A 115,343-nucleotide genomic window follows, 5' to 3' on the forward strand; every position below is an offset into this window, starting at 1 on the left:
TGAAGAGCGCTTTTGCCTACTTTTGTCGCGACTGACAAAAGTAGGTCGCCAGAAAGCGCGAAGCGCGTGGCGAAACGCCTGTAGCCAGAACCCCGACACAGCCGCCAGACACGGCTCCAGCAATACGCGAAGAAAGCAAGCCACCTCTCAGCCGCTTGTGGCCGACCAGCGCCTCGTCGGCCTGGCCCTGGCTTCGAGGATGCATCCGGGGCCACTGTAACCCGCAGCCGGAGTGAGCCAGGGCGCGGGCCGACCACCGGCCCACCGACGCAGTCCGAAAGCCACTGCCCGTTCCGCCGCCTGTAAGAGCGCTTTTGCCTACTTTTGTCGCGACTGACAAAAGCAGGTCGCCAGAAAGCGGACGAAGTCCGCGTGGCGAAACGCCTGTAGCCAGAACCCCGGCACAGCCGCCAGACACGGCTCCGGCAAGGCGCGAAGAAAGCGGACAACCGCACGGCCGACGAGTCGAGATCGGCCTCCGCCCGACTACCCGTCGAAGCGCAGATGCCGGACCGAGCGCCCCTCGTCGCGAATCTCCCTCAGCGCATCGATGCCGATATCGATCTGCGCATCGACGAATTTCTCGGTGATCACCCGGTCGCTGGCGTCGGTCTTGACGCCCTCGGGCACCATCGGCTGGTCGGATACCAGCAGCAAGGCGCCGGTCGGGATGCGGTTGGCGAAGCCGGTCACGAAGATCGTGGCCGTCTCCATGTCGATGCCCATGCAGCGGGTGCGACGAAGGTATTTCTTGAACGACTTGTCGTGCTCCCAGACACGCCGGTTGGTCGTGTAGACGGTGCCCGTCCAGTAGTCGAGGTCGTGATCGCGGATCGTCGAGGACACTGCGCGCTGCAGGGTGAACGCCGGCAGCGAAGGGACTTCGGGCGGAAAGTAATCGTTCGACGTTCCCTCGCCGCGGATCGCGGCGATCGGCAGGATCATGTCGCCGAGCTTGTTCTTCTTCTTCAGTCCACCGCACTTGCCGAGGAACAGAACGGCCTTTGGCGATACGGCACTGAGCAGGTCCATGATGGTCGCGGCGTTCGCGCTGCCCATGCCGAAGTTGATGATCGACAGGCCATCGGCGGTGGCGTTGCGCATCGCCTTGTCGCGCCCCCGGACTTCGGCGCCGAGCTTGTCGGCGAACTTCTCGACGTAGTTGTCGAAATTGGTCAGCAGGATGTACTTGCCGAAATCGTCGATGGCAGTGCCGGTGTAGCGCGGCAACCAGTTCTGGACGATCTGTTCCTTGGATTCCATGGGGCTCAGCCTCCTTTGTCGTTGTCGTTGTAAGCGTCGGCATCGTCGACCGGGCGCGGCGGCGCGAGTTCCGGGCCCAGCGCTTCGAGCAATTCGCCCAGCCAGGGCGCGTAGTGCCGCCATTGCTCGATACCGGAGCGATAGATCGGCTGGCGCACCTGTTCGGAGCTGGCGGTCCGGACCGAGCGCTGGGTCCGATGGAATTCGACGCAGGCCGGGTCGAAGTCCAGGCCGAGGTAGTCCAGCATGCGGCGGACCTGGCTGTCCAGGTCATCGACCACGTCTTCGTAGTCGACCTGCAGGATGCGCCCCGGGTAGACGGTGTTCCAGTGCGTCATCAGGTCGACGTAGTCGCGATAGTAGCGACCGATATCGGCCTGGCTGTAGCTGAACTCCTGGCCCTCGGCGAACAGCTGCTTGAAGCCGGAAAAACAGCAGCCCATCGCCGAGCGTCGCGCATCGATGACCCGGGCGTTCGGGAGAATCGAGAAGATCAGCCCGATGTGCCGGAAGTTGTTCGGCATCTTGTCCAGGAACAGCGGCGCATCCTGGCGATGGATGCGCGTGTCCTCGATGAACTGCCGGCCCAGCGTGGCTCGCTCTTCGGCGCTCATCTCGGCCAGCACGCCCGGATAACGCGGCTCGTCGTCGCGTCGGCGGCGGCCGTTCAGTCGATGGGCCATGGCCAGGATGTTGGGCAGCTCCAGGGTGCCGTCGATGGCCGGATGCGAGGCGAGGATCTGCTCGATCAGCGTCGAGCCGGCGCGCGGCAGGCCGACGATGAAGATCGGGTCGGGCGCATCGAATCCGCCCTCGAGCAGGCCGGCGGCCCGCTCGGGCGTGAAGAACGCCTTCTGGCGATCGAAGTCCTCGCCCATGCGCTCGGCGCTGTAGTCGATCTGCGCCCGCTTGATCGAATTGCCTTCGGCGTAGTGCGTGAACGATTCGGGCCACGCTTCCCGATCCTCGAGGGCCTTGCCGAGCGCGAAGCGCAGATGGACTTCGTCGACCGGCGTGAGCCCACCCGCTTCGATCAGCGAGCGCATCCGCTCGATCTCGTCATCGTCGAACCGGAAGGTCTTCATGTTGGCCAGCGACCACCAGGCATCGCCGAAGGCGGGTCGACCGCGATACGCGGCGCGATAGGCTGCCACCGCGTCGTCGTGCTGCCCGATCGTCTTCAGCGCATGCCCGCGAAGCATCTGCACGTTCCACGGCTGCGGCGAGCGCTCGATCAGCGGCTCGAGTACCGCCAGCGCCTCGTCGTAGCGACCGATCGCCGAGCACTGGTTGGCGTAGGCCAGCTCGGCGGCCAGGTTGCCCGGCATCCGTCGCCGCAGCTCCGCGGCCGCCTCCCAGGCCTCACCGAACTTCTGCCGCTGATGCAGCACCTTGACGTAGTCCATCCGGGCCAGGTCGAAATCGGGTTCGAGCTCCAGCACGCTCTCGAGCAGGAACTCCGCGTCGTCGTAGACGTGCAGCTGCATGCCGATCGCGGCCAGCAGGCGCATGGCTTCCGGGTGATGGGGATGTTTCTGGAGAAAGTGTCGGCACAGCTGCTCGGCCTTGTAGATCTTTCCTTCATGCAACTGGCTGGTCACGGTGACCAGCTCGCGGGGAAGATCGGCCAGGCGCTTGAAGTTCGAAGCCGCCACTCGCGCGCCTTCCGCGTCGCCGCTGCGTTGGCGCAGTTCGGCCAGGAAGCGCCAGGCGGCCAGCAGCCCGGGGTTCAGCTCGGTCGCCCGCGCATAGGCCTCGCAGGCCGGCGCGATCCGCCCGCAATCACGGTGGTTGTGGCCGATCTCCTGGAAGGCCCGGCCGTAGTCCGGCGCGATGCGAACGAGCCTGGACAGCGTGCCCAGGGCCTCGTCGAAGCGACGCAGGTAGCGAAGATTGACGGCGGCGAGAAACAGCGCCGCGGGCAGTTCGGGCGAAGCGTCCAGGACGGCCTGGACGCGCTGGAGGGAATCGCCGAAGCGCTGCTGCTTGAGCAGCGCCTCGGCTTCGTTCAGTGAAGTGTCCGAACGGGACGATGCCTGCGATGTACCGGAGTCAGCCATCGCGTCATTGTACCGCCCCGCCCGGACATCTCCGTGGCCGTTACAGCGGCAGGAACCGGTAGGTCAATCGAAGACCGGCCGTGGTCGGGCGATTGGTCGTGATGCGCGGAATGTCGTCCTGCGTGTTGATGAACAGCTCGGCCCGCTCATCGAACAGGTTTTCCACGAACAGCTCCGCGGTCCAGCTTCCGCTGGACACGCCGGCCGATGCGTTGAAGATCGCATACGGATCCTGCTCACGACGTTCTTCGGCGACCAGCGAGCTGAATGCCTTGCTGGCGTACTTGCCCGAAACCTGGACGAAGCCGAAGTCGGCCCACGACCAGTCCAGCGACTGTTCGTAGCGACCACGCATACTGGCCTGGAATTCCGGCACCAGCGGAAGCTGGCTGCCGATCGGGGCAAGCTCGATGACCTGGGCATCGACGCTGGTCAGCTCGGTGTCGTTGTAGGACACCGCGCCGTACAGCGTGAAGTTGGTCGTCGCCCTCCAGGCGAAGTCGGCCTCGATCCCGAAGATCTCCGAGTCGGCCGAGTTCTCGATGAAGGTCAGGATGGACACGTTCTCCGGATCGAAGCGCGAGACCTGCATGTTCTCCCACTCGATGAAGTAGGCCGCACCGTTGAAGCGGAACGAATTGTTGAACAGCAGGGTCTTCCAGCCGATCTCGTAGTTGGTCACGTCATCGGTGTCGTAGGTCGCGCTGACGGTCGGGAAGTCGGGGTTGGCCGACGGAATGCCGCCACCACGGTTCCAGCCGCCCGGCCGGAAGCCTTCGGAGCGGGTGAAGTACAGCATGGTGTTGTCGTCCGGCGTCCAGGACACGTTGATCTTGGTGATCACATCGTCCTGTTCGAGCGGATCCGGCGTATGGCCGCCGTCGACGTCGTAATCACGTCCGGCGTCGCCGTCGATGCTGCCCGAGAAGATGCCCTGGGCAAAGTTCGAGGAACCCGTGAAGTCCGACTCGATCTCGTAGGCACGCAGCCCCAGGGTGGCCTGCAGCGTGTCCGGAACGAGTTCGTAGCTGAACTCACCGAACACCGCGATCTGCTCTTCGGTTCGACGGATGTCGTTGAAGAATGCAACTCCGGCCGGACGCGTGTTCGGATTGACCTGGAAGGCGTCCGAGATCGGCGCGTTCGGCGCGAAGCCGAGATCCGGCGTGGCCAGGTAGAAATAGTCGTCCTGGGTGTCGATCTGGAAATCGTCGTAGTACACGCCACCGACGAAGCGCCAGCGGTTTTCGGCCGGCGTCGAGATGCGGAACTCCTGGGTGAAGCGCTCGTGCTCCTGCAGGATGTCGACACCCTTGGCCGGGTTCAGGCACTCCCGGTTGTCGGTGATGAAGCGCGGATCGATGTCGTAGTTGACGATGTAATCCGGATTGTCGTAGGTGCAGGTGTAGTAGGCGATGAACGCGCCGGCGTTGTTGTAACCGGTGTAATCGACCTTCTGGTTCACTTCACGGTCGAGATAGCCCCCGGTATACAGCAGGTTCAGGGTGCCGAGCCGGCCTTCCAGCGTCCAGGTGGTCTGGTTGAACTGGTCTTCGAGTTCATCCGGGAAGAAGCGCGAGACTTCGAGATCACCGACTTCGGGGTCGTAGTCGAACACACCGTCGGCGCCGAGCTCCTGGTAGGTGTTCTGGACGAGCAGGTTCCAGTCGGTGTTGAACTCGTGGTAGAGCCCTGCGCGAATGCCCTTGTAGTAACTGTCGTTGAAGTTGTCTTCGACCAGCTCGGCATTGTTGATCGTCTCGTAGGTCGCATCCGGACCGAGGTCGACGGCCGATTCCGGGTTGATGTCCGGATCCAGCGTGAACTCGCCGAGCACGTTGTCGATGTAACCGCCGAGGTTGACGTTGTAGAACGCCACGCGTGCCGCGGTCGAGTTCCCGATCGGCAGGTTGAAGTAGCCCTCCCCCGAGCTGTTGAACTCGCCGTCCTTGGTGAACGAGGCCTCGCCGGTGAAGCCGGCATCGAACAGGCCCAACTGCGGCTTGTTGGTGATGTAACGGATCGTGCCGGCCTGCGAGCTGGCGCCGAACAGCGTGCCCTGCGGACCCGGCAGCACTTCGACGCGCTGGAGGTCGGTGGCGTAGACGTCGAGATTACGGCCCGGAGCGGTCACCGGCTGCTCGTCGAGGTACAGCGCGACGTTGGGCGACGTGCCCTGTGCGCCGGACAGCAACACGGTGATCGGCTGCACCGCCATGCCACGGATGTAGATGGTCTGCTGGCCCGGACCGCGGCTTGCGGCGTTCAGGTTCGGGACGCTGTTTCGCAGATCGTCGAAATTGCCGATGTTCATCTCGACCAGCGCTTTCTGGTCGACCGCCTGGACCGTGATCGGCGCGGACTGGAGGTCGACTTCCTCGGTCTTCGTCGCGGTCACGACGATCTTGCCGATTTCCTTCGACGTTTCCTCTTCGTTACCGGTCGCGCGTTCGTCCTGGGCAAATGCAACCCCCGACGTCGACGCGACCAGCCCCCAGAGCACGGCCTGTGTCAAACGATTTCGTTTTGGCATTTTGCGTTTCTCTCTCTCTAGACTAAGGTCGGTGAAGTACGGCGCTCGTGGAGCGCCTGGAACAGACACGGACGCTTCATGACGGGCCGAGCCGGCCGAAAGAACACGGTAGAGATGCGAAAACGCGATGGGAAAGATCAGGCGGTCGAACACGACCGTGGAGACGCCGCAACGAATGGATGCAGCGAATTCGGTCCATCACGGTCGAAACCGCAGGTGCCGAGCAAGTAAGCTATGAGGTATTGCCCAACGTACAGCCGTGACGAACCGAGTTCATCACGTTTCCTTTGTCTACGGTCGGCATTCCGGACATCTCGGGTGGAATGCCGCTTTCGGCAAATTGGCTGTCCCTTGCTTTGAGCCTGTTAGCACAATCTTAACATGAGGCTCGCAATCGACGTGACGAGCCCATTGAACCGGGGAATGAACGCTTGAATCCATCGATGATCTTCGCGATCGCGCCGGCCTCGGTCGGCAATGCCGCGGTCGGCTTCGACCTGCTCGGCCATTCGATCGAAGGGCCCTTCGATCGAGTCGGCGCCCGTCGCATCGACCGTCCCGGCGTGACCATCGCCGAGGTCCGCGGCTGCGTCACCGCGCTGCCCCTGGAGCCGCATCGGAACACCGCCGGACGCGCCGTTCAGTCACTGATCGATGCGGAGGTGCCGGGCGCAGGCATCGAGCTGATCATCGACAAGGGCATCCCGCTGTCGTCCGGGCTGGGCGGCTCGGCCGCCTCGGCGGTGGCCGCCGTGGTCGCGGCCAACGCCGCGCTCGGGCTCGGCCTGGATGCCCAGGCCCTCTACCGCCACGCCCTGGCCGGCGAGGCCGTGGCCAGCGGGGCGATCCACGGCGACAACGTCGCACCGCAGCTGCTCGGCGGCCTGGTGCTGGCGCTGCCCGACCGGATGATCGCGATCCCGGTCCCGACCGGCCTGTTCGCGGCCGTCGTCCACCCGCAGCTGGAGCTGTCCACCCGCGAATCGCGCGCAGCGCTGGCCGAGCCGTTCCCGCTCGAAACCGTCGTGGCCCAGACGCGCCACCTGGCCATGCTGCTGTCGGGCTGCTACACCGACGATCCGGCACTGATCGGCCAAGGCCTGACCGATCTGCTGGTCGAACCGCGTCGCAAGCACCTGATTCCCGGATTCGACCGCGTGCGCGCCGCGGCCCTGGCCACCGGCGCGCTGGGCGCGTCGATCTCCGGGGCCGGGCCCAGCGTGTTCGGCTGGTTCCGCGACCGCGAATCGGCCGAGCGGGCCAGCGAATCGATGGCCGTGGCCTTCGCCGAGGCCGGACTGCGGTCCGACCGGTACGTCTCGCCGGTCGCCGGACCGGCCGCGCGACGGATCACCGGAGACCCGCCATGCAGTGCCTGAGCACCCGGGGCCAGGCCCCGACCGTCGATCTGGCGGCTGCCCTGCAGGCCGGTCTGGCGCCCGACGGCGGCCTGTACGTACCCGAGCACCTGCCGGCGGCTTCGCCCGCCGCAATCAACGCCGATGCCCATGCCGGACTGCCGGCGGTGGCCGCCGAGGTGCTGGCCCCGTTCTTCGCCGACGGCCCGCTGGCCGAGGCCCTGCCCGCCGTCTGCCGCGCCAGTCTCGACCTGCCGCTGCCGATCGAGCCGATTCCGGCCCGCGCCGATGGCATCGGCGCGGCCTGGATGCTGGAGCTGTTCCACGGCCCCACCGCGGCGTTCAAGGACTTCGCCGCGCGCTTCCTGGCCGAGTGCATGGACCGGCTCGCCGCGCCGGGCGCCGTCCGCACGATCCTGGTCGCCACGTCGGGGGATACCGGCGGCGCGGTGGCCGCCGCCTTCCACGGACGCGAGGCGTTCCGGGTCCGGATCCTGTATCCGGACGGCCGGGTGTCGCCGCTACAGGCCCACCAGCTCGGCGCCTTCGGCGGCAATGTCACTGCCTACCGCGTTGCCGGCAGCTTCGACGACTGCCAGCGCTTGGTCAAGGGCGCGCTCAACGACCCCGAGCTGCGCCGGCGCGCGGCGCTGAGCACCGCCAACAGCATCTGCATCGGCCGACTGCTGCCGCAGGTGGCCTACTACGCCTACGCCGCACTCCGACTCCAGGCCGAGGCCGGGCCCGAGCTCCAGGTGATCGTGCCGACCGGCAACCTCGGCAATGCACTGGCCTGCGTGCTGGCCCGCGAGCTGGGCTTTCCGATCGGCGACATCTGGCTGGCGACCAACGCCAACCGCACCCTGCCCGATTACTTCGAGCGCGGCGACTACGTGGGCCGCGACGGCCTGGCCACGCTGGCCAACGCGATGGACGTCGGTGACCCGAGCAATTTCGAGCGGCTGGCCTGGCTCTACCGCGATCGCGACCTGCGCCAGGCCCGGATCCATGCCCTCAGCGTGTCCGACGATGCGATCCGGGCGCGGATCCGGCGCGAGTACGAGGCACGCGACCTGGTCGTGTGCCCGCACACCGCCTGCGCGATGGACGTGCTGGCCCAGCGGCGGCGGGCGCGCGACCGACGACCGTTCCTGATCGCGGCCACCGCCCACCCGGCCAAGTTCGCCGAGGTGGTCGAGCCGCTGATCGGCCGCCCGATCGATGCGCCGCCGGCGCTGGCCGACCTGCTGGCCCGACCCAGCCACGCCGAGCCGCTGGCCCCGCAGCCCGAGGCACTGGCCCGCATCCTGCGGCAGGACGCATGAACGCGCGCGACTTCGACGCCGTCCTGTTCGACATGGACGGCCTGCTGATCGACTCCGAGCCGCACTGGCAGGATGCCGAACTGGCGGTCTATCGCCCCTACGGCGTGCCGGTCGACCGCGAGTTGTGCCGGGCCTCGGCGGGCCGCCGGATCGACGAGGTGCTGAGGCTGTGGCACGACCGCTTCGACTGGTCCGGTCCGCCGGTCGGAGGTGATGGTCGAGAAGGTCCTGGCCGAAGTCACCCGCCGCATCCTCGAGCACGGCGCACCCCTGCCGGGCGTCCATGCAACGATCGACACCCTGCGCGGCCGAGGCCTGAAGACCGCCATTGCCTCGTCCTCGCCCTACCCGCTGATCGACGCGGTCATCGAGAAACTCGACCTCGCCGACCGCATCGATGCCACCCATTCAGGGCTCGACGAGGCGCGCAGCAAGCCCGACCCGGCGGTGTTCCTGAGCGCCGCGCGGAAGCTGGGCGTCGCTCCGGCGCGCTGCCTGGTGTTCGAGGACGCCCCGGCCGGCGTGGCCGCCGGCAAGGCCGCGGGCATGACCGTCATCGCGATTCCCTCGGTGTTCGAGCCCGATGATCCCGGCTTCGCGCCGGCCGACCGGCGGCTGGGCTCGCTCGAGGACTTCGTGCTGGCACCGTGACGCTATCTTTCCGTCCCGGGCCTCGTTAGTATTGCGCCCCTGCTCGCCACCACATCCGGTGTCGACGACTCTTCACCAGGGAGCCCTCCATGATGTCCATCCGTCCTGCCACCACGCTGCGCGGCATGCTGCTCGGCCTGCCCTTCTGCCTGCTGCTCGCGTTCACCGGCGCCGCCGCCCAGGATCGGGATTCGATCGACGAATTCGGCATCGAGCCCGTGTTCGAAGTGCTCCGACCCGACGGCGCCGGGGCGGCCACGCTGGAACTGGATGGGCCCGGGCAGCAGCAGTTCACCTTCGAATTCGGTCCCGACGAGCCCCTTTCGATCTCCTCGTCCGACCTTGCGCGGGCCGGCGCGAACGACGGCCTGTATGCCTGGCGCGCAACGTTCACGCCGCAGCTGGACGAGGCGACGCGGCAAGCACTGGCGGCCAGCCGGACCGACCCCGACGTGAACGTCGAGCTGGTTTCGATCCCGGCGCGCTCGGGCAGCGTGCGGGTCCTGGACAGCGGATTCCTGGTCCCCGTCGTGGACCCCGGGCCGAGCTCCGGCGACGATTCGGACGCCGGCGGCGACCGCCAGGTCATCACCGGCGACCTCGTGGTCTACAACAGCACCTGTATCGGCTTCGACTGCCCGACCTCACCGTTGTTCGAAGTCGACACTCTGCGGCTGCAGGAAAACAACCTGCGCATCCACTTCGACGACACGTCGAGCACAGGGTCCTTTCCGGGCAACGACTGGCGCTTGCTCGCCAACGACATCAACTCCGGCGGGGCCAGTTATTTCGCGATCGAGGACTCGACCGCCGGTCGGATTCCGTTCCGGGTCGAAGCCGGCGCACCGGCCGCCAGCCTTTACATCGACGCCGGAGGTCGGATCGGTGTCGGCACCAACATGCCCGTCGTCGAGCTGCATACCCTCGACGGCGACACGCCCACGCTGCGGCTGGCCCAGGACGGCAGTTCCGGATTCGCATCGCAGACCTGGGACGTGGCCGGCAACGAGACCAATTTCTTCGTCCGCGATACCACCAACGCCAGCCGACTTCCGTTGCGGATCCGGCCGGGGGCGCCGACCAGTTCGCTGGACATCGCCGCCAGCGGCGCCGTCGGCATGGGCGTCCAGGCACCGACCGCGGCCCTGCACATGGTGCGGCCGGGCGGATATACCGACGATTGGCTGCGGATCGAGACAACCGACGACATGGATCCGGCCACCGAAGACCGTCGCCTGGTCGTCGACAACGCCGGCAACCTGTTCGTCGGCGGCGCGATCACCCAGCTGTCCAGCCGATCCTCGAAGGAAAACCTGCTGGCCGTCGCCGGTGATCAGTTGCTGGCGAAGCTCTCGGAACTGCCGATCTGGACCTGGAACTACCTGAGCTCGAACGCTGCCGACCGGCACATCGGGCCGGTCGCCGAAGATTTCTACCGCACCTTCGGCTTCGGCACCTCCGAGCGTTCGCTGTCCCCGTCCGACATGGCCGGCGTGGCGCTGGCCGCCAGCCAGGCGCTGCAGCAGGAAATCCAGCAGCGGGATCAGCGCATCGAAGAGCTCGAGGCGCGGCTGGCCCGGCTGGAAGCCGCGCTGCTCGCCGAGGAGAACACCGTCGATCCGGAGCGCTGAGATGCCGCGCCCGTTTCGCCTGCTTCTCGCCGCGACGCTGCTGGCAGGCGCCGGCGTGGTCCAGGCCCAGCTGCTGGGTCTGACCCACGACAACGGCGCCGTCCAGGTGGCCGCAATCGATGCAAGCTCGGCCGTCACGCCGATCGGTGCCCCGGATCTGCCGACCGAAGTCGGCTATGCCGCCGTTGCGTTCGACCCGTTCGACGGCGCGATCTACGCCCTCGGACCCGATCCGGTGGCCGCCGACGGCACGCTGGCCCTGTTCGCGTTCGACACCACCACCGGCGTGCGCACGCAAATCGGCAACACCGGCAGCATCGAACAGGTCGCCGCGCTGCGCTTCGAACTGGCCACCCAGCGCCTGGTCGCAGCGCTGTTCGACAGCGGCACCGGCTCGCTTCGCCTGGCCGAGGTCGACGCCGGAACAGCGGGCCTGACCACGATCAATACAGGGCTTGCCGACTGCTGCGTGCTCGAGCCCGGTGTGGCCACCGAGCGCACCGGCGAGGTGCTGCTGGTCGGTCGTCGCAGCACCGATCCCGACACCGAACGCTACCTGATCGCCCTGTCCACCAGCGGTGACGACGCGGCCGGCTTCACGCTGCTCGACGGTCCGCTGGCGGCCATCGTCTGGGACCGGATCGGCATGGCGCTGTACGGGATCGAGCAGCAGACCACGCCCCCGCCGATCACCGTTTCGACACGGCTGGTCGAAATCGAACCGGCGGGCACGTTCACGCCCCGTGGTCCGGCCCAGGTGGACTGCTGCGCCATGGTGCCCGGCCTCGCGACCACGCTGCTGGGTGACCCGGACCGCATCCATGCCCTCGGCCACCCGCTGGGCGCAGCGACCGGGGTCCTCCAGTGGGACGTCACGACCGGCGCAGTCGCAGCCCCCGGCAGCCTGCCGCCGACGACCGTGGTCAACGGCCTGTTCGACATCAGCGGCGGCCTGGCCCCGTCGACCACGACGATCGACTCGGTCGTGCCCGTTCCGGCCACCATCGGCCAGAGCTACGATGTGACGGTCTCGATCGATTCGATGGCGCCGATCGACGGCGGCACGATCACCGTCGGCGACGGACTCGGCGGCGGCTGCGTCATCCCGGTTTCGATCAGCGCGCCGGGCGGCAGCTGCAGCCTTGCGGCCACCCAGGTCGGCCCGGTGACCGTCACCGCGAGCTACTCGGGCACCACCACCATCGGACCGAGCGTCGATACCGCTTCACAGACCGTGCAGCCGGCCCCGAGCACGACCGACATCGTCTCGGTGGTGCCGAGCCCGGCCGAGGTGGGCCAGGCCTACACCGTGTCGATCTCGGTCGCCGGCTTCGGCACACCCACCGGTATCGTCGACATCGACGACGGCCAGGGCGAGACCTGCCAGCTGGTCCTGCCGGCCACGTCCTGCGCGCTGAACGCGCCCGGTACGGGCCCGCGCACGATCACCGCCAGCTACTCCGGCGATGTCGACAACCTGCCTTCGACCGGCACCGCCGCGCACGAAGTGATCCCGGCCACGTCCACCACCACCATCGATAGCATCGTGCCCGAGCCGAGCCTGGTCGGGGATGCCTACACGGTGAACGTGACCGTGACCGGCGTTGGCCCGACCGGCAGCGTGCTGGTCGACGACGGGGCCGGCAACAGCTGCAGCATCGCGCTGCCGGCGACCGCCTGCGCACTGGCCAATGGTGCCGCGGGCAGCCTGACCATCACGGCGAGCTACGGCGGCGACGCCAACAACGCGCCGAGCGCCGACAGCGCCCCGCACGTCGTCGATCGGGCCGTCAGCAACACCGTCATCGACAGCATCGCACCGAACCCCGCCTTCGCCGGGCAGCCCTACACCGTGGCCGCCAGCGTCACCGGCTTCGGCACGCCGACCGGCACCATCGAGGTCTCGGACGACGCCGGCGCGAGCTGCGTCATCAGCCTGCCCGCGACCGGCTGCGACCTGGTCTCGAACGTAGCCGGCGCGCGCACGATCAGCGCCGACTACAGCGGCGACGGCAACCATCTGCCGAGCGGCGCGAGCGGCAACCAGGACATCGATCCGGCGCCGACCGTGCTGACCCTGACCTCCAGCGACAGCGTGGTGCCCCAGGGCGTGCCGGTGATGCTGACGGCCAGCATCGGCAACGGCGCCGACCCGGTCACCGGCAGCGTGCGCTTCGAGGTGGGTGGTCAGCCGATCACCGGCTGCGACGCCGCGCCCGTGGCCGGTGCGCAAGCCACCTGCATGACCGCCTTCCCGGCCCAGGGCATTTTCACGGTCACCGCCGACTACAGCGGCGACGCCAACAATGACCCCGCCGGCGGCACGCTGCAGCTGCAGGTCGAACCGCTTGCGGTGCCGGCGCTGTCGACCCCGGTGCTGATGCTGCTCGCGCTGCTGCTGGCCCTGGTCGGAACGGTGGTGCTCCGCGCCGGCCCCGGAAGCGGCGCGAACGCATGATCCGCCGCGCTCCGGCCCTGGTGATGCTGGCGACCGTCGCTCCGGCGATGGCCGGTGGCTGGGGCTTCGTCGAGGTCACCGCCACCGCCGCGCCGCCGTTTTCGCTGCAGCAGCAATTCGGCCCGCTGTCGATGGCCGACTACATGGCCGGCGGCCTGGCGGCCGGCGACCTCGATGGCGACGGGCGGGTCGACCTGGTGATTCCACGCGGCGATTTCCTCGCCGTCCGGGTCCTGATCAACCAGGGCGACGGCAGCTTTGCCGACCGTGCGACCGACTGGGGCCTGGGCACCGCGGCGGCCGGGGAGTCGATCTACGCGATCGGCGCCACCCTGGCCGATCTCGACGGCGACGGCCGCCGCGACCTGCTGCTGCCCGGCATCCGCGGCTATGGTCTCCGGGTCTACCGGAATCTCGGCGACCGCTTCAAAGACGCCACGGCCCTGTTCGCGCTGGGCAACCCGGGACCGGATTTCTATTCGGTCGCCGTCGGCGACGCCGACGGCGACGGCCGATTGGACCTGGCCACGGCGCACTGGGGCAGCGGCAGCGCGCCGCTGGATCCGGGCCACCTTTGGCTGCAGCGCGACGACGGCTTCGTTGCTTCGGGCCAGGCCTGGGGCCTGGCGCCGACCTTCGCGCAGCCTGATTCCGGCGGCGATTTCACCTTTACTCCGAATTTCGCCGACCTCGACGGCGACGGCGATGCCGACCTCACCATGGCCGGCGACTTCCTGACCAGCCAGTATTTCCACAACGACAACGGCGCACGCTTCATCGCGCGTACCGACGCCGAAATCACCGACGAGAACGGGATGGGCGCCGCCATCGGCGACTTCGACGGCGACGGCCACCTGGACTGGTTCGTCACCGCGATCCACGACGAGGACCCTCCGCCGAACCTCGGCCAGGGCGGGTCCGGCAATCGGCTCTATCGCAACGACGGAACCGGCCGTTTCGTCGACGTCACCGAAGCGGCCGGCGTTCGTGACGGCGGCTGGGGCTGGGGCGCCTGCGCGGCCGACTTCGACCTCGACGGCGACCTCGACCTGTTCCACGTCAACGGCTGGAACGTGCCGAACTCGGAATTCACCGACGAACCGGCCCGCCTGTTCGTCAACGACGGCAGCGGCGCATTCACCGAGCAGGCCGAGCTTCGCAATATCGCCGATACCTCCGAGGGGCGCGGCATCGCCTGCTTCGATGTCGAACGCGACGGCGATATCGACGTGGTCGTCCAGGTCAACCAGGGGCCCGGACGGATATTCCTCAACACCGCCGCCGACGCCGGCGATCGCCGCTGGCTGGGCCTGATCCTGCGTGGCCGCTCACCGAATACCGAGAGTCTGGGTGCGCGAATCCGGGTCACGGCCGGCGGCCGGACCCAGGTCCACGAGATGCAGATTCCGGTGCATTACCTGTCGACCTCGCCGGCCGAGCACGTGTTCGGACTGGCGCCGGGCGGCGATCCGGTGCAGGTGGACGTGCGCTGGCCCGATGGCGAAACGGCGCGTTACCGAACCGCACGGACCCAGCGCTGGCTGGTGCTGGCCCAGCGCGGCGTCGATGATCTGTTCACGGACGGATTCGAACCACCCGCCGCACCGGACGGAACCGGCAGCGAGGACTGATTCGAAGCCTGTCGTCGCTCAGCGCGGATCCTGCGCATCGCGCAGCTGCTTGAATTCCTCGCGCAGCTCGGCCAGCGGCCGGGCATGCAGAAAGCCGAACGACACGCAGTCGTCCTTGCCCTTGCCGGCGTGGTGGATCTTGTGGGCCTGGATCAGCCGCTTGATGTAGCCGCCCTTCGGGTTCCACTTGAACGGCCAGCGACGGTGCACCAGGCCTTCGTGGAAGACGAAATAGATCAGTCCGTAGCCGGCCATGCCCCAGCCGATCCACCAGGTCGGGCCGAGATCCTCGCGACCGAAGTAGATCAGCGTGATCGAGATCGCCGCACCGACCACGGCATACAGGTCGTTGAGTTCGAACCACCCCTCGCGCGGGCGATGATGCGATTCGTGCCAGACCCAGCCCCAGCCGTGCATGATGTACTTGTGCGAGAACCAGGCCACCCATTCCATGGCCAGCACGGTTCCGACGAAGAGCAGGATGTTCAGCAGCATACCTATCGAACCTCGGGTCAGTCTCAGGCGACCTGCCGGCGTGCGCGCCACAGGCTGATGCCGATCGTCAGCGCGGCGGCAGCGGCCAGCACCGCCCAGGCCGGGACCAGTTCGGCCGGCGACGCACCGCGCCACAACAGCCCCTGCCAGGCCTCGATGGCCCATGCGTTGGGCGTCAGCCAACCGAGCTCGCGCAACCAGTCCGGCATCATGAATCGCGGGACCATGCTGCCGCCGATCGCCGACAGTATAAGCACCACGAAAGAAGACGCCGTCTGCGCTTGTTGACGCGAGCGACACAGCGAGGCGGTCAGCAGTCCGAGGCCCGCCGCTGCCGCCGACGCCAGCGTCGCGGTCAGCAACCAGGGACCGAAGCGACCCAGCCAGTCGACCCCGTAGAACAGCCCGGCGAAGGCGAAGATCAGCGTCACCTGGACCACGCCCTGTCCGACCAGGAACAGCGCCTTGCCGGCGACCACGGTCGGATACCCGCCCGGCGTGGCGACCAACCGGTCGACGATCCCGCTGGTCCGCTCGTCGATCAGGGAGATGGCGCCCTGCATGGCCGAAAACAGCAGGAACAGGATGGCCACCGCGCCGGCGTAGTAGCTGATGCCGCCGCGGTCCGGGTCCACGCCGTTGAGCGTTTCCTGCACCACCAGGCCGTCCGGCGATGCGCCGCTCGCCGCGTCGGCCAGCGGCGCGGCGGCCAGTTCCTCCAGCGCAATGGCCAGATCGTCCCGCTGCGCATCGGTATACGGCCCGGCCAGCGCATCGACCAGGGCCGCGGCGCGGGCCACGCCCAGCTGGGTGAACTGGCGCTGCAGCAGGCGCTGGACCCGGGCCGAAACGACCGGCCCGGCCAGCCCGCGCGCGGCGTCGGAGACCACCACGATGGGCGCCGGCGCGTCGAGGTCCGCGCCCAGGTCGGCGGCCGGCTCGGCCCGGATCACGATCAGCGCATCGACCTCGCCGCTGGTTACCGCGCGCCGCGGCTCCGGCTCGCCCGCCGGAAGCGCCACGGCGGCAAGCTGCTCGTCGGCCGTCATCGCCTCGGCCAGCGCCGCGGTCAGCGGACTGCCGACGCGATCGTGGACCTGCACGCGCAGCTGCAGCGAATCGCCGTCGGTGCCGGAGAACACCTCGGCGAACACGAAGAACATCAGCGGCGGCAGCGCGAAGATCATCACCATCGCCCCCCGGTCGCGCCACAGCCCCAGCAGCATCACCCGGAACACGGTCGCGATCATCGGCAGCACGCCGGTCGAGGGTCGCGGCTCGTTCATGCCTCGTCCACCTCCGGCCGCTGGCCGAACAACTCGCGCCACAGCGCGTCCAGGCCGGGTCGCCGAACCCGCCATTCGACCGCCGGCAGCGCATCCAGTGCGGACAGGTCCAGCGCCTCGGCCAGGCCGTGCCAGCGCAGCGGTGCCCGCGGATCCTCGGGCTCGAGCCCGAGCGCCTCGAGCCGCCCGACCAGGGCCTCGTCCGGCCAGTCGGCGAGCTCGACCCGCCACTCGCGGCGGGTTCCGAACCGGTCCCGGATCAGCGTTTCGGGCCGGCCGTCGGCAACCAGCCGGCCGCCGTCCAGAAACGCCGCACGATCGCAGATCCGGCCCAGTTCATCGAGATCGTGGCTGGTCATCAATACCGCCATGCCGTCGCCGGCCAGCCGGGTCAGCAGCTGTTCGATCGCGCGCCGGGCCGGCAGGTCGATGCCGACGGTCGGCTCATCGAGGATCAGCAGCTCGGGCCCGTGGACGATGCCGCAGGCGATGTTGGCCCGGCGCTGCCAGCCGCCGGACAGCCGGCCGCAGCGGGTCCCGGCCACGCTCGCCAGGTCGCAGGTGGTCAGCGCCCCGGCGACCGCAGCGGCGGCCGCTGCCCCCGGCAGGCCGGCCAGCCGGGCGAACACATCGAGGTTTTCGCCGACGGTCAGGTGCGGATACAGCGCGATCCGCTGCGGCACCAGCCCGATCCGCCGGCGCGCCGATGCGCTATCGGCCGGGTCGCGGCCATCGAGACGCACCCTGCCCGCGGCCGGCTGCAGGCGACCGCAGAGCAGTCGGATCAAGGTCGATTTTCCGGCCCCGTTCGGGCCGAGCAGCGCGACGATCTCGCCGCGGTGCAGCCTCAGCGACACGGCATCCAAGACGCGGCGGCCGCCGAACGCGAAGTCGAGGTCGTCGGCGACCAGCAGGGGCGAAGACGTCATCGAACGCAGGCGTCCATCATCCGGTGGACACGGGCACGGGAATCAGACGAAGCGAGCGAAGAGCGCGCGAACGTAGCCATCCAGCGCGTGTTCGCCACGCGCTGCCGGCAGCACCCGGTCACCGGCCGCAAGCTCGGCCTCGACCAGCCTGCGCAGCGCCTGCTCGCCGACCCGGTGGACCGAACCGGCCTTGTCGCGGTCCAGGCCGATGTCCTTGCCCGAGCCCTCGGCGTGACGCCGGACGTCGAGCAGGTCGTCGGCGGCCTGAAAGGCCTGGCCCAGGTGGCCGGCATAGCGCTGCAGCGCGTCGAGCTCGTCGTCGGCCAGGCCGAGGATGCCGCCGGCGCCGGCGGTGGCCAGCTCGAACAGCACGCCGGTCTTCTGGTGGTTGATCTCCGCGATCGCGCTGCCGTCCAGTGCGCCGGCGCGCTCGATCAGGTCGCGGCACTGCCCGGACACCAGCCCGGCGGTGCCGACCGCGACCGACAGCCGGTCGACCAGCCAGCAGCGTTGCGACGGATCCAGCGCCGAGTCGCGAGCGATCACGCCGAACGCCTGGTTGAGCAGCGCGATCGCGGCCAGCGTGGTGGTCGCATCGCCGAACTTGCGGTGGCAGGCCGGCTGCCCGCGCCGGGTCGACGCATCGTCCATGCACGGAAGGTCGTCGAGCATCAACGATGCACAGTGGACCATCTCCAGCGCGCAGCCGAAATCGAGCATCCGGTTCGGATCGGCGCCGAAATGCAGCGCGGTGCGAATCGCCAGCAGCGGACGGACCCGCTTGCCGGGGGCCAGCAGGCTGTAGCGCATGGCTTCGGCCAGTTCGCGACAGGTCGGGTTGCCGTCCAGGGCCTGGACCGGCATCAGCGCCTGCAGGCGCTCGTCGATCGCCTGTCGCCAGGAGGCATCGATGGACTCGGCGCCCTCGCCCCGGGCCATCGCGTCTTCAGTGGTGGCAGCCATCCAATGCACCCCGTCGTTGATCTTCAGAACGTCCGGCCAAGCGACGACCGGCCTGCTGCAGGGCGGGCCTCACCGGCCGCCGCGCCGTCGTTGCCGACGGACATGATGCCGCAGAATCGCGCGGGCCGCATGGCCGAACGGCGCAACCGCGACGCGCGCCGCGCCGGCGTGACCCCGCGCTGCCGCGGTTTCGGACAGAATAGCGTCATGAACTCCCGAACTCCGGACCTGCTGCTGGTCGGCGGCGGCCTCGCCAACAGCCTGATCGCCTGGCGGCTGACCCAGCGTCGACCGGACGTGCGGGTGACGATCCTCGAGGCCGGCGAGCGCCTGGGCGGCAACCACACCTGGTCGTTCCACGAGGACGACCTGAGCGCGCAGCAGCGCGCCTGGATGGCGCCGTTCCTGGTCCACCGCTGGCCGGGCCAGCACATCCGTTTTCCGAACTGCCGGCGCGATTTCTCCGAGCCATACCTGAGCATCACGTCCGATCGCCTGCATGACGTCATGGTAGCCGCCGGCCGGTTCGAATTGAAGTCCGGCGTGCGTGCCGTCGAACTGGCCGCCGACGCGGTGACGACCGACAGCGGTGAACGACTGGCCGCAGGCGCCGTACTCGACGGCCGCGGTCCCGGGCCCTCCGACGGCCTGGTGCTGGGCTTCCAGAAATTCGTCGGCCGCGAAGTCCGGCTGGCCGAGCCGCACGGACTCACGGTGCCGACCATCATGGACGCCACCGTCGACCAGCACGACGGCTACCGCTTCGTCTACCTGCTGCCGTTCACCGACGACACCGTGCTGATCGAGGACACCCGCTATTCCGACGGCGGCGCGCTGGACCCGGCCGAACTGCACGCCGCGATCGACCGCTACGCCACCGCCCGCGGCTGGACGGTGATCGACACCCTGCGCGGCGAAGACGGCGTGCTGCCGATCCTCATGGCCTGTGACCTCGAGCGATTCTGGCCGGCCGACGACCCGGTCGCCCGCTCGGGCCTGCGCGCCGGCCTGTTCCAGCCGACCACCGGCTATTCGCTGCCGCAGGCCGTGGCGCTGGCCGACGCGATCGCCGATCACTGGCCGATGAACGGAGTGCAGCTGGCTCGCTTCACCCGCGAATTCACCCGCGAATTCTGGCAGCGCACCCGCTTCTACCGCCTGCTCAACCGAATGCTGTTCCGGGTCGGCCGCCCCGAGCACCGCTACCGCGTGCTGGAAACCTTCTACAGCCTGTCCGAACCGCTCATCACGAACTTTTACGCGACAAAGCTGACACTTCGCCAGAAGCTGCGTATTCTGGTCGGCAAGCCGTTGCCCATTCTCGACGCCTTGCCGATGGTGCGCGAACGCCGTTTCCTGGAACGGGAAGCGCAGAAGGGATCCGATCAAAGGAGCACGACCCCCCGATGACTGACACTCGAACCGCGCCCCGGACCGCCGCCGTCATCGGCTCCGGCTTCGGCGGCCTTGCGCTCGCCATCCGCCTGCAGGCCGCCGGCATCCAGACCACCGTACTCGAGAAGCGCGACAAGCCCGGCGGCCGGGCCTACGTCTACGAGGACCAGGGCTTCACCTTCGACGGCGGGCCGACCGTGATCACCGATCCGTCGGCGCTGCGCGCGCTGTGGGAGAACGCCGGGAAGGACATGGACGACTACGTCGAGCTGCTGCCGGTCGACCCCATGTACAGGCTGTGCTGGCAGGACGGCAAGGTGTTCGACTACACCAACGATCCCGACCGCCTCGAAGAACAGATCCGCCGGTTCGACCCGGCCGACGTCGACGGCTACAAGCGCTTTCTCGAGTACTCCTACAAGGTCTTCGAAAAAGGCTACCTGGACCTCGGCCACAAGCCGTTCCTGAACTTCGGCTCGATGGTGAAGGTCGCGCCCGACCTCATGAAACTGCAGGCCCAGAACAGCGTCTACAAGCAGGTCTCGAAGTTCATCAGGAACGAACACCTGCGCCAGGCCTTTTCGTTCCACCCGCTGCTGGTCGGCGGCAACCCGTTCCAGACCTCGTCGGTCTACACCCTGATCCACGCGCTGGAGCGCGAGTGGGGCGTGTGGTTCGCCAGGGGCGGCACCGGCGCACTGATCCGCGGCATGGTCAAGCTGTTCGAGGACCTCGGCGGCCGCCTGCGCCTGAATGCCGAAGTCGCGAAGATCGAAACCGCCAACGGCCGGGCCACCGGCGTGCGCACCCACGACGGCTGGCACGGCGAGTTCGACGCCGTGGCCAGCAACGGCGACGTGCTGCACACCTACCGCGACCTGCTCGGCCACACCGACCAGGGGCAGAAGAAGGCCCGCTCGCTGACCAACAAGCGCTGGTCGATGTCGCTGTTCGTCATCTACTTCGGCCTCAACCGCGTGCACGAGAACCTCGAGCACCACATGATCCTGTTCGGACCGCGCTACAAGGAACTCATCCAGGACATCTTCAAGGGCCCGGACCTGCCCGACGACTTCTCGCTGTACCTGCACAATCCGTCGCTGACCGACCCGTCGCTGGCGCCCGAAGGCTGCAGCACCTACTACGTGCTCTCCCCTGTCCCCCATCTCGGCAAGGCCGACCTGGACTGGGACACGGTCGGCCCGAAGTACACCGACCGCATTCTCGACTACCTCGAAGAGCACTACCTGCCCGGATTGAAGAACGACCTGGTCACCTGCCGGACGCTGACCCCGTTCGGCTTCCGCGACGAACTGAACTCGCACCTGGGCTCGGCCTTCTCGGTCGAGCCGGTGCTGTGGCAGTCGGCCTTCTTCCGGCCGCACAACCGCGACGGGAAGATCCCGAACATCTACCTGGTCGGCGCCGGCACCCACCCGGGCGCCGGCATCCCCGGCGTGGTCGGCTCGGCCCGCGCCACCGCCGGGCTGATGCTCGAGGACTTCGGCCTGCAACCGCAGGCCCACTGAGGCGTCGCCGATGGCCCTTCGCCCGTCCGACGACGCGCTGGGCCGCGAGGCCGCCGAGACCATTGCGGAAGGCTCGAAGAGCTTCGCCACCGCCTCGAAACTGTTCCGCCCGGCCATGCGCCGCGACGTGCTGCTGCTGTATGCCTGGTGCCGGCACTGCGACGACGTCACCGACGGCCAGGACCTGGGCCGCAACCAGAGCGGCACCGCCTCGCCGCAGACCATCGACCGCCTCAAGCAGGACTCGCTGGCCGCGTGCCGGGGCCGGCCGAACGACGAACTGCCCTACCGCGCGCTGGCCGAAGTCGCCCGACGCCACGAGCTGCCCGAAGACATCGTGCTCGACCACATCGCCGGCTTCGAGCAGGACGTGGCCGGCTGGCAGCCGCAGTCCACCGAGGACCTGCTCGAGTACTGCTACTTCGTCGCCGGCGCCGTCGGCATCCTGATGGCACGGATCATGGGCGTGCGCGACATCGAGACACTGAAGCGCGCCAGCGACCTGGGCCTGGCCTTCCAGCTGACCAACATCGCCCGCGACATCGTCGAAGACGCCCGCGCCGGCCGCTGCTACCTGCCGCGCGACTGGCGCCAGCTCGCGCAGCTCGACATCCCCGACCTGCCCGACCCGGACCGCGCCCGCGACGTCCACCCGCTGGCCGCCCAGCTGGTCGAACTGGCCGAACCCTACTACGCCTCGGCCCGCATCGGCGAGCGCGCCCTGCCCGGCCGCGCCGCCTGGGCGATCGCCACCGCCCGCAGCGTCTACCGGGACATCGGCCTGCAGGTCCGGCGCAAGGGCCCCGACGGCCTGGCCGAGCGGGCGTACACCTCGAAGGGACGAAAGATCTGGCGGGTCGTGACCGGCGGCAGCCAGACCGTCGGCGGGCGACTCCTGAAGAACGGACGCGCGCCGGTCCGTGACGGCCTGTGGACGCCAAGGGCGCTGGCCGGGTAACGGCCGATTCCGATGAAACGCAGGGAGCGCGGGCACGGAGTTGCCCGCCGAACACGCCACGGAGTAGACTGCGCAGGCAGGTTCGGGGGACCTGGGCGCCGATGACTGAACAACATTAAATAAAAGGGGAACATCCATGATCTTTTCCAACGGCGCCGTTACGCGCCGCGACACCGCCTGGCCGAGCGTTTTCGTCATCGTCTTCACTGCCCTGGCGCTGTCCGTGCCGGCGGCCTTCGCTCAATCCTACCTGCCGAGCGGCGTGCAGCAGAACGTGCCGGTAAGCACGGTAACCAATGGCGGTTGGACGGAATGTTATCGCGACCTCTACGGGAATAGTGGCACCCCTGTTTCGACCATTCTCGATCAGTGCGATCAAGAGCGGTTGATGCTCGCTTGTCGCCAGACCGGTAGCAGCACACTGCGAGTGCTGGCACAGGCTCCCCGGGCAGACGTTACCTTCGATACCGGCAGCGGCAATACGACGCAACCGGCAAACGGAGTCGAATGGTATTTCAGTGATAGCTACTCCTGGGGGTTCGCACCGGGCGGACAGTCTGTCTCCCGAAATTCGTGTGATACGACGAGCACGGGCAATGATGATCGACTGTGCTGGCATACCTTCGGCGGCTCGACCAATGGCGGTTGGCGATGTGGGTCGAGCACGGGCCTGAACAGCAGCACTACGTTCGAAAAGATCGTGTACGGCTCGAGCGGCGTCGCGCAGGCCGACCTGTCCGTCACCAAGACCGGCAGCGCCTCGGCGATCGCCGGCACGCAGGTCCTCTACGACATCACCGTGATTAATAGCGGCCCGGCCGACGCGACCGATGTGGTCGTCGCAGATCCGACGCCGCCGGGATACACCTTCGTTTCTGCCAACGGCCCCTGCGCCGGTGGTTTCCCGTGTGCCTTCGGAATGCTCCCCGCCACGGCCAGCGCTTCGGTCCAGGTGACCTACGCGATCGACCCGGCCGTTACCGGACCCGTGACCAACACGGCCACCGTCTCCAGCTCGACCGCCGACCCGGCGCCAGCCAACAACACGAGCTCGGTGACCACCAACGTGGTGGCCGAAGCCGACGTGGCCATCACCAAGACCGGCCCGATGACCGCGATCGCGGGCGCCAACGTGACCTACGAGTTCACGCTCGTCAACAACGGCCCGTCCGATGCGATCGGCGTCACCGTCAGCGACACGCCGTCGGCCGGCCTGACCTTCGTCTCGGCCACCGGGCCTTGCACCGGCGGATTCCCGTGCGCGCTGGGGACCGTCCCGGCCGGCGCAGCGCCGATCGCGTTCCAGGCGACCTTCGCGATCGCATCGTCGGTCACCGGCGACGTCACGAACACGGCCGAAGCGACTTCGGCCACGGCCGATCCGAACCCGGGCAACAACATCGCCGCCGCGATCACCGGCGTGGTCGCCGAGGCCGACCTGGCGGTCACCAAGACCGGCCCGGCCACGGCCATCGCCGGCACGCAGGTGACCTACGACATCACCGTGACCAACAACGGTCCGTCCGACGCTACGGCAGTCTCGGTCGCCGATCCGACGCCGGCCGGTTACAGCTTCGTCTCGGCCACCGCGCCATGCGGCGGCGGTTTCCCTTGTGCATTGGGCGCGATCGCGGCCAGTGGCAGCACGGCCTTCAGCGTGACCTTTGCGATCGACCCGTCGATCGGCGGCAGCTCGGTCAGCAATACCGCAACAGTGTCCTCAGCAACGACCGACCCGAACGCCGCTAACGATGCATCGACGGCAACGACGACGATCACCGCCGAAGCCGACCTGGCCGTGACCCAGGCCGGTCCGGCCTCGGCCGTCGCCGGCACCGCGGTCACCTATACGCTGACCGTCACCAACAACGGCCCGTCCGATGCCGCGACCGTGACGCTGGACGACCCGACGCCGGCCGGCTTCGCGTTCGACTCGGCCACTGCGCCGTGCGCCGGCGGGTTCCCCTGTGCCCTCGGCACGATGCCGCCGAGCGACCTGGTCAGCGTCGATGTGACCTTCGACATCGCTGCCGCCACCGTCGGTGAGGTGATCAACACGGCCACCGCGTCGTCGCCGACCACCGACCCGAACGGCGCGAACGACAGCGCCAGCGTCACGACCACCGTGGGGGCCGACGCCGACCTGTCGATCGTCAAGACCGTCGATACGGATGTGGTTCAGCAGGGCGAGACGGTCGTCTACACGCTGACGGTCAGCAACGCCGGACCGTCGGATGCGACCAACGTGGTCGTCACCGACAACCTGCCTGACCAGCAGATGCTGGTGGCCACCAGCGGCTGTTTCGAGGATCCGGTCGGTGCGCCGACCTGCTCGATCGGCACGGTGCCGGCGGGCGCGACGGTGGCGGTCACACTGACCGCGGTGGTCGAGCGCGCCACCGGCATCCAGACCAACCTCGCAACGGTGGATTCCGATGTCACCGACCCGGTCGGCGCCAACAACGAGGGCTCGGTGCGCATCGCCGCCTCCTTCGCGATCCCGACGCTCGCGACCGGGGGCCTGATCGCGATGGCCCTGGTGCTGATGCTGCTCGGCGGCGCGCAGCTACGCCGCACGCTCTGAGTCACGACGCCGGCCCGGATGATCCGGGCCGGTTCAGCGTGAACGAAGCGGGCGCCCCCGGGGCGCCCGTTTCCATTTGCCGACGCGTTGATTCAGAGCTACCGTGACCGTCTCTGACCGCCGGAGCACGAGATGAACACGACCGAAGCCCGCTGTCCCTGCGGCAATGCTCGATTGGCGATCCACGCCCCGCCCCGCTTCCGGATGCTGTGCCACTGCACGATCTGCCAGCGCTTCAACCAGGCGCCCTTCGCCGATGTGCTGGTCTACCGCGCGGCCGACGTGCAGCTGCCCGAACCGGGCACGGTCGAGTTCTCGACCTGGAAACCGCCGCCGAACGTCCAGCGCGGGACGTGCCCCGAATGCGGTGCGGCCGCCGTCGAGACCTTCCACGCCTCGCTGCTGCCGAAGCTGACGATGGTGCCGCGGTCCATGCTGCCCGCCGACGCCGACCTTCCGGAGCCGACGGCGCACTTCTTCTACGAGACGCGCGTGGCCGACGCGGACGATGCCCTGCCCCGCCACGAAGGCTTCCTGTCCAGTCAGTGGGCCTTCCTGAAGTACTACCTGCGGTCGCGGCGCAACCGCTGAAGCCTTCGAGACGACATGCGGCACCCCCGCGGCCTTGCTACGATGCAGCTCGAATCGGACCCCTCCTGGAAGACCCCTCGAATGAATGCGCTTCGCCTCTGCCTGCCGCTAGTGCTTCTGGCGCTTGCCGGCTGCGCCGCCCACCCGCCGACCGTTTCGGACCGCTGCGATGCCGACCGGCCGATCACGCCGATCCACCAGGTCCAGGGCAGCGGCACGGTCAGCCCACTTCTCCGAGCCACCGTGCAGGTCGAAGGCATCGTGGTTGGCGATTTCCAGCATCGTTCAGGCGAGGTTGCCGGCGCGCACGGTGATCTCCACGGCTTCGCGGTGCAGGAGCAAGCCAACGACACCGACGCCGACCCGGCCACCAGCGAAGGCATCTTCGTCATGGACGGCACCGCGAGTCCGATCGACCTTGCGCCCGGCGACCGCGTCTGCGTCACCGGCCGGGTCGCCGAGGTGGACGGCGAGACGCGCATCGACGCCACCGCGAACGGCGGCCGCATCGCGGTCCTCGAACGCGGCCTGCCGCTGCCCACGGCGCGAACCGTCGCCCTGCCGGCGTCCGGCGTGATCGTGAACGAGGACGGCTTCCCGATCGGCGACCTCGAGCGCTTCGAAGGCGAACGGGTCCGGATCGACGGCCCCCTGACCGTCACCGACCTGTTCGACCTGGACCGCTACGGCCAGTTCACCGTGTCGTCCGGCGGGCGACTGGTCTCGTTCACCCAGACGAACGCGCCCGATCCGGCCGGCTTCGCCGCGGCCCGCGACAGCGATGCCCGTCGAAGCCTGATCGTGGATGACGGCAGCGACGGAGCATGGCCCGATCCGGTCCCTTATCCGCCGCCTCGCCTCGCGCTGGACAACCTCGTCCGGGCCGGCGACACGGTCGACAACCTGGAAGGCGTGCTGAGCTACCGTCGCGCAGAAGCCGGCAGCGGCGCACTTGACTACCGCCTGATGCCGACCGCGGAACCGCGCTTCCGGGCCGACAACCCGCGCCCCGTACCGCCCGAGGTCGACGGCGAAGTGACCGTCGCGGCCTTCAACGTCGAGTTCTTCTACAACGGCGACGGCGGCGACCCGGCCAGCTTCCCGATCCGCGACGGCCGCGTGACCCATTCCGAATACCTGCGCCAGCGCGCCAAACTGGTCACCGCGCTGGCCGAACTGGACGCCGACATCGTCGGCCTGAACGAGCTGGAAAACGACTACCCCGACGGCGCCCGCAGCGCGGTCGCCGACCTGGTCGACGGGCTGAACGATGCACTGGGCGAAGGCACCTACGCCTGGCTCGATCCGGGGATCGCCTTCGGCACCTCGCCGCTGGTCAACGGCCTGATCTACAAGCCCGCCGCCGTTACCCCGGTCGGCCCGCTGGTCTGGCTGCAATCCGACGCCTTCGCCAACCCGGGCGGCGCCTATCCGTACCCGCTTCACCGCGCGGCCCTGACCCAGACCTTCGACACCGCCGCCGGCGCCTTCACCGTCAGCGTCAACCACCTGAAGTCCAAGGGCTGCCGCCCGGATCCGATCGGCCTGGACAACGACCCGCGCGACGGCGCGTCCTGCTTCAACCATGCCCGCACCGTCGGCGCGCTGGCCCTGCTCGAGTGGTTCGCCACCGACCCGACCGATACGGCCGAGCACCTCGGCGCCTTCGACCCGGATTTCCTGATCATCGGCGACCTGAACGCCCACCCCGCCGAAGACCCGCTGGCCGCGCTGAAGGCCGGGCCGGACGCCGTCCCCGGCAACGCCGACGACTGGGTCGACCTGCTCGCCCCCGACGACTACAGCTATGTCTTCCGCGGCCGCGCCGGCCGCCTCGACCACGCCGTCGCCAGCCCGACGCTGGCGGCCCAGGTCAGCGGCGCCGGCGTCTGGCACATCAACGCCGACGAATCCGACGCCTTCGAGTTCACGGAAGACCACCCGGCCCCGGCCGCGCTGTATGACGTCGACCCGTATCGGTCGAGCGACCATGATGCGGTGGTCGTGGGGCTCGAATGAGTCGGCTTCGGGCCGTCGATGGCCCCGCCGGGCGGTGCCGGCGGGCACGATGCGCCGCGGGGCGGGCACCCCAGCCTGTACGATATCGGCTGACACGGATCGGCGCCCGGCTGCGGCGCGAAGAGAAGTCACGCCATGAGCAGTTCCGACACCCCGGCCGGCGAAGGCCGCGACGACCGCCTGGCCCAGCTGGAATCCAAGCTGACCTTCCTGGAGCACACCGTCGACGTGCTGTCCGGCGAGCTCGAAGCCCAGCAGGGCCACACCCGCCGGCTGCAGAAAACGCTGGAGGGTCTGCGGGAGCAGCTCGGCAGCCTGCAGCGCGACACCGGCATCAGCGACCAGCCGGACGAGCCACCGCCCCACTACTGACCCGGATTTCCCCTGGAAGCCCTCGATGTCAGTGAGTTTCGGCACCCTGATCGGCCAGCTGCTGGTCGCCGCGCTGGTCGTCTACGTGCTCTTCGCCGTCCTCCGGTGGATCGGTCGGTGGATCGGTCAGCGGAACCGCTGATCCGGAGCTCGACGAGCGAAGAGCGGACGAAACGGCTCGGCCCCGGGTCCCGGGCCCATTGGAACCAGCGATGCCGGAACCGGAATCCCGCCGCGCTGGTCCGAAGCTTCGGAAAACGCCGATTTTCAACAACTTCCGGCCAAGGATTCACGTAACCTTCGCAAAAAAACTCCGTTGTTTTTTCCGCGGACGCCCCGATTTCGTGTATAAAGCACGGCTGAATTTGCAGTTCCGACGGCGCCACCTCGCGGTGAGCGTCGTTTTCGCGCATTTCACGGTTCAAGCAAGGCGCATTTTCACGCCCCGTCGCCAGCGTCAAGGCGGGTTCGGGCGACCTTGCCACGCACCGAGGCCAAACCAACGAACGCATCCTTTGGACGGACAGAATCATGAGTGAGCTCTCCCACTACCGCAACATCGGCATCTTCGCGCACGTCGACGCCGGCAAGACCACGACGACCGAGCGCGTCCTGAAGCTGACCGGCAAGATCCATCGCACCGGTGAGGTGCACGACGGTGCGGCCACGACCGATTTCATGGACCAGGAGAAGGAGCGCGGCATCACGATCCAGTCCGCTGCAACCACCTGCTTCTGGAAGGATCACCGCCTGAACATCATCGACACCCCGGGCCACGTCGACTTCACCGTCGAGGTCTACCGCTCGCTGAAGGTGCTCGACGGCGGCATCGGCGTGTTCTGCGGTTCCGGCGGCGTCGAGCCGCAGTCCGAGACCAACTGGCGCTATGCCAACGATTCGGAAGTCTCGCGGATCATCTTCGTCAACAAGCTCGACCGCATCGGCGCCGACTTCTACCGGGTCGTCAAGCAGGTCAAGAACGTGCTCGGCGCCAAGCCGCTGGTGATGGTGCTGCCGATCGGCACCGAGAGCGAGTTCAAGGGCGTGGTCGACCTGCTGACCCGCAAGGCCTGGATCTGGGACGACACGGGCCTGCCCGAGAATTACGAGATCACCGATGTCCCGGCCGACATGGTCGACGATGTCGAGACCTACCGCCAGGAGCTCATCGAGACCGCCGTCGAGATGGACGACGACCTGATGATGCAGTACATGGAAGGCGAAGAGCCGGCCATCGACGACCTCAAGCGCTGCATCCGCGAAGGCACGCGCAAGCTCGAGTTCTTCCCGACCTACTGCGGCTCGGCGTTCAAGAACAAGGGCATGCAGCTGATCCTGGATGCCGTCGTCGACTACCTGCCCAGCCCCACGGAAGTCGACCCCCAGGACCTGACCGACGAGGAAGGCAACCCGACCGGCGAACACGCGGTCGTGTCGGCCGACGAGCCGTTCCGCGCGCTGGCGTTCAAGATCATGGACGACCGTTTCGGTGCACTGACCTTCGTTCGCGTCTACTCCGGCACGATCAAGAAGGGCGACACCATCCTGAACTCGGCGACCGGCAAGACCGAGCGCGTCGGCCGCATGGTGGAAATGCACGCCAACGACCGCAACGAGATCGACCGCGCCCAGGCCGGCGACATCTTCGCCTGTGTGGGCCTGAAGAACATCCAGACCGGACACACGCTGTGCGATCCGAAGCACCCCTGCACGCTGGAGGCCATGGTCTTCCCCGAGCCGGTGATCTCGATCGCCGTGGCGCCGAAGGACAAGGCCGGCAGCGAGAAGATGGGTGTGGCCATCGGCAAGATGATCGCCGAGGACCCGTCGTTCCGCGTCGAGACCGACGAGGACTCCGGCGAGACCATCCTGAAGGGCATGGGCGAGCTGCACCTCGACGTCAAGGTCGACATCCTGAAGCGCACCTACGGCGTGGAGCTGATCGTCGGTGAGCCGCAGGTGGCCTACCGCGAAACGATCACCAGGCCGGTCGAAGACAGCTACACCCACAAGAAACAGTCGGGTGGTTCGGGCCAGTTCGGCAAGATCGACTACCGCATTCGTCCGGGCGAGCCGGGCACCGGCTTCAAGTTCGAGTCCACGGTGGTCGGCGGCAACGTGCCGAAGGAATTCTTCCCGGCCATCGAGAAGGGCTTCGCCACCATGATGCAGGAAGGTCCGCTGGCCGGCTTCCCGGTGCTGGACGTCGAAGTCGAGCTGTTCGACGGCGCCTTCCACGCGGTCGACTCCTCGGCCATTGCGTTCGAGCTGGCCGCCAAGGGCGCGTTTCGCCAGTCCATGGTCAAGGCCGGCCCGCAGCTGATCGAGCCGATCATGAAGGTCGACGTGTTCACGCCGGAGGACAATATCGGTGACGTCATCGGCGACCTGAACCGCCGCCGCGCGATGATCAAGGACCAGGAGCCCGGCCCGACCGGAATCCGCATCAAGGCCGAAGCCCCGCTGTCGGAGATGTTCGGCTACATCGGCCACCTGCGCACCATCACCTCGGGCCGTGGCCAGTTCTCGATGGAGTTCTCCCACTACCTGCCGTGCCCGAACCAGATCGCCGAGAAGGTGATCGAAGCGCAGAAGGAACGCAACGCGGCCAAGGCCGGCTGAGCGTCGTTCAAGGCAGTACCCAGGAGGCCCCGGCGGCGAGTACTGCCGGGGCCTTTTTTCTATCCGCGCGCGCGGTACCGTTCCCGAAATCCCCGGAGCCGCGATCGCTTCGTGGACCCGCGGACCCGGATGGGTGGCCGAAGTCGACACAAGGGCCAGCCGAACCCGTTCTCGAGGCAACGCGCAATCTGGCGTTGCCCGGTCGTGGCGATCGCCACGGTCACTCGTTCCGCCTCGCACGATCTGCGGCGTTCACGACCGAAACGCGCTCGGCGACGACGTTGTTCAGCCGTCCCCCAGGTTCCCCCGCAACATCGTCAGGCTCACCGGAGCCCGCCGGACAGCCCATCCGTCAAGCCGAGCGCGGCAACGAACACCCCGAGGGCCAGCCCCACGGGCAGGCCGAAGCGCCGAACGCGAGACGTCGTTGGCCCGTTTCCCGGTCGACGGGCCGGGCGGATTCCACTCGGGAACAATTTCTCACCGAGCCATTCGTGCACGTTCACGATCAGGAACAGGGCAGCGAGCAACACGACAAGATTCAACACCGCGACCCAGGCGCCCGAAGCCACCAGCTGAATCAATCCGTTGAGGGCCACGCCCAGAAAAACACCGATCACGAAGTTCAAGACCGCAAGGATCCAGTCCAGGGCCAGCGGGAACAGCGCAGTGGGGCGCGGCTCGCGAACGCCGCCCTCCGACGCCTCGCGCTTGCCCTCCGATTGGACGCGCAACCACACGACAGCCGCCAGGACGACGCAAACGAAGGTCGAGGCGATGATCAGATCCGCTGGACCGAACAGGTTGTCGAACATCGGCTCGATCGCTGTTGAAGTTCAACGTCTTAGCTAAGCGGCGCGCGCAGCGCGTCCGATGGAGGCCCGTAGGGCCGGAAGGTCTTGAGCGGTTTGTTATGTTGGCTTTGCATTTACCTTACTAATGGCGCTGCCCGCCAGGATCGCCGAATGCCAACTTAAAGCCAAAGTCCACAACAAAACTTACGGGGATTGGCCACCAAACAAATGCCCAAATTGCATATCCATTCAGTAACAAGGAGCAGGCAGAGGCAAATTTTACGGCAGGACTCGGAGAGCCGAGCCCACCAATCGCCAACAGCGCAAGAAGGCCCGCTATGGGATAAATTAAATAGTGTATGTATTCCATATCTCTACAACTGGGGGTTTTACCGCCTAAGTTTTTCGATCACGAATGATGCTAGGGAAGAAGAAATTACATTGTGTTTGGCAACATAACGTTTGGGTTAACCGGCGCCGCCACCGGACTCCCCCGGCTTCGCCGCCGCGGAGCTATCCGGCGTCCGGTTGAACCCTTTGTTATGATTCTCCTTGCTTAGCCAGCGCCCGGAGCCAATTAAGGCCCTCTGCGGTTAATCCATCACTGAAGTAGCCCTCAGCCTCAAGATCATCCAGATACGGGCGGGGCAGCTCGTTAGAAAGATCATTAAACCTCCTCTTAAGGATTTGGCGTGGTGCTTTAGTGACTACATGTTCCCCAAGCCTCGGGATAACATAGCCTTTCGTGTACATGGCTAGCCCTCCCTGAGATTCATGATCGGTCGGTTGACGTCTGCGTAGCCGTTCCATAAACAGCCGTTTATTCATTTTGTTGAGTTGTTCGTGCGCGTTTTCTAACTCCTGCTCCTTTTCGGACAGCTCACTCAATACGCGATCCTTCTCCTCTCGCTCCAATTCCGAACGTTCAACGAGTGACCGAATAACTTGGTTCCTTTCTTCTAGTAATTCGCGAATCTCCTCCTTTTCAGCTTCGACTTTTTTCTTAGTTTCCTCAATGTCTGAACTTTGAGAGCCTGGGGTGTTTTGAAGATAATCACGCATGGCCGTATAGCCCTCATCGATATGACGTAGCTTTTCGCCAAAACCACTTTCAATCTTCACTAAAAGCTGGGCAATTTCACGTGTGAATTTATGCGTATTGTCATAAAAGGCATTGCTCGCCTGAGTGGCCTTAAAGTAAAACAATGAGGCTAAACCAACGGAAAACAACGCGAGCAATAAGGATAGGAGAACCGGAAAGTCAACGGTAAGCTCAATCGGCGTTTCCCACATTTTATATGCGAGAACTCCTACCAGAACTAGCACTGATAAGGCCTTCACAATTTCCCAGGGATGGTAAAACGGCCGTTCTGGCTGTTGCATTAGACTTCTCCTTCAAATCATAACGTCTTAGCTAAGCGGCGCGCCACTGGCGCGTCCGGTGGAGCGCGAAGCGCGGAACAAACTTGAGCGATTTGTTATGAGAACACACCCTATTTCTTCTTCCCTAGCGAAGGGAGGCCGCCGGAGTATGGCTTGAAGGCATTTCCCTTATAAATTGAGCTCTTGCTTCGGATGGCGGATGATGCGTCTCCGAACTTAGGCAACTTCTTACTCCCGACTTTGACCATATGCTTCAAAACCCATACCGCTGTTGTACTTTTCTCCAGCTCAGCTCGAAGCTCCTTCTCAGCAACAGCATCACCGGATGTGGCCCGGCGCACGAGGGAGCGAATCTTTCGCTTGTACTCTTGATTCGGGTTTCCCCGCTTGTTGCCACGCCTGCTTCTCCTTGTCTTAGACTTTTTGTTTCTCATAACGTCTGAGCTAAGCGGCGCGGCTTTAGCCGCGTCCGGTGGAGGCCCGTTAGGGCCGGAACGTACTTGAGCGATTTGTTATATGAAGCGCCTCTAGCAGCTCTTTGGCCAGAACGATGGGCTGCGTCTCACAAGAATCGAGCCCTTCAGTCTCCTCACACACCTCACTTTCCTCAGGGCCAAAGTCAAGCTCGGTGGGGGCTATGCCGAATTCATGGAACAGTAGATCTAATTGCTCTGCATAGAACCCGGGCTTTCCATTCTCAGTCGTTACGGCCTCGATCCAGCGATGGGGCATCCCTTCGGCTTTGAAAACTAGAAATTCTGCGTTCTGAAACAAGTTCAGGTCCGGCTCACACCATTCTCCAACTCGAAAGCCAAACCCATAGTCTTCTCCCTCCGGGAGCCTAAATGATTCCAGAACGCTAAACGTGGCGGTCCCGCAGCCACAGTGATTGGAGATAACGACTACGCCTTCCGGGGCGACTGGCTCAGGGCAACCTGGGCGATCCCGTGGGATTAGTACAAGCTCTTGAAGAGATCCCAAAAAAGCGAACTCGGACGGCGTCTCTGCCTGGGCCTGAGGCGAGCTAAGGAGGAATGCCATTAATAGCGCTTTCTTCATATAACTACAAAATATGTGGCGTAAGTGCTGTGTAGCGAGTAGGCGTGCAGAAATGCGCGTTAGTACGCGTGTTTCCGCAGTCAAGAATGGCCAAGCCTCTGATTTCCAACGCCCTGCCCCACAGTTCGTTCGTGGATATCCTGCACGAACGCCGTGTAGCGCGCAAGTTGTGTCGTCGAACCCGTCGCGTGGCGCGACGGGCAGCGACCGGTCGATCAGCTCGCCCTGGCCGCCTGCGGCGCGCGGCACAGGCCGTAGACGCAGCCGGCGAAGACCAGGGCCATGGTCGAGGCGGCGACCGGGTACTGCAGCGGCATGATCCAGAAGGCCGGGAACAGGCCGGAGAGCGTCGAGCCGTCGATGAGGATGGACAGCAGGTAGGCCGTCGGGATGGCGTAGCGCACGGACAGGCCCGGTGACGGAATCCGCAGGTGGCGCGAAACCAGGTAGACCGCCCAGATGCCGATCACCGCCAGCGAGGCCAGGTACACGTTCTGGCTGGCGCCGAGCAGGCGCGGGTCGTAGAGCGAGATGTTGAGCAGGTACACGAACCAGATCACGAAGATCGTTTCCGTGGCCGCGACGCGGGCCGGGTCGCTCTTGTGGGCATTGCCCCGGGTGGCCGGGGCCTGAAGGCGAAACACGCGGCGGATCCACTGCATCATCCGGCAGCGGCTGTCCTTGTTGGCCACGCCGAGGATGGTCAGCGGCAGGAAGATGCAGACGCTGGCCTGGATCAGCAGGAACGAACCCGGCAGCGCCGGCTGGCCGTCGACCATCAGCGGATCGATGCCCAGCCAGACCGAAAAATACCGCCAGGTCCATTCGAAGAAGCCCATCCACAGCAGCGCTCCACCGGCGTAGCCGAGGATGCTGGCGGCCGGGTCCTCGACCTTCAACCCTTTCCAGATCAAGGCGGTGCCGAGGCCGGCCAGCGCGAACGAGGCCAGGCTGTCGGTCCAGAACGCACCGCCGAACCAGGCGCGCTGCAGGCCCATGGTGGTGTTGGCCAACGCGATGCCGGCAATCACCAGCCCCAGCGACAGTGCCCCGACGGCGACCGGCGGCCAGCGGCCGGCCGAGGCGGCCGGCACTGCATGATCCCGGGCGGACGGGCCGCCCGGCGGGCGGCTCCTGACGGTGTCCGTACTCATCCCTGTACTCCCTGCCGTGCGGCTCTACACGGCCCTCTCTCGGTGGTTCTCCGCGTCAGAACGTATACGCGGCACGTACTCCGAAGGTCCGCGGCGACGGCAGGTAGTACTGCGCGCTGTCCGGCAGCACGAAGGTCGGCCCCTGGATCGAGAAGTTCCTCAGGTCGCCGCCGGTGTTGAAGCCGTCGCGGATCGTATCGTCGTCGAACAGGTTATCAACATAGGCGACCACCTGCCAGTTCCGCCCGTTCAGGCCCACCCGCAGGTCGGTCAGCCAGTAGCTGTCGAACTGCAGCAGGTTGTTCGGGTTGGAGAAGCGCTCGCCGCGGTAGCTGGCCTGCAGGTCGACGAACCAGTCGAAGTCGGCCGTTACCGCCGAGCTGTAGCGCGCGTTGCCGACGAAGGAATGCTTCGGCACCCGCTCCAGCTCGTTGCCGGAGAAATCGACCCGGCAGGTGGTCTGGTCGGCCGTGGTGGTGACCAGCTCGCAGCCGCCGGAATAGGCGATCACCCCGGGACTGCGGGTCAGCTGGGTGAAGTCCTTGTACTCCGACTCGAGGTACGTGTAGCCGGCCTGCAGGCGCAGGGCGTCGATCGGGAACCAGGTCACGTCGATCTCGGCGCCGTAGATCTCGGCGTCGGCGTTGCGGATGCGCGACTGCAGGAAGCCGGCGTCGTCGACGATCTGGCTGGTCACCTGCTTGTCGGTGAAATCCTGGTAGAACAGCGCGTAGTTCACGCGCATGCGCCGGTCGAGAAAGTCCATCTTCGAGCCGACTTCGTAGACCACGACCTTCTCCTGTTCGAAGCGCAGCTGCTCGGGGAAGAACGTGCCGCCGCCGCCGTTGACCGAGCCGATGCCGGCCGGCTTGATGCCCTGGGCGATCGAGGCGTAGCCCATCATCCGGTCGCTGGCCAGGAACTGGACGCCGATCTTCGGCGTGAAGTAGCTGTCGCTTTCCGAGGCCGTCACCAGCCCGGCCGGCGCCGGGAAGCCGGCACCGCCGAGGAACGGCAGCGGCGAGACGATCGAGTTGTCCAGGTCCGGGCCGCCGGCGGTCAGGTCCTCGTCCACGTACCGGCCTTCGAAGGTGGCGTTCCACTGGTCGGTGATGTTCCAGGTGATCGTGCCGTAGGCCGACAGGTGCTCGATGTCGCGGGTCCAGAGGTCCGGGTTGCGCGGCAGCGTGGTGCCGATCGGCGCGACGATGGTGCTGCACGGCGTGGCGCCCTCGGCCGGGACGAACGGCGGGGCGTAGGTCAGGCAGGTCACGCCGCCGTTGAGCACGTGGCGCTGCTCTTCCCAGTATTCGGCGCCGACGGTCCAGGTGAAGGCCCCGCCGGTGCCGGACTGCAGGCGGAATTCCTGACTGAACAGCTCGACGTCGTTGTCGATCCAGATCTCGCCGAAGGCCGGCAGCTCGCGGGCGTCGCCGTAGTTGTTGAAGTCCTGCTGCTGCAGGCTGTCGGCGCGGGCCACGTGGGTCAGCGAGACGAAGCGCGACGGGGCGATGCCCTGCCCGCTGCCGAACTCGCGGGTGATGTCGAGCGTGCCGCGGAAGACGTCCTTCTCGGCGCCGGCGTAGTCCTGGCCGGGCGTGCGCGGATCGGGGCTGTTGCCGATCTGCGACTCGTCCCAGTTCGATGGCGGCATGCCGCGGATGCCGCGGATCTCGGTCACGCCCGGAAACACCACCGGGCCGAGCGCCGCGGTCGGCATCGGGAACACGGCGTTCGGTTCGGGATGGATCTGCGGCGCGATGCCCAGCTCCGAGTCCTCCAGCGACAGGCGGGCGCGGATGTCCCAGCCGGGGCCCGGCGTCCAGCGCAGCGTGCTGGCCAGGCTGGTGCCGCTGCGGCCGCCGAGGTCGTCGCCGGTGAACGGGCTCTCGTAGAAACCGTCGTGGTTCCAGTTCGCCACGCTGACGCCCGCGCTCAGCGTGTCCGGAATGATCGGTCCGGAGAAGCGGCCGCGGAACATCCGCTGGCCGTACTGGCCCAGGTCCGTTTCGATGGCGCCCCGGAACTCGTTGTCCGGCGCGCGGGTGGTGTAGCTGATCGCGCCGGCGAAGGCCGAGCGACCGTACAGCGCGTTCTGCGGGCCCTTGATGATCTCGACGCGCTCGATGTCGAACAGCTGCGGGTCGATCAGCAGCGAGCCGCCGGAGGTGATCATTGCCTCGGTCGTGATATCGACGCCGTCGAGCAGGATCGCCATGCTCGGGCGGCCGCGCGTCGGCGTGATGCCGCGAACGGTGAGCTTGAGGTCCTGCGGCAGCGAGCCCTGCTCGAGGAAGACGCTGGGATCCTGGCGGGTGACGTCATCGAGGTCGTAGATGCCCCGCTCGAACAACGCGGCGGAGTCCAGCACATTCAACGCGACCGGAACCCGCTGGGACGGCTCGTCGCGCTTTCGCGTGAACACGATCACATCGTCGAGCGCGACGGCGGACTCGGATCGTTCGCTGGATTCGGTGCCGGAGGGGTCCGACGGCGGGCCCAACTGGTTGGCGTGGGCCGGAAGAGAAGCGGAAATCGCGAGGGCGAGACAGGACAGGAGAAGCTTGGGGTTGGTGGCTGTTGCTGTTGCTGTTGCTGTTGGTTTGGCTCTTGCTCTTGCTCTTGCTCTTGATGTTGCGGCTGGCGTTGTCGTTTTTTCTTGTCGTGGATTCTGCGAGGCGTTTTGTCGTTGCATCTGGTCTACCCGTTCAAACGTTATCGTTGTATGCCCGCCGGGTCCGGTCGAGCGTTCGTCCCGATCCGGCGACGCATCGGGCCGATCGAGCGCGTGAACGATGTAACGACAACTGTGAATTTCCAGTGAACACTTCTGGAGAGGGCGCGCCAGTTGTTCGATTCGATCTATCGAATGTACGAACATACGCCACAAGCGCCTCGCGCAGGCTCGATGGACACCTTCACCGACGCGCTCACGGGCCCCCCGGAACGGGCACCGTTCTTGCGCTGACCGAATTCGGACACCACGTAGAGGCTCGGAAGCGGGCGATGGGTAGTTGCCGAACAGAACCTCGAACGCTCGGTTAACGAAGACAGGTCCGAGCCTGGACTTCCGACTCGCCTCGCCACCCTGCCCGCGCTCGAGGCCCATCGGCACCGCCTTCGAGCCGGCCGAACGGGTATCGTAGGCAGCACACCCGCCCGACCGAAGTGCCGCCATGCCCCGCCGGACCCTGAACGATGCCCAGCTCAATGTCGTTGCATCCGGCAGCGGCCCGGACACGCTGGTCCTGCTCCACGGCCTGCTGTTCTCGCACCGGATGTTCGATGCCCAGGTCGAGGCGCTGAAGAGCCGCTTCCGCTGCGTTCGCATGGATTTCCGCGGTCAGGGCGACAGCGAAGTCACCGACACCGGATACGACCTCGACACGCTGGCCGACGACGTGATCGCGCTGATCGAATCGATCGAGGCGCATCGGGTCCACCTGCTCGGCTTCTCGATGGGCGGCATGGTGGCCCAGCGCGTCGCACTGAAACGGCCCGAGCTGCTCGACAGCCTGGTGCTGATGAATACCTCGGCGGAACCGGAGAAGTGGTCCAAGCGGCCGCGCTTCGCGCTGCTCAATCTCGCCGCCAGGTTGCTGGGGCTGGCCAGGGTCGCGCCGAGAATCCTGCCGCTGCTGTTTTCCGACCGCTTCATCGACGACCCCGCCTGTGCGAGCGAGCGCGAACGCTGGCTGGCCATGGTCACGGCCAATGACCGGATCGGCGCAACGCGCGCGGTGCGCGGCGTGGTCTCGCGGAAGTCCATTCTCGACCGCATCGACCAGATCCGCCTGCCGACGCTGATCCTCACCGCCGACCACGACCGCGCGACGTCACCGCAGAAGGCAGACAACATGCACGCGCGGATTCCCGATTCGACGCTGGTGACGATCGGGGATGCCGGGCATATGACCCCGGCCGAGAAACCGGCCGAGGTCAACCGGGCGCTGTTGGACTTCTACGATCCATCCGCCGCGACGGACTGAATGAAGCGGCGGTAGGCCGACGCGACCGCATCCGGCGCCTCGACCTGCGGATAGTGGCCGACGTCGGCCAGTTCTTCGATGAAGCCGTCGTTGCCGACCACTTCGCGATAGCGATCGACCAGGTGCCGGCCTGACACCGGGTCCAGCACCCCGTTCACCAGCCCGATCGGGACCTTCGCGGCCTGCAGTGCGCCGGTCCAGCGGGCGCGGTTCTGCCTGCGTTCCCGCATGTAGCCGAGCAGCGCCGGGACGACGCGCCGGCCGTCGTTGGCGTCGATCAGGGCCCAGAAGGCGTCGAGCTCGGCCTCCGACGGCTGCGACTGCGGCCCGAACACCGCCGAGAACGATTTCGCGAAGCGCTTGCGCGACATGGTCCGGGCCAGCAGCGGACCGAGCGGGCCGCACAGCAGTCTCTGGATCAGCCGCGGTCGATGCGACTCGGGGAACAGGCCGCCGTTGAGGAAGCACACCGACAGCAGGCCCCAGGCGCCGGTGCCCTGGTTGCGGCGGGCAAGCAGCTCCTGTGCAACGGTATCGCCGTAGTCGTGCGCCAGCACGTGGAAGTGCACGACGCCGAGACGCTCGAGCAGGTCTTCGAGGCGATCGGCCTGGTCGGCGATCGAATAGTCGTGGCCGGCCGGCTTGGCGCTGAAGCCGAAGCCGAGCAGGTCCGGGGCGATCAAGCGATGGTCGGCGACCAGGTCGCGCCAGAGCCACGACCAGTCCCACGAGGCGGTCGGAAAACCGTGCAGCAGCAGCACCGGCACCCCTTCGCCGTGGTCACGGAAGAACAGTGCGTGACCGAGAATCGGCTCGACGCGCCCGGCGTCGCGCCAGGTCTGTAGTGGTATCGGGATATCCAAGCTGCGCCCTCCAGCACATCGTTCAGGCAAGCAGGTAGAGGATGCCATGCGCGGGGCTGGTGTGGGTTGCGTCGAAGGGCCGGCAGGCCGGAGTCGGATGGCTGCGCTTCCGGTGGCGGCATTTCGGTGCGGTTCCCGATTGGTGAGGCAGGACGGATCGTCGCGCGGAGCGCGGTCGAGCGTCCGACTCGGACCATCCTGGGCCCGTCGCTCACCGACCAGTGGAACCCGCATGATGCCAGCCATCGAATCGATCATCGAAGTCACCGCGCCGGTGCGTGCCGGGTCGCGCCGGCATCGGGCCCGGCGCTGGGTCGCCGGCCTGCTCGCGCTCGGGATGCTCGGGGCCGTCGCGCCGGTCCTGGCCGAGGACCCCGGCTATCGCCTGGTGCCCGACCGCGTTCCGGACATCCCCCACGGCAAGGCCTCGATCATCCGGGGCGACGCCGGACCCGAAGGCGATCGGATGTACATCGAACACCTGAGCATGCTGCAGCCGGTCTCGGTGGTGCTGATGGCGCGCGAATTGTCGCGCCCGCTGAACCTGAACCTGTCGAAGTACCGCTACGACGAATCCGACCGAGCCGGCGACACCGGGCGGGACGGCGCGGTCGCGTTTCATTTCCGGACCCAGGGCGAGCTCAAGATCCACGTCTCGCCGGCCCGACCCGAGGCCGGACCGGCGCCCTACTACCTGGTTGCCTGGGTGGGCGACGAGTACGACCCGGAGCTGGCCCCACCGGTGGTGCTGGCCGGACAGGCCGGTGGTCACGGTCTGCCCTGGCGGTGGCTGTTGCCGGGCGGCGCGGTGCTGGCCGTGCTGGCCTTCACGTTCCTGGCCGGAAGGAGATCGATGCGATGAACGCTGCGCGAACAACGGCGGCGGTCGCGATCCGCCTGCAACGCCAGACCGCGATCACCCTCGGGCTCGCTGTCCTTGTGCTGATCAGCGCACTCGGCGCCGACGGCGCCCGGGCCGTCGAGCCGCTGGGCAGCCTGGGCGCAATGCGAGCGCTGCCCGAGCTCGAGGCGCGGGAGCAGGAACGCAGCGCCGAGCGCCGGCAGATCGATGCCGCCCGCCGCGGCGGCCTGGACCGCGGGCTGAGCATGCTCGGGCAGGGAATGAGCCGGTTCAACAGCTTCCGCGAATTCGCCGACTCGTCGCAGGCGCTCGATCCCGGCGATCTGGAGTTCGACCCGGACTACGAACCACCGGGCGCCCCCAGTCTGCCGGTGCACTGCGACGTGTCCGGCGGCGACCGCTGCCGCCAGTGCTACGACAGCGCCTATCGGAAGATCAATTTCGTGCGCCACTACCTGGAAAAACTGCGCGGCATCTACGGCGCGACCAGGACCTACAGCGAACGGGCGATCGCCTTCGGTGATTCCATGTCCGGCCTGCACGGCGGCTTCGGACTGGCCTGGCCGCCGGAGCGCAAGGGCATCCAGGACGCCATGAAGAGTCTCGACCGGACCTACGACGAGAAATACCGGGACTACATGCGCGAACTGCTCGAGGGTCTGCAGGAGCTCGCCCAGTGCGAAAAGCAGTACTTCGGCGAGGACGACTGGTACAGCCGGTTCGGCTTCATCTACTACACCTACATGCAGGACCGGTACCGGCGCTCATGATCCGCACCCACTCACCACGCCCCCCCGCCGCCCGGATGGTCGCGCTTGCCGTGCTGTTCGCGGCCGCCGCCACCACGGCGGCGGCCGACATCGAAAAGCGCCGGCTGGGTCCGAATGTCAACACGCCCTACGCCGAACTGCTGCCCATCGCCTCGGCCGACGGCAACACCCTGTACCTGACCCGGGCCGGTTATCCCGACCCCGGATTCCGCCGCCTGATCGAGCAGCAGTACGACGAGCACGTAAGCGACTGCCGGCAGCTCGGCCCCGCCATGGCGACGCTGGCCGAGCGCGAGGGACACACGTTCAGCCCCGAGGAACAGGCCCTGATCGACCGCCTGTCCGGCGACTGCGACCGCATGGCGCGCATCCGCGACGAGGAACTGGCGCGCTTCGACCGCGGCCAGCATCCGCAGCAGGTCTACGTGACCCAGCGCCGGCCGGACGGCTCGTGGGGACCGACTCGCCGCCTGCCCGCGCCGCTGAACGACCCCACGCCGTCGAACCTCGGCAACGTGGCGATCAGCTCGGCCGCGCCCGACCGCAACACGCTGCTGGTCATCGGTGCCCTGATGTTCGGCGAGCAGCGCACCGACGGCTGCGTCGACTTCGCCGCGGTGATCGGCATGGGCGACCGGCACTGCCTGTCGATCGCCATCGCGCGGCGCGACGGCGAGAGCTGGACCCGCTCCGACCGCCTGCGGACCGAGCCCTTCGACCCGCCGCTGTCGGTCAACGGCGCGGCCCTGGCGCCGGACGGCCGGACCGTGGTATTCACCGGCAGGACGCCCGGCCGACACATCGACAACCATTCGTCGCTGTACCTGACCCGCTGGAACGAAGACACCGGACTGTGGTCCGCGCCACGCCGACTGGACGCGCTCAACGGCCCGTTCGAGAACGTTTCACCGTTCATCGGCCCGGACGGCGTTTCGCTGTACTTCGCCAGCAGCCGCCCCGGCGGCCAGGGCGGGCTGGACATCTGGGTTTCGCGGCGCAGCGACGAGCGCTGGCTGGACTGGAGCGCGCCGGTCAACCTCGGGCCGTCGATCAACACTCCGCAGAACGACTCCAGCCTGTCGGTGGATGCCAGCGGCGGCTTTGCGTTCATGGCCTCCGGCGAAGGCGCGCAGCAGGACATCTACGAGTTCGGCCTGCCGCCGGACCTTCGCCCCGCGCCGACGGCCGTGGTCGGCGGCCAGGTCCTGCGAGGTGGCGCACTGCTCTTCAACGACGAGAACGCCGGCGGCGAGATCGTCGATTTCGAGCTCGGCCGAGGGCGCTTCGCAGGCGCCGGAGACGGCGCGGCCGACGGCATGGACGAGCAGACCGTGGTGTTCATGCGGCTGGCCGACGGCCGGGTGGCCGGCAGCGCCGGCATCGACCCGGCCAGCGGCGCCTACTCCACCTCGCTGCCGGTGAACGCGAGCTATGCGGTCTACGTCAACGCACGCGGCTTCGCCGGCATCGGCGAAGTCGTCGATCTGTCCGGCACCCGTCCCGGCGCGCGCATCGAACAGGATCTGACGGTGCAACCCCTGGCACCCGGCGAGGTGATTCGACTGAACAACGTGTTCTTCGAAACCGACAGCGCCGAACTGCTGGAGGAATCGCGCGCGGAACTGGATCGGCTGGTCCTGTTGCTGGAGCGCCATCCGACCCTGCGGATCGAGATCGCCGGCCACACCGATTCGCGCTCCTCGGACGACTACAACCTGCGTCTGTCCGACGACCGAGCCGGCGCGGTGCGCGGCTACCTCGAAGACGCCGATATCGAACCGGCGCGGCTGCAGTCGCGCGGGTACGGCGAAGGCCTGCCGATCGCCGACAACGACACCGAGGAAGGCCGGGCACTGAACCGACGCGTCGAGTTCCGGATACTGGCCCACTAGCGTACCCACCACTCATTGTGTGACGTATCGCGTGCGCCTGAATCGACAGGGCAAGGCGCGGCCCGCAGTGAATGGCCCGCCCTTGTCAAGGCACGCAAGGCCGCAATGTCGGTTCAGGCGCGCGCGATACGTTACACAATGAGTGGCGGGGTGCACCAGCCTCGGAGCCGCCGGAACGAAGCGCCCCTGCGCTCTGCCCTGCTGCCTCCGCTTTGCGACCCGCCGCCTTCGCGGCCCCCGGAATGCTGCAGAATGGCAGGCCGAACACAGGAACACGCGCCACGATGGAAATCAGCCTGATCATCGCCCTCGCCGCTGGCCTGGCCGTGCTGGTCTGGGCGGTCGTGATCTTCAACCGCCTGGTGCGCGCCCGCAATCTCGTTCGCGCCGGCTTTGCCGACATCGACGTGCAGCTGCAGAAGCGCCACGATCTGGTCCCGCAGCTGGTCGAGGCCGTGCGGGCCTACGCGGGCTTCGAACAGCGCGTGCTCGAGGACGTGACCCGGCTGCGCGGCGAGGCGCGGCAGCAGGTCGACAGGGTCGATGACGTGGCCGGGCGCGACGCGGCCGAGCAGGCGCTGGCCGGTGGCCTGGGCCGCCTGATCCTGCTGGCCGAGGCCTACCCGGAGCTGAAGGCCGGTGAGAATTTCCGCCAGCTGGTGACCGAGCTGACCGACGTCGAAGACGACATCGAACAGGCCCGCCGCTTCTACAACGGCGCGGTGCGCCAGCTCAACGACCGCGTGCAGCACGTCCCCGACCGCTTCGTGGCCGGCCCGTTCGGGTTCGGCGAAGAAGCGTTCTTCTCGGCCGGCATCGAAACCCGCCGGGCGCCGGATGTCGGCCGCGCACTCCGAGCCGCTCCATGAATCGATCGCCTGCCCTTCCGCGACTCCTGCTGCTGGCCCTTCTCGCCGGCCTCGCTGCGCTGCCGGCGCAGGCCGACGAACGGATCCAGCGCTACGATGCCGAGATCACCATCCAGACCGACGGCAGCCTGTTCGTCGCCGAGACCATCGACGTGCAGGCCGAGGGCCGGCAGATCCGCCGCGGCATCTACCGCGATTTCCCGACGACCTACCGCGACCCGTTCGGCAGCCGCTACACCGTGCCGTTCGATGTCCTCACGGTCACCCGCGACGGCCGGCCGGAACCGTGGCACACCGAGGGCGTCACCGGCGGTACCCGGTTGTACATCGGCGATGCCGGCACCTTCCTCGAGCCCGGCGAGTACCGGTACCGCATCGAGTACACCACCGACCGGCAACTGGGCTATTTCGACCGGCACGACGAGCTGTACTGGAACGTCACCGGCAACGACTGGGCGTTCCCGATCGACGCGGTGACCGCGACCGTGCGGCTGCCCGGCGACGTGGACCGGACCGATCTGCGCATCGACGCCTACCTGGGCGAAGCCGGTGCGATCGGCGACCCGGAGACGGACTGGACCGCCGAGGTGCTCGCACCGGACGCCGTCGAGTTCACCGGCAACCGCGCGCTGCGTCCCTACGAGGGCCTGACGGTTGCCGTCGGCTTTCCGAAGGGCCTGGTGCCCGAGCCGAGCAGGCTGGAACGCAGCCGTCGATTGCTGGCCGACAATCGCGGCGCCATCGTCGGGCTGGTCGGGTTGCTGATCGTCATCGGCTGGCAGGCACGGGCCTGGAACCGGGTCGGCCGCGATCCCCTGCCCGGCGCGATCTACCCGCGCTACGACGCGCCCGAGGGCTACTCGCCGGGCATGCTGCGCTACGTGTTGAAGTTCGGCTATGACAGGACCGCCACGGCCGCGGCACTGGTCCACATGGCCGTCAACGGTCACCTGAAACTGGACAAGCCGGACAAGCATTTCGTGGTCATGCGCGGCGAAGGAGTTCCGGAAGCACAGAGTGAACGTGCGTTGTACTTCGCGCTGTTTGCCGACGGCGACACCTTGACCTTCAAGCCATCCGAGCATTCGCGCGTCGGCAAGGCGGTCAAGAAACACGAGAAGACCTTGCGAGCCGCGCTGGAGTCGCACTATTTCAAGCACAACCGTCGGTGGTGGATGCCCGGGCTCATCGTTGCGCTGCTGTCGGTCATCGTCATGACTGCACTGGCGCCGACCGAAGCGCCCGGAATGGGCCCGGTCATCGCCCTCTTCGCGCTGCTCTGGAACGGCTTCGTCGGCGTCATGGTCGCCGGCCTGTACAAGGGCTGGAAACAGGCCTCCGGGCTGCAGCGGGTGCCGATCCTGATCGCCACGCTGTTCGTGGGTCCGTTCGTGCTTGCCGGGCTGGGCCTGATCGGCGTGCTCGGCTGGCAGGTCGGCGTCCTGCCGATGCTGATCCTGGTCGCCCACCTGGTCCTGACGCTGACCTTCTATCAGCTGATGAAGGCACCGACGGAGCGAGGCCGCGACCTGCTCGATGCCATCGAAGGGCTGCAGCTCTACCTCAACATCGCCGAGCGCGAGGACCTCGAGCGCCGCCACGGCGGTGAGCGTCCGGTGACCGTCGAGGAGTTCGAGCGCCTGCTGCCCTATGCCATTGCGCTGGACAGCGCCGAGACCTGGGGCAGGCGGTTCGAGGACGCGATCCGGGCCGCCGAGATCGACGGCTCGATCAACAGCCGCAGCTGGTACTCGCCGTCGATGGTTTCCGGCGGCGCGCTGAGCGGCGCGGCGATCTCCAGCGCGCTGGCCGGCGGCCTGTCCAGCGGCATCGCCAGCTCGGCCTCCCCGCCCGGCTCGTCGTCGGGCGGCGGCGGGGGCGGCTTTTCCGGCGGCGGCGGAGGCGGCGGTGGAGGCGGTGGCTGGTAGTGGCCTCGATCAAGGACCGTAGCCGCGGCCTTTGGAGGATGGATGCAAGAACGCGATGGGGCAGAGAACCGCGAACAACGGCTTCGCAGCAGGCTTGAAGCGCTGATGCCCGGAACCGGGAATACCCCGGAAACCTAGCCCCGGACCTGATCCGGGGTCCAGCGACCTTCTCCGGGTCCGGAACCGCAGAACCATTCGAGGAACGGCCCCGCCATCCACCGCCCGCCCCGGTAGCGCGGTCAAGCGCAAGGCGCCGTTCGGACCTCGTGCCGCTGTCCTCGAGAGCATTCGCTCGTCATCCAGCGGAACGAACCCACCAGCTCCGCCTCAACGCGCGCGCAGGAACCGGACGACCCAACCGGAGCCGAGCAGGGCCAGCACGGCGAGGTAGGCCGTGGCCACGGCGATGACGTTGCGGCCCATGCCATCGAGGTCCATCGTGGCATGGATGCCGACGATGATCGCAACCAGGGCCAGCGGCGTGAGCACCATCAACGTTCGATCGAGTGCTCGCATACCGGCGCTGCGTCCGGACGGCGCCGATCGTGCGTACAGCCAGATCAGAAAGGCCACCACCGGCGCGGAGATCAGCAGGTCGACGAGGATCGAAAGGGGCATTCGTGAAAGGTCCTGTTCATGATGATGGTTCGTTTCGGATCGACGGTTCGGAGCTGCGGAACCGCAAGGTCGCTGCGTCCCGCATCGAGTACGGGACGACGGAAGTTCGAGTTCGTCGTTCGCCTGTGGCCATTGCCGACGAGGCCGAACCGGTGATGTGGCCCTGCCAACCGGACTGGCGTCGCTCTGCGCCGCCTGCCCCCGGTTGCCTTCGCGTCCATCATCGAGAGCATCCAGGCCGCCGGGCCGGCAGCTGCCCGATCCGATGCCCGGCCACCACGCCCGCCGCCCAACTGCCCGCGGACCCCAGCACGAACACCGTCGAGGCCGCGAACGAGGACTGCAGCAAGGCGTCGGCCTGCAGGCTGAACATCGAGAACGAGGTCAGACCGGCCAGCAGGCCCGGGACGACGAATAGCCGCTGCAGCGGACCGGCGTCCAGGGCGCCGTCGGGGCCGGTCAGCGCGGCGTAGACGCCGATCGAGAATGCGCCGACGAGGTTGGCGGCGAAAACCGCGAACAGGCCTCCACCCAGCGCCGCCAGACCGAAGCGGGCCAGGCCGCCGAGCGCGCTGCCGGCGCCGACGGCCAGCAGTCGCTCCACCTGCCCCGGCCTCGTCACGCCAGCCACTGACCGGCCCGGAACAGCGCAAGACAGCCCAGCACGGTGACCAGACCGTAGCCGATCCACCGGGCACGATGCCTCCGCCGCTGCCAGCTTTCGAGCACGAAGGCCGAGACGGTGGTGAAACTGCCGAGCGCGGCGACCAGGCCGGTGCGCAGCAGGCCCGATTCGTCCAGCGCAGGCCAGGCCGCCGCGGCGCCGAGCAGGTACGATCCGAGCAGATTGACGACCAGCGTGCCGATCGGCCAGCGCCCGTCGTCCCGGCGTGTTTCGATCGCGACCACCAGCGCATGGCGGGCCATCCCGCCGAGTGCGGCACCCAGCGCGACGGTCGTAACGCTCCACACGGCCGGCTCACCCATCGCGTCAGATGCCCGGAGCGACGATCTCGAAGTCCAGCGCAGGCAGGCCGTCGATCCGGGCCTCGACGCGGTCGCCGACCTCGAGCACACCGACGCCGGCCGGCGTGCCGGTGAACAGCACGTCGCCGGGGTGCAGCGTGACTTCGTGCGACAGCCGGGCGATCAGCTCGCCAACCGGCCAGATCATGTCGCCGAGCACGGCCTGCTGGCGCGGTATTCCGTTGACGGCCAGCCGGATCGCTGTCGTTGGCTGCGGCATCCAGTCCTCGGCCGAGGCCCAGCGGCCCATCGGCCCGGACGCGTCGAAGCCCTTGGCCAGCGCCCAGGGATGCCCGGCCTGCTTGGCCCTGGCCTGGACATCGCGGCGGGTCAGGTCGCAGCCCACCGCCCAGCCGACCACGCAGGACAAGCCCGCGGCGGCATCGAGGTTGCGGCCGCCCTGCCCCAGCAGCGCGACCAGTTCGACTTCGTGATGGAGCTCCTCGGTGGCCGGCGGAAACGGCACGGTCGCGGCCTGGGTCAGCGCGGTTGCCGGCTTGGTGAAGAAGATCGGCGTGCCGGCCTTCGGGTCCGCGCCCATCTCGCGGGCGTGCTCGGCGTAATTGCGGCCCACGCACCAGGCATGGCGAATCGGAAACCGTGCATCGTCCGATCCGCGCAGGGCCGGCGGCGACCAGTCGGCGGTGTGGGGCATGCGATCGGCTAGCCGAGGGCCCGGATGCCGACCGCTTCACGCAGCGACCGAATGAACGGCGCGGCCACGTCGCGGGCGCGCTCCGCGCCGAGCTTGAGCTCGTGCTCGATCTTCGCCGGTTCGTTGATCAGCGCCTCGTAGCGCTCGCGCGGCACTGCGAGCTCGGCGTTGACCCGCTCGAACAGCTGCTGCTTGACCTCGCCCCAGGCGATGCCGTCGGCAAAGGCCTGGCGCATCTCGGCCCGCTGGGCCGGCGTGGCGAAGGCCGCATACACCGCGTAGACGCTGGCGTCGTCCGGATTCTTCGGTTCCCCCGGCTCCTGGGAGTTGGTCTTGATCTTCATGATCGCCTTGCGCAGCTTCTTTTCCGGCAGCCACAGTGCAATGGTGTTGTCATAGCTCTTCGACATCTTGCGCCCGTCGGTGCCCGGCAGCGTCGCGACGTGCTCGTCGGTGACGGCTTCGGGCAGCACGAAGTGCTCACCGTAGCGGTGATTGAAGCGACCGGCGATGTCGCGCGCCATCTCCAGGTGCTGGACCTGGTCCTTGCCGACCGGCACGTCATGGGCGTTGAACATCAGAATGTCGGCCGCCATCAGCACCGGGTAGCTGAACAGGCCCATCGTGATGCCGTGGTCCGGGTCCTCGCCGGCGGCTTCATTCTCGGCCACCTGGGCCTTGTAGGCGTGGGCCCGGTTCATCAGGCCCTTGGCGCAGGCGCAGGTCAGCAGCCAGGTCAACTCGGGGATTTCCGGAATGTCGGACTGGCGATAGAACACGCTCTTTTCGGTGTCCAGGCCCAGCGCCAGCCAGGTCGCGGCGATTTCCAACGTCGACCGGTGCACGCGCTCGGGCTCGAAGCACTTGACCAGCGCGTGATAATCGGCCAGGAAATAGAACGAATCGGTGCGGGCGTCGCGGCTCGATTCGATCGCCGGCTTGATCGCGCCGACGTAGTTGCCCAGGTGGGGCGTGCCGGTGGTCGTGATGCCGGTCAGGACGCGCTTGCGTTGGCTCATCGGGCGGTTCCGGGGAGGTCCGTGAATCCTCCTATTCTAGTCAATCCGTGTCCAGCGCCGGGCCTGTGGAAACGAACGGTGGCTCGCCGAACCTTCGCTCGCAAGCTCACTCCCACAGGAGGTCTTGCTTGGCGAAATCGGCCGTCCGGCATTCAGCCCCGTAGCCCGGACAAGCGCAGCGCGCCCGGGAATTTCCTGTGGAACCCGTTCCGGAACGTTCCGGGTGCGCTGCGCCTGCCCGGACTACGAACCTGGACCCCGCCCACTGCTACGAGCGGTGCCGGCCCGGTGGAAACCGCCACCAGCTCCAGACGACGACAGCGCCGAAGGCCGTGTACGCCGCCACGAACACCCACCACGGCAGGTCCAGGTACAGGTAGCGGCTGATCCAGGCCTCGATGAAACTCTGCTCGTGGGTCGCCAGGCCGGCCGCGCGACGCAGGTCCTGCTCCCAGATCGTCAGCGGACACAGCCGGCCCAGCCAGGCCTGCAGGACGACGATGGCGATGGTGACCAGGTGGGCCAGCCGGAACGCGAGACTGCGGACCCAGGTCCAGTCGCGCCAGCCGCCGATCAGGATCAGCACCTGCCCGCCGACGACGAAGCCCACCACCAGCGCGTGCACGACCAGGATCGCGTCGGCCCAGAACGCCGGATCGGTAAACGTCTGCATGATGCCGACCGATGCGCCGCGATGGCCTCAGCCCTCGGGCAGGACCCGCACGGGCTGCATCTTTTCGTCGACGGCCACCATCACCAGCTCACCCTGGATGGCCAATTCCTGGTCGCCGGACAGCGGGTCCTCGCGCAGGATCGAGACCGTGACCGTGACCGAGGTATTGCCGACCCGGGTGACCTCGCCGATCAGCTCGACGATGTTGCCGCGCGGAATCGGCGTCTTGAAGTCGACCCGGTCCATCGACACCGTCACCACCTGCCGGCGCGCGAACCGTGTTGCGGTCAGGAACGCGACCTCGTCCATCCATTTCATCGCCGTGCCGCCGTACAGCGTGCCGATCGGATTGGTGTCCTGCGGAAACACCAGCTTGGTGATCCGGGTGCGGGCGTGTTCGGTGCGTTCTTCGACGTTCATGCGCGGACTCGTGGATCGGGACGTGCGTTCATTCTAGTGCGCTCGAGCGGTCGGGGCTTCGTTGACCGGTCCGGGCCGGTTCCTCAAGAGGATGAGCGCGAAGACGCGAAGAGAAAAGCGGTTCCTGATTACGCACGTTTCTCAGCCGCTAGTACAGCCCTCCGGAGGCTTGCAGGAAACTCGAGAACAGCAAGCAAGGGCGCTTCGAAAGCGCTTTTTGCCCCGGTTCGACTGTTGGAGGGCGCTTGCGCGCGAAGGGTGGCCGCTTCCGAAGTCGTTCGCGCGCAAGCGCCCTCCAACAGGCGGTCTTTCTGCCAGTCCGGCATTGGGCTGGAATCTCGCTTGTGATGGAAACCCGTCCTTCGAATCCGATCGGATGATTCAACGGCTCGCCTGTATCGCCTGCCGCGACGCTCCGATGCCAGGACGCGACCCAACCGTGGCCGAGATTCATGCGTAATCAGGAAGCGGTTTGTTGAAACGAAGGCTTCGGACACCCCGTAGCCCGGGAAAGCGCAGCGCACCCGAGGGTCTTGTGCGTATCGGTCCGCAGGCAATCCCGGGGCGGCCTGCTACCTTGCTCAGGCGACGGGTACGGGGTTCTCAGTCAGTTCTTCTTGCTTTTCTCTTCGCGTCTTCGCGCTCATCATCCAACCGAACAAAGCCGACAACGCAAAAAAAAAGACCCCGGCCGGGCCGGGGTCGACAGGAGGTTTCTCGATGAAGACGGGCACGCCCGTCGCGGGTGGATCAGGCGGCCTGCGACAGGCCCTGCTCCAGTGCCGGTTCGGTGGCCAGCACGGCGGCGACGGCGTGGATCACCGACGCGATGCGGACCGCGTCCTGGATCGCCTTGGCCGTGACGCCGTTCTTGACCAGGATCTGCTCATGGCTGTCGATGCACATGCCGCAGCCGTTGATGGCCGACACGGCCAGGCTGATCAGCTCGAAATCGGTCTTCTCGATGCCGGGGTTGCCGATCACGGTCATGCGCAGGCCGGCCGGCATCCGGGCGTATTCGTCGCTGCTGGCCAGGTGCAGGAACCGGTAGTAGATGTTGTTCATGCCCATGATCGCAGCGGCGGCCTTCGCGCCCTTCAGCTGGGTGTCGTCCAGCTTGCCGGCCGCCTCGGCTGCGATCGCGGTAATCAGTTCGTCGTGGCGCGAGGCGATGGCACAGGCCAGCGCGATGCTCCAGACCTGGGTTTCGTTCAGGGCCTCGTGCTGATCTGCGTCCAGCACGTTGCCGAAATTGATCTTGAGGTCCCGGGCGTAATCCGGAATCGTCTGCTTCAGTGCATCGATGCTCATGGTTTTCTCCTTGAAGTTCGAGTCCAGAACGCGGTGTCGATCGCACCGCGCTGCGAGAAATTCGGTTCGGAACCCGCCGATAGGAAAAGCGCCGGCCGCGGCGGGGCGGCCGGCGCACATGCCCCTTCGAAACTACTCAGGAAGGGACGGTCGGGGACTCGGTCAGCCCCCGGTCGGGGCAAACTCAGGCGGCCTGCAGGTGGTCGTCACCCGGCTGCCAGTTGCACGGGCACAGCTCGTCGGACTGCAGCGCGTCGAGGACGCGAAGCGTTTCCTTCGGGTTGCGGCCGACGTTCATGTCGGTCACCGACACGTGGCGGATGATGCCCTGCGGATCGACCAGGAAGGTCGCACGGTTGGCCACGCCTTCTTCTTCGTGCAGGATGCCCAGCGCGCCGGACAGCTCGCGCTTGACGTCGGCCAGCATCGGGATCCGAAGATCCTTCAGGTCGTCGTGGTTCTGGCGCCATGCCAGGTGGACGAACTCGGTGTCGGTGCTGGCGGCCAGGACCTGGCAATCACGATCGGCGAATTCATCGGACAGGTCGCTGAAGGCCTTGATTTCGGTCGGGCAGACGAAGGTGAAGTCCTTCGGGTAGAAGAACACCAGCAGCCACTTGTCGCTGTAGGTGTTGCTGTCGATGTCGGTGAAGGCCGACTGGATGTCGGTGCCGACGGTGGCCTTCAGATTGAAGTTCGGGAACTTGTCGCCAATGGTAAGCATATCGATGACTCCTTGAGTTCAGGGGCAATGGTTCGAGTTTCATGAAAAAACTCCGGTGCTGTCCCGCGACCGGATGCCCACTAAGATACGCCCGATTCCCGATATTTCAAATTGATTGTTTAGATATACCCGATTCGGTTTGCCTATTCTTCTCACGAACCCCTGCACCGCAGGCGCTGGCGCCCGGGCCGGCGGCCTGCGCCGGCCCGGGCCTTGCGATCAGTTGCCCCGGTGACCGCTGCTGCGGGTCGTGTCCAGCGTCCGGGTCAGGCCGGCCACGACACCGCCGATGTCCGACAGTTCGGCCGGCAGGATCAGCGTATTCGACGCCTGGGCCAGCTTGCCGAACTCCTTGACGTACTGCTCGGCGATGCGCAGCGACACCGCGTCGGCGCCGCCGGGCTGGTTGATCGCGCTGGCAATCCGCTCGATGCCCGCCGCGGTGGCCTGGGCGATCAGCAGGATTTCTTCCGAACGCCCCTTGGCCTCGTTGATCTGTTTCTGCATATCGCCCTCGGAGACGTTGATCATCTCCTGCTTCAGGCCCTCCGAGACGTTGATCTTGGCCTCGCGCGCGCCCTCCGACTCGGCGACCACGGCCCGGCGCTCGCGCTCGGCGCGCATCTGCTTTTCCAGCGCGTCGCGGATGGTTTCCGGCAGCACGATGTCGGCGACTTCGTAGCGCAGCACCTTGATGCCCCAGGGCTCGGAGGCCTCGGCCAGCACTTCGACGACCTTTTCGTTGATCGCCGAGCGCTCCTCGAACGACTTGTCGAGATCGATCTTGCCGATCACCGAGCGCAGGGTGGTCTGGGCCAGCTGGATGGCGGCAAACCGGTAGTCCTCGATGCCGTAGGAGGCCAGCCGCGGATCGATGACCTGCATGTAGATCACGCCGTCGACGTGAATCTGGATGTTGTCCTTGGTCACGCAGGCCTGCTGCGGGACGTCGATCGCCTGCTCCTTCAGCGTGTGCTTGTAGGCGACCTTGTCGATGAACGGGATCAGCAGGTGGAAGCCGGCGTCGAGCACGCTCTGGAAGCGGCCGAGTCGCTCGACGACGTAGGCCGACCGCTGCGGCACGATCTGCGCGGTCTTGACCAGCGCGACGACGACGATGGCAAGGACGATGAGAGAAAGCAGAGTGGGAAATTCCATGCTCGGACTCCGGAACGATTCAGATGGACGGTGACTACGAGAAACGGGGCAGCCGGCGGGCTGCCCCGGCGAATCAGGGCTCGCCGGCCACGGGCCGCTCGGGCCGGGTGCCGGACACCTTCAGCGTGATGCCGCGATGGCCGATGACCCAGGCGGTGTCGCCGGGCGCGAGTTCGCTGGTCTCGTCGTCGAGCTCGGCGGTCCACTCCACGCCGCTCAAGCGGACCCGGCCCAGGCCGTCGACGAACGCGGCGGTCACGGTCACCCGCTCGCCGCGCGCCTCGATCAGGTTCCTGTCGCCGTCCCAGCGATCGGACACGCTGCCGCGGAACCAGACCTTGACCTTCTCGCGGGCGAGAAGCAGCGCGGCCAGCGACAGGATGGCGAACAGCACGATCTGCTCCGGCGCCGAGGAGAGCAGGCCGACCAGGGTCGCCAGCCCGACCAGGATCGCGCCGACGCCGAAGAACACGGCGATGATGCCGGTCGCGAAGAATTCCGACAGCACCAGAAGTGCGCCGAGGATCAACCAGAACCAGGCAGATTCGATCACGTCGGACTCCCGTCCACCCAAAACGAAGCCAGTCCCGCATTATAGGTCGATCGGCCGGCCCGGGCCGAACGATCACTCCCCGGCGGCGCGAAGCGACCGGCGACCGTCCTCGCCGCACGGCCCGCGTGTTCGATAGATGGAAGCGATGGAACGCGAAGAACCGATCGAACATGCATAATGGCCGGACGCCGAACCCGGACCACGAAGCATGAACCTGCGCGCCCTGCAATACCTGGTCACCCTGGCCGACGTCCGGCATTTCAGCAAGGCCGCCGAGCGCTGCCACGTCAGCCAGCCGACGTTGAGCACCCAGATCCGGAAACTGGAAGAAGAGCTCGACGTCCTGCTCGTCGAACGCTCGCCGCGACATGTGATGCTGACCGAGGTCGGCGAGGACGTCGTCCAGCGAGCCCGCGCCCTGCTCGGCGAGGTCGACGCGATCAAGTCCATCGCCCGCCGCAGCCGTGATCCGCATGCCGGCACGCTGCGGGTCGGCATCTTCCCGACCCTGGCGCCGTATTTCCTGCCGCATGTCGTTCCGGCGATCCGCAAGGCCTATCCGCGGCTGACCCTGCGCCTGTTCGAGGAAAAGACCGAGGACGTGCTCGACCTGCTGGCCCGCGGCAAACTCGATGCCGGACTGCTGGCGCTGCCGATCGACAACGACTCGCTGGTCACCCGGGTGCTGTTCGAGGAACCGTTCGTACTGGCCGTGCCGGAAGGGCACCCGCTGTGCAACGAGGCGACGGTCAGCATGGCCGACCTGGTCGACCAGGAGCTGCTGCTGCTCGAGGACGGGCACTGCCTGCGCGACCAGGCGCTGGAAGTCTGCGCCCTGGCCGGTGCGCACGAACAGCTGGACTTCCACGCCACCAGCATGGAAACCCTGCGCCAGATGGTCGCTGCCGGCACCGGCATCACCCTGATGCCCGTGCTCGCCGTCAAACCCCCGGTGGCCCACACCGAAAATCTCGTCATCCGCCGCTTCGAAGCACCCGGGCCCAAGCGCACCATCGCGCTGGTCTGGCGCAAGTCCTCGGCGTTGTCGGGCTTCCTGGAAGAACTGGCCGAGGTGCTGGCGGGGATCGATCCGGAGTTGTTGAAGCCCTGAAGCCAGGTGCCGGATTCGAGAATCGGCTCGACGGCGTTCTGCCGCAGATGGACGCGGATAGGACCGGACCGGACCGAATCGACCGCCGCTCGACTCTTCACGTTCTTCCAGGGAACCTCAGAGCAAGTCTGCGCGGAGCGCGTTTCAGTGGGAAAGGCCGCAGATCGTGCGTGCCGTGGCGAGTGACAGCAGCCGTCGCGCCAGTCGAGTCACATCGCGTGCGAAGCTGCGGCTTCCTCCGGCGAAACCCGGTCGGAACGGGCCGTTGCGGGCCACCCGGCGCCGCTTGTCATGACCACCGGAGGCGCTGATTCGGAACCACCGAACCACGTCCCTCGAAGCCACACCGGGTGATCCCGCAACGACGCCGTCGCGCCCGCGCAGACCTGTTCACAGGCTCCCTGGTCGTTCCCTTGGCGCTCTTGCGTCCTTCTTCGCGCCATTGCCACTTCCCGCTCCGGAACGCGGCCCGATTACTGGAACAACGCCAGGAAAAAACGCCTGCACAGGGGCCGACGTTCATGGGTTGAATCTCGAGCTGCGGTGCCGCTCGACGGCCTCGAAGAACACCCGGCCCGCCTTTCATCTGCGTTCATCTGCGGTAGAACCCGAGGCCGTTGTGCGCCGGAGCCGACACTCAGCCCCGCTGATCCAGCGGCACGACGTCGCGGTCTTCGGGGCCCGTGTAGTCGGCGCCCGGGCGGATGATGCGGTTGTTGGCGCGCTGTTCCATCACGTGGGCGGCCCAGCCGGTGACGCGGGACATGACGAAGATCGGCGTGAACAGGCCGGTCGGGATGCCCATGAAATGGTAGGCCGAGGCGTGGTAGAAGTCGGCGTTGGCGAACAGCTTCTTCTCGTCCATCATGATCCGCTCGACTTCTTCGGACACCGGGAACAGCACCGTGTCGCCGACCTGCTCGGCCAGCTTGCGCGACCACTCGCGGATGATCGCATTGCGTGGGTCCTTCTCGCGGTAGACGGCATGGCCGAAGCCCATGATCTTTTCCTTCGCCGCCAGCATCCGGTGGACGTCCTCGCGGGCCTGCTCGACCGAGTCGTACCTCTCGAGCATGGCCATGGCCATTTCGTTGGCGCCGCCGTGCAGCGGGCCTCGCAGCGAGCCGATCGCGCCGGTGATGCACGAATGCATGTCCGACAGCGTCGAGGCGCAGACCCGCGCGGTGAAGGTCGAGGCGTTGAACTCGTGCTCGGCGTACAGGATCAAGGAGACATCCAGGACCCGGGCGTGCAGCTCCGGCGGCGACTCGCCGCGCAGCAGCTTCAGGAAGTGCGCGCCGATGCCGTCCTCGTCGGACTCGGTGTCGATGCGCACGCCGTCGTGGCTGTAGCGGTACCAGTAGGTGATCATCGACGGGAAGCTGGCCAGCAGGCGATCGGCGACGTGCTGCTGGTTCTCGAAGCCGTCTTCCGGCTCGATGTTGCCGAGAAACGAGCAGGCGGTGCGCAGCACGTCCATCGGGTGGGCCGAGGCCGGAATGCGCTCGAGCACTTCCTTGAGCGACTCCGGCAGGCCGCGCAGCGACTTCAGCCTGGCGCTGTAGGCGTCGAGCTCGGCGCGGGTCGGCAGCTCGCCCTTGAGGATCAGGTAGGCGACTTCGTTGAAGGTCGCGTTCTCGGCCAGGTCGTCGACGGCGTAACCGCGGTAGCGGAGGCTGTTGCCCGTCGCACCCACGGTGCAGATGGCCGTCTCGCCGGCCGATTGGCCGCGCAGGCCGGCTCCGGTCTTCTTGTCGCTCATTTCGATTCCTTGCTGAAGAGTTCGTCGAGTTTCTGTTCGTAGGCGTAGTAGTCGAGATAGCCGTACAGTTCGTCGCGGGTCTGCATGATGTCGATCACGTCGCGCTGGTGGCCCTGTTCGAGCAGCGCCTTGTAGACGGTCTCGGCGCCCTTGTTCATTGCCCGGTACGCGCCGCAGCAGTACAGCACGATGTCGACCCCGACCTCGCCGAGCTCCGGCGTGGAAAACAGCGGCGTCTGGCCGAACTCGGTGATGTTGGCCAGGATCGGCACGCCGACGGCCTCGCGGAAACGCTTGTAATCGTCGAGGTCACGCATCGCCTCGGGGAAGATCATGTCCGCGCCGGCCTCGACGCAGGCCACGGCCCGGTCGATGGCGGCGTCCATGCCCTCCACGGCCAGCGCGTCGGTGCGCGCCATGATCACGAAGTCGTCGTTGCTGCGCGAATCGACCGCCATCCGGATCCGGTCGACCATCTCGGCCTTCGAGACGATTTCCTTGCCCGGACGGTGACCGCAGCGCTTGGCCTGGACCTGGTCTTCGATGTGCACACCGGCGGCCCCGGCCTTGTCGAGTGAGCGCACCGTGCGGGCGATGTTGAAGGCCCCGCCGAAGCCGGTGTCGCCGTCGACCAGCAGCGGCAGACCGCAGGCATCGGTGATGCGCCGGACGTCGACCAGCACGTCGTCGAGGGTACTGATGCCGAGGTCGGGCAGGCCCAGCGAATTGGCGGCCACGCCGCCGCCGGACAGGTAGATCGCCTGGTGGCCGATCTTCTCGGCCATGCGCGCGGTGAATGCATTGATGGTGCCGACGACCTGCAGCGGCGCGTGGTCCGCGACCCGCTGCCGGAATCGGGCGCCGGGATGCTCGTGAGCCATGGGCGGTCTCTTCGTCCGGGTCAGCCCGACATTTTACACCCGCCGCCGATTTCGAGGGTCCGACCGGGAACTGAACCCCCGATCGGCGTACGGCCAGGATTCGTGGAGGATGGACGAAAAGGTGCGCGGAACCACGAAGAACCGCATCGATTGCGGTCGATTCAGCCTATTGAATGGGAAACGGGCAGGTCGTCGGTTTGCAGAGCTTCAAGCCGCCCGGTGTCCGTTCGCCGTGCAGGGATCGGCGTTCTTCGCCCTTGTTCCTCTTCGCACTCATCATCGAATGACGGCGGCCACCGGGGCCCGATCGAAGCGTCAGCCGCGAGGAATGCGCACGGCGTCGGCGACGATGGCGTACTCGAAGCCGTCTTCGAGGTCGTCGGGCGGGGTTTCGCCGAGATCTTCGGCGTAGTGGGCGGCCTGTTCGGCACTGATGGCCCGGCGCTCGAAGGTGCCGGCCAGCACGACCTGCTTGCCGGCCGAGTCGGTCGGCACGAAGAATTCGTAATCGCGGAAGGTCACGCGGGCCGTGGCCTGGCCGTCACGGGCGATGAAGAAGCAGCCCTTCTTCCGGCAGACCTGGACGACCTCGGTGGCGACCGTGACGTCCTGGCCGTCCATCGCCTCGGCCTCGGCCACGACCTCGGCCAGCGAGCGGGTCGGCCCCTCGGGCAAGGGGGCGCCGAAGTCTTCCCAGGCCTCGGTCGCGACGACCGGTTCGGACAGGCGGATGGCCTCGTCGGCCGCCAGCGACAGCGGCAGCAGCGCGAAGGCGGCGAGAATGAATGCAATTCGGGTGCGCATGGGATGCGTCCATGGATGTGCGACAGGCCTGTCAGTCTACCCGCTCGAAGTCCCTGCTGCGTGCGGTTTGCGTTGCCGACGGCAAGACCGGACAATAGCGGGCTGATCCGATCGTGAAGAACGCCCCATGCCCCTGCCCCGCCCGCTCGCACTCGCCGCGCTGCTGACCGTCTCGATTGCTTCGGCCGAACAGCTGACCCTGGAACGCGTTTTCGACGCACCGGCGCTGTCCGGGCCGACGCTGCGTGCGGTGCAACTGGCGCCGGACGGGTCGATGGTGACCTTCCTGCGCGGCCGCGACGACGATGCCGACCGGCTCGACCTGTGGCGCTTCGATCCGGCCACCGGCTCGATGCAGCGGCTGATCGACGCCGATGCGATCCTGCCCGAGCCGGCCGAACTGTCCGCCGAAGAACAGGCCCGCCGGGAGCGGGCGCGCATTTCGGGCCTGTCGGGTATCGTCGAATACCGGTTCGCCGAAGACGGACGATCGATCCTGTTCCCGCTCGGCGGCGATATCTTCGTCGCCGACCTCGATGCCGAGCCGATCGATGCCGTGGCCGCCCCGGACGCGGACGAACCGGCGCCGGCGGCATCGGCTGAGCCCTCGACGACCGAGGCGCTGCCGTCGGCCGGGCCGCAGCGGCGAACCATCCGGGTCCGGCAGATCACCGCCGGCGAGCCGTTCGACCTCGATCCCCGGCTGTCGCCGGACGGCGACCGGGTCGCCTTCATCCGCGACCAGGACCTGTGGCTGGCCGACATCGCCACCGGCGAGCTGCGCGCCCTGACAACCGACGGCGAAGGCCCGATCTCCAATGGCCTGGCCGAATTCATCGCCCAGGAGGAAATGGGCCGGGACCGCGGCTTCTGGTGGTCGCCGGACGGTCGCCACATCGCGTTCCTGCAGGTCGATGCCTCGACCATCGAGCCCAGCCGGCGCTACGAAGTCTCCGGCGAGACCATCACGATGATCGAGCAGCGTTATCCCTATGCCGGCACACCGAACACCCGGATGAAACTCGGCGTGGTCGCCGTCGATGGCGGCGAGATCCGCTGGCTGGATCTCGGCGAGAACGAGGACATCTACATCCCGCGGGTGGACTGGCATCCCGACGGCTCGACGCTCGCCGTCCAGCGCCAGTCGCGCGACCAGAAATCGATGGACCTGCTGCTGATGCCGATCGACGGCGCCGCCCCGCGCCGCATCCTGACCGAGACCGCCGAGACCTGGATCAACCTGCACGACGACCTGCGTTTCCTCGACGGCGGTGAAAGCTTCCTGTGGTCGTCGGAGCGTTCCGGCCAGCGCCACCTGTACCTGGTCGACACCGCCACCGGCGATGCGCGGGCGCTGACGGCGGGCAACTGGCCGGTGACCGAGGTGGTCGCCGTGAACGGGGACCTGGGCCTGGTCTACTTCTCCGCAGGCCTCGAATCGCCGACCGAACAGCACCTGTTCCGCCAGTCGCTGGCCACGCGCACGCCCGAGGCCGTGCAGCGCATCTCGCGCCGCAGCGGCTGGCACCAGGTCACCTTCGATGCAGGCGGGCGGATCTACCTGGACCTGTACTCCAACGTCGACCAGCCGCCGCAGCTGTCGCTGCACTCGGCCGACGGCGAACGACTGGCCTGGCTGATCGAGAACCGGATCGACGACGACCATCCCTACGCGCCCTACGCCGACGACCATCGTCCGACCGAGTTCGGCGTGATTGCCGCCGAGGACGGTCAACCGATGCATTACCGCGTCGTCCGACCCTCGGGCTTCGACGAGACGAGGCAGTATCCGGTCATCCAGTACGTCTACGGCGGCCCGACCAGCCGGCTGGTCCAGAATCGCTGGGGCCGGCGCCACCTGGTCGAGCAGTACTGGGCGCGCAAGGGGTACGTGGTGTTCTCGATCGACAACCGCGGCATCGCCGGCCAGGGCGTGGCCTTCCAGGCCCCCGCCTACCGGAACCTCGGCGTGGTCGAAGTCGTCGACCAGAAGCTCGGCACCGAGTGGCTGAAGGCGCAGCCGTGGGCCGACCCGGACCGCATCGGCGTGTTCGGCTGGAGCTACGGCGGCTACATGACCCTGATGATGCAGATGCAGCACCCCGGCAGCTACGCCGCCGGCGCCGCCGTCGCGCCCGTCACCGACTGGGCGCTGTACGACACCCACTACACCGAGCGCTACCTCGGTATGCCGCGCAACGACGACGGCTCGCCGACCGAGGCCTACAGGCGCGGCAACGTGCTGACCTACGCCGACGACCTGGCCGACCCGCTGCTGCTGATCCACGGCATGGCCGACGACAACGTGCTGTTCACCCACTCGACGATGCTGATGCAGCAGCTCCAGGATGCAGCCATCGACTTCGACCTGATGACCTACCCGGGCGAAAAGCACGGCATCACCGGCGAAGGCCAGCGCCTGCACGTCTACCGCCAGATCGACCGTTTCTTCGACCGGCACCTGCGGCCCGGGGAGTAGGCTTCGATCGGGTGCCGGTGGCTTGGGCCTCTGGATGATCGGCGCGAAGCTCGCGAAGGATCGAAGCAAGGGCGCAGGGAAGAGCGGTTTTTCAGTGTGTCATCCCGGCCTGGAGCCGGGACCCGGTGACTTCGATTCTCGGCCGTGATGCCGGCTTCGTTCCCGAGGAGGATGGGCGCGAAGACGCGAAGAGACAGGCGAGAATCCTTCAAGAGACGTCGGGTTGATCCGTAGCCCGGGTCAGGCCGCAGCCGGGAGGTGCTTGTTGGCCCGCGGAGAGAGCCCCGGATGCGCTGCGCTTACCAGGGCCACGGAGGCTGTTTTCGGGCAACGTTCTTCCGCTTTTCTCTTCGCGCCGATCATCTGAAGGCCGTGGCCACCGACCCACCATCGAACTCCCTACTCGTGCATGTCGTAGCGGTCGTCGATGTAGTCCCTGAACCGGAGGTATTCGCCCTGGAAGGTCAGGAAGAAGTCGCCGGTGGCGCCGTTTCTGTGCTTGCCGATGATGATCTCGGCCTTGCCCTTGTCCGGCGAGTCTTCGTTGTAGACCTCGTCGCGGTAGATGAACAGGATCATGTCGGCGTCCTGCTCGATGGAGCCGGACTCGCGCAGGTCGGCCATCACCGGGCGCTTGTTCGGGCGCTGCTCCAGCGCGCGATTGAGCTGCGACAGCGCGATGACCGGCACGTCGAGTTCCTTGGCCAGCGCCTTCAGCGAGCGCGAGATCTCGCCGATCTGGGTCGCGCGGTTCTCCTTGTTGCCCGGCACCTGCATCAGCTGCAGGTAATCGATCAGGATCAGGCCGATGCCGTGCTCGCGCTTCATCCGGCGGGCGCGGGCACGCAGCTCGGTCGGCGACAGCGCCGGGGTCTCGTCGATCAGGATATTGGCCTTCTTCAGCATGCTCATCGCCGACTGCAGGTTGACGTAGTCCTGGTTGTCGAGCCGGCCGGTGCGCAGCTTGTTCTGGCCGATCTGACCCAGCGACGAGAACAGGCGCAGGACCAGCTGGAGGTCGGACATTTCCATCGAGAATACGGCCACCGGAATGTTGCTCTTGATCGCGGCGGCAGCGGCGATGTTCATCGCGAAGCTGGTGTTGTGGACACAGATGTCGTCGGCGACGAAGTTGTGGGTCTCCGGGATGGTCAGATCGTAGACCTGCCGCTTGCCGAGCGCCTCGATCCGCTCGATCCGGTCCCAGGTGACGTCGCTGGCGGCGATGTTGATCAGGTTCCGGTCCTGCAGGGCCATTCCGATCTTCGCCAGACGCTCCCGGCCGATGCGCCGGCGGTAGGGGTGCAGGTTCGACGCAGGCAAGCCCGCTCGACGGGCGACTTCGGCCCAGGTCAGCGCTCCGCGGGCGCGGTCGATCTCGACCCACAGCTCCTTCGGCAGCAGGTCGACGTTGCTGTGTGGCTTGCGCCCGGCCAGCGCCGTTCGCGCGCGGGCGACGGCGTCGTCCTTTCCATGGATACCGATCTCCTCGACGAGTCGGCGCAGCGATTCGGCATGGGTGATCTGCAGCTGCCATGACGTGCGCCGTGCATCACGGTCCTTGATCGGACGAAGGCGCAGTCGGGCGAGGATGCCGAAGCGGAGCAGAAGATGCTGGACCTGGCGCGCCAGGCGCTCGCTGACCGAGGAAAACCCGGCCTGCACCTGGCCGGTCGCGTAGGTGCTGATCCAGCCGTCGGTGGCCAGCAGGCGGTTGAGGAACACGGCCAGCTGCTCGCGCGGCAGGCGGAACACCGCGTCCGGCACGTGCTTGGCGTGCGCATCGCGACCGTAGAGGCCCAGCTCTTCGAGCCAGAGGCGGACCGGGTTCGGCCGGTTGCGCCGCGCCTGGTCCGGATCTTCGCCGGCCCGCGCCGCCACTTCGACGTCGAGCACATCGGCCAGGCGCGCCAGCGTGTCGTCGTCGGGCACGTTCCGGCCGGTTTTCCAGTAGTGCACAGTGGCGGGCGCCACGTCGAGGTCCTCGGCCAGGGCACGGGCCGTGCTACCGCGGGCGTCGAGGACCGTCGCCAGGTGTGCGGCAAAGCCGTGACGGAGGCCGTCGGTCAACTCGTGATCGGTCGCGACCGCAAACGATGCCGCCCGCTCGGCCTGCACGCGCTGGACGGGTCGCACGCCACCGAACTCGTCGACCGCTTCGGCAAAGTCTTTCCGGATGGCGGGGTTTTCAGCGGTGAACATCGGAGTCGGACCGGTCAGGCCGCCGTCGCCGATGAAGTAGCCCAGCAGCCGGACTTCGCAGTCGCGCATCGTGTCCGTGCCGAAGACCGGCATCTCGCGCGGCACGGCGATCAGGTCACCGGGCTGGAGTTCGCCCAACGGTTTCCAGCCCGCCGGCGTCAGGAACGGGTGCGTGGCCGTCGTGCGCACGCGCCGTCCGAGACCCGATTCGACCTCGAAGACCGGCTTGAAACCGTCGTCGACGTAAGCTTCCGGCTCGGCGCGCTCCAGTTTCCAGTCGGCGTTCAGGGTCGCAACGCGGCCCGGGCGCTCCTGAACGATTTGCTCGATCGTTCGGACCGTGCCGTCGTCGAGGACGATTTCCGCCTCGCGCTCGAGGCACTTCCCCATCGCCGGTCTGCCGGCGACGATGATCAGGTCCGTAGGCTGCAGGCCGGCGGTGCGCTGGTCCAGCGCCGAGAAGCCGCTCGGCACGCCGGTGATGTCGCCCTCGTTGTCCTGGAGTTCGTTCAGGCGGTCCATGGCGCGGACCATCACGTCCTTGACGTGGGTGTAGGTGCCGCTGGAGCGCATGCCCTGCTCGGCGATGGCGTAGATCTTCTGCTCGGCGGTCTCGAGCACTTCCTTGCTGGACTGACCCTGCGGGTTGAGTGCGGCGTCGGCGACCTCGGTGCCGATCTCGATGAGCTGGCGCAGGATGGACTTCTCGCGGACGATTTCGGCGTAGCCGAGAATGTTCGAGGGGCCGGGCGTGTCGTTGGCCAGCATGGTCAGGTAGGCACCACCCTCGACCCGATCCATCAGGTCGTGCTTGGCGAACCAGTCGGCCACGGTCACCGCGTCGGTCGGCTGGTGGTCCTCGTTCAACTCGCCGATGGCGCGGAAGATCAGCCGGTGGGTCTCGCGGTAGAAGTCGCTTTCGTCGAGCTTGTCGGCGACCTTGTCCCAGGCATGCTCGGACAGCATCAGGGCGCCGAGCAGGCTCTGCTCGGCCTCGATCGAATTCGGCGGCTGGCGGGGCGTGTTCAGCGGGGTCGGGAACGGTTCGGCCACGTTGGTCTCGGTCCGGGGGGGTTGCGACGAATGATCCGCGGCGAGCAGGGCTCGGCCCACGCGCGGCCGACCAGTCTAGTGTACTCCGCCACTCATTGTGTGACGTATGGCGTGCGCCTGAATCGATCGTGCAAGGCGCGGCCCGTAGTGAGTGGCCAGCCCTCGACAAGGGACGCAAGGCCGCAATGTCGGTTCCGGCGCGCTCCTTGAAGGGCGCGCCGGAGAGCCTTCATCTGCGGCGTTCCGTCGCCTGGAAAGGACGCTGCCATTCCCTGCGAGACAGGCCTTGCAGCCAAACGCTCTCCGGCTCGCTGTACGTTACAAGATGAGTGGCGGGGCACACTCGCCCGCAGTATTCATGAATGCGCTTGCGCCCTTGCCTGGTCCTTGTCCGCACAGCGAATCGTCCTCGCTCGGACATACAGCATGGTATTCCGCTCGGTCGAAAAATCCCCTGTGCGAACGATTCCCGGCGCAATCATCGCGGCGATTCATGAATACTGCGGGCGAGTGGGCCATGCGGGTTCGGCGCGCCGTGAATCGACGGTCAGGCGCAGAAACGAAAACGGGCCCGGTGGCCGGGCCCGTTTTCCAGTCCTCAGACGGCAGCCGACGCAAGCGCCGGGCCCCTGCCGGACGATCACCGGACGATCACCGGACGATCACCGGACGATCACCGGACGATCAGGCGCCGGTGGCTTCCTGGCCGACCACGACGATCTTGACCTCGGTCTGGACGTCGGCGTGCAGGATCAGGCCGACGGTGAACTCGCCGGTGTCGCGGATCGGGCCTTCGGGCTGGTCGACTTCGACCTTTTCGACGGGGTAGCCCATCTCGGTCAGCTTGTCGGCGATTTCGCGCGCGCTGATCGAACCGTACAGCCGGCCTTCCGGCGAGACGTTGACGTGGAATTCCACGGCCTCGATGCCGTCGATCGCTTCACGACGGGCTTCGGCGGCGGACAGTTTGTCGTTGGCCTGGCGCTGCAGTTCCTCGCGCTCGGCCTCGAACTTCTCGAGGTTGGACCTCGTGGCGCGAATGGCCTTGCCGCGCGGCAGCAGGAAGTTGCGGCCGTAGCCCGGCTTGACCGTAACGACGTCGCCGAGATCGCCCAGGTTGTGCACCTTCTCAAGCAGGATCAGTTGCATGGGGCACCTCAGTGGTTGTCGGTGTACGGCAGCAGGGCCAGGTAGCGCGCCCGCTTCACGGCGGTCGACAGCTGGCGCTGGTAGCGGGCCTTGGTACCGGTGATGCGGCTCGGAATGATCTTGCCGGTCTCGCCGACGAAATCCTTCAGCAGATCGACGTCCTTGTAGTCGACCTCGGTAATGCCCTCAACGGTAAACCGGCAGTATTTACGGCGTCGGAAGAACTTGGCCATGGGTCACGCCTCCTCGGATTCTTTGGCGGACGACGTGTCGTCGCCCGAATCGGTCTCGTCATCGCTGCTGTCGTCGCCGCTGTCGTCATCATCGTCCCGACGACGGCTGCCGCCGCGCCGCGATTCGCGCTCGTCCTTCTCTTCCTTGCGCTTGAGCATGATCGACGGCTCGCTGATCGCCTCGGAGCGCTTGACGGTCAGGTGGCGCAGGATGGCATCGTTGAAGCGGAAGATGCTTTCCAGCTCTTCGAGCGTCTCGGCGTCGCACTCGATGTTCAGCAGCAGGTAGTGCGCCTTGTGCAGCTTGGCGATGGTGTAGGCCAGCTGCAGCCGACCCCAGTCTTCGGAACGGTGGACGGCACCGCCCTTGGATTCGACCAGCTGCCGGTAGCGTTCCAGCATGCCGGGCACCTGTTCGCTCTGGTCGGGATGGACCAGGAACACGATCTCATAGTGTCTCAATGGACTCTCCTTTCGGTTGAACCACCCGGACCGGCAGCGGTGCTGCGCAGGGTCCGGTCAGGTAAAGCCCCCGGTCGATCCGGACGTCCGAGGACGACACATCGCCGTGGAGCAAGGCCTCGCGCGAAATCACGCGAGCCGGCAAGTATAGCAGCGGGGACAATTCGGGAGCAAGTCCGCGACCGACCGGCGCTCAGTCCTCGGCGCGCTCCAGGCCGGCCTGGAAATCCCCCAGGCCAAGCCCCAGGCGGGTTGCATCGGGATCGGCCCAGACCTGCCCCAGCAATTCGCCGCTGTCGGCGTCGAAGGCTCGCAGGCGAAGCAGCACCGCGGCGTTCTCGTCGGGCCAGTACGGCGCCAGCTCCAGTTCCACGCCCAGCGGCATGCCGCCGGCGTCGACGAGCGCCACGCTGCGGCCGTCGGAGGCCAGCGCCACGGCATCGGCGCGCCGCCAGGAGCCTTCGCCAGCGCCGTCGTCGCGTCGGCCTGCCCAGCCGGTGTAGCGATGGACCGGCAGAAACTCGATCAGGCTGTCGGGCAAGGCCGATTCGCCGTTGGCGCCGAGCACCCGGTCGCCGATGACCAGCCGGCGGCCGTCGAAGGCGAACTCCTTGATCAGCCCGACCTCACCGTCGCCGGCCCCGAAGCGGCAGGTCGCCGCCGAAGTCGTGAGCACCACCCCGCCGTCGCGCGCCGAGCCGGTCAGCGGGCACTCGCCGCGCGGCCGGCCGGCGGCGTCCAGCGGCGAGAAGACGCCGACCAGCTGCCCGGGCACGGCCGGCGATGCGACCAGCGCCAGCACGAAGCGGCGAGCCGGGCCGTCGCCGGCGTGCTGGATCAGTTCGATGCGGGCCGGGCGGGTGCCCGGGGCGCTCTGCGGGCGAACCTGCAGGCGAACGCCGGCCATCGCATCGCCCGGCGCACTGCCCGTGTACACGCCGGTCAGTCGTTCGGCCAGGGCGTCGACCAGGGCATCGGTGCCGGGCCGGGCCACCGGCGGTGCCGGGTCGGGCGGGCCGGCGCAGCCGGCCAGCAGCGCCGCGACCAGCAGCAGCGCGGCAAGCCGGTCAGTCGGCGGCCACATCGTCCGTCGGCGGGTTCGGGAAGCCGGGCAGCAGCAGGCCGGGATCGACCCGGGTCGGGCCGAGGTTCATCCGCCAGTCGAGGTGCGGGCCGGTCACGCGACCGGTGGCACCGACCTCGGCGATCACCTCGCCCTGCTCGACCCGCTGGCCTTCTTCGACCAGGATCCGGTGCAGGTGCAGGAAGGCCGAACTCAGGCCCAGGCCGTGGTCCAGCAGCAGGGTGCCGCCGGAGAAGTACATGTCATCGTGGACCAGCGTCACGATGCCGCTGGCCGGCGCCACCACCGGGGTGCCGGTGGGTGCGGCAATGTCGATGCCCCAGTGCGGGTTGCGCGGCTCGCCGTTGAGAATGCGCTGCGAACCGTACACGCCGGTGATCGGGCCGGTCATCGGCCAGATGAAGCCGTCGCGAAAATCGGCGCGGTCGTCACGGCGCTCGCGGGCCGCCCGGGTCAGCGCGGCCTCGGCGCGGATCCGCTCCATCGCCTCGGGGTCGGGCGTGACCTGCGACGGCGGCAGGCCGTCGATCCGCTGGATGTCGAATTCGCGATCGGCCGGCCTCAGGACCCGCTCGATGCGCTCACCGTCCGGCGCGGTGACCACCAGCCTGCGCGGCTCGGTGTCGTCGCGCGCAAAGCCGACCAGGAAGCTGCCATCGGAGGTGCGCAGCAGCGGTTCGCCGTCCAGGACCACGTCGTGATCCGGCGGCGCGTGCCCGATCAGCAGCGCGCCCTGCACCGGCTCGCCGTCCAGCGTCAGCGCCGCGCTCGCTGCGGCCGAGACCAGCGCCAGCAGACCGAACAGGACGGCCCGGAACGGGCGATGGATGCGCCGGTCAGGCATCGCTGCCGGCCCGGATGATCAGCTGCTGGCCCGGCTGCAGGACGCTGTCGGCATCGAGATCGTTCCAGCGCATCAGGTCGTCGAGGCCGACCCGGTGCCGGCGCGAGATGTTCCAGAGCGAGTCGCCGCGCTGGACCACGTGCCGGGCCGGCTGGGCGGCCGGCGGCGGCTGGCGGCCGGTCTCGATGACCAGGCGCTGGCCGGGCTTGATCAGGTCCTTGGAGCCCATTCCGTTCATCTGCTGCAGTTCACGCACGCTCAGGCCATAGCGCCGGGCGATGACCCACAGGCTTTCGCCGGAACGGACCCGGTGGATGAAGCGGTCGGCCGGCAGCAGCTGCTGCTGCAGCGCGGCCAGTTCTCGATAGGCGGTCAGGTAGTCATCGCTCAGGGCCTCGCTGTCGAGATCGACGCTGCCCGGCAGGCGCAGGGTCTGGCCGGCGATCAGCCGATCGCCGTTCAGCCCGTTGGCCTTACGGAGCGCATCGATGCTGGTGTCGTGGCGGCGCGCCAGCACCGACAGCGAATCGCCGGGGCGCACTTCGATCTCCTGCCAGCCGATCGCGGCGTCGTCGGGCAGCACGGCCAGCGCGGCGCGGGCCCGCTCGGCGGCCTCCAGCGGCACGGTCAGGTGATGCGGGCCCGACGGCGGCGTGCGGTGCTTGTTCAATCCGGCGTTGAGCGTGATCAGTTCGGCCAGGTCCAGCTCGGCGAGCAGCGCCAGCTCGACCAGGTCGATCGAGCCGGGCAGGTCCAACGTGGCCACGCGCGGCTGGTCGAGCAGCTCCGGCAACCGGTAGCCGTACGCGGCGGGGTCGCGGAACAGGCAGCCCAGGCCCTTGAGCTTGGGCACGTAGCCGCGAGTCTCGCGCGGCAGCGAGAGCTCGTCCCAGGCCGTTCCGCGCCCGCGCGCGAGGTTCCGACGCACCGCCCGCATCACCCGGCCCTGGCCGGCGTTGTAGGCGGCAATGGCCAGCGCCCAGTCGCCGTCGAACAGGCCGTTGAGGTACTCCAGGTAGTCCAGCGCGGCATCGGTGGCGGCGACGAAATCGCGGCGACCGTCGTACCAGTCGTTGATCACGATGCCATGGTCGCGCGCGGTGCCGGACAGGAACTGCCACGGGCCGGCGGCGCGGGCATGCGAGTAGGCGAACGGGTCGAACGCGCTCTCCACGACCGGCAACAGGGCCAGTTCGCCCGGAAGGTCGCGGCGCTCGACCTCGTTGGCGATTTCGTGCAGCCAGGGACGCGCACGGTTGAACACGCGGCCCAGGTATTCATGGTTGTCGGCGTACCAGTTCGCCCAGTCCTCGGCCCGGCTGTCGGCCGGACACTCGGCGATCGCGAAGCGCTCGACCAGCCGGGGCCAGATCGAGCGCGGGCCGGTCTCGCCCGGCTCGACCGGCACCTGGTCCAACGCCATCCGGGCGAAGGCCTCGTCGACGGCCTGGAACGGGTCGGACGGCGACGGCTCGATCGCGCTGGCCGGGCTCGGCGGCGCCGGATCGACGGATTCGCGAGTCTCTACCGCGCAGCCGGTCAGCGCCAGTCCGGCGGCGACGAGGAAAAGGATTCTCGAATTCAATTGCATGCAACCCCTGTGTGATGCGCTGGGTCATCGTTCGGCTCAACCGGATGACAGTATGGCGATCCGGCCGGCCAGGTCAAGCGAAGACCGTCACAGCCCGTACAATGGTGGCCCTACATGGACCACGGAAACCGCTTGAAGATCACCACCGACACCCTGCTCGACATGCTGCGCGAGGCCGGCCGCCCGGTCACCCGTCGCGAACTGTCCGAAAATCTCGGACTCACCCACGCCGAATCCGATCAACGGATCAAGCCGCTGCTGCTCGAACTGATCGGCCAGGGCAAGGTCGTGCGCAACCGGCGCGCCGCCTACGGCCTGACCGACAGCATGGACCTCGTCCGCGGGCGCGTCAGCGCACACGCCGACGGCTTCGGCTTCGTGGTGCCCGACGAGGACGGCGACGACCTGTTCCTGCCGCCGCACCAGATGCAGCAGGTGTTCGACGGCGACCGGGTCCTGGCCTCGGTGGTCAACGTCGACCATCGTGGCCGCAAGGAAGGCCAGATCGTCGAGGTGCTCGAACGGGCCCGGGCCCAGATCGTCGGCCGCTACGTGATCGAAAGCGGCGTGGCGATGGTCGTGCCCGACGACCCGAAGCTGACCCACGAGGTGCTGATCCCGAACGCCGATACGGCGGGGCTGTCGCCCGGCAAGATCGTCGTCGCCCGGATCACCCGGCCGCCGGGCTTCAAGCGCAGCCCGGTCGGCGAGGTCGTCAGCGTGCTGGGCGAGCACGACGAGCCGGGCATGGCCACGCAGATCGCGATCTTCAATCACCAGTTGCCGGCGGAGTTTCCCGACGCGGTGGTGCGCGAGGCCGAAGCCTTCGGTGAGACGATCGACCCGAAGCGCGCCGAAGGCCGCCTGGACCTGCGCGACCTGCCGCTGGTCACGATCGACGGTGCCGATGCGCGCGACTTCGACGACGCGGTGTACGCCGCGCCCCGCGGCGACGGCTGGCGGCTGATCGTCGCGATCGCCGACGTCGCCGAGTACGTCACGCCCGGTTCGGCGCTCGACGACGAAGCGCAGAAGCGCGGCACCTCGACCTACTTTCCCGACCGGGTCGTGCCGATGCTGCCCGAGGTCCTGTCGAACGGGCTGTGCTCGATCAACCCCGATGTCGACCGGCTGGTGATGGTCTGCGACATGACGCTGGACGCGAAGGGCAAGGTCACCGACAGCCGCTTCGCCGAGGGCGTGATGCGCTCGCAGGCGCGGCTGACCTATGACCAGGTCCGCCAGATGGTCGAGCACGGCGACGCGCCGCTGAACGAGCGCTTCGCGCACGTGCGGCCGCACCTCGACGACCTCTACGCGGTCTATCGGCTGCTGGCCCGGAAACGCGACCGCCGCGGCGCGATCGACTTCGACTCCAGCGAGGTCACCTTCGTGTTCGCGCCCGACGGCCGCGTCGAGCAGCTGCGCCGCCGGACCCGGCACGATGCACACAAGTTGATCGAGGAATGCATGATCACCGCCAACGTGCAGGCCGCGAAGACCGCCGAGACCATCGAGCGGCCGGTCCTCTACCGCGTCCATGACGTACCGCCGCCGGACAAGCTGGCCGAGCTCGAGAGCTTCCTGTCGGCCCACGGCATCGCGGTGGACTGGAAGGACGAACCCGAACCGGCCGACCTGACCCGCATCCAGAAGAAGGCGCGCGGCACGCCGATCGCGCCGCTGGTCGACGCCGTACTGCTGCGCAGCCTGGCACTGGCGGTCTACCAGCCGGAGAACAAGGGCCACTTCGGCCTGGCGCTGGAGGCCTACTCGCACTTCACCTCGCCGATCCGGCGCTACCCCGACCTGCTGCTGCATCGCGCGCTCAAGGCCTGGCTGCGCCGCGAGCCGAAGAAGAACTATCCGTATTCGACCAGGCGCATGGCCGAGCTCGGCCGCGAGTGCTCGTACCTGGAGCGCCGGGCCGAGGACGCCAGCCGTGAAGTCGACGAGCGGCTCAAGTGCCAGTTCATGCAGCGCCACGTCGGCGACGAGTTCGACGGCGTGATCACCGGGGTGACCGGCTTCGGCTGCTTCGTCGAGCTGCCCGAAATGGGGGTCAGCGGGCTGGTCCACATCACCTCGCTGCCCAACGACTACTACCACTTCGACCCGACCGGCCGGGTGCTGACCGGCGAACGCCGCGGCCTGCGCTTCCGGCTGGCCGACCCGGTCCGGATCGAGGTGCTGTCGGTCAATGTCGACGAGCGCAAGATCGATTTCCGGATCGCCGGCGACGAGAATGCCGACGACCCGGGCAAGCGCGCCGGCGGCCGCAGGCCCCCGCAGGGCAAGAGCGGCCGGAAGGGCCCGGGCAAGCCGGGCCGCCGCCGCGGCGGGAAGCGCGGCGGCAAGAAGGCCGGCAGCAAGGGCGGAGGCTCGCAATGAAACGCGAGCACACCGGCGGCATCAACGCCGTCGAAGCGCTGATCGAGCGCAGCCCCGAGCGCGTGCTGCAGCTGTGGGCGGCCGGCGGCAATCCGCGCGTCCAGGCCCTGATCGAGCGCGCCAGGGCCGCCGGCATCCCGGTCCAGGCGGCCAGGCCCAACGCGCTGGACAAGCTGGCCGGCGGCGAGACCCACCAGGGCGTGGTCGCGGAATTCCGCCCGGCCGAGCCGATGGGCGAGGCCGAGCTGGATGGTCTGATCGAGGCGCGCGGACCCGATCTCCTGCTGCTGGCCCTGGACCGGGTCCAGGACCCGCACAACCTCGGCGCCTGCCTGCGCTCGGCCGCGGCGGCCGGCGTCGATGCCGTACTGGTTCCGCGCGACCGCAGCGCGCCGCTGAGCCCGGCCGCCCGGCGCGCCGCGGCCGGCGCGGCCGAACGCGTGCCGCTGGTCGAAGTCGCCAACCTGGCCCGTGCGCTGGAGCACCTCAAGCAGGCCGGCGTCTGGGCCGTGGGGCTGGCCGGTGACGCGAAGACCGCGCTGTACGACATCGACCTGAAGGGTCCGCGCATCGTCGTCATGGGCAGCGAGGAACGCGGCCTGCGCCGGCTGACCGCCGAGCGCTGCGACGAACTGGCCAGGATTCCCATGCCGGGCACGATGGAAAGCCTGAACGTGTCGGTCGCCACCGGCATCGCGCTGTTCGAGGCCGTCCGCCAGCGGGGGGCCGCATGAGCCTGCCGACCACCTTCGCGATCGCCCTGCCCGACTGGTTCGACGACTGGCTCGCCGACCAGCCCGAGCGCTTTCCCGCGCCCGAGGACCGGATGCGGGCCGCGGTCGAGCTGTCGCGGCTCAACGTCGAACGCGGCACCGGCGGCCCCTTCGGCGCGCTGGTCACCGACGAACGGGGCCGCCTCGTCGCCGCCGGCGTCAACCGGGTCGAGCCCGATTCCTGCAGCAGCGCCCACGGCGAGATCGTCGCGCTGAGCCTGGCCCAGGCCCGGCTCGGCACCTACGACCTGTCGCAGCACGGCGCGCTGGAACTGGCCACCTCGTGTGAACCCTGCGCGATGTGCCTCGGTGCGATCCCGTGGTCGGGCATCAAGCGGGTGCTGTGCGGCGCGAGCAAGACCGACGCCGAAGTCACCGGCTTCGACGAAGGCGAGCGCATCGAGGACTGGACCGGCATGCTGAAGCGCCGCGGCATCGAGGTCGTCACCGGCCTGCTGCAGGACGAGGCAGCCGCCGTGCTGCGCGACTACGCCCGACGCGGCAGCCGGATCTACAACGCCGGCTGATCGCGCGCCGGTTCAGCCGGCATTCACCGCGCTCGGGCAAGCTGGCGCCATGCGTCGCCTTCTGCTCCTCCTTGTGATCGCCCTCGGAGCCGGCCCCGAGGTCGGGCTGGGTGCCGACGCGAGTGTCGACAACGGCACCGCCCCGCTGGCCGCGAGCGCGGCCCCGATCCGGGTCGACGTCCATCCGCCTGCCGGCGCCGACGGCCCGGAACCCTGGACCGGCTGGATCCAGACCGCGCTGGGCGCGGTGCGCACCGTCAGCCCCGATTACCCCGTCGAGCGACTGACCGTGCGGCTGCGCGGCGTGGAGACCGGCGGCGCGGCGGTGGTGTTCGGCCGCGTCCGCCGCAGCGCGATCCCGGCGCTGGAGTTCTACGTCGATCCGCAGGCCGAACTCGCCGCGCTGAACGCCGACTGGCGCAGCTACCACGAGGCTGCCCATCTGCTGATCCCGTTTCCCGGCAACCGCGACATCTGGTTCACCGAGGGCCTGGCCTCGTACTACCAGTACCTGCTCCAGGCCCGCGCCGGGATGATCTCCGAGCACGAGTCCTGGACCGAACTGGCCCGCGGTTTCCAGCGCGGCTTCGACGATCCGCAGGGCGCGGAACGCGACCTGCGCAGCCTCAGCCCGCGGATGCGCCAGCTGCGCGCCTACCGCCGCGTCTACTGGACCGGCGCTGCGTTCTTCCTCAACGTCGACGTCCGGCTGCGGACCGAGACCGGGGGCCGGCATTCGCTGGACTCCGCGCTGGCCGCGTTCCACCGCTGCTGCATGGACCGGCGCAGCCGATGGGACGCGCGCTCGCTGATCCAGCAGCTGGGCGAACTCTCGGTACCCTCGATCTGGCGGCAGGAATATCAAGCGCTGATGAAGGGGCCAGCCGAACCCGAGATCGACCGCGCCTTCGCAGCACTGGGGATCGGTTTCGATGGCAGGTCGGTCGCGTTGGACCCGAATCCGCGCGCCACGGCACTGCGGCAATCGATTTCAGCGCCGGGATCAGCCGGCCTCGCTCGCCGGGTAGTCGATTCCGACGATCGCCAGTAGGCGAGTCCCGCTCGGCGTCTCGACGCTGACCTCGTCGTCGAGCCGCGAACCCAGCAGCGCGCGGGCCAGCGGCGAGTCGATCGAGATCCAGCTCTTCGCCGCGTCGATCTCGTCGGGGCCGACGATCCGGTAGATGGCCTCCGAACCGTCGGCGTCCTCGACCGTGACGGTGGCCCCGAAGAAGACCTTTTCCGGGTCCGATGGCGTGCCCTCGATCGGTTTCAGCACGTCGATCCGCTTGCTCAGGTAGCGGATGCGGCGGTCGATGCCGCCGAGCTGCTTCTTTCGGTAGGTGTACTCGGCGTTCTCCGAGCGGTCGCCCTCGGCAGCTGCCGCGGCCAGCGCGCGCACGACCTCGGGCCGCTGGACGCGCCACAGATCCTTCAGTTCGGCCTTCAGTCGCTTCAGCCCGTGGGTGGTGACGTACGGGCTGGAGGTCGGCGATGGCGGACGCCAGCGGCCCATCAGGTGGCTCTCCGGCGGGTTCGATTGCATCCTCCGATCGATTTCATGGCTCGGATCATCGATCTGTAACGAAAAGCGGCTAGGTTTCCGGGGCCTCTATTCGACCACACCCCGCGAGACGTCATGCAACATTCAATGATTTCCCGAGCCGCCGGCGCGCTGCTCGTCCTGACCCTTTCGCTGAGCGCAGCCGCCGGATCCCGCGGCGGCCCGTTCTTCAGCGAAGACTTCACCGGCTTCACCGGCGGCGGCTTCGCGCCGACCCCGGCCTCCGGCCAGCTCGATTCGGACCTGTGGCGCGTGACCGGTCTGTCCGACGGCGACGGCAGCTTCGGCGGGACCCACGACAGCGGCGACTTCGCCCGCGGCGCCGCCGCCGGCGGCGCCAGCACAGGCGGCATCTACGGCTTCGATACCGGCGGCGGTGACCGTGCGCTGGGCGCGCAGCCGACGTCCGGCGACTTCTCGCCCGGCACCTTCGAGCTGCGGGTCGAGAACACCACCGGCGCCACGCTGCAGGCCGTGGACGTGGCCTACGACATCAAGGTCTTCAACGACCAGGATCGCGGCAATACGCTGAATTTCGCCTGGTCGACGGACGGCGCCACCTTCACCGCGGTTCCGGAACTCGATTTCACCTCGACCGAGCTGCGCGACAGCCCGGCCAGCTGGGCCACCGTGCCGCGCGCCACGACGCTGATCGGCATCAGCGTTCCGGCCGGCGGCAACCTGTTCCTGCGCTGGACCAGCGATGATGCGATCGGCGGCGGCTCGCGCGACGAGCTGGCCATCGACAACGTGACGCTGACCGCAGCCGCACCGCCGGCGGTGGTGCTGGCGACGACCGGCCCGGCCGTCGGGCTGGCCGGCGAGAACCTGACCTACACGATCGAGTTCAGCAATCCGTCGACCACCGAGGCGCTCGACAGCGTCGAGCTGGTCGCCACGCTGCCGACCGGCTTCAGCTACGTATCGGATACCGCTGGGCCGACCGCCTCGGTCGGTGCCGGAACGGTCACCTGGTCGTTCGGCACGGTGGCCGCCGGCGCCAGCGCCTCGTTCGAGCTGGTCGTGGCCACCGACGCCGGACTTCCCGCCGACGCCACCCGGACCAACACGGTCGACCTGACCGCCACCCAGGGCGGCTCGCCGGTGACCGAGCAGGCCACCTTCGACACGGTCTTCCGCGAACTGGTCACGACGACCGACATCCAGCAGGTCGCCGACGCCACGATCGACGATGCCTCGCCGCTGGTCGGCCGCACGGTCTTCGTCGACGGCGTCGTGACCGCCGCACCGGGCGAGTTCGACAACCCCGGCCTCTGGGTCATCCAGGACGGCACCGGCCCGTGGTCGGGCCTGGTCGTCGACGGCGATACGGCCGGTGCGGTGACCGCGCGCGGTGACAGCGTTCGCGTGCTCGGCACCGTCGGCGAAAGCAACGGGCTGACCGAGCTGGCCCTGGCCTCGGTCGAGGTGACCGGAAGCGCCGCCGTTCCTGCGCCGACCCTGCTGGCCACCGGCGCCTTCCCGGACAACGACCCGGCCGCCTCCGAGCCCTACGAGGCGGTGCTGGTCGAGTTCAACAACGTCACCGTCACCGACGATACGCTGGACTTCGGTGAATGGTTGTTCTCCGACGGCTCCGGTAACGCGCGCGGCGATGATGCCGCGTCGATCAATATCGCCCCGGCGTTGAACGACGCCTACGCGTTCCTGCGCGGCATCGGCTGGTTCTCGTTCGGCAACTACAAGCTCGAGCCGCGCGACGACGCGGACTTCGACTTCCAGCCCGACGTGTTCACGATCGAGGAAATCCAGGGCACCGGCCTGCGCAGCCCGTTCGCGCCGGCGACCGGCAACGACCCGGGCCAGGTGGTCCGCGTCGAAGGCGCGATCGTCACCGCGGTGGCCGGCAACGGCTTCTTCGTCCAGATGCCGGATGGCACGCGCGGCGGCCTCGACCCGGCCTCGCGCGGCCTGTTCGTGTTCACCGGCTCGGCCCCGACCGTGTCGGTCGGCGACGCGGTGAACATCAACGGCGCCGTGGCCGAGTTCTTCGACTTCACCCAGATCGCCCAGCCGTCCAGCGTCGAGGTGGTCTCTTCGGGCAACCCGCTGCCGGCCCCGGTCGCCTTCGACGGCCAGGTCCCGTCGCCGGACCCGACGGCCTTGAGCTGCGGCGCGACCCAGTACGAGTGCTTCGAGGGCATGCGCGTGGCCGTGGCCGACGGCATCGTCACCGCGCCGAGCCAGAGCTTCGGCAGCGATCCCGTCGCCGAGGCGGTGATCAGCACCGACGGCACGCGCATCCTGCGCGGCAAGGGCGCGGCGTTCCCGGGCATTCCCGGCTGCGCGACCTGCCCGGTCTGGTCCGGCGCGCCGGAGCTGCTGGAGATCGACCCCGACCGCTTCCTGGCCGTCACCGATCCGCTGGCCGGCGGCCAGCGCTTCTCGGCCGAAGGCGTGCTCGGCTTCTCCTTCGGCGATTTCGCGCTGTGGCCGACCACGCTGAACCTGCAGGCCGCTCCGCCGCTGCCGGACCCGGTCGCGCCGGCCACGCCGGAGATGCTGACGATCGGCTCGCTGAACGCGCTGAACCTGTTCGACGACACGCTCGGCGCGCCGCGGCCGATCAGCGTCTGCGGCAGTACCGACGACGCGATCGATCGGGAGGTGCTGTCGGCCGCCGACTACGCGATCAAGCTGAACAAGCTGGCCGCCTACATCGTCCAGGGCCTGAACACGCCGGACGTGCTGGCCCTGCAGGAGGTCGAAAGTGCGGCCGTGCTGGACGACCTGGCCGCCGAGATCCAGTTGCTTTCAGGGGTCGGTTACACCAGCTATCTCGAAGGCGGCAACGACCGCGGCAACATCAACAACGGCTACCTGGTCAACGAAGCGCGGGTCACCGTGGACTCGGTCCAGCTGCAGGCCGAGGCCGAGTGCCTGAGCAGCGACGGCTCGCCGCTGCACGACCGGCCGCCGCTGGTCCTGCGCGGCACCTTCTCCGGCGCCGGCCAGTCGCTGCCGTTCGTGGTCTTCAACAACCACCTGCGCTCGCTCGGCGGCGTCGACGACCCGGACGGCCGAACCCGGCTGAAGCGCCACGAGCAGGCCCAGTCGGTGGCCACGCTGGTCCAGGACCTGCAGACCGCCGAACCGGACCTGGCCATCGTGCTGGTCGGCGACTACAACGCCTTCCAGTTCTCCGACGGCTATGCCGACCCGATCGGTCACCTGCTCGGCATCGCCGAGCCGAGCGAGAACCTGGTGTCGATCGAGAACGCATCCACGCCCGGCTTCGACGACAGCAACATCCCGAACCCGCCGCTGTCGCTGCCGCTGGACGCCCTGCCGACCAACGAACGCTACTCGTTCATCTTCCAGAAGGTCAGCCAGGTGCTCGACCACGCACTGGTCACGCAGGCCGCCCGACCGCTGCTGGCCGGCTTCGAGTACTCGCGCGGCAACGCCGACTACTGGGGTCCGTTCGAGTCCGACGTGATGACCCTGGCCCGGAACTCCGACCACGACGGCTTCGTGCTGATGCTGGACCCGGACCGGATCTTCGTCGACGGCTTCGAGTCCGCGCCGTAAGCGTACGGACCCGCACGAACGAATCGAGGGGCGCCCCACGGGCGCCCTTTTTTTATCGATGTGCCGCAGATGAACGCGGATGAAAAGCCGGGTATGGGGTGGAGTCCGGGCCGGCATCCTCGCCCGACCGGAATGAAATCGTCCCGTTCCAGGGGCGATTCCCTCGCGACGCCCGAAGCTGCCGAGCCGCCCGATCCAACGAAACCGCTCCCGCCTGCAGAACCCGTTCCTACAGCCAACACTTGCCCCCTGCCGACCCGTTCGAATAGCTGGACGCACTGGACACCGAAAATCCGCGTTCATCTGCGTCCATCTGCGGTTTCCATCGGCCTTTGTGCCGTTGCGCATTCGCCAGGATCTGCGGTTCATTCCGTTCGTTCCGGACTCGGCCGCGTATGCTTCTGCGACCTTTTCCCCGGCTACGGCGTCTTAGCACTGAAATGGATTTCTCGACGCCCATCGACGACCGGACGCTGGCTGCGCTGAAGCGCGACTGCCGGCGCACGCAGGAGAAGGTCTACCGGACCTACGCCCGTTCGGCCTGGACCCTGGCGGTGCGCCTGTCGGGCAGCGAGGCCGCGGCCTGGGACGCGGTCCAGAACGGCTTCGTCAAGGCCTTCGAGAGGGTCGCCCAGCTCGAGCGCGCCGACCGGTTCGGTGCCTGGCTGCGGCGCATCGTCGTCAACCAGGTGATGGACGCCGGCCGCCGCGCGCTGGATCCGCTGCCGGAGCACTACGACGCGGGCGTGGACGCGCCCGACCACGACGGTGCGCTCGACCTGGTCCGCGCGTTCGGCCAGCTCGACGCGCTCGATCGCGCGGTGCTGTGGCTGCACGATGTCGAGGGCCTGACCCATGCCGAAATCGCGGACACGCTCGCTCGGAGCGTACCGTGGTCCAAGACCCGGCTCAGCCGCGCCCGCGCGAAAGCGCGCGACCTGCTTCACCCCCACTACGAACCGACCCGGAGGGCCCTGCCCCATGGTCAATGAACGCATGACATCCGCCCCGAGAACCGATCCGCTGAACCTGAAGTCGCTGCCCGAGCTCGATCCACCCGAAGGGCTGTGGCCGGCGATTTCCGACGAGATGGAACGTCGCGGTCGGTCGACGACGCCGCGCCGCAGCTGGGTGCCGCTGGCCATGGCCGCCACGGTCGCGGTGCTGGCGCTGTCGATCACGCTGCTGCGTCCGGACGCACTGCCCGAAGCCCGGCTCGATGCCAACGACGCCCTGCTGCGACTGCAGGCGGTATCGGCGGCGCTCGAGACCCAGCTGGATGTCTACCGCGACGGCGTCGTCAGCGCCACGACGGTCGATGCCATCGCCCGTATGGAGCAGGAGCTGGCCTGGCTCGACGCCCAGCTCAGCGAATCGCCGGATGACCCGGCGCTATGGGCCGAGCGGATCGCCCTGCTCGGCGAAATGAACCAGCGCTACCTGCGCGCCGACTGGCGCAGCGAACTGATGCTGGCGAGTTACTGACCCCGAACCCCCAACCGGGCACTGCCCGACGTTCCAACGGAGAAGCACCATGAAAAGCGTACGTCCCCTGATCAAGCCGCTCCTGCTGTCCTGCGCACTGCTGTCGAGCCCGTTCGCGCTGGCCCGGGACGAGGCCGCCGACCGCGAGGCCCTGCGCGCCGAGCTGCAGGCCGCCCGCGCCGAGCTCGCCGAAGCCGCCCGCAAGATGGCCCAGGTCCAGCGACAGCTGGTCGAAGAAGGCGAACTCCAGCATCGATGGAGGGCGCTCGCCGAGGACGGCGACGAGAACATCGAAATCATCATCGAAAGCGACCAGGTCGTGGCCGAGCCCGACGGAAACATGTTCTTCTTCGGGGCCCGACCGAAGCTCGGCATCCTGGTCGGCGGAACCGGCGACGCCAACGAAGTCCTCGGCCTGACGCCGGGCGGCGGCGCGGAAGCCGCCGGCCTGCAGCGCGGCGACCGGGTCTTGGAGGTCAACGGCCGGGCACTGGGTGGAGAAACCACGATCGGTCGGGCGCTCGACGGCGTCGAGGCCGGTGCCGTCGTCCCCGTGGTGGTCCAGCGCGACGGCGAGGAGCTGCGCTTCGATGTCGAGACGTCGGCCCCCGAGCGGGACGTCAGGGTCTTCGCCCAGCGCTTCGGGCCCGGCGCGGACTTCGACTTCGACATCGACATGGATGCCCTGCACGAAGGCCTGGACGCCGCAGAGCGCCAGATCGTCGTGCTGCGCGACCAGGGCCTGATCCCGCCGGACGCGCCGATTCCGCCGATCGCGCCGCGCCTGCCGGGGCTGTTCGTGCTCGGCGGCGACTCCGACCTGGTCAGCAACCACGAGGGCCTGGCGCGCTACTTCGGCACCGGCGACGGCGTGGTCGTGCTCAGGATCGCCGAGGACAACGCGCTGGGTCTGCAGGACGGCGACGTGCTCCTGTCGATCGACGGCGAGACCATCGATCGCCCGGTCGACCTCGGCCGCGCGATGATCGACCGCGAACCGGGCGAGACGGTGGTGCTCGACGTGATGCGCGACGGCACGCTGCAGCGCATCGAGGGCAGCGTGCCCGAGTCCCGCTTTCCGCGCCTGCACGGCAAGCGCGGCCTCGGCTTCATCGCGCCGGCGTTCGCACCCCCGCGCCCGCAGCGCCCCGCATCGCCTGCCGGCCTGGCACCACCGCCCCCGCCGGCGGCCGCCATCCATCACTGACCGGCCGCCCCGCCGGATGCCACTGCACAACGCCGGGCCCCGCCCGGCGTTTTCTTGTCCACGGATGGACGCCGATCAACATGGATGAAGACAGCAGCCCCACCGATTCCCGTGGCCGGCGCAGGTCGCGCGCACCCCAGCAGTGGCGCGAGAAGGCCCCGGGTGCGCTGCGCTTACCCGGGCGACCCATGCGTCGCGTCCCGAGCCCGATCCAACGCTTGTATTCGTCTCGGGTCTTCCTGGGCACTGGCCGTTCGAATTGCCCTGGTCTTCAGGCCTCCCTTTCGCGTTGGTCTTGCGCCTCTCCAACCAGCGTCCATCCCTGGTTCAACCGCCTTCCGCCTTCCGCCTTCCGCCTTCCGCCTTCCGCCTTCCGCCTTCCGCCTTCCGCCTTCCGCCTTCCGCCTTCCGCCTTCCGCCTTCCGCCTTCCGCCTTCCGCCTTCCGCCTTCCGCCTTCCGCCTTCCGCCTTCCGCCTTCAGCCTTTCACCTTCCACCTTCCACCTTCCACCTTTCGCCTTTCTTACCCATGTTCATCTGCGGCAAAAAAACGCGCCGGCACAGAGGCCGGCGCGTTCCGTCAGGTGAGTGAAGACCGGTCGCTTACCGGGTGCACTCGTCCGATCCGAGCCCGGTCAGACGACCGATCTGCATCGTTCCCGACTCGCCGTCGACCGCGTATCGGACTTCGCCGCTGTCACAGTCGCTGAACTCGATGACCAGTTCGCCCACGTCGATGAAGTCCGGCTCGGTCTCCGTCGTCGCGGCGAACACGCCGTTGTCGGTGACGTAGACCTCGTCGGCGACGATCTCCAGGCCCCGGCGCTCGCCTAAGGCCAGGATCCAGCGCTGGCTCCCCTCGGCGTCGTAGGTCATCCAGTAAACCAGCATCCGGCCGTCGCGGATCTTCTGGATCACGATGCCTTCGCGCGACGGGACCTCGTTGAACCAGTGGCCGCCGAAGCTCGAGTCGACCAGGAACGGTGCCGGCGTCAGGGCGATCGGCTCGGCGCTGTACTGGACCGCCTTCAGGTCGACCCCCGTCGGGGAGTCCGCATTCGGCGTCAGCGATACCAGCATCGCGCAGGGCTCGCCTTCCTCGTTGCCGCAGTTCAGCAGGCCCTGCTCGACGATCGACGGCGAGAAACCGGGCCCCCATGCTTCGCCGACGACGTAGGACGTGCTCGGCGAGAACGGGGCGATCGAGAAGCCTTCCGTGCCTTCGTCCCCCGCCTGGTCGCCGGCGACGTTGATGTCGGCGCCGAAGAAGAAGTTCGGCGGATCGAGTACGTCGGTGGCCACCAGGTCGACGACGTTGACGATCGGCAGCGGCTCGACGCCGACGATGGTCACCGTGGCGAACGCGACTTCGTCACCGGCCGGATACCCCAAGAAATCGCGGTAGGCCTGGCCGACCGAATAGATCCGGCCGTCGCCGTCGAGGTCGCGCCCGGAGATCGTGCCCGAGATCGATGCGCCGCCGTCGAAGCCGTCCTGTTCGAAGGTGTAGCGCAGCAGTTCGTGGGTCTCGATCGGCGCGGCGGAGGTGGCCGAGAACAGCAGTTCGAAGTTCGGGAACGGGTCGACCGGATCGAGCGTGACGATCGCCGAGCAGGCATCGCCGTTCTCGTTCCCGCAGACATCGATCGGCTCGGCGACGGGGTTCGGACTCCATGCAGGAGCGAACAGTGCGCCGGCGGCGAAGGACGTGCTCGGCGCCAGCGGGCCGAACGACACCCCTTCATCCGGATCGTCGCCCAGCGGGCCGCCGTCGAGGTTGTAGGAAAAGCCCCAGAAGAAGTTCGCGTCGTCGGTGATCGGCGCGACCGACGCGTCGAACACGTTCGTGATCGTCTGGCCCAGCACGCCTTCGATGCGCACGCTGGCGTAGGTCACTTCCGGCTCGCCTTCGGGCAGCCCGAGGAAGCCGGCCAGGCCCGGCGCGACGGAGTAGAGCTGGCCGTCGCCGTCGAGGTCTTCGCCGACCAGCAGGCCGGTGACCGTGCCGCCGCCCGGGTAGGGCTGCGAGAACTGGATGCTGACCTGCTCGGCCGCAACCGGACCGGCCAGCGCCAGCCCGAAGGCGACCGCGAGCGAGGCGGCGATCGGAGTGTGGTGGTTCTGTCGAGTGCATTTCATGTCGGATCTCCTTGGTCCGGCGGTTGCCGGAACGTTTTTCTCGTGGAGCCGGTAGGGCTCCGTTTCCGCCGCGGTTTCCGGCGGTGACGACCGCTGGCGTGCCGATCGTCGAGCACCACGATCGCGGCGAGGGACATGAATGTCCTGTGGAAAGGCTGAAATCTTATAAATCCCAATGGATTCAGTGATATAAACACCAACCTATCGTTCGCGGCCCTTGATTGCGGCCCGTCGATAATGCGAAACTCGTCACGGAAACGAAAACCAGGGCCGGATCGGCGAAGGGGTACGACAGCGTGGACTGCGTGGACATCAGGGGCCGGACCATCGACCTCCGGAGCGGCCGGATCGTGCACGACGGGCAGGAGACCTACCTGGCCCCGCGACTGCTGGCGCTGCTGACGTACTTCGTCGAGCACCGCGGCGAGGTGCTCAGCCGCGATCGGATCGTCGAGTCGGTCTGGGGCCACCTGGACGCGGCGACCGACGATTCGGTGAACGTGGCGGTGTCGAGCCTGCGGCGCGAGCTCGGCGACACCCGGCGCCCGCACCGCGTGATCCTGGCCATTCCGCGCCGCGGGTATCGCTTCGATCCCGACGCCATCGCTCCGATCGAGGGCGATGCGGTCCCGGCCCCGAGCGCGCCGCACCCCGAGTCCGGAGCCGGCGCGGGGCGCGCGGGTTCGATCGCGGGTCTGCACGGATCCGGCCGCACGGCCGGCCTGGTTCTCGGGCTGCTGGTCGTGGTCGCGGCCGTCATCGCGGCCGTGATCACGATCGGCGCGTATCGCCCCGACGCACCGCCTCCGCCGACGGTCGGCAATCCTCCGGCCGACTCGACGGCGCACGCCGCCGCCCCCGACGATCGCAAGGCCGTTGCCGTGCTGCCGTTTCTCGACATGACGCCGGGCGGCGACCACGGCCCCTTCGCCGACGGCCTGGCCGACCGGATCATCCACATGCTGACCCTGTCGCCGGACCTGGACGTGACCGCGCGCACCTCGTCGTTCGCCTTCCGCGATGCCTCGGCCGGGATCGGCGACATCGCCGAGCGACTGGATGTCGACGTGATCCTGGAGGGCAGCGTGCAGCGGGCCGACGACCAGATCCGGGTACTCGCCCAGCTCATCGATGCGGACACGGAGATGCATCTGTGGTCGCGCAGCTACGATCGACCGGCCGGCGAGTTGTTCGCACTGCAGGACGACATCGCCAACGAAGTGGCGCGAACGATGACCGACACCCTGCTGCCCGGCACCGGCGAACCGGCCGCGGACTCGCAGCAGGTCTGGGAACTGATCACGCGCGGCCGGCTGGCGATGGACCGGTTCACGCTCGGCGATTCCGAGCAGGCCGTCGCCCACTTCGACGCCGCGCTGGCCTTGCAGCCGGACAATGTCGATGCGCTGATCGGCCTGGTCGATGCCATCGGCATGGTGCGCAGCCAGGGGCCGATGCGCACGGCCGAGGACCGCGAAGACTTCACCGAGGAATACCTCGAGCGGGCGCGGCGGCTCGCGCCGGACTCCTCGCAGGTCGTCCGCGCCCTCGGCGACTGGCACTTCCGCAGCAATCGGCCGGAACAGGCCATCGAGACCTATCGCCGCGCCGTGGCGTTGAACCCGAACGATGCTACCGCCCACCGCAACCTCGGCCGCGTGCTGTTCCGGATGGGTCGTTTCGACGACGCGACCGAGTCGTTGCGCAAGGCCGTCCAGCTCGACCCGCTGTTCGGGCTCGGCCCGGTCTGGCTGGCCGATGCATTCTGGGCGCAGGGGCGTGCCGAGGAGGCGCTGTTCCGACTGCGTCGCTTCCTGGAGGAGCGCCCCGGATTCGCCCAGGCACACGATCGGATCGCGACCTACCTGGCCCAGAGCGGACAGACCGGCCAGGCCATGCGGCATATCGTCCGAGCGCACGAACTCGATCCGGACAGTCCGGGACGCCGGTTCAGCATGTGCGAGTTCTGGCTGCAGATCGGCGACGACCTGAGCGCCGAGGCCTGCACCAACACGCTCGCCGAATCCTACGACCTGCCGTTCCGGATCGGCTACCTGCGCCAGATCATTCACGGATTTCGCGGCGAATGGGATGCAATGGAGCGCGAACTCGAGGCCATCGTGGCGCTCGGCAATCGCGATCCGCTGACCCCGGCCCTGCTGGCCCAGTCGTACTCACGTCACGACTGCCCGCGGGCGCTGGCGTTGCTGGAGGAGCGCTTTCCCGTGCTGTTCGACGCCCCATCGGGGCTGACGCCGATGATGCTGCTGCCGGCCAGGACCGCCATTCACTGCCTGCAGCAGACCGGCCGCGGCGACCGGGCCGAGACCCTGCTGGCCTCGTTCTCCGACCAGGTCGAGCGAACCCGCACCGAGCAGGGCCCCTGGCTGGTCTCGGGCATCGAAACCGCCTGGGACCACGCGCTGCACGGCCGGCACGAACAGGCCCTGGTCGCGCTGGAAGAGCTGGTCGAAGACTGGCGCTACTACTGGTGGGGCCTGGACTACTACCCCGAATTCGCGCCGATCCGCGACACGCCGCGATTCCGGGCCCTGATGGAGCGTCTCGAGCGCGGCGTGGCCGAGGAGCGCGAGTACTTCGAAGCGCATCGCGACGCGCCGCTGACCTGAGCCGGACAGGCGCGTAGACTCGCTTCGATGCGCATCGTCGCCCACACCTGCTCGAACACCGAGATCGTCTGCGCCCTCGGCCGGGCCGACTGGCTGCTGGGCGTCGACGACCATTCCGACTACCCGCCCGAAGTCGTCGACTCGCTGCCGAAACTGGGGCCGGACCTCGACCTCGACGTCGAACGGGTCGCCGCACTGGAACCGGACCTGGTCATCACCTCCTTGACCGTGCCCGGCCATGAACGCTGCCTGGAACGGCTCGAGGCCGCAGGCCTGCCCTGCCTGGTGACACAACCGCACAGACTGGCCGACGTGGTCGACGACATCCTGCGGATCGGCCAGGCGCTGGATGCCGAGGCCGAGGCCCGGCAGATCGCCGATCGCTTCGAGGCCGCGATGGCGCGACCGCGGCCGGACGCGCCGGTCCCGATCCTCGTCGAGTGGTGGCCCAAGCCGGTGATCGTCCCGGGCCGGAACAGCTGGGTCAACGAGATGCTGGCCCTGGCCGGTGGCGTCAACCCGTTCGCCGACCGCAATGCCGAGAGCCTGGAGATCTCGCCCGAAGAGGCCGCGCTGGCCGCGCCCGAGGCGGTGGTGATGAGCTGGTGCGGCGTCGAGGAAGCCAAGTACCGGCCGCACGTGGTCGCGCGGCGCGACGGCTGGCAGCAGGTACCGGCGATCCGGAACGGGCGCATCGTGCCGATCAGCGAAGCCTGGCTGGGTCGGCCGGGCCCGCGCCTGCTCGACGGCATCGAGCGGCTGCGCGAGGTCGTTGCGATCTGCCGTGCACCCGCCTGAACCGGCCCGGCCAGCGCCAAGTACAATACGCCGCCATGAGCACCCGCAACGATACGGACGCGCCGGCCGTCGGCCTGGTCAGCCTCGGCTGCCCGAAGGCCCTGGTCGACTCCGAACAGATCGTCACCGGACTGCGCCAGCAGGGCTACCGGCTGGTCGGCGACCACGCCGAGGCCGACCTGGTCATCGTCAACACCTGTGGCTTCATCGACGACGCCAAGGCCGAGTCGCTGGAGGCCATCGGCGATGCACTGGCCGCCAACGGCAAGGTCCTGGTCACCGGCTGCATGGGCGCCAGGCCCGAAGAGATCACCGCGATCCATCCCAAGGTGCTCGGCGTGACCGGGCCGCACCAGGCCGAGGCCGTGCTCGGCGCGGTCAATCGCAGCCTGCCCCGGCCGCATGACCCGTTCGTCGACCTGGTCCCGGAAGGCGGCCTGAAGCTCACGCCCGGCCACTACGCCTACCTGAAGATTTCCGAGGGCTGCAACCACCGCTGCCGGTTCTGCATCATCCCGGCGATGCGCGGCGACCTGGTCAGCCGGCCGATCGGCATGGTGCTCAAAGAGGCCGAGGCGCTGGTCGATCGCGGCGTGCGCGAACTGCTGGTCATCAGCCAGGACACCAGTGCCTACGGCGTCGACACCCGCTACGCGAAGGACTACTGGAAGGACCGCGAGATCGAGACGCGTCTGTACGACCTGGCGCGCGAGCTCGGCGAGCTCGATGCCTGGGTGCGGTTGCACTACGTCTACCCGTACCCGCACGTCGACAGGATCATCCCGCTGATGGCCGGGGGCGGCATCCTGCCCTACCTCGACATCCCGTTCCAGCACGCCTCGACGAAGGTGCTGAAGGCCATGCGCCGCCCGGCCGCGGCGGAGAATACCCTGGAGCGGATCCGGGCCTGGCGCGAAACCTGTCCGCACCTGGTCATCCGCTCGACCTTCATCGTCGGCTTCCCCGGCGAGACCGAGGACGACTTCCAGGCGCTGCTGGACTGGCTCGAGGCCGCCGAGCTCGACCGCGTCGGCTGCTTCAAGTACTCGCCGGTCGAGGGCGCCGCGGCCAACCAGCTGCCCGACCCGGTGCCGGAAGACATCAAGGAAGAACGCTGGCATCGCTTCATGCAGCACCAGCAGCGGATCAGCGAACGCCGGCTGGCCCGGCGGGTCGGCCAGGTCGAACCGGTGATCGTCGATTCGGTCGAAGGCGACGCCGCGATCGCGCGCAGCTATGGCGATGCGCCGGAAATCGACGGCAACGTGATCGTCGCCGACGGCGGCCATCTCCGGCCCGGCGACTTCGTCGACGTCACGATCGACGGCCACGACGCCTACGACCTGTTCGCCCGGCTCAGGAACTAACCCCGAGGAATTCGATCATAGCGAGCGTTCCCGAGCGATCCGGCGCTCGGATCCGGCGCGGGCAGCGCATGCACGACCCGACCGGAACACCCGAACCCACCGTCCGAACACTCACCATCAGGAAGTCACGATGAACACCACCCCCACACGTTTCCGCACGGCCAAGCCGATCCTGCTGTCCCTGCTGCTTGCCAGCGTCGCCTTCAGCCTTGCCGGCTGCGGCAGCGACCCGGAGCCGGAGCCGCAGGCCGAACCGGACACCGCGATGGAAACCGCGCCGCGCCCGGCGCCGATCCGCCGGCCCGGCACCGAGCCGGCGATGGCGACCGGCCCGGAAGAAAAGCCGATGCCTTCGGTGGCCGATGCACGCTACCAGTACGTGCCCAAGGTCGAAGGCCAGCTCGAGGACGACGGCACCGGCCTGGAGATGATCGTCGACGGCTCTTCGCAGGCGGCCTTCAACGACAGCCTGGCCCTCATTGCCGAATCGACCTCGGCGGCCCAGTACAGCTCGCTGGAACGCTCGATCCGCTTCATCAACACCTACGACCAGTCGGTACTGGGCAACCCGGAACGGATGCGCGAGATGTTCGACGGCATGACCGCGCAGGAAATCATCGACCGGGCGGCCGCGCTGGCCGAGGACCGCTACAACCGCGCCAACCGCCCCGAAAGCGGCTGATCAGCGCGCCGTCCGGCATCGCCGGACGGTATCGACGGTCGGCCGGGGCCTCCCCCGGCCGGCCCGTTCAGGCTCAGAACACCCCCGGCACCAACCACCAGCTCCGCCTGCGATACGCCGCCCATTCCGGGTAGCGCGACATCGACGCTTCCTTGGCCCGCATGTTGACGGCGAACACGCCCAGCCAGACCCAGGCCAGCACCAGCGCCGGCAGCCAGTGCCAGACCAGCAGCGCGAAGCTGCCATAGATCATCATTTCCCCGAGATAGTTCGGATGGCGGATGTAGCGGAACATGCCGGTGGTGATCAGCCCTTTTTCGAGCCGCAGCGTGAAGTACTTCTGTGCATCGGCGGCGATCATGATCGCGATGCCGACGATGCACAGCGTGGCGCACAGCGCGAACCAGGCCGGCTCGGGCAGCGGATACGGCGCATCGGCCAGGCCGGAGATCACCAGCCAGCCGAACACCCAGTACCACCCCAGCACGCCGAGGAAGGCCATCAGCGCGCCGCCGATCGTCACCCGGCCCTGCCAGGCCGGATCGGGAAAGCTCAGGTCCTTGATCAGCCAGACGATCCCGTAGCTGCCGTGAAGCGCCAGGTACATCCAGGCCCGCGGATCGAAGTTCTGATAGACCAGCATCAAGCCCAGCAGGACGACCGGCGTGCCGGCCTTCTGGACATTGATGACGTCGCGGAACCGCAGCGGCCGCGGGCCGCCACCGAAATCATGGGTCAGCCGATGGGTCAGGCCCTGAATGACGAACGCCCGGGACCGGGCCCGGGCGTCGTCGGTGGTGGGTGGCCGGGACATCCGCCGGCGGCTTACATCGGGCCGGTCGTCTCGCCGGTGCCCTCGGTCGCGGTCAGGCCGCGACGCTCGAGCAGCGGCAGGATGTCCGGCTGGCGGCCGACGAAGTCCTCGAACAGCTGCATGGCGTCCTTGCTGCCGCCCTGCGACAGCAGCGTGGCGCGGAAGTGGTCGCCGTTCTCGCGGGTCAGGCCGCCGTTTTCCTTGATCCACTTCACGCTGTCGGCATCGAGCACTTCGCTCCAGATGTAGGAGTAGTAGCCGGCCGAGTAGCCGCCCATGATGTGCGAAAAGTAGGTCGTTCGGTAGCGCGCCGGGACCGGGTCGAACGCGATGCCGGCCTCTTCCAGGCACTCGGCCTCGAAGTCCAGCAGCCCGTCGGCGGCCGGAATCTCTTCGGCCGGCAGCGTGTGGTAGCACATGTCGAGGATCGACGCGGCCAGGTACTCGGTCGTGCGGTAGCCCTCGTTGAACTGCTCGGCCTCGATCACGCGATCGAGCAGTTCCTGCGGAATCCGCTCGCCGGTTTCGTAGTGCAGCGCGTAGTTCTCGAGAATGCTCGGCCAGGTGGCCCACATCTCGAAGACCTGGGACGGATACTCGACGAAATCGCGCGGCACCGCGGTGCCGGAAAAGCTCGGATAGGTCACGTCGGAGAACAGGCCGTGCAGCGCGTGGCCGAATTCGTGGAACATCGTGGTGACTTCGTCCAGCGTCATCAGCGTCGGCTCACCGTCCGGCGGCTTCGGGATGTTCTGGTGATTGGCGACCACCGGCGAGGTGCCGAGCAGGTCGGACTGGATCACGTAGGAGTTCATCCAGGCGCCGCCGCGCTTGGACGGGCGGGCGTAGAAGTCGCCGTAGAAGAAGCCCAGCGTCTCGCCGTCGGCGTCGAAGACTTCCCAGACGCGAACGTCGGGGTGGTAGACCGGCAGGTCCGGGCGCTCTTCGAAGGTCAGGCCGAAGAACTGCTCGGCGGAATGGAACACGCCGTTGACCAGTACGTTGTCGAGTTCGAAATAGGGCTTGATGGCGCTTTCGTCGAAGTCATAGCGCGCCTGGCGCACCTTGTCGGCGTAGAACGGCCAGTCCCAGGAGGCCAGCTCGAACGATGTCTCCTCGGTCTCGTCGATCATCGCCTGGAGGTCGGCGGCTTCCTTGCGGGCGTTGGCAACGGCGGCCGGTGCAAGCTGGCCGTGCATGTCGGCAACGGCGGAAACCGTCTTGGCCGTGCGTTCCTCCAGCACGAAATCGGCGTGGGTGTCGTAGCCCAGCATGGTGGCGCGCTCCGCGCGCAGCGTCAGCACGCGCGAGACGATCTCGCGGTTGTCGAACTCGTTGCCGCGCGCGCCGCGGGCCAGCGAGGCCTCCATCAGGCGCTGGCGCACGCCACGATCGGTCAGCGACGAGAGCTGCGGCTGGCTGGAGTAGTTCATCAGCGTCAGCACGTACTTGCCCTCCAGGCCCCGGTCGGCCGCCTCGGCTGCCGCGCCCTGGATCTGCGCTTCGGTCAGGCCGTCGAGTTCTTCGACGGTGTCGACGACGATCGCGGACTCGTTGACTTCCTTCAGCACGTTCTGCGAGAACTCGGTGCCGAGGCGGGCGAGTTCTCCGTTGATCTCACGGAGTCGCTCCTTCTGTGCCTCGTCAAGCCGGGCGCCGGAGCGAACGAAGTTGCGGTGATAGTCCTCGAGCAGGCGCAGCGACTCGGCGTCCAGGTCGAGCGTCTCGCGCTGCTGGTGCAGCGCATCGATGCGCGCGAACAGGTCCGGGTTCAGGGTGATCGCGTCCTGGTGCGCAGTCAGGCGCGGCGACATTTCACGCTGGATGGCCTGGCGCTGGTCGTTGGTGTCGGCGCCGACCAGGTTGAAGAACACCCGGGTCACCCGGCCGAGCAGCTGGCCGCTTCGTTCCATGGCGACGATGGTGTTTTCGAAGGTCGGAGCCTCCTCGGAGGTGGCAATGGCCTGGATCTCGGCCAGGTGCTCCTCCATGCCGCGCTCCATGGCGGGAATGAAATGATCGTCCTCGATCCGGTCGAACGGCGGCATGCCGAACGGCAGCGTCGATTCGGCGAAGAACGGATTGCTTTCGTCGGTCTCGACCTCGGCGACCGGCTCGGCCACCTCCGCGGTGGATTCGGTCGCATCGCTCGACTCGGCCGGGGCCGGTGCGTCGGAGCCGCTGCAGCCGGCCAGGGCCGCGGCGAGCGCGAGCATCAGGATGGTATTCGGGGCATTCACTTCGATGGGTCTCCGTTGCTGCGGGGGTGTGGGGCAGGCGGCCGATGCACGGCCAGCCGGCCGGAAAGCATAGCACCGAGGCCGCGGTCGGCGCCCATGACCAAAGTCACGGGTCGAACGGCGACCGTGCCTCAGCGCGACAGTCGATCGGCCTGCTCGGCGGAATAGCGGAACGCGATCGAACGATCGCAGTCGAGCAGGGCCGGCGTCTTGTCGTTGTAGTGCAGCCGGTCGAGCAGGTCCTGGATCAGCGCGATCCGTCCGCGCTTCTTGCAGTTGTTGTCGACCACGGTCCACGGCGACAGTGCGGTGTGGGTGCGGTCCAGCATCACGTCGCGGTGGTGGGTGTAGTCGTCCCAATGGTCCAGCGCGGCCTCGTCGACCGGGCTGATCTTCCACTGCTTCAGCGGATCGCCCCGCCGAGCGGCCAGTCGGGCGGCCTGCTCTTCGCGGCCGATGTCGAGGTAGTACTTGACCAGCTGGATGCCGGACTGCGCCAGCATGGCCTCGAAATCCGGCGCAGTGGACAGGAAGCGGTGGTACTCGGCGTCGGAACAGAACCCCATCACCGGCTCGACGCCGGCGCGGTTGTACCAGCTGCGATTGAACACGACCATCTCGCCGGCCGCCGGCAGGTGCTCGGCGTAGCGCTGGAAGTACCACAGGCTCTGCTCGCGGTCCGACGGCTTGGGCAGCGCCACCACGCGCAGGTCGCGCGGACTCAGGTGGCGGATCATGCGCTTGATCGTGCCGTCCTTGCCGGCCGCGTCGCGCCCTTCCAGCACCACGACGACGCGTTCGCCGGTGGCGATGATGTGGCGCTGGAGCTTGACCAGCTCGATGCTCAGTTGATGCAGGCGCTGCTTGTAGTCGTCCACGTGGCGTTTCGCCCTCGCTGGCAAAAGGGTCCCGGTACGGTTACCAGGTCAGGTCGTCGGGAACCGGCGGATAGTCGTCGTCCGGCGCGTCGGGCTCCTTGCCCGTGAGGTCCGGTACCAGGTCGGGCGCCAGTTCCCGGTAGGCTGCCAGCACGTCGGGGGCAACGATCAGGTAGCGGCCGCGCAGACTGACCACGCCCAGCTCGCCGTTGTTGATCTGCCCGCGCTGCTCGGGCGTGCACAGCACGCGGCGGATGCGGCCGATGTGCTCGAAATAGCGCGGCAGTTCGGCATCGTCGACATTCAGCGCCTTGCCTTCGACCAGCCGATCGAGCGCGAGATTGCGCTGGCGGCGCTGCTCCTGGTCGGCCACCCGCGCCTGCTTCTCGCGCTCCTTCTCGGCCTTCTCGGCGCGCTTGCGCGCAGCGTAGGCGCGTTCGAGGTCGCTCTGCGACCGGTTCGGCGCCTTGTTCCGAGGCGCGCCGCCCGGGCCGGGCTTGCGCTCGCCGGGTCCGGCCCCGCGCGGCGCTTTGCCCTTGCCCGCTTTGCCCTTGCCGGGCCGTGCGCCTCTGGGTTGGGAAGTCTTCTTCTTGCGTGCCTGCTCTTCGTTGGCCAGGCCCGTCTTCAACAATGCGTCCTGCAGGGAACCCACGGTCGAATGTCTCCGTTGGAGGGGGTACCGCGACCGGCCGGGCCGGCCGCGGTGCAGTCCCGATGTTCGATTACTGCTGCGACGCGTCCGAGCCGGCGATCTCGATCAGCTCGACTTCGAAGATCAGCGTGGCGTTCGGACCGATCGGGCCGGGACGGCCCTGTTCGCCGTACGCCAGGTCGGACGGGATGAAGAACTCGTACTTGCCGCCTTCACGCATCAGCTGCAGGCCCTCGGTCCAGCCGGGGATGACCTGGTTCAGGCCGAAGGTGGCCGGCTCGCCGCGCGCGTAGGAGCTGTCGAACTCGACGCCGTTGATCAGCGTGCCCTTGTAGTGGACGGTCACGCGATCGGTCGCGCTCGGGCGCTCGCCCTCGCCTTCCTCGATGACGCGGTACTGCAGGCCGGAGTCGGTCACCATCACGCCGTCGTTCTGGGCGTTCTGCGCCAGGAAGGCCTCACCCTCCTCGCGGTTGACGGTGGCTTCCTCGACGCGCTCCTGCTCGAGGCGCTGCTGGCGCTGCTCGATGAACTTCTGGCGCTCGGCCAGGGCTTCTTCCTGGGTCAACAGGGTCTCGCCGCCGGCGTAGGCATCGCGCAGGCCTTCCATGACCAGGTCGATGTCCAGCTCCATGTTCTGGCCGGCCAGCGACTGGCCGATGTCCATGCCGATGGTGTAGCTGAGACGATCTTCGGGCGTCTCCAGCTCGGTGGTCTGCGCCTGGACGGTGCCGAAAGCGAGCAGGGCCGCACTGGCCAGTGCAACGGGCTTGCGAATCATAGATGAGTACTCCGAAAACGTTGGATGGGTTTCGTGGAATGGAATTCCGCGCTGCGTCACATTGGACCGACGATCGTCGATTTGTTCCCTTCGCGTCGGAACGCGTGACGTCTCGAACCCGTGAATGATACCAAAGCCGCCGGATCGCTTCGCGCCGGCTCGGGAAGCTCCCGACCAGTCTACACGGGCGCGACGGAGCGCTTGTCATGACGCGTGTCATGGCGGTCGGCGGGATCAGCCGGCGTGGCTTCGAGGAGCGTGGTTCGGCGATACCGAATCAGCGCGTCCGATGGTCGTGACAAGCGGCGCGGGTGGCCCGCAGAGGCCGGTCCCGACCGGGGTTCGCCGGAGACGCCGCATCTCGCACGCGACGTGGCTCGGCCGTCGCCATGGCTACTGTCACTCGCCCAGGCCCGCACGATCTGCGGCTTTTCCGACTGAAACGCGCTCCGCGCAGACCTGTTCGGAGGTTCCCTCCGCTTCGATCGTTCCGAACGAAGGGCTTGACTCCGTCTTGGTGTTTTAGTATGGTAATACACCAACACATGCCACGCTGCGGCCGATGCCGCAAGGAGCCTGACCATGTTGCCGATCACCAACCACCGGGTTGTCCACATCCCGCACAGTCTCGCCGTCGGCGCGGCCATCGTCGGCCTGGTCGTCGCCATGAACTGGGACCGCCCGCAGGACGCGGGCGAACCACCGCCGGCGCCGGCCATGGTGACCCTGGAAGACGATTCCGGCCGCGGGCTGGAGCCCGCAGCACCCGGCCGCGATCGCGACGCACCGCGCAGTGGCGAGCTGCTGCCCGGTTTCGGTCCGCTGGTCCTGCCCTTCGCGCCGGGGCGCTGATGAGCGACCGCTGGGACGACAACCAGCCGATCTACTGGCAATTGCGCGAGCGAACCGTCGCGGCGATCCTGGACGGCACGCTGGCCGAGGGCGAAGCGTTGCCTTCGGTCCGCCAGGTCGCGGTCGATTTCCAGATCAACCCGCTGACCGTGTCCAAGGCCTACCAGTCGCTGGTCGATGATGCCCTGGTCGAAAAGCGTCGCGGCGTCGGAATGTTCGTCGTCGAGGGCGCCCGCGAGCGGCTGCTCGAATCCGAGCGCAGTCATTTCCTCGACGAGGAATGGCCACGGATCGCGAAACGCATCGAGAAACTCGGACTGGGTCCCGAGGACCTGCCCGGCCTGAATCCAAAACGAACGGAGCACTGATGACCGCCACCATCCACGCTCGTGACCTCGCCCGTCGCTACGGCTCGACCGTTGCGCTGGACCATGTCGATCTCGACGTACCGGCCGGCCGCATCGTCGGCCTGATCGGCCCCAACGGCGCCGGCAAGACCACGGCGCTGAAGGCCATCCTGGGGCTGACCCGCTTCGACGGCACGCTGGAAGTACTCGGGCTCGACCCGTCGAAGGACCGCGACGACCTGATGCAGGACGTCTGCTTCATCGCCGACGTGGCCGTGCTGCCGCGCTGGGCGCGGGTCTGGCAGATCATCGAGCTGACCGAGAAGCTGCATCCGCGCTTCGATCGCGCGATCTGCATGAAGTACCTGGCCAGGACCAAGATCAAGCACAAGTCGAAGATCCGGGCGCTGTCCAAGGGCATGATCGTGCAGCTGCACCTGGCGCTGGTCATGGCCATCGACGCCAAGCTGCTGGTCCTCGACGAACCCACGCTGGGCCTGGACATCCTGTTTCGCAAGCAGTTCTACTCCAACCTGCTCAACGAGTACTTCGACGAGCAGCGCACCATCCTGATCACCACCCACCAGGTCGAGGAAGTCGAACACATCCTGACCGACCTGATCTTCATCAAGGACGGCAAGCTGATCCTCAACGACACCATGGACGACATCTACGAGCGCTACACCGAGGTGATGGTCAAGCCCGGCGATGTCGATGAAGCCCGCTCGATGAATCCGCTGCACGAACGCGTGCTGTTCGGTCGCCACATCTTCCTGTTCGAACGGGCCGACGTCAGCCGACTCGACGAGCTCGGCGAGATCCACAAGCCCAGCGTGTCCGACCTGTTCGTGGCGCTGATGGGCGACAGGGCCGCCGATGCCGAAGCACACGCCGATATCGAGGGGGTCCGGGCATGAAGGACTCGATCAGCCGCCTGGCCATCCTGGTTCGCCGCGAGATGTGGGAAAGCCCGGTCGCGTTCAAATGGACGCCTGTCATCCTGTTCGGCTTCATCCTGCTGAGCAGCCTTCTTGCCCTGATCATCGGCATGCGCATCGACGGCGACCTGGTGTTCACCCGCGATGGCCTGCGGATGTTCGCCGAACTCGATCCCGACCAGCGTCGGCTGTTCGCCTCCGGCGCACTGTTCTCGATTTCGGCGCTGTTCCACCAGGTGATGTACCTGGTCCTGATCTTCTACCTGGCCGGCAGCCTGTACGACGACCGCCGCGACCGCTCGATCCTGTTCTGGAAGTCGCTGCCGGTGTCCGACACCATGACCGTGGCGTCCAAGGTGCTGGCCGCGTGCATCCTCGCGCCGCTGCTGTACCTGGCCGGTATCGTCATCACGCAGATCACCCTGCTGCTGATCGCAACGGTCATCGGCCTGTTCGCCGACATCAACGTGTTCTCGGCACTGTGGGTCCCGGCCAACCTGCCGAAGCAGTGGACGCTGATGCTCTACGGCAGCCTGGTGCAGGGGCTCTGGCTGCTGCCGATCTACGCCTGGCTGGTCTTCTGCTCGTCCTGGGCGCCGCGGCTGCCGATCCTGATCGCCGTGCTGGTGCCGCTGATGATCGGCATGCTCCAGCACTTCTGGAGCTTCTTCTCCAACTTCAAGCTGCCGGAGGTCAACCTGCTGCTGATCATGCTCGATCGCATCGGCAAGGGCGTCACTCCGGCCAGCATCGAGTGGGAGCAGATCGTGACCTCCGAAGGCGCCAACATTCGTCCGTCGGAAGAGCTGTTCATGAACTTCAGCTCGGTCACCCGCCATCTGTTCAGCATGGAGATGTGGATCGGCGTGGCCATCGGGCTGGCACTGCTGACCGGGGCGGTGTGGTTCCGTCGGCGGGCGACCGACAACTGAGCGCGACCGAACAGCGAAGATCACTGCAGCTCCCCGTCGGCCGCCGCCGGAGAGCTTCGCAACGCCCGCCGCCCGGCGGGCGTTCTCTTTCCGCCCGGCGGTGCTTGCCGCCCCGACACCGTCCCGGATCAGGCCCCCTGTGACCGCCGGGGCACCGTGGCATACTGATCGAGGGAGTCCGGAATCAGGCGGGGCCGCACCAACCATGGGTCGACTCGTATCGTGCCTGCATCAGGCCAGGACCGGTATGCAGAACCGTCTGCAGACCGCCGGCATGCTCGCATTGCTGGCAGTTTCCGCGTCACTGGCCGCACAGGACCCTGATTTCCGCGCCGTGCTGGATGAAGCGCGCGAGATCAGCTACCACGCGCACTGGCGAGAAGCCCAGGCCCTGCTCGACGACCTGGCGCCGTCGATCGACCAGGCCGAACTTCGCGAGTATGCCGACTTCCAGCTGCTGCAGGCGCGGCACTACGTGCTGGACGACCGCACCGAGGAGGGCCTGGCCGTGGCCGAGGCGCTGCTGGAGCGGGCGCTGGACCCGGATCAGCGCGTCCAGGCCCTGCAGTTCCGGGCCAACATCGCAGTCCTGCTCCGCCGCTACGAAGCGGCCTTCGAATCCCTGAGCGAGGCCATCCGGATCCAGGCCGAGCTCGACGACCCCGAAGCGTCCATCGCCACGCTGAACATGGCCGCCTACATGCTGGGGCGGGTCGGGGAATACGACCTGGGCGCGGACTACGGCGAGCACGCCCTGAGTCTGGCCCGCGAAACCGAACGGCCGCGCGAGGCCTGCATCGCGCTGCAACGGCTGGCGCCGGTCTACAAGTGGGCCGAGCGTCCGGCCGACGCCGAGCGTACCTACCGGGAGGGCATCCGCGAATGCGCCTCGGTGGACAATGACTTGTTCGTCGGCGTGCACCAGTACGGCCTGGCCGACCTGCTGCGCCGCGAGGACCGAGCCGACGAGGCACTGCCGCTGGCCGAACAGGCGATCGCCGCCCTCGCCGACGCGGTCTATACCCTCGGCGAGTACGAGGCACGGATGATCCGGGCCGAGATCCTGCTGGACCTCGCGCAACTGGACGCCGACTGGCGCGACGAACTCGACCGGCTCAAGGACTTCTTCGCGAAGCGCTCGCTGTGGGACCAGTCGGCACGGTTGGCGCTGCTGCAGACCGAACTGGCCGAAGCCGGCGGCGACTTCGAAGCCGCCCTGATGCACCTGCGCGCGCACAACGAAGCGCGCGAAGCCTTTCTCGGGCGCGAACGGGCCATGCGGCTGGCCTACCTTCAGGTCGAATTCGACAGCCGGTTCCAGCGCCAGCAGATCGAGCTGCTGCGGGAATCCACCCGCGCAGCGCAGCTCGAAGTGAAGGCCACCCGGCAACAGCGCCGCCTCAGGACCTTCGGCTGGCTGCTGGTCGGCCTCGTGGTCTCCGGACTGATCAGCCTGCTGTACCGCGCGTTCCGGAGTCGCCGCCGGTTCATCGAGCTCTCGCGCCACGACGGCCTGAGCGGACTGGCCAACCACACCTGGTTCTTCGAGCACGCCCAGGCGATGCTCGACGACGCGAAGGTCGGGTCGCAACAGGGCCGGCAGATCGTACTGATCGCCGCTGACATCGACCACTTCAAGACCGTCAACGACCGCTTCGGCCACCGCGTCGGGGACAGCGTACTGGGCCGCACCGCACGCCGCCTGCGGGAAGTCTTTCCCGACGATGCACTGGTCGGCCGGATCGGAGGCGAGGAGTTCGCCGTGCTGTTGAGCGTCGGTCACATCGACGATGCCGTGGCCTGCCTCGAGACCTTCCGCCGGTCCGGGTCGGACGCGGTCCGCGCCAACGACCCGACGGTCACGGTCAGCTTCGGACTGAGCTGCGCCCGGGGCGACGACGACATCCACTCGCTGCGGAACCGCGCCGATGCCGCCTTGTACCGCGCCAAACAGGCCGGGCGCGATCGGATCGAGGTGGACGCGGGGTGTTATCGGGAAACGACGGATACGGACTCGTCGGTGAACACGACGGGATGATCGTTCCCTGGATCCGCGCCCGAATGGGCCGGAGTGCACGCGGCTTCGGGACAGTTCGGTGGCCCGGCCGGCGTCGCCCGGCGATGGCAGTCGCTGCGCGTCAGCGAGCTCGCGCCTTGCGGCGCTCGGTCCGAACCCTGAAGTGGCGCGCTGCAGACTCGGCCGACGAATTCGGCGATCCAGGCCTCGCTCGGTCACCGTGCCCCGACCCGCCATCCCCTACCGTCCCCTGGTTTACCCCCACTCATCGTGTGACCTATGGAGTGCGCCTGAATCGACCGTGCAAGGTTGCGGCCCGCAGTGAATGGCCAGCCCTCTACAAGGGGCGCAACGCCGCAATGTCGGTTCAGGCGCGCTCCTTAGAAGGGCGAGCCGGAGAGCCTTCATCTGCGACGTTCTGTCTCCTGGAGAGGACGCTGCCATTCCCTGCGAGACAGGCCGTGCAGCCAAACGCCCTTCGACTCGCCATACGTTCCACGATGAGTGGCGGGGTACGCTAAGGGGATGGCTGCGCTGCCTGCGGCTCGTCTCGTGAGCCCGCGGCTTCGACGCTCGTTCGAACCCCGGGGGATGCCACGTCACGGTCGGCGCCCTGGATCGGAGGTTGGCGATTCGACAGGATCGGGGGCGTTGTTTCGGCCCGGGTTCGAAGCCGCCACCGGCGGCCCCGATAAAGAAATGCCCGGCGCGAGGCCGGGCATTTCTTTATCGGCATCCCCTACCCCGCATTATTCATGAATCGCCGCGATGAGTGCGCCGGGAATCGTTCGCACAGGGGATGTTCCGACCGAGCGGAATACCAAGCTGTATTTCCGAGCGAGGAAGATTCGCTGTGCAGACAAGGACCAAGCAAGGGCGCGAGCTCATTCATGAATAATGCGGGCCAGGGGGATGGCTTTCGCTTCGCTCAAGCAAGCTCGCGCCGGCGGCGCTCGGTTCGAACTCTCCGGGCGCCATGTCACGGTCTGCGCCATGGATCGAAGGCTGGCGATACGGGAAGCTCGCCGAGCTTGTTCTGGCTGGGGTTCGAAGCCGCCACAGGGGCGGCAAAAAAAGAAAAGCCCCGCACAAGGCGGGGCATTTCTTTTTTTGGCGTCCCCTAGGGGATTCGAACCCCTGTCGCCGCCGTGAAAGGGCGGTGTCCTAGGCCTCTAGACGAAGGGGACGTTGAGACCTGCAAGCTATGCCTAGGATTCTAGTCGAACTGCATGAATTCTGGTGGAGCCAGGCGGGATCGAACCGCCGACCTCTACAATGCCATTGTAGCGCTCTCCCAGCTGAGCTATGGCCCCAGAGATCAAGCGCGGCATGTTAGCCGGGAAGTTGGTTTTTGTCAATTACAATGGCGAAAAATTTCCTTTGCTCCGATGCCCATTCCGCCTCCTCCGAATCCCTCCCTGACCTGGGTACTGAACGCGCCGGGCGCCGGTGATCGTCAGCAGCTGCTGACCCTGGCCGGGTCGCTCGGTGGCGAGGTCGAGCGGATCGAGGAGATCGATCCTGTGGATCTCGTGATCCGAGACCGGATCTTCGGCGCCGTGCGGCGGCCGCTGGCGGGCGCGAAAGCAGCCCGATACGCGCCGCCGTGGCCGGACCTGGTGCTGATCGCCGGCGGGCGCAGCGTGGTCGACGCGCAGCGGATCCGGGCCGCGTCGGGCGGACGGACCAGGATCGTCGCGATCGGGCGGCCCTGGGCGGCCTATGCGCCGCTGGACCTGATCGTGACCACGCCCCAGTATCGGCTCCCTGCCGCGGTCAACACGATCGAGATCCCGCTGCCGCTCAACGCGCCGCCGCCGATCGACGACGCGGCGCGCCAGCGTCTGCGCGAGGCCCTGGCCGATGTGGAAGCACCCACGGTCGGAGTGCTGCTCGGCGGGGACTCGGGATCGTACCGGTTCGGGCGACGAGCGATCGGACGGATCGCCGCGCAGCTGACGACGTTCGCCGATCGGACCGGCGCCCACCTGGTCGCCTGCGCCAGCCCCCGAACGCCGGCCGGCGCGCTGGAGGCGCTGCGGGCCGGCCTGGACGGCCGGGCCACGCTGTTCCCGGCGGCTGGTGCTGCCAACCCCTACCCGGCCGTGCTGGCCGATTGCGATGCGCTGGCGGTGACCGGCGACAGCGCGTCGATGCTGGCCGAGGCCTGTCTTTCGGGCAAGCCCGTGGCCGTACTGGCGCTGGACCCGCGCCGCCGCAGCCGGATCGCCCGGGCCACCGGCAGCCTGCTGCCGGCCTCCACCCGCGCAGCGCTGACCCGCCGCGGTCTCTGGCTCCCCGCCCGCGACCTGCCCCGCCTGCACGCGGATGCCGAATGCCGCGGCTGGGTTCGCCCGCTGGCCCGCCTCCTCGACGGCCCGGTCGACGATCCGCCTACGCTCGATTCACTGCTGGGTCCGGTCCTTTCACGCATTCGGGCCTTGCGGGGGCGTTGACGTTTCGTCCGGAGGTCGCGTTCGGCTCTCCAGGGCATCGGCGCCAGGACGCAAAGGCGCGAAGAGAAAAACGATCGCTGGACAAGAAGCACGAACGAAGCCGCGCGCGGCCGATGCACGGCGCCCAACGAGTCCACCCGACTCGCCCTCGTCGCAAGTCGCTCGCCCCTAGCCCAGCAGGGCGTCGAAGTGCTCGGCCCGGATGAAGTGGGTCTTGCCCTGCAGGAACTTGCGCTTGGTCCAGGCCACGGTGGTGATGAGACGGACGTAGTCGAGCTGGGGGTCGATGTCGGGGCCGCCGGATTCGGCGACCTGGGAGGCCATGACGTCGACGTCGCCGGGCGACAGCCAGCGAAGCGAGGCCTGGGCCAGGCCGGTACCGAGCGGCTGGTCGGCCCGCAAGCTCTCGACGTCGATCGCGACCAGCCTCGGCGATTGCTCGCCGCCCGGGGCCTCGCCGGCGATGACGAAGTTCTTGGCGACCGGATCGACGTAGTCGAAGCCCGTCACCAGGGTCGCCGGGGCAACGGCGGCGGCGCGATCGGCCAGGGCCTCGGCGCGGGCGCGGTCGAGCACGCGGGCCTGGACAAGGAAGTCGAGGTCGACGGCCAGCCGTGCATCGAACGGCAGCGCCGTGCACGGCTGCTCGACCGCCGAGTGTTGCCACAGCGCGGCGAGGAACTCGGCCAGGCGGGCCCGGTCGGCGGTGTCGCCGGGATCGAAGGCCCGGCCCTCGACGAAGCCGAGCAGCAGTTCGTTCTCGTGACGATGGACGAGCGGCGGAAAGCGTCCGCTGCCGGCGAAGGCATCGAGCGCGCTCTCGACCTCGGCGGCCTGGGCGCTGTCGCCGAACACCACCCGCTTGTAGCGCGTGCCGTGGACCGAGACGAAATGCACGCTCTGGCGCTTGGCGAACACGCCGCGCCAGCGCCGCAGCCAGCCGAAGTACAGCCGGCGCGGCCAGGAATGGGCGTTGGTCTGGAACAGCGAACCGAGTCGGGCCTTCATGAGCATGGCTGCAGCGCAAGCGCTACGGGAGTCCTTCGGTCCGGAAAACGTGCCGGGATGGTAGCATGAGCGGTTCTGCTTCCTGCCCTGTGCACCCGATGCCCCCACGCCCCGAGGCGACCCCCAAGGTCACCGTGTTCATCCCCGTCCACAACCGGGCCCGTTACGTCTGCGTGGCGGTCAACAGCATTCTGGCGCAGGACTTCGAGGACTTCGAACTGCTGGTCGTCGACGACGGCTCGACCGACGACACGGTGGCCACGCTGGAGCGCTTCGACGATCCACGCCTCCGGATCGCGACCAACGGCGAGAACCGCGGCATTCCCTACACCCGCAACCACGGGTTGGAACTGGCCCGCGGCGAGTACATTGCGCTGCTCGACAGCGACGACCACGCCTATCCGAACCGGTTGGGCCGCCAGGTCGCGTTCCTGGACCGCAACCCGGACATCGTCCAGGTCGGCAGCTGGTGCAGCTTCATGGACAGCGAGGGGGCAATGCTGCCGAAGGTCCGCCGGCAGCCGCTGGCGCCGGACGATCTGCATGCCCACCTGTTGTTCCACTGCCCGCTGATCAACCGCACCATCATGGCGCGCACCGCGGTGCTCCAGGCCTACCGCTACGACCTCGACTATCCGCGCTGCCAGGACTACGACATGCATGCCCGGCTTTCGGCCGAACATCGGATGGCCAACCTGCCGGAGCTGCTGGTCTGCGGGCGCGAGCACCCGGGCCGCTGGACCGGCAACAGCGCAGACCTCGGCCGCGATCGCAAGATCGCCGTGGCCCGCCGGCTGCTGGAGCGGATCGGCATCGAGGCCGACGAGACCGAACTGCGCCGCCACCACGCGCTGACCCGCAAGGACGAGAAGCGCGACGACCTCGAGGGCCACCTGGACTGGACCGAGTCCTGGCTGTGGCGGATCAAGCAGGCCAATCGCAGGCAGCCGCACTTCCCGAAGGCCGCGCTGGACCGTGCGATCGGCGCGATCTGGGCGCTGAACTGCTGGCAGGCACGCCGGGTGCTGGGTCGACGCCAGGCGCTGACCAAGGTCGTCGGCTCGCGCCTGTCGCGTGGCCTGCCGGGAAATTTCAGCGCGCGGTTCCTGTGGGCGACACGGCAGCGCGCGCCGATCGCCGAGGCCGACGATCGCCCGCCGACAGCCGCGTGAAGCCAGCCGGCCACCGTAGATCGAGAGACGTGAGCGGGCGAAGCGGCGGGAACCCCCCTTGGCGCGCAAGCGCGCTCGCCCAGGCATCGCCTTCGATCGGGCGGCTGCACCCTCCCGATCACTGCCCGGAAGAATCCTTCCTTTTCCAGGTCGCGTGCGAGCGCAGCCGTCCGGTCAGCCGCCTCAGATCTTGAGCCGGCTGCGCAGGCGGTACCACGGGGTGTCGCGGTTGATGACCACGATGAACACCTTGCGCAGCGCGTCCTCCGGCGCCTGGATCGGCTTCACGCCGTGCCAGGAATTGCCCTGGCGGATGAACAGCAGGCTGCGGTTGCCGATCGACTCGGAGCTGAGCGCTTCGTCGAAATCCTCGAAGGCCGGCGCCGAGCGGGCCGAAAATCGGCCCTTGTCGTCGAGCACCTGGGTCTCGCCGCCCCATTCGGGCTTCCAGTCGTCTTCCGTGTTCAGATAGAAGATGTGCGAGCCCAGCTTCCAGACCGCGTCGCAGTGCGGCGACACCGAGCAGCCGTTGGGGGTGTAGTGGAAGTGGAACTTCAGGCTGAAGTCGCTGTGGCCGATCATCCGGGCGAGGAAATCGTGATACTCCGGACCACGAAGTTCGTTGACGAATTCCTTCCAGGCATCCGACACCGGCAGGTCGTCGTGCCATTCCAGCGCGTAGCGGTCGTGGCTCTGCTGGCCGTGCTTGCGGCTGCGGCCGAACACCGGTTTGAACACGCTGACGTCGGGCAGGTGCTCGATCAGGGTGCGGTAGCCGCTTTCGGTCAGCAGGTCGGCCGGATTCGCCCACGGGTACGGGTGGGTGGCGCGGAAGGTTTCGCCGTCCATGGCGGCAAGACGTTGGGTATCGAGGAACATGGGGATCTGGGGTCTGGAGTCTAGGATCTAGGTCTAGGGGCAAGAAAACAGGGACTGGTCCATCAGGGCCGAGGCCATCGACAAGGGTCGATGTCGGGCCGTGAATCGTCTTCGCTGTCAGCACTGACCGGCGTCGGCGTAGCCGACCTCCGCGTCGAGTGCGGATCGAAGCCCTCGACATCCGATTATGGCATCGTGGGAACGGGGGCGGTGAGAAACGGCACGAAGCGCGGGTACACTCCCCTGCAACTGCTTCCTGTGCCGATTCCACTCACGATGCGCCTCGCCCACCTCACCGACCCGCACCTGACGCCGCTGCCCGATCGCTGGCCGGGCGGGCGGCCGTCGAAGCGCTGGCTGAGCTGGCTGAGCTGGCAGCGCCGGCGCCGGCACCTGCACCGGCGCGAGCAGCTGGAGGCGCTGGTCGATGCGGTCCGGGCCGCCGGCCCGGACGCCTGGGCCGTTACCGGCGACCTGTGCCAGACCGGCACGCCCGACGAGATCGACGAGGCCACCGCGTGGCTTCAGCGGCTTGCACCGGACGAGCGCGTGCTGGCCACGCCCGGCAACCACGATGTGTTCGGTCCCGGCTCGCGCCAGCGGATCGATGCGCAGTGGGCGGCCTGGCTGCACCGGCCCGAGGACCGCGTCGCCGTTCGCCGGTTCGGGCCGGTCCACCTGATTGCCGTGGATTCGGCCGTCGTCACGCCGGTCGGCTCGGCCCGCGGCGAGGTCGGAGCAGCGGGCCGGGCCCGACTGGCCGCGGCGCTGCGCGAGGCCCGCGGCCGTTTCCGGGTGGTGCTGATCCACCACCCGCCGGTACCGGGCCTTTGCAAGCGGCGCAAGGCCCTGGCCGACGACGCGGCCGTGGCGAGCCTCCTGCACGATGAAGGTGCCGGCCTGGTCCTCCACGGCCACCTGCACCACGACCACCGCTACGACCTGCCGACCGCCGACGGCGCGACGCTGCCGGTGTTCTGCACTCCATCGGCCTCGGCCCCGGATGCCGCCGCCCGCCTGTTCGACATCGAACCGGCCGACGGCACCTTCCGCGTTCGCATGCGCCTGATCGGCCCGGACGGCGTGTCCGGCGAGAAAACCTGGGTCAGCGCAGGCTGAAGCGGGTGGCTTGGGATGGAATCCTGCGTCCGGTCCCCCGGATGATGGGGACGAAGAGCGCCGGGAAAACTGCAAGGGCTCGATAGAAATATCCGAATTTGCAAGGAATCCTTCGTCGCCGGCGCGCAGTGGACCGGTCAGCGGAGGCACATGTTGCCGGAGGTCACTTCGGTTCGACGGCGATCGAAACCCCGGAGGCACCGATTTTCCCTGAGTTTTTTCAATCCGTTGCGTCCTTTCTCACGCTCTCTTCGCGCTCCTGCAGTGTTTCCGGAGGCCTTCGCGCCCAGCATCCGGAGAACACGCCGCCAGGACTCGATCGAGGCCACGAACGAAAACGGCCGGGACAGTGCCCGGCCGCTCGGAATCGTGGGATCGAACCCCGGTCACTCGACCCGGAGCGTTTCCTTGGTCATTTCGGCCGGGACGGGCTCGGGTTCGGGCAGGTCGGCGGGGACGTCTTCGGTGGCCTTCATGGTCTCGGCGCTGTGGCCCTCGGCCAGCAGGTATTCCAGCCACTTCAGCAGCGCGCGATTCATGCGCCAGCTGCGCTCGACCAGGCCGCGAACCGGCAGGTCGGGGCCGGCCAGGCGCTCGATGCCCTGCTCGGGCGAGAACGACGTGGCCTCGGCCATGCGCGCGTCGTGGTAGACCCGGATGTGGGCATTCGGGTGCTGTTCGCGCTCGGGGCCCAGGACGTAGGTCAGCTGCAGGAACGTGGTGTAGTTGTGCCGCTCGAGAACGCGCAGGTACAGGTCCGGCGCGTTGTCGACCCGGGACACCAGCAGGTCGCTGCGGCCCAGGTCGTTCGGCATCAGTACGTTCAGGGCATGAAAGACGCCCGAGTGCAGCGACGGCAGGCGTCGCGCGATGACCCGGGAAAGCGTGTTCGGATTGCGCAGTAGAGTCGACATTTCGGGCAGGTTACCACAGCGATTCACGATTTCCGATTCTTGACAAATCGGCGCGGAAGTGGTTCAGAAAAGATCGCGCTGCAGCCCCAGCTCGAGCAGGATCCGGCTGCCCAGTTCCTCGACCGAGGCGCTGGTCGAGCTGAGCATCGGAACGCCCTCGGATCGCAGCAGCGCCTCGGCCGCATCGACCTCGTAGCGGCACTGTTTCAGCGAGGCATAGCGACTGTCGGGCCGGCGCACCTGGCGGATTTCGGCCAGGCGCTCGGCGTCGATGGTCAGCCCGAACAGCTTGCGCTTGTGCGTGCGCAGGAAATCGGGCAGCCGCGGCTTTTCCAGATCTTCTTCAGTCAAAGGGTAATTTGCGGCCTTGATTCCGAAATGCAAGGCCATGTAGAGACAGGTCGGCGTCTTGCCCGACCGCGACACCCCGACCAGCACCACGTCGGCCTCGTCCAGGCGCTTGGAAATACCGTCGTCGTGGGTCAGGGCGTAGTTGGTGGCCTCCATCCGGTCTTCGTAGCGGTGGCTGTCGCGGATGCCGTGGGCCTGGCCGACCGAATCCGAGCGGCTCTGGCCCAGGATTTCCTCCAGCGGCGGCAGGAAGGTCCCGAACAGGTCGAACACGTGGCCGTCGGACTCCCCGAGCACCGCGCTGACGTCGGAATCGACGATGGTGTTGAACACCAGCGCCCGCACCCCGTCGACCTCGGAGGCCCGGTTGATCAGCTGGACTGCGTCCTCGGCCTTCTCGCGGGTGTCGACGAACGGCAGCCGGACCTGGCGAAACTCGGTGCCCTTGAACTGGGTCAGCAGGCTGTGGCCGAAGGTTTCGGCCGTAATGGCGGTGCCATCGGAAATGAACAGGACGGTTCGGCGCATCGATCGGGACTCGAGGGAAATGAGGGGCGGCGGGGCGGTACAATCCGGGCTGCAACCGATTACGAACCGATCCGGCACGGACCAAAGGGCACCCACCACGTGAACGAGTATATCCACTGGCTCGACCAGCTTGGCATGGACGACCTCGACCAGGTCGGCGGCAAGAACGCTTCCCTCGGGGAGATGATCTCCAACCTGGCTGCCTCGGGCGTCAACGTCCCCGGCGGCTTCGCGACCACTGCGCATGCCTTTCGCGAGTTCCTGGCCGAGACCGGGCTGGATGCGAAGATCGCCGAGCGGCTCGAGGGGCTGGAGACCGACGATGTGCGGGCACTGTCCGCCGCCGGCTCCGACATCCGCCAGTGGATCGTCGACACCCCCCTGCCCGACGCCCTGAACGAGGCGATCACCGAAGCCTGGGCCGAGATGGAGAAGCGCTTCGGCAGCGACATCGCGGTCGCGGTGCGCTCGTCGGCCACCGCCGAGGACCTGCCCGACGCCTCGTTCGCCGGCCAGCAGGAAACCTTCCTGAACGTGCGCGGCCTCGACGAGGTGCTGAAGAAGATCCACGAGGTCTTCGCCAGCCTGTACAACGACCGGGCCATCGCCTACCGGGTCCACCACGGTTTCGAACACGCCGAGGTCGCGCTGTCGGCCGGCATCCAGCTGATGGTCCGCTCCGACACCGGCGCGGCCGGCGTGCTGTTCACGCTCGATACCGAGTCGGGCTACCGCGGCGTGGTGTTCGTCACCGCCAGCTACGGGCTCGGCGAAAGCGTGGTCCAGGGCGCGGTCAACCCCGACGAGTTCTACCTGTTCAAGGCCAACCTCGACGCCGGTCGCCCGGCGGTGCTCAGGCGCTCGCTGGGCACCAAGGCCACCCGCATGATCTACGCCGACGGCGGCGGCGTGACCACCGAGGACACGCCCGAGACCGAGCGCAGCCGGTTCTCGATCAGCGACGCCGACGCCGAGGCGCTGGGCCGGATGGCGCTGGCGATCGAGAAGCACTACGGCCGACCGATGGACATCGAGTGGGGCAAGGACGGCCAGACCGGCGAGATCTACATCCTGCAGGCCCGCCCGGAGACGGTGAAGAGCCGCAGCGGCCAGGTCATGGAGCGGTTCAAGCTGGAAGGCAGCGGCGACGTGCTGACCGAAGGCCGCGCCATCGGTCAGCGGATCGGCAAGGGCAAGGCCCGGGTCATCGACGACATCGCCGACATGCACGAAGTCGAAGCCGGCGACGTGCTGATCACCGACATGACCGATCCCGACTGGGAGCCGGTGATGAAGAAGGCCTCGGCGATCGTGACCAACCGCGGCGGCCGGACCTGCCACGCGGCGATCATCGCCCGCGAGCTGGGCATTCCGGCCGTGGTCGGCTGCGGTGACGCGACCGACCGGGTCCGCCACGGCGACGACGTCACGGTCAGCTGCTCCGAGGGCGACACCGGCCGGGTGTATGCCGGCCTGCTGGACTTCAGCGTCTCCGAGGACAAGCTCGACGAGATGCCGGAAGCGCCGATCAAGATCATGATGAACGTGGCCAATCCGGACCGCGCGTTCGACTTCGCCCAGATCCCGAACCACGGCATCGGCCTGGCCCGGCTGGAGTTCATCATCAACCGGATGATCGGCATCCACCCGCGCGCGCTGCTGGACTACGACAAGCAGAGCCCGGAACTGAAAGCCGAGATCGACCGCCGGATCGCCGGCTACGAGTCGCCGGTGCAGTTCTACGTCGACCGCCTGGTCGAAGGCATCGCGACGATTGCCGCCCCGTTCGGGCCGCACCCGGTCATCGTTCGCCTGTCGGACTTCAAGTCCAACGAATACGCCAACCTGATCGGCGGCGAGGCCTACGAGCCCGACGAAGAGAACCCGATGATCGGCTGGCGCGGCGCCTCGCGCTACGTCGATGCGAGCTTCCAGCCGGCCTTCGAGCTCGAATGTCGGGCGATGCGCCGGATCCGCGACGAGCTGGGCCTGCAGCACGTCTGGGCGATGGTGCCGTTCGTGCGCACCGTCGACGAGGCGCGCGAGGTGGTCGAGGTCATGGAGCGCTTCGGCCTCAAGCGCGGCGAGAACGGCCTGAAGATCATCATGATGTGCGAGCTGCCGTCCAATGCACTGCTGGCCGACGAGTTCCTCGAGCACTTCGACGGCTTCTCGATCGGCTCCAACGACATGACCCAGCTGACGCTGGGCCTGGACCGCGATTCCGGCCTGGTCGCGCACCGCTTCGACGAGCGCGACGGCGCGGTCAAGGCGCTGCTGGAAATGGCGATCAAGGCCTGCCGCCGACACGGCAAGTACATCGGCATCTGCGGCCAGGGCCCGTCGGACCACCCCGACCTGGCCGAGTGGCTGATGGAGCACGGGATCGAGAGCGTGTCGCTGAATCCCGACACCGTGGTCGATACCTGGCGCCGGCTGGCGGCGCTGAAGGCCGGCGGGTGACGGACGCGGAATCGATCGCGCGTGAGGTCGTCGCTACGCCGTCCCGCCCAGCGGACCCATGTACTGGCGGTAGTAGCGCAGTTCGCGGATCGAATCGCGGATGTCCTCCAGCGCCTGGTGGCCGGTGTCCTTGACCAGCCCGTCGGCGATCTCGGGCGCCCAGCGCCGGGCCAGCTCCTTCAGCGTGCTGACATCGAGGTTCCGGTAGTGGAAATAGGCCTCCAGGTCGGGCATCTGGCGGGCCAGGAAGCGCCGATCCTGGCAGATCGAGTTGCCGCACATCGGCGAGCTGCCCGGCGGCACGTGCTCCTCGAGAAACTCGATCGTGCGCCGCTCGGCGGTACGCAGGTCGATGTGACTTTCCAGGCAGCGCTGGACCAGGCCCGAGGCGGTGTGCGTGCGGGTGTTCCACTCGTCCATCGTCGACAGCTCGTCGTCGGTGGCGCGGATGGCGAGGTTCGGCCCGGTCGCGATCTCCTCGAGCTCGGCGTCGGTGACGATGGTCGCGATCTCGATGATGCGGTCGCGGCGCACGTCGAGCCCGGTCATTTCCAGGTCGATCCAGATCAGGCGGGTGGCGTCCATGCAGCGGGATCCTGAGAGCGTGCGACGACTATACCAACCGATCGGAGCGCCGGCATGAGCGCGGCCTACCGGATCCTGACCGCGCTGGGCAACCACGGACTCGCGGTGCCGGACGATGCACCCGACTCGGCCCCGATCGAGCTGCATTTCCGACGCCGGACCGGCCGGCCGCTGGCCGGTGACCTCGTCCGGGTCGACGACCAGGGCGCGGTCGCCGAGATCCTGCCGCGCAGCAACACCTTCGGGCGGGGCACGGCGCAGGGCCGGTTCCAGCCGATCGCGGCCAACCTCGACACCCTGCTGATCGTGATCGCGCCGGAACCCGCACCCAGTGAAGACCTGCTGCATCGCTACCTGGCCGCGGCGCGGATGCAGGGGGTCGATCCGGTGGTGATCATCAACAAGGCGGACCTGCCGATCCCCGATGCGCCGCCGTTCAGCGACCTCGCTGAACTCGACCTGGAGCGGTTCCTGACCCGCGCGGCGCAACCGGCGGAACTCGGCGGCCTGCCGGAGCGGCTGACCCGCGGCATCCACCTGCTGGCCGGACAGTCCGGCGTGGGGAAATCGTCGCTGGCCAACGCGCTGCTGCCCGCGCTGGAGCTCCACACCGGCCACCTGTCGCGCAGCACCGGCAAGGGCCGCCACACCACGACCTCGGCGCAACTCCACCCGCTGCCCGCTGGCGGCTGGCTGGTCGACACGCCGGGCGTCTGGGAGTACGGCCTGTGGGCCATGCCGGTGGACGAGCTGGCGCGCGGCTTCCCCGAGTTCGATTCGACCGGCCCGTGCCGCTTCCGAAACTGCCACCACGATCACGAGCCCGGCTGCGCGGTGCGCGAAGCCGCCGAGGCCGGGCGGGTCCCGGCCAGCCGCTATCGGGCCTGGCTCAGGCTGCTCGGCGAGCAGCAGCGACTCGGCCGGCTCTGATCCGCTCATCCGGTCCAGTCGCGACCCGCAGCAATTACCAGTCCAGTGAATCGCCGTTGGCGTGCCGGAAGCTGCCGGTGGTCGCCAGGCTCAGCTCGTCGAAGCGGCGGATCAGGCCGGCCGCGGCCTCGTCCGGGCCGACATGGCCGGTGTTGCCGGTCATGTCGGTCTTCACGTAGCCGGGGTGCAGCAGGCCGACCGCGACACCGCGCGGCTTCAGTTCGTGGGCCAGCGACACGCCGGCCATGTTCACCGCGGCCTTCGACATCCGGTAGCCGTAGTGGCCGCCGGAGCCGTTGTCGGCGATCGAGCCCATCCGGCTGGTGATGATCACCACCCTGGCACCCTCGGCGAGGCGGTCGCGCAGCGCGCGCGTGACGCGCAGCGGAGCGAGCGCATTGACCTCGTACTGCAGCCGGTAGTCGTCGAGTTGGTCTTCCAGGGCGTCGAAATCGCTGGCGCGCAGCACGCCGGCGTTGTTGATCAGGCCGTTCAGTTCGACGCCGGCGAGCCGTCCGGCCAGCTCCTCCAGCGAGCCGCGGTCGGTCACGTCGATGCCGGATTCGATCCGCAGGTCCAGCGCCTCCAACGCGTCGGACGGCGCTCGGCAGACCGCGATGACGCGGTCGCCGCGCTGACTGAGCTGACGGGCGAGTTCGAGTCCGATTCCGCGATTGGCACCGGTGATGAGCAGGTTCATGGGCGTCCTCCGTGCGTGGATGGATCCGGGCCGCGTTCGCGCCCGGTGCTTGGTTTCGTATCCGGGGGCTATGCTACGATTTCACGCGTCGCGTTGCCGCCCCGGGGCCGTGCCTCGCGACGTGCCGGGGGGTGGTTTCAACACTGGACATTGCGAGGAACAACCCATGGACAAGGGTCTGAAACACCTGGGCTTCGGCCTTCTGCTGGCCGCCTGGATGGCGCCGGCGTCCGCCGACGTGCTGCTGATCGAGGAAGTCCGCGAGCGAATGCAGCGCGACCTGCCGGAAAACGGCCTGACCACCGCCGAGGTGGAGGACCGCTACGGCGCCCCGATCGACCGCGGCCGCCCGGTCGGCGATCCGCCGATCACTCGCTGGACCTACGACGACTACAGCGTGTACTTCGAATTCGACGTCGTCATCGACAGCGTGCTCCATCACGGCGCCGTGCTCGGCGGCCGGACCGGCCGCGGCGGCTGAGCACGACTTGGCCGCCATCGACCATCGCCAGGCGTTCCGCCTGCCGGCCGAGTGGGAGCGGCAGTCCGCGCTGCTGATGGCCTGGCCCACGCCGGACGGCGACTGGGCGCCGACGCTGGACGCGATCGAGGCCGATTACGCCGCCTTCGTCTCGGCCGTGCTGGATCACCAGCCGGTGGTCCTGCTGGTGCCGCCCGGCAGCCGGCGCGACGCCGAGCGCCTCGGCGAACCGCCGGGCCTGCACCGGATCGAGCTGCCCTACGACGACACCTGGTGCCGCGACTACGGACCGATCACGCTGGTCCACGCCGGCCGCCGGAGCGCGCTGGACTTCCACTTCAGCGGCTGGGGCGGCAAGTTCGAAGCCGGGCTGGACAACCGCGTCAACACCCATCTCGCTCGCCATCGGCTGTTTGCCGACCTGACCTTCCGGCAGTCGCATCTCGAGATCGAAGGCGGCGCGATCGAGTCCAACGGTTCCGGGCTGCTGCTGATCAATCGCCACTGCATGCGCACCCGCATTCCGTTCCTCGACGACGCCGAGCTGGACCACGAACTGGCCGAATGGCTGAACCTCGAGGACGTGCTGGCCATCGACGTCGAACCGCTGCCGGGCGACGACACCGACGGTCACATCGATACCCTGGCCCGCTTCGTCGGCCCGCGCCGGATCGCATTCCAGACCCTGCCGGACGATGCCGCCACCCGCGACCTGCTCGGTCAGCTGGAATCGTTGCGCACGCCCGATGGCCGCGCCTTCGAGCTGCATGCCCTGCCCCATCCGGACGACACCGACCCCGAGCGGCCGTGCAGTTACGCCAACTTCGTTCTGATCAACGATGCGGTGCTGGTGCCGCGCTACGACAGCCGACACGATGACGACGCCCTGGCGCGCCTCGGCGCGCTGTTCCCCGATCGCGCCGCGGTCGGCGTACCGGCCGCGACCCTGGTCACCCAGGGCGGCGGTCCGCACTGCGCCTGCATGCAGATCCCGGCCGCGCTGGCCTGACGCCGCGCCCCACCCCCTTTTTCGCACGCGAGTTCCGATCATGACCGATCCGTCGAAGCCGACCGAATCCCTGGCCCTGGCGCTGGTCCAGCACGCCATGACCGAAGACCCCGACGCCAACCGGCAGGCCTCGCTGGACGGCATCGCCGAGGCCGCGGCCCGGGGCGCCGAGCTGGTCCTGCTGCCCGAACTGCACGCCGGCGAATACTTCTGCAAGACCCAGGACCCGGACCGCTTCGCCCTGGCCGAGCCGATCGATGGCCCGACCCGCCGGGCACTGTCCGCGGCCGCCGCCGAACACGGCGTGGTCGTCGTCGGCAGCATCTTCGAGGCGCGCGCGCCGGGGCTGGCGCACAACACCGCGCTGGTGCTGGACACCGACGGCCGGCTTGCCGGCATCTACCGCAAGATGCACATCCCCGACGACCCCGGCTACAACGAGAAGTTCTACTTCACCCCGGGCGACCTCGGCTTCGAACCGATCGACACCTCCGTGGGCCGACTCGGCGTGCTGGTCTGCTGGGACCAGTGGTACCCGGAGGCCGCCCGCCTGATGGCGCTGGCCGGCGCCGAGCTGCTGCTCTATCCGACCGCGATCGGCCACGACCCGAACGACCCGGCCGACGAACAGGCCCGCCAGCTCGACGCCTGGCGCACGGTCCAGCGCGGTCACGCCGTGGCCAACGGCCTGCCGGTGGCCGCCTGCAACCGCGTCGGCCGCGAACCGGACCGCAGCGGCTCGGGTTTCGACGCGGAGTTCTGGGGCCACAGCTTCATTGCCGGCCCCCAGGGCGAGATCCTGGCCGAGGCCGGCACCGAGGCCGAGGTCCTGATCGCGCGCATCGACCGCCGCCGCACCGCCACCGTCCGTCGCATCTGGCCCTTCCTCCGCGACCGCCGCATCGACGCCTACGGGGATCTGGTCAAGCGCTTCCGGCGGTAGGGGTGGTTGCGGCCTTTGCGGCGAGTCGGCGTTGTCGGCTTCGTTCCCTTGGAGGATGCGCGCAAAGGCGCAAAGAGAACTGCGAGGGCGCGAAGAGAAACGGCTTCCTGAAAAGGCAGGAACGAGAAGCGATTTCTCGCAGCGACGCGGAAACGCGCAGAACATCCGAACCCTGAAATTCCCCGGGTGCGCGTCCCCGGGCTGCACGACGG

93 protein-coding genes and 2 tRNA genes are annotated in these 115,343 nt (G+C 67.8%); 47 read left to right on the top strand and 48 right to left on the bottom strand.

Going from position 1 to position 115,343, the window contains the following annotated elements:
- Window positions 1-486 precede the first annotated feature (486 nt).
- The 3 genes from HFP89_RS02265 to HFP89_RS02275 are packed head-to-tail and all read right to left on the bottom strand — an operon-like array spanning window position 487 to window position 5,838.
- Window positions 487-1,263, bottom strand: coding sequence for an AMP nucleosidase (locus HFP89_RS02265; RefSeq protein WP_168716020.1), 777 nt, complete (start codon window positions 1,261-1,263; stop codon window positions 487-489).
- 5 nt (window positions 1,264-1,268) lie between these two features.
- On the bottom strand, window positions 1,269-3,323 hold the full coding sequence (locus tag HFP89_RS02270; protein ID WP_168716021.1) for a tetratricopeptide repeat-containing sulfotransferase family protein: 2,055 nt from the start codon (window positions 3,321-3,323) through the stop codon (window positions 1,269-1,271).
- Window positions 3,324-3,363: 40 nt separating this feature from the next.
- On the bottom strand, window positions 3,364-5,838 hold the full coding sequence (locus HFP89_RS02275; protein ID WP_206212188.1) for a TonB-dependent receptor: 2,475 nt from the start codon (window positions 5,836-5,838) through the stop codon (window positions 3,364-3,366).
- A 449-nt stretch (window positions 5,839-6,287) separates the two neighbouring features.
- Here HFP89_RS02275 and HFP89_RS02280 point away from each other — a divergent pair, with 449 nt between their 5' ends.
- The 6 genes from HFP89_RS02280 (at window position 6,288) to HFP89_RS02305 (ending at window position 14,910) form a co-directional block, all read left to right on the top strand.
- Complete coding sequence (locus HFP89_RS02280) at window positions 6,288-7,235, top strand: homoserine kinase (protein ID WP_206212189.1); 948 nt, start codon at window positions 6,288-6,290, stop codon at window positions 7,233-7,235.
- Window positions 7,223-8,539, top strand: a complete 1,317-nt coding sequence (gene thrC, locus HFP89_RS02285; RefSeq protein ID WP_168716023.1) for a threonine synthase — start codon at window positions 7,223-7,225, stop codon at window positions 8,537-8,539. The genes HFP89_RS02280 and thrC overlap by 13 nt, the downstream gene beginning before the upstream one ends.
- Window positions 8,540-8,752: 213 nt before the next feature.
- Entirely contained in the window at window positions 8,753-9,190 is a 438-nt protein-coding gene (locus HFP89_RS02290) for an HAD-IA family hydrolase (protein WP_168716024.1), read from the top strand.
- Between the two features lie 92 nt (window positions 9,191-9,282).
- Window positions 9,283-10,821, top strand: a complete 1,539-nt coding sequence (locus tag HFP89_RS02295) for a tail fiber domain-containing protein (protein WP_168716025.1) — start codon at window positions 9,283-9,285, stop codon at window positions 10,819-10,821.
- Window position 10,822: 1 nt separating this feature from the next.
- Window positions 10,823-13,279, top strand: a complete 2,457-nt coding sequence (locus tag HFP89_RS02300) for an Ig-like domain-containing protein (protein WP_168716026.1) — start codon at window positions 10,823-10,825, stop codon at window positions 13,277-13,279.
- Window positions 13,276-14,910, top strand: coding sequence for a CRTAC1 family protein (locus HFP89_RS02305; RefSeq protein WP_168716027.1), 1,635 nt, complete (start codon window positions 13,276-13,278; stop codon window positions 14,908-14,910). The genes HFP89_RS02300 and HFP89_RS02305 overlap by 4 nt, the downstream gene beginning before the upstream one ends.
- Before the next feature lie 18 nt (window positions 14,911-14,928).
- Here the strand turns inward: HFP89_RS02305 and HFP89_RS02310 are convergent, their stop codons facing one another.
- The 4 genes from HFP89_RS02310 to HFP89_RS02325 are packed head-to-tail and all read right to left on the bottom strand — an operon-like array spanning window position 14,929 to window position 18,583.
- A complete protein-coding gene (locus HFP89_RS02310; protein ID WP_168716028.1) occupies window positions 14,929-15,405 on the bottom strand; it encodes a sterol desaturase family protein in 477 nt (158 codons plus the stop codon).
- A 23-nt stretch (window positions 15,406-15,428) separates the two neighbouring features.
- Entirely contained in the window at window positions 15,429-16,691 is a 1,263-nt protein-coding gene (locus tag HFP89_RS02315; protein ID WP_168716029.1) for an ABC transporter permease, read from the bottom strand.
- A complete protein-coding gene (locus HFP89_RS02320) occupies window positions 16,688-17,620 on the bottom strand; it encodes an ABC transporter ATP-binding protein (RefSeq protein ID WP_168716030.1) in 933 nt (310 codons plus the stop codon). The genes HFP89_RS02315 and HFP89_RS02320 overlap by 4 nt, the downstream gene beginning before the upstream one ends.
- A 42-nt stretch (window positions 17,621-17,662) precedes the next feature.
- A complete protein-coding gene (locus HFP89_RS02325; RefSeq protein WP_168716031.1) occupies window positions 17,663-18,583 on the bottom strand; it encodes a polyprenyl synthetase family protein in 921 nt (306 codons plus the stop codon).
- Window positions 18,584-18,790: 207 nt separating this feature from the next.
- Here HFP89_RS02325 and crtY point away from each other — a divergent pair, with 207 nt between their 5' ends.
- From crtY to fusA, 8 genes are all read left to right on the top strand, one after another.
- Window positions 18,791-19,993, top strand: coding sequence for a lycopene beta-cyclase CrtY (gene crtY, locus HFP89_RS02330; protein WP_168716032.1), 1,203 nt, complete (start codon window positions 18,791-18,793; stop codon window positions 19,991-19,993).
- A complete protein-coding gene (locus HFP89_RS02335; RefSeq protein ID WP_168716033.1) occupies window positions 19,990-21,507 on the top strand; it encodes a phytoene desaturase in 1,518 nt (505 codons plus the stop codon). Before crtY ends, HFP89_RS02335 begins: the two co-directional genes overlap by 4 nt.
- Window positions 21,508-21,517: 10 nt before the next feature.
- Window positions 21,518-22,465, top strand: a complete 948-nt coding sequence (locus HFP89_RS02340; RefSeq protein WP_168716034.1) for a phytoene/squalene synthase family protein — start codon at window positions 21,518-21,520, stop codon at window positions 22,463-22,465.
- Window positions 22,466-23,165: 700 nt separating this feature from the next.
- Window positions 23,166-25,049 (top strand): DUF11 domain-containing protein, encoded by a 1,884-nt coding sequence (locus HFP89_RS02345; protein WP_168716035.1) that lies wholly within the window; start codon window positions 23,166-23,168, stop codon window positions 25,047-25,049.
- Between the two features lie 132 nt (window positions 25,050-25,181).
- The gene (locus HFP89_RS02350) at window positions 25,182-25,640 is read left to right on the top strand and encodes a GFA family protein (RefSeq protein ID WP_168716036.1); all 459 of its coding nucleotides are present in this window, start codon (window positions 25,182-25,184) and stop codon (window positions 25,638-25,640) included.
- A gap of 81 nt (window positions 25,641-25,721) precedes the next feature.
- Window positions 25,722-27,659 (top strand): ExeM/NucH family extracellular endonuclease, encoded by a 1,938-nt coding sequence (locus HFP89_RS02355; RefSeq protein ID WP_168716037.1) that lies wholly within the window; start codon window positions 25,722-25,724, stop codon window positions 27,657-27,659.
- Window positions 27,660-27,794: 135 nt separating this feature from the next.
- The gene (locus tag HFP89_RS02360) at window positions 27,795-28,031 is read left to right on the top strand and encodes a SlyX family protein (RefSeq protein ID WP_168716038.1); all 237 of its coding nucleotides are present in this window, start codon (window positions 27,795-27,797) and stop codon (window positions 28,029-28,031) included.
- Window positions 28,032-28,562: 531 nt separating this feature from the next.
- The gene (gene fusA / locus HFP89_RS02365) at window positions 28,563-30,653 is read left to right on the top strand and encodes an elongation factor G (RefSeq protein WP_168716039.1); all 2,091 of its coding nucleotides are present in this window, start codon (window positions 28,563-28,565) and stop codon (window positions 30,651-30,653) included.
- Window positions 30,654-30,976: 323 nt separating this feature from the next.
- Here the strand turns inward: fusA and HFP89_RS02370 are convergent, their stop codons facing one another.
- From HFP89_RS02370 to HFP89_RS02385, 4 genes are all read right to left on the bottom strand, one after another.
- Window positions 30,977-31,468, bottom strand: coding sequence for a hypothetical protein (locus HFP89_RS02370; RefSeq protein ID WP_168716040.1), 492 nt, complete (start codon window positions 31,466-31,468; stop codon window positions 30,977-30,979).
- 519 nt (window positions 31,469-31,987) lie between these two features.
- Window positions 31,988-32,830, bottom strand: a complete 843-nt coding sequence (locus HFP89_RS02375; protein ID WP_168716041.1) for a hypothetical protein — start codon at window positions 32,828-32,830, stop codon at window positions 31,988-31,990.
- Window positions 32,831-34,104: 1,274 nt separating this feature from the next.
- Window positions 34,105-35,043: a hypothetical protein gene (locus HFP89_RS02380; protein WP_168716042.1), complete on the bottom strand. Its 939-nt coding sequence runs from the start codon at window positions 35,041-35,043 to the stop codon at window positions 34,105-34,107.
- A gap of 55 nt (window positions 35,044-35,098) precedes the next feature.
- Complete coding sequence (locus tag HFP89_RS02385) at window positions 35,099-37,468, bottom strand: TonB-dependent receptor (protein ID WP_168716043.1); 2,370 nt, start codon at window positions 37,466-37,468, stop codon at window positions 35,099-35,101.
- Window positions 37,469-38,219: 751 nt separating this feature from the next.
- Between HFP89_RS02385 and HFP89_RS02390 the strand changes: the two genes are divergently transcribed.
- The gene (locus HFP89_RS02390; protein ID WP_168716044.1) at window positions 38,220-39,032 is read left to right on the top strand and encodes an alpha/beta fold hydrolase; all 813 of its coding nucleotides are present in this window, start codon (window positions 38,220-38,222) and stop codon (window positions 39,030-39,032) included.
- On the opposite strand, the gene HFP89_RS02395 is transcribed toward HFP89_RS02390, so the two are convergent.
- Window positions 39,005-39,895, bottom strand: coding sequence for an alpha/beta hydrolase (locus HFP89_RS02395; RefSeq protein ID WP_206212190.1), 891 nt, complete (start codon window positions 39,893-39,895; stop codon window positions 39,005-39,007). The two genes, HFP89_RS02390 and HFP89_RS02395, sit on opposite strands and share 28 nt — an antisense overlap.
- A 232-nt stretch (window positions 39,896-40,127) precedes the next feature.
- Here HFP89_RS02395 and HFP89_RS02400 point away from each other — a divergent pair, with 232 nt between their 5' ends.
- The 5 genes from HFP89_RS02400 to HFP89_RS02420 all read left to right on the top strand — a co-directional run bounded on the left by HFP89_RS02400 (window position 40,128) and on the right by HFP89_RS02420 (window position 46,216).
- Entirely contained in the window at window positions 40,128-40,757 is a 630-nt protein-coding gene (locus tag HFP89_RS02400; RefSeq protein ID WP_168716046.1) for a hypothetical protein, read from the top strand.
- Complete coding sequence (locus tag HFP89_RS02405; protein WP_168716047.1) at window positions 40,754-41,527, top strand: hypothetical protein; 774 nt, start codon at window positions 40,754-40,756, stop codon at window positions 41,525-41,527. The genes HFP89_RS02400 and HFP89_RS02405 overlap by 4 nt, the downstream gene beginning before the upstream one ends.
- Complete coding sequence (locus tag HFP89_RS02410) at window positions 41,524-43,419, top strand: OmpA family protein (protein ID WP_168716048.1); 1,896 nt, start codon at window positions 41,524-41,526, stop codon at window positions 43,417-43,419. Before HFP89_RS02405 ends, HFP89_RS02410 begins: the two co-directional genes overlap by 4 nt.
- Window positions 43,420-43,703: 284 nt before the next feature.
- Window positions 43,704-44,288 carry a LemA family protein gene (locus HFP89_RS02415; RefSeq protein WP_168716049.1) on the top strand — a complete coding sequence of 195 codons (585 nt, stop codon included), beginning with the start codon at window positions 43,704-43,706 and terminating at the stop codon, window positions 44,286-44,288.
- Entirely contained in the window at window positions 44,285-46,216 is a 1,932-nt protein-coding gene (locus tag HFP89_RS02420; RefSeq protein WP_168716050.1) for a DUF2207 domain-containing protein, read from the top strand. The genes HFP89_RS02415 and HFP89_RS02420 overlap by 4 nt, the downstream gene beginning before the upstream one ends.
- A gap of 327 nt (window positions 46,217-46,543) precedes the next feature.
- Here the strand turns inward: HFP89_RS02420 and HFP89_RS02425 are convergent, their stop codons facing one another.
- The 11 genes from HFP89_RS02425 to HFP89_RS02475 all read right to left on the bottom strand — a co-directional run bounded on the left by HFP89_RS02425 (window position 46,544) and on the right by HFP89_RS02475 (window position 54,373).
- A complete protein-coding gene (locus HFP89_RS02425) occupies window positions 46,544-46,834 on the bottom strand; it encodes a hypothetical protein (RefSeq protein WP_168716051.1) in 291 nt (96 codons plus the stop codon).
- Window positions 46,835-47,054: 220 nt separating this feature from the next.
- Window positions 47,055-47,438 (bottom strand): CrcB family protein, encoded by a 384-nt coding sequence (locus tag HFP89_RS02430; protein ID WP_168716052.1) that lies wholly within the window; start codon window positions 47,436-47,438, stop codon window positions 47,055-47,057.
- A 14-nt stretch (window positions 47,439-47,452) separates the two neighbouring features.
- On the bottom strand, window positions 47,453-47,806 hold the full coding sequence (locus tag HFP89_RS02435; protein ID WP_168716053.1) for a CrcB family protein: 354 nt from the start codon (window positions 47,804-47,806) through the stop codon (window positions 47,453-47,455).
- A gap of 19 nt (window positions 47,807-47,825) precedes the next feature.
- Complete coding sequence (locus HFP89_RS02440; protein ID WP_168716054.1) at window positions 47,826-48,515, bottom strand: fumarylacetoacetate hydrolase family protein; 690 nt, start codon at window positions 48,513-48,515, stop codon at window positions 47,826-47,828.
- Window positions 48,516-48,523: 8 nt separating this feature from the next.
- A complete protein-coding gene (locus HFP89_RS02445; protein WP_168716055.1) occupies window positions 48,524-49,534 on the bottom strand; it encodes a tryptophan--tRNA ligase in 1,011 nt (336 codons plus the stop codon).
- A 268-nt stretch (window positions 49,535-49,802) separates the two neighbouring features.
- Window positions 49,803-50,207 carry a DUF2784 domain-containing protein gene (locus HFP89_RS02450; RefSeq protein ID WP_168716056.1) on the bottom strand — a complete coding sequence of 135 codons (405 nt, stop codon included), beginning with the start codon at window positions 50,205-50,207 and terminating at the stop codon, window positions 49,803-49,805.
- A gap of 27 nt (window positions 50,208-50,234) precedes the next feature.
- Window positions 50,235-50,627 carry an acyl-CoA thioesterase gene (locus HFP89_RS02455; RefSeq protein ID WP_168716057.1) on the bottom strand — a complete coding sequence of 131 codons (393 nt, stop codon included), beginning with the start codon at window positions 50,625-50,627 and terminating at the stop codon, window positions 50,235-50,237.
- A gap of 750 nt (window positions 50,628-51,377) precedes the next feature.
- Window positions 51,378-51,938: a carboxymuconolactone decarboxylase family protein gene (locus HFP89_RS02460; protein WP_168716058.1), complete on the bottom strand. Its 561-nt coding sequence runs from the start codon at window positions 51,936-51,938 to the stop codon at window positions 51,378-51,380.
- A 184-nt stretch (window positions 51,939-52,122) separates the two neighbouring features.
- Window positions 52,123-52,662 carry a peroxiredoxin gene (locus HFP89_RS02465; protein ID WP_168716059.1) on the bottom strand — a complete coding sequence of 180 codons (540 nt, stop codon included), beginning with the start codon at window positions 52,660-52,662 and terminating at the stop codon, window positions 52,123-52,125.
- A 219-nt stretch (window positions 52,663-52,881) separates the two neighbouring features.
- Window positions 52,882-53,820, bottom strand: coding sequence for a stomatin-like protein (locus HFP89_RS02470; protein WP_168716060.1), 939 nt, complete (start codon window positions 53,818-53,820; stop codon window positions 52,882-52,884).
- A gap of 73 nt (window positions 53,821-53,893) precedes the next feature.
- Window positions 53,894-54,373 carry an NfeD family protein gene (locus HFP89_RS02475; protein ID WP_168716061.1) on the bottom strand — a complete coding sequence of 160 codons (480 nt, stop codon included), beginning with the start codon at window positions 54,371-54,373 and terminating at the stop codon, window positions 53,894-53,896.
- Between the two features lie 208 nt (window positions 54,374-54,581).
- On the opposite strand from HFP89_RS02475, the gene HFP89_RS02480 reads away from it, so the two are divergent.
- Window positions 54,582-55,484: a LysR substrate-binding domain-containing protein gene (locus tag HFP89_RS02480; RefSeq protein ID WP_168716062.1), complete on the top strand. Its 903-nt coding sequence runs from the start codon at window positions 54,582-54,584 to the stop codon at window positions 55,482-55,484.
- Between the two features lie 637 nt (window positions 55,485-56,121).
- On the opposite strand, the gene prpC is transcribed toward HFP89_RS02480, so the two are convergent.
- The 3 genes from prpC to HFP89_RS02495 form a co-directional block, all read right to left on the bottom strand.
- The gene (gene prpC / locus HFP89_RS02485; RefSeq protein WP_168716063.1) at window positions 56,122-57,246 is read right to left on the bottom strand and encodes a 2-methylcitrate synthase; all 1,125 of its coding nucleotides are present in this window, start codon (window positions 57,244-57,246) and stop codon (window positions 56,122-56,124) included.
- Window positions 57,243-58,127, bottom strand: a complete 885-nt coding sequence (gene prpB, locus HFP89_RS02490) for a methylisocitrate lyase (RefSeq protein ID WP_168716064.1) — start codon at window positions 58,125-58,127, stop codon at window positions 57,243-57,245. Before prpB ends, prpC begins: the two co-directional genes overlap by 4 nt.
- 315 nt (window positions 58,128-58,442) lie before the next feature.
- Window positions 58,443-58,931, bottom strand: a complete 489-nt coding sequence (locus tag HFP89_RS02495; RefSeq protein WP_168716065.1) for a DUF4920 domain-containing protein — start codon at window positions 58,929-58,931, stop codon at window positions 58,443-58,445.
- 127 nt (window positions 58,932-59,058) lie between these two features.
- Here HFP89_RS02495 and HFP89_RS02500 point away from each other — a divergent pair, with 127 nt between their 5' ends.
- A complete protein-coding gene (locus HFP89_RS02500) occupies window positions 59,059-61,410 on the top strand; it encodes a S9 family peptidase (protein WP_168716066.1) in 2,352 nt (783 codons plus the stop codon).
- Between the two features lie 399 nt (window positions 61,411-61,809).
- Here the strand turns inward: HFP89_RS02500 and dnaB are convergent, their stop codons facing one another.
- The 7 genes from dnaB to HFP89_RS02535 form a co-directional block, all read right to left on the bottom strand.
- Window positions 61,810-64,725, bottom strand: a complete 2,916-nt coding sequence (gene dnaB, locus HFP89_RS02505) for a replicative DNA helicase (RefSeq protein WP_346775177.1) — start codon at window positions 64,723-64,725, stop codon at window positions 61,810-61,812.
- A gap of 624 nt (window positions 64,726-65,349) precedes the next feature.
- Window positions 65,350-65,814: a 50S ribosomal protein L9 gene (rplI, locus tag HFP89_RS02510; RefSeq protein ID WP_168716068.1), complete on the bottom strand. Its 465-nt coding sequence runs from the start codon at window positions 65,812-65,814 to the stop codon at window positions 65,350-65,352.
- Between the two features lie 8 nt (window positions 65,815-65,822).
- Window positions 65,823-66,047: a 30S ribosomal protein S18 gene (gene rpsR, locus HFP89_RS02515; protein ID WP_168716069.1), complete on the bottom strand. Its 225-nt coding sequence runs from the start codon at window positions 66,045-66,047 to the stop codon at window positions 65,823-65,825.
- A gap of 3 nt (window positions 66,048-66,050) precedes the next feature.
- Window positions 66,051-66,509: a 30S ribosomal protein S6 gene (rpsF, locus tag HFP89_RS02520; RefSeq protein WP_168716070.1), complete on the bottom strand. Its 459-nt coding sequence runs from the start codon at window positions 66,507-66,509 to the stop codon at window positions 66,051-66,053.
- Between the two features lie 193 nt (window positions 66,510-66,702).
- Complete coding sequence (locus HFP89_RS02525) at window positions 66,703-67,593, bottom strand: hypothetical protein (protein WP_168716071.1); 891 nt, start codon at window positions 67,591-67,593, stop codon at window positions 66,703-66,705.
- A complete protein-coding gene (locus tag HFP89_RS02530; RefSeq protein ID WP_168716072.1) occupies window positions 67,577-68,437 on the bottom strand; it encodes a M23 family metallopeptidase in 861 nt (286 codons plus the stop codon). The genes HFP89_RS02525 and HFP89_RS02530 overlap by 17 nt, the downstream gene beginning before the upstream one ends.
- Window positions 68,430-70,022 (bottom strand): LysM peptidoglycan-binding domain-containing protein, encoded by a 1,593-nt coding sequence (locus HFP89_RS02535; protein ID WP_168716073.1) that lies wholly within the window; start codon window positions 70,020-70,022, stop codon window positions 68,430-68,432. The genes HFP89_RS02530 and HFP89_RS02535 overlap by 8 nt, the downstream gene beginning before the upstream one ends.
- Before the next feature lie 120 nt (window positions 70,023-70,142).
- Here HFP89_RS02535 and rnr point away from each other — a divergent pair, with 120 nt between their 5' ends.
- The 4 genes from rnr to HFP89_RS02555 are packed head-to-tail and all read left to right on the top strand — an operon-like array spanning window position 70,143 to window position 74,770.
- On the top strand, window positions 70,143-72,419 hold the full coding sequence (gene rnr, locus HFP89_RS02540) for a ribonuclease R (protein ID WP_206212191.1): 2,277 nt from the start codon (window positions 70,143-70,145) through the stop codon (window positions 72,417-72,419).
- On the top strand, window positions 72,416-73,153 hold the full coding sequence (rlmB, locus tag HFP89_RS02545) for a 23S rRNA (guanosine(2251)-2'-O)-methyltransferase RlmB (RefSeq protein WP_168716075.1): 738 nt from the start codon (window positions 72,416-72,418) through the stop codon (window positions 73,151-73,153). Before rnr ends, rlmB begins: the two co-directional genes overlap by 4 nt.
- Window positions 73,150-73,719 (top strand): nucleoside deaminase, encoded by a 570-nt coding sequence (locus HFP89_RS02550; RefSeq protein ID WP_168716076.1) that lies wholly within the window; start codon window positions 73,150-73,152, stop codon window positions 73,717-73,719. The genes rlmB and HFP89_RS02550 overlap by 4 nt, the downstream gene beginning before the upstream one ends.
- Window positions 73,720-73,768: 49 nt before the next feature.
- Window positions 73,769-74,770 (top strand): hypothetical protein, encoded by a 1,002-nt coding sequence (locus HFP89_RS02555; protein WP_168716077.1) that lies wholly within the window; start codon window positions 73,769-73,771, stop codon window positions 74,768-74,770.
- On the opposite strand, the gene greB is transcribed toward HFP89_RS02555, so the two are convergent.
- Window positions 74,723-75,265: a transcription elongation factor GreB gene (greB, locus tag HFP89_RS02560; RefSeq protein WP_240955873.1), complete on the bottom strand. Its 543-nt coding sequence runs from the start codon at window positions 75,263-75,265 to the stop codon at window positions 74,723-74,725. The genes HFP89_RS02555 and greB overlap by 48 nt on opposite strands.
- Window positions 75,266-75,358: 93 nt before the next feature.
- On the opposite strand from greB, the gene HFP89_RS02565 reads away from it, so the two are divergent.
- The 4 genes from HFP89_RS02565 to HFP89_RS02580 all read left to right on the top strand — a co-directional run bounded on the left by HFP89_RS02565 (window position 75,359) and on the right by HFP89_RS02580 (window position 81,527).
- Window positions 75,359-78,835 carry an endonuclease/exonuclease/phosphatase family protein gene (locus tag HFP89_RS02565; RefSeq protein WP_168716078.1) on the top strand — a complete coding sequence of 1,159 codons (3,477 nt, stop codon included), beginning with the start codon at window positions 75,359-75,361 and terminating at the stop codon, window positions 78,833-78,835.
- Between the two features lie 440 nt (window positions 78,836-79,275).
- Complete coding sequence (locus HFP89_RS02570; RefSeq protein ID WP_168716079.1) at window positions 79,276-79,827, top strand: sigma-70 family RNA polymerase sigma factor; 552 nt, start codon at window positions 79,276-79,278, stop codon at window positions 79,825-79,827.
- The gene (locus HFP89_RS02575; RefSeq protein ID WP_168716080.1) at window positions 79,817-80,320 is read left to right on the top strand and encodes a hypothetical protein; all 504 of its coding nucleotides are present in this window, start codon (window positions 79,817-79,819) and stop codon (window positions 80,318-80,320) included. Before HFP89_RS02570 ends, HFP89_RS02575 begins: the two co-directional genes overlap by 11 nt.
- 49 nt (window positions 80,321-80,369) lie before the next feature.
- Window positions 80,370-81,527, top strand: a complete 1,158-nt coding sequence (locus HFP89_RS02580) for a PDZ domain-containing protein (protein WP_168716081.1) — start codon at window positions 80,370-80,372, stop codon at window positions 81,525-81,527.
- Window positions 81,528-82,129: 602 nt separating this feature from the next.
- Here the strand turns inward: HFP89_RS02580 and HFP89_RS02585 are convergent.
- Window positions 82,130-83,665: a hypothetical protein gene (locus HFP89_RS02585; RefSeq protein ID WP_168716082.1), complete on the bottom strand. Its 1,536-nt coding sequence runs from the start codon at window positions 83,663-83,665 to the stop codon at window positions 82,130-82,132.
- Window positions 83,666-84,015: 350 nt separating this feature from the next.
- On the opposite strand from HFP89_RS02585, the gene HFP89_RS02590 reads away from it, so the two are divergent.
- The 4 genes from HFP89_RS02590 (at window position 84,016) to HFP89_RS02605 (ending at window position 89,142) form a co-directional block, all read left to right on the top strand.
- Window positions 84,016-86,295, top strand: a complete 2,280-nt coding sequence (locus HFP89_RS02590) for a tetratricopeptide repeat protein (RefSeq protein WP_168716083.1) — start codon at window positions 84,016-84,018, stop codon at window positions 86,293-86,295.
- Between the two features lie 27 nt (window positions 86,296-86,322).
- Window positions 86,323-87,093, top strand: coding sequence for a cobalamin-binding protein (locus HFP89_RS02595; protein WP_168716084.1), 771 nt, complete (start codon window positions 86,323-86,325; stop codon window positions 87,091-87,093).
- A gap of 35 nt (window positions 87,094-87,128) precedes the next feature.
- Window positions 87,129-88,460: a 30S ribosomal protein S12 methylthiotransferase RimO gene (rimO, locus tag HFP89_RS02600; protein WP_168716085.1), complete on the top strand. Its 1,332-nt coding sequence runs from the start codon at window positions 87,129-87,131 to the stop codon at window positions 88,458-88,460.
- A gap of 130 nt (window positions 88,461-88,590) precedes the next feature.
- On the top strand, window positions 88,591-89,142 hold the full coding sequence (locus HFP89_RS02605; RefSeq protein ID WP_168716086.1) for a hypothetical protein: 552 nt from the start codon (window positions 88,591-88,593) through the stop codon (window positions 89,140-89,142).
- Between the two features lie 73 nt (window positions 89,143-89,215).
- Here HFP89_RS02605 and HFP89_RS02610 read toward each other — a convergent pair whose 3' ends face one another.
- The 5 genes from HFP89_RS02610 to HFP89_RS02630 form a co-directional block, all read right to left on the bottom strand.
- On the bottom strand, window positions 89,216-89,956 hold the full coding sequence (locus HFP89_RS02610) for a DUF1295 domain-containing protein (protein WP_168716087.1): 741 nt from the start codon (window positions 89,954-89,956) through the stop codon (window positions 89,216-89,218).
- Between the two features lie 11 nt (window positions 89,957-89,967).
- Window positions 89,968-92,196 (bottom strand): M3 family metallopeptidase, encoded by a 2,229-nt coding sequence (locus HFP89_RS02615; RefSeq protein WP_346775178.1) that lies wholly within the window; start codon window positions 92,194-92,196, stop codon window positions 89,968-89,970.
- Between the two features lie 131 nt (window positions 92,197-92,327).
- Window positions 92,328-93,074 carry a polyphosphate kinase 2 gene (ppk2, locus tag HFP89_RS02620; protein ID WP_206212192.1) on the bottom strand — a complete coding sequence of 249 codons (747 nt, stop codon included), beginning with the start codon at window positions 93,072-93,074 and terminating at the stop codon, window positions 92,328-92,330.
- Between the two features lie 40 nt (window positions 93,075-93,114).
- Window positions 93,115-93,726: a DUF2058 family protein gene (locus HFP89_RS02625; protein WP_168716089.1), complete on the bottom strand. Its 612-nt coding sequence runs from the start codon at window positions 93,724-93,726 to the stop codon at window positions 93,115-93,117.
- Between the two features lie 70 nt (window positions 93,727-93,796).
- Window positions 93,797-94,507, bottom strand: a complete 711-nt coding sequence (locus HFP89_RS02630; RefSeq protein ID WP_168716090.1) for an FKBP-type peptidyl-prolyl cis-trans isomerase — start codon at window positions 94,505-94,507, stop codon at window positions 93,797-93,799.
- 582 nt (window positions 94,508-95,089) lie between these two features.
- Here HFP89_RS02630 and HFP89_RS02635 point away from each other — a divergent pair.
- The 5 genes from HFP89_RS02635 (at window position 95,090) to HFP89_RS02655 (ending at window position 99,614) form a co-directional block, all read left to right on the top strand.
- Window positions 95,090-95,359, top strand: coding sequence for a hypothetical protein (locus HFP89_RS02635; RefSeq protein ID WP_168716091.1), 270 nt, complete (start codon window positions 95,090-95,092; stop codon window positions 95,357-95,359).
- Window positions 95,359-95,727: a GntR family transcriptional regulator gene (locus HFP89_RS02640; protein WP_168716092.1), complete on the top strand. Its 369-nt coding sequence runs from the start codon at window positions 95,359-95,361 to the stop codon at window positions 95,725-95,727. Before HFP89_RS02635 ends, HFP89_RS02640 begins: the two co-directional genes overlap by 1 nt.
- Window positions 95,727-96,623, top strand: a complete 897-nt coding sequence (locus HFP89_RS02645; RefSeq protein WP_168716093.1) for an ABC transporter ATP-binding protein — start codon at window positions 95,727-95,729, stop codon at window positions 96,621-96,623. The genes HFP89_RS02640 and HFP89_RS02645 overlap by 1 nt, the downstream gene beginning before the upstream one ends.
- Window positions 96,620-97,576, top strand: coding sequence for a hypothetical protein (locus tag HFP89_RS02650; RefSeq protein ID WP_168716094.1), 957 nt, complete (start codon window positions 96,620-96,622; stop codon window positions 97,574-97,576). Before HFP89_RS02645 ends, HFP89_RS02650 begins: the two co-directional genes overlap by 4 nt.
- Window positions 97,577-97,823: 247 nt before the next feature.
- Entirely contained in the window at window positions 97,824-99,614 is a 1,791-nt protein-coding gene (locus HFP89_RS02655) for a GGDEF domain-containing protein (protein WP_168716095.1), read from the top strand.
- A 1,090-nt stretch (window positions 99,615-100,704) separates the two neighbouring features.
- On the opposite strand, the gene HFP89_RS02660 is transcribed toward HFP89_RS02655, so the two are convergent.
- Together HFP89_RS02660 and HFP89_RS02665 are read right to left on the bottom strand one after the other, a co-directional pair.
- Window positions 100,705-100,780: transfer RNA gene (locus HFP89_RS02660), tRNA-Glu, on the bottom strand.
- 50 nt (window positions 100,781-100,830) lie between these two features.
- Window positions 100,831-100,906, bottom strand: a tRNA-Ala gene (locus tag HFP89_RS02665).
- A gap of 75 nt (window positions 100,907-100,981) precedes the next feature.
- Here HFP89_RS02665 and HFP89_RS02670 point away from each other — a divergent pair.
- A complete protein-coding gene (locus HFP89_RS02670) occupies window positions 100,982-102,049 on the top strand; it encodes an ELM1/GtrOC1 family putative glycosyltransferase (protein ID WP_168716096.1) in 1,068 nt (355 codons plus the stop codon).
- A gap of 168 nt (window positions 102,050-102,217) precedes the next feature.
- Here HFP89_RS02670 and HFP89_RS02675 read toward each other — a convergent pair whose 3' ends face one another.
- On the bottom strand, window positions 102,218-103,057 hold the full coding sequence (locus HFP89_RS02675; protein WP_168716097.1) for a hypothetical protein: 840 nt from the start codon (window positions 103,055-103,057) through the stop codon (window positions 102,218-102,220).
- Between the two features lie 65 nt (window positions 103,058-103,122).
- Between HFP89_RS02675 and HFP89_RS02680 the strand changes: the two genes are divergently transcribed.
- Complete coding sequence (locus HFP89_RS02680; protein WP_206212193.1) at window positions 103,123-104,229, top strand: glycosyltransferase family 2 protein; 1,107 nt, start codon at window positions 103,123-103,125, stop codon at window positions 104,227-104,229.
- A 183-nt stretch (window positions 104,230-104,412) separates the two neighbouring features.
- Here the strand turns inward: HFP89_RS02680 and HFP89_RS02685 are convergent, their stop codons facing one another.
- Window positions 104,413-105,108 (bottom strand): 2OG-Fe(II) oxygenase, encoded by a 696-nt coding sequence (locus HFP89_RS02685; RefSeq protein WP_168716098.1) that lies wholly within the window; start codon window positions 105,106-105,108, stop codon window positions 104,413-104,415.
- A gap of 276 nt (window positions 105,109-105,384) precedes the next feature.
- On the opposite strand from HFP89_RS02685, the gene HFP89_RS02690 reads away from it, so the two are divergent.
- Window positions 105,385-106,227 carry a metallophosphoesterase gene (locus tag HFP89_RS02690; protein WP_168716099.1) on the top strand — a complete coding sequence of 281 codons (843 nt, stop codon included), beginning with the start codon at window positions 105,385-105,387 and terminating at the stop codon, window positions 106,225-106,227.
- A gap of 386 nt (window positions 106,228-106,613) precedes the next feature.
- On the opposite strand, the gene HFP89_RS02695 is transcribed toward HFP89_RS02690, so the two are convergent.
- Window positions 106,614-107,141 carry a DUF1249 domain-containing protein gene (locus HFP89_RS02695; RefSeq protein ID WP_168716100.1) on the bottom strand — a complete coding sequence of 176 codons (528 nt, stop codon included), beginning with the start codon at window positions 107,139-107,141 and terminating at the stop codon, window positions 106,614-106,616.
- A gap of 63 nt (window positions 107,142-107,204) precedes the next feature.
- Window positions 107,205-108,020 carry a pyruvate, water dikinase regulatory protein gene (locus tag HFP89_RS02700; protein ID WP_168716101.1) on the bottom strand — a complete coding sequence of 272 codons (816 nt, stop codon included), beginning with the start codon at window positions 108,018-108,020 and terminating at the stop codon, window positions 107,205-107,207.
- Between the two features lie 99 nt (window positions 108,021-108,119).
- Between HFP89_RS02700 and ppsA the strand changes: the two genes are divergently transcribed.
- Window positions 108,120-110,483, top strand: a complete 2,364-nt coding sequence (gene ppsA / locus HFP89_RS02705; protein ID WP_168716102.1) for a phosphoenolpyruvate synthase — start codon at window positions 108,120-108,122, stop codon at window positions 110,481-110,483.
- 33 nt (window positions 110,484-110,516) lie between these two features.
- On the opposite strand, the gene orn is transcribed toward ppsA, so the two are convergent.
- Window positions 110,517-111,068, bottom strand: a complete 552-nt coding sequence (gene orn / locus HFP89_RS02710; protein ID WP_168716103.1) for an oligoribonuclease — start codon at window positions 111,066-111,068, stop codon at window positions 110,517-110,519.
- A gap of 54 nt (window positions 111,069-111,122) precedes the next feature.
- Between orn and rsgA the strand changes: the two genes are divergently transcribed.
- Entirely contained in the window at window positions 111,123-111,998 is an 876-nt protein-coding gene (gene rsgA / locus HFP89_RS02715) for a ribosome small subunit-dependent GTPase A (protein WP_168716104.1), read from the top strand.
- 34 nt (window positions 111,999-112,032) lie between these two features.
- Here rsgA and HFP89_RS02720 read toward each other — a convergent pair whose 3' ends face one another.
- Window positions 112,033-112,698, bottom strand: coding sequence for an SDR family oxidoreductase (locus HFP89_RS02720; protein WP_168716105.1), 666 nt, complete (start codon window positions 112,696-112,698; stop codon window positions 112,033-112,035).
- 166 nt (window positions 112,699-112,864) lie between these two features.
- Between HFP89_RS02720 and HFP89_RS02725 the strand changes: the two genes are divergently transcribed.
- From HFP89_RS02725 to HFP89_RS02735, 3 genes are read left to right on the top strand one after another with little or no spacing between them, the layout of a single operon-like run.
- Window positions 112,865-113,179, top strand: a complete 315-nt coding sequence (locus tag HFP89_RS02725; RefSeq protein WP_168716106.1) for a hypothetical protein — start codon at window positions 112,865-112,867, stop codon at window positions 113,177-113,179.
- Between the two features lie 7 nt (window positions 113,180-113,186).
- The gene (locus tag HFP89_RS02730) at window positions 113,187-114,188 is read left to right on the top strand and encodes an agmatine deiminase family protein (RefSeq protein ID WP_168716107.1); all 1,002 of its coding nucleotides are present in this window, start codon (window positions 113,187-113,189) and stop codon (window positions 114,186-114,188) included.
- A 40-nt stretch (window positions 114,189-114,228) separates the two neighbouring features.
- Entirely contained in the window at window positions 114,229-115,131 is a 903-nt protein-coding gene (locus HFP89_RS02735; protein ID WP_206212194.1) for a carbon-nitrogen hydrolase, read from the top strand.
- The last annotated feature ends 212 nt before the right edge of the window (window positions 115,132-115,343 follow it).

The sequence above is a fragment of the Wenzhouxiangella sp. XN79A genome, from assembly GCF_012272825.1.
Classification (GTDB): Bacteria; Pseudomonadota; Gammaproteobacteria; order Xanthomonadales; family Wenzhouxiangellaceae.

Bases quoted from the DNA above. Each gene is read 5' to 3' on its own strand.
- HFP89_RS02265 (WP_168716020.1), bottom strand. From the start codon at position 1,263: ATGGAATCCAAGGAACAGATCGTCCAGAACTGGTTGCCGCGCTACACC.
- HFP89_RS02270 (WP_168716021.1), bottom strand. From the start codon at position 3,323: ATGGCTGACTCCGGTACATCGCAGGCATCGTCCCGTTCGGACACTTCA.
- thrC (WP_168716023.1), top strand. From the start codon at position 7,223: ATGCAGTGCCTGAGCACCCGGGGCCAGGCCCCGACCGTCGATCTGGCG.
- HFP89_RS02290 (WP_168716024.1), top strand. From the start codon at position 8,753: ATGGTCGAGAAGGTCCTGGCCGAAGTCACCCGCCGCATCCTCGAGCAC.
- HFP89_RS02295 (WP_168716025.1), top strand. From the start codon at position 9,283: ATGTCCATCCGTCCTGCCACCACGCTGCGCGGCATGCTGCTCGGCCTG.
- HFP89_RS02300 (WP_168716026.1), top strand. From the start codon at position 10,823: ATGCCGCGCCCGTTTCGCCTGCTTCTCGCCGCGACGCTGCTGGCAGGC.
- HFP89_RS02305 (WP_168716027.1), top strand. From the start codon at position 13,276: ATGATCCGCCGCGCTCCGGCCCTGGTGATGCTGGCGACCGTCGCTCCG.
- HFP89_RS02310 (WP_168716028.1), bottom strand. From the start codon at position 15,405: ATGCTGCTGAACATCCTGCTCTTCGTCGGAACCGTGCTGGCCATGGAA.
- HFP89_RS02315 (WP_168716029.1), bottom strand. From the start codon at position 16,691: ATGAACGAGCCGCGACCCTCGACCGGCGTGCTGCCGATGATCGCGACC.
- HFP89_RS02320 (WP_168716030.1), bottom strand. From the start codon at position 17,620: ATGACGTCTTCGCCCCTGCTGGTCGCCGACGACCTCGACTTCGCGTTC.
- HFP89_RS02325 (WP_168716031.1), bottom strand. From the start codon at position 18,583: ATGGCTGCCACCACTGAAGACGCGATGGCCCGGGGCGAGGGCGCCGAG.
- crtY (WP_168716032.1), top strand. From the start codon at position 18,791: ATGAACTCCCGAACTCCGGACCTGCTGCTGGTCGGCGGCGGCCTCGCC.
- HFP89_RS02335 (WP_168716033.1), top strand. From the start codon at position 19,990: ATGACTGACACTCGAACCGCGCCCCGGACCGCCGCCGTCATCGGCTCC.
- HFP89_RS02340 (WP_168716034.1), top strand. From the start codon at position 21,518: ATGGCCCTTCGCCCGTCCGACGACGCGCTGGGCCGCGAGGCCGCCGAG.
- HFP89_RS02350 (WP_168716036.1), top strand. From the start codon at position 25,182: ATGAACACGACCGAAGCCCGCTGTCCCTGCGGCAATGCTCGATTGGCG.
- HFP89_RS02355 (WP_168716037.1), top strand. From the start codon at position 25,722: ATGAATGCGCTTCGCCTCTGCCTGCCGCTAGTGCTTCTGGCGCTTGCC.
- HFP89_RS02360 (WP_168716038.1), top strand. From the start codon at position 27,795: ATGAGCAGTTCCGACACCCCGGCCGGCGAAGGCCGCGACGACCGCCTG.
- fusA (WP_168716039.1), top strand. From the start codon at position 28,563: ATGAGTGAGCTCTCCCACTACCGCAACATCGGCATCTTCGCGCACGTC.
- HFP89_RS02370 (WP_168716040.1), bottom strand. From the start codon at position 31,468: ATGTTCGACAACCTGTTCGGTCCAGCGGATCTGATCATCGCCTCGACC.
- HFP89_RS02375 (WP_168716041.1), bottom strand. From the start codon at position 32,830: ATGCAACAGCCAGAACGGCCGTTTTACCATCCCTGGGAAATTGTGAAG.
- HFP89_RS02380 (WP_168716042.1), bottom strand. From the start codon at position 35,043: ATGAGTACGGACACCGTCAGGAGCCGCCCGCCGGGCGGCCCGTCCGCC.
- HFP89_RS02390 (WP_168716044.1), top strand. From the start codon at position 38,220: ATGCCCCGCCGGACCCTGAACGATGCCCAGCTCAATGTCGTTGCATCC.
- HFP89_RS02400 (WP_168716046.1), top strand. From the start codon at position 40,128: ATGATGCCAGCCATCGAATCGATCATCGAAGTCACCGCGCCGGTGCGT.
- HFP89_RS02405 (WP_168716047.1), top strand. From the start codon at position 40,754: ATGAACGCTGCGCGAACAACGGCGGCGGTCGCGATCCGCCTGCAACGC.
- HFP89_RS02410 (WP_168716048.1), top strand. From the start codon at position 41,524: ATGATCCGCACCCACTCACCACGCCCCCCCGCCGCCCGGATGGTCGCG.
- HFP89_RS02415 (WP_168716049.1), top strand. From the start codon at position 43,704: ATGGAAATCAGCCTGATCATCGCCCTCGCCGCTGGCCTGGCCGTGCTG.
- HFP89_RS02420 (WP_168716050.1), top strand. From the start codon at position 44,285: ATGAATCGATCGCCTGCCCTTCCGCGACTCCTGCTGCTGGCCCTTCTC.
- HFP89_RS02425 (WP_168716051.1), bottom strand. From the start codon at position 46,834: ATGCCCCTTTCGATCCTCGTCGACCTGCTGATCTCCGCGCCGGTGGTG.
- HFP89_RS02440 (WP_168716054.1), bottom strand. From the start codon at position 48,515: ATGCCCCACACCGCCGACTGGTCGCCGCCGGCCCTGCGCGGATCGGAC.
- HFP89_RS02445 (WP_168716055.1), bottom strand. From the start codon at position 49,534: ATGAGCCAACGCAAGCGCGTCCTGACCGGCATCACGACCACCGGCACG.
- HFP89_RS02450 (WP_168716056.1), bottom strand. From the start codon at position 50,207: ATGCAGACGTTTACCGATCCGGCGTTCTGGGCCGACGCGATCCTGGTC.
- HFP89_RS02455 (WP_168716057.1), bottom strand. From the start codon at position 50,627: ATGAACGTCGAAGAACGCACCGAACACGCCCGCACCCGGATCACCAAG.
- HFP89_RS02460 (WP_168716058.1), bottom strand. From the start codon at position 51,938: ATGAGCATCGATGCACTGAAGCAGACGATTCCGGATTACGCCCGGGAC.
- HFP89_RS02465 (WP_168716059.1), bottom strand. From the start codon at position 52,662: ATGCTTACCATTGGCGACAAGTTCCCGAACTTCAATCTGAAGGCCACC.
- HFP89_RS02470 (WP_168716060.1), bottom strand. From the start codon at position 53,820: ATGGAATTTCCCACTCTGCTTTCTCTCATCGTCCTTGCCATCGTCGTC.
- HFP89_RS02480 (WP_168716062.1), top strand. From the start codon at position 54,582: ATGAACCTGCGCGCCCTGCAATACCTGGTCACCCTGGCCGACGTCCGG.
- prpC (WP_168716063.1), bottom strand. From the start codon at position 57,246: ATGAGCGACAAGAAGACCGGAGCCGGCCTGCGCGGCCAATCGGCCGGC.
- prpB (WP_168716064.1), bottom strand. From the start codon at position 58,127: ATGGCTCACGAGCATCCCGGCGCCCGATTCCGGCAGCGGGTCGCGGAC.
- HFP89_RS02495 (WP_168716065.1), bottom strand. From the start codon at position 58,931: ATGCGCACCCGAATTGCATTCATTCTCGCCGCCTTCGCGCTGCTGCCG.
- HFP89_RS02500 (WP_168716066.1), top strand. From the start codon at position 59,059: ATGCCCCTGCCCCGCCCGCTCGCACTCGCCGCGCTGCTGACCGTCTCG.
- rplI (WP_168716068.1), bottom strand. From the start codon at position 65,814: ATGCAACTGATCCTGCTTGAGAAGGTGCACAACCTGGGCGATCTCGGC.
- rpsR (WP_168716069.1), bottom strand. From the start codon at position 66,047: ATGGCCAAGTTCTTCCGACGCCGTAAATACTGCCGGTTTACCGTTGAG.
- HFP89_RS02525 (WP_168716071.1), bottom strand. From the start codon at position 67,593: ATGTGGCCGCCGACTGACCGGCTTGCCGCGCTGCTGCTGGTCGCGGCG.
- HFP89_RS02530 (WP_168716072.1), bottom strand. From the start codon at position 68,437: ATGCCTGACCGGCGCATCCATCGCCCGTTCCGGGCCGTCCTGTTCGGT.
- rnr (WP_206212191.1), top strand. From the start codon at position 70,143: ATGGACCACGGAAACCGCTTGAAGATCACCACCGACACCCTGCTCGAC.
- rlmB (WP_168716075.1), top strand. From the start codon at position 72,416: ATGAAACGCGAGCACACCGGCGGCATCAACGCCGTCGAAGCGCTGATC.
- HFP89_RS02550 (WP_168716076.1), top strand. From the start codon at position 73,150: ATGAGCCTGCCGACCACCTTCGCGATCGCCCTGCCCGACTGGTTCGAC.
- HFP89_RS02555 (WP_168716077.1), top strand. From the start codon at position 73,769: ATGCGTCGCCTTCTGCTCCTCCTTGTGATCGCCCTCGGAGCCGGCCCC.
- greB (WP_240955873.1), bottom strand. From the start codon at position 75,265: ATGCAATCGAACCCGCCGGAGAGCCACCTGATGGGCCGCTGGCGTCCG.
- HFP89_RS02565 (WP_168716078.1), top strand. From the start codon at position 75,359: ATGCAACATTCAATGATTTCCCGAGCCGCCGGCGCGCTGCTCGTCCTG.
- HFP89_RS02570 (WP_168716079.1), top strand. From the start codon at position 79,276: ATGGATTTCTCGACGCCCATCGACGACCGGACGCTGGCTGCGCTGAAG.
- HFP89_RS02575 (WP_168716080.1), top strand. From the start codon at position 79,817: ATGGTCAATGAACGCATGACATCCGCCCCGAGAACCGATCCGCTGAAC.
- HFP89_RS02580 (WP_168716081.1), top strand. From the start codon at position 80,370: ATGAAAAGCGTACGTCCCCTGATCAAGCCGCTCCTGCTGTCCTGCGCA.
- HFP89_RS02585 (WP_168716082.1), bottom strand. From the start codon at position 83,665: ATGAAATGCACTCGACAGAACCACCACACTCCGATCGCCGCCTCGCTC.
- HFP89_RS02595 (WP_168716084.1), top strand. From the start codon at position 86,323: ATGCGCATCGTCGCCCACACCTGCTCGAACACCGAGATCGTCTGCGCC.
- rimO (WP_168716085.1), top strand. From the start codon at position 87,129: ATGAGCACCCGCAACGATACGGACGCGCCGGCCGTCGGCCTGGTCAGC.
- HFP89_RS02605 (WP_168716086.1), top strand. From the start codon at position 88,591: ATGAACACCACCCCCACACGTTTCCGCACGGCCAAGCCGATCCTGCTG.
- HFP89_RS02610 (WP_168716087.1), bottom strand. From the start codon at position 89,956: ATGTCCCGGCCACCCACCACCGACGACGCCCGGGCCCGGTCCCGGGCG.
- HFP89_RS02630 (WP_168716090.1), bottom strand. From the start codon at position 94,507: ATGATTCGCAAGCCCGTTGCACTGGCCAGTGCGGCCCTGCTCGCTTTC.
- HFP89_RS02635 (WP_168716091.1), top strand. From the start codon at position 95,090: ATGTTGCCGATCACCAACCACCGGGTTGTCCACATCCCGCACAGTCTC.
- HFP89_RS02640 (WP_168716092.1), top strand. From the start codon at position 95,359: ATGAGCGACCGCTGGGACGACAACCAGCCGATCTACTGGCAATTGCGC.
- HFP89_RS02645 (WP_168716093.1), top strand. From the start codon at position 95,727: ATGACCGCCACCATCCACGCTCGTGACCTCGCCCGTCGCTACGGCTCG.
- HFP89_RS02650 (WP_168716094.1), top strand. From the start codon at position 96,620: ATGAAGGACTCGATCAGCCGCCTGGCCATCCTGGTTCGCCGCGAGATG.
- HFP89_RS02655 (WP_168716095.1), top strand. From the start codon at position 97,824: ATGCAGAACCGTCTGCAGACCGCCGGCATGCTCGCATTGCTGGCAGTT.
- HFP89_RS02670 (WP_168716096.1), top strand. From the start codon at position 100,982: ATGCCCATTCCGCCTCCTCCGAATCCCTCCCTGACCTGGGTACTGAAC.
- HFP89_RS02675 (WP_168716097.1), bottom strand. From the start codon at position 103,057: ATGAAGGCCCGACTCGGTTCGCTGTTCCAGACCAACGCCCATTCCTGG.
- HFP89_RS02680 (WP_206212193.1), top strand. From the start codon at position 103,123: ATGAGCGGTTCTGCTTCCTGCCCTGTGCACCCGATGCCCCCACGCCCC.
- HFP89_RS02685 (WP_168716098.1), bottom strand. From the start codon at position 105,108: ATGTTCCTCGATACCCAACGTCTTGCCGCCATGGACGGCGAAACCTTC.
- HFP89_RS02690 (WP_168716099.1), top strand. From the start codon at position 105,385: ATGCGCCTCGCCCACCTCACCGACCCGCACCTGACGCCGCTGCCCGAT.
- HFP89_RS02695 (WP_168716100.1), bottom strand. From the start codon at position 107,141: ATGTCGACTCTACTGCGCAATCCGAACACGCTTTCCCGGGTCATCGCG.
- HFP89_RS02700 (WP_168716101.1), bottom strand. From the start codon at position 108,020: ATGCGCCGAACCGTCCTGTTCATTTCCGATGGCACCGCCATTACGGCC.
- orn (WP_168716103.1), bottom strand. From the start codon at position 111,068: ATGGACGCCACCCGCCTGATCTGGATCGACCTGGAAATGACCGGGCTC.
- rsgA (WP_168716104.1), top strand. From the start codon at position 111,123: ATGAGCGCGGCCTACCGGATCCTGACCGCGCTGGGCAACCACGGACTC.
- HFP89_RS02720 (WP_168716105.1), bottom strand. From the start codon at position 112,698: ATGAACCTGCTCATCACCGGTGCCAATCGCGGAATCGGACTCGAACTC.
- HFP89_RS02725 (WP_168716106.1), top strand. From the start codon at position 112,865: ATGGACAAGGGTCTGAAACACCTGGGCTTCGGCCTTCTGCTGGCCGCC.
- HFP89_RS02735 (WP_206212194.1), top strand. From the start codon at position 114,229: ATGACCGATCCGTCGAAGCCGACCGAATCCCTGGCCCTGGCGCTGGTC.